Source organism: Klebsiella sp. RHBSTW-00484 (genome assembly GCF_013705725.1).
In the GTDB taxonomy this organism is placed as follows: domain Bacteria; phylum Pseudomonadota; class Gammaproteobacteria; order Enterobacterales; family Enterobacteriaceae; genus Klebsiella.
Map to the genome: position 1 here is coordinate 1083733 of NZ_CP055481.1, position 115343 is coordinate 1199075.

General features: G+C 50.8%; 105 protein-coding genes, 1 tRNA gene and 13 pseudogenes (2 of these 119 only partly in view). 65 read left to right on the forward strand and 54 right to left on the reverse strand.

All coding sequences use genetic code 11. The features are described from left to right. The 4 genes from ygfM to mocA all read right to left on the reverse strand — a co-directional run. A protein-coding gene (gene ygfM, locus HV213_RS05235) for a molybdopterin-dependent oxidoreductase FAD-binding subunit (RefSeq protein ID WP_112217312.1) crosses the window boundary here: on the reverse strand, positions 1-603 show its 5' portion. 177 nt of this gene lie to the left of the window's left edge; 603 of the gene's 780 nt are visible here — the first part of the coding sequence; the start codon lies at positions 601-603; the stop codon falls past the left edge of the window. Between the two features lie 46 nt (positions 604-649). Further along, on the reverse strand, positions 650-1978 hold the full coding sequence (gene ssnA, locus HV213_RS05240; protein WP_181484951.1) for a putative aminohydrolase SsnA: 1329 nt from the start codon (positions 1976-1978) through the stop codon (positions 650-652). Positions 1979-1980: 2 nt separating this feature from the next. After that, on the reverse strand, positions 1981-5079 hold the full coding sequence (ygfK, locus tag HV213_RS05245) for a putative selenate reductase subunit YgfK (RefSeq protein ID WP_181484952.1): 3099 nt from the start codon (positions 5077-5079) through the stop codon (positions 1981-1983). A gap of 450 nt (positions 5080-5529) precedes the next feature. Further along, entirely contained in the window at positions 5530-6096 is a 567-nt protein-coding gene (gene mocA, locus HV213_RS05250) for a molybdenum cofactor cytidylyltransferase (protein ID WP_181484953.1), read from the reverse strand. A 26-nt stretch (positions 6097-6122) separates the two neighbouring features. On the opposite strand from mocA, the gene yqeC reads away from it, so the two are divergent. Together yqeC and yqeB are read left to right on the forward strand one after the other, a co-directional pair. Continuing rightward, a complete protein-coding gene (gene yqeC / locus HV213_RS05255) occupies positions 6123-6902 on the forward strand; it encodes a selenium cofactor biosynthesis protein YqeC (RefSeq protein ID WP_181484954.1) in 780 nt (259 codons plus the stop codon). 48 nt (positions 6903-6950) lie between these two features. Continuing rightward, positions 6951-8576 carry a selenium-dependent molybdenum cofactor biosynthesis protein YqeB gene (yqeB, locus tag HV213_RS05260; RefSeq protein ID WP_181484955.1) on the forward strand — a complete coding sequence of 542 codons (1626 nt, stop codon included), beginning with the start codon at positions 6951-6953 and terminating at the stop codon, positions 8574-8576. Positions 8577-8788: 212 nt separating this feature from the next. Here yqeB and arcC read toward each other — a convergent pair whose 3' ends face one another. The 5 genes from arcC to ygeW are packed head-to-tail and all read right to left on the reverse strand — an operon-like array spanning position 8789 to position 14881. Beyond that, entirely contained in the window at positions 8789-9721 is a 933-nt protein-coding gene (arcC, locus tag HV213_RS05265) for a carbamate kinase (protein WP_181484956.1), read from the reverse strand. A gap of 10 nt (positions 9722-9731) precedes the next feature. Further along, positions 9732-11123 (reverse strand): dihydropyrimidinase, encoded by a 1392-nt coding sequence (hydA, locus tag HV213_RS05270; RefSeq protein WP_181484957.1) that lies wholly within the window; start codon positions 11121-11123, stop codon positions 9732-9734. A gap of 48 nt (positions 11124-11171) precedes the next feature. Further along, positions 11172-12383, reverse strand: a complete 1212-nt coding sequence (locus HV213_RS05275; RefSeq protein WP_181484958.1) for a YgeY family selenium metabolism-linked hydrolase — start codon at positions 12381-12383, stop codon at positions 11172-11174. A 57-nt stretch (positions 12384-12440) separates the two neighbouring features. Continuing rightward, positions 12441-13637 (reverse strand): diaminopropionate ammonia-lyase, encoded by a 1197-nt coding sequence (dpaL, locus tag HV213_RS05280; RefSeq protein ID WP_181484959.1) that lies wholly within the window; start codon positions 13635-13637, stop codon positions 12441-12443. A gap of 56 nt (positions 13638-13693) precedes the next feature. Beyond that, positions 13694-14881, reverse strand: a complete 1188-nt coding sequence (gene ygeW, locus HV213_RS05285; RefSeq protein ID WP_130624347.1) for a knotted carbamoyltransferase YgeW — start codon at positions 14879-14881, stop codon at positions 13694-13696. Between the two features lie 465 nt (positions 14882-15346). On the opposite strand from ygeW, the gene HV213_RS05290 reads away from it, so the two are divergent. Continuing rightward, positions 15347-17125 (forward strand): sigma-54 interaction domain-containing protein, encoded by a 1779-nt coding sequence (locus HV213_RS05290; protein ID WP_181484960.1) that lies wholly within the window; start codon positions 15347-15349, stop codon positions 17123-17125. Between the two features lie 154 nt (positions 17126-17279). Here HV213_RS05290 and xdhC read toward each other — a convergent pair whose 3' ends face one another. The 6 genes from xdhC to HV213_RS05320 all read right to left on the reverse strand — a co-directional run bounded on the left by xdhC (position 17280) and on the right by HV213_RS05320 (position 23962). After that, complete coding sequence (gene xdhC / locus HV213_RS05295; protein WP_181484961.1) at positions 17280-17759, reverse strand: xanthine dehydrogenase iron sulfur-binding subunit XdhC; 480 nt, start codon at positions 17757-17759, stop codon at positions 17280-17282. Continuing rightward, a complete protein-coding gene (gene xdhB / locus HV213_RS05300) occupies positions 17756-18634 on the reverse strand; it encodes a xanthine dehydrogenase FAD-binding subunit XdhB (protein WP_181484962.1) in 879 nt (292 codons plus the stop codon). Before xdhB ends, xdhC begins: the two co-directional genes overlap by 4 nt. Before the next feature lie 4 nt (positions 18635-18638). Further along, positions 18639-20942 carry a xanthine dehydrogenase molybdenum-binding subunit XdhA gene (xdhA, locus tag HV213_RS05305; protein ID WP_181484963.1) on the reverse strand — a complete coding sequence of 768 codons (2304 nt, stop codon included), beginning with the start codon at positions 20940-20942 and terminating at the stop codon, positions 18639-18641. A 214-nt stretch (positions 20943-21156) separates the two neighbouring features. Then, the gene (locus HV213_RS05310) at positions 21157-21873 is read right to left on the reverse strand and encodes a DUF554 domain-containing protein (RefSeq protein WP_181484964.1); all 717 of its coding nucleotides are present in this window, start codon (positions 21871-21873) and stop codon (positions 21157-21159) included. Between the two features lie 14 nt (positions 21874-21887). Beyond that, on the reverse strand, positions 21888-22466 hold the full coding sequence (locus tag HV213_RS05315; protein ID WP_181484965.1) for a UbiX family flavin prenyltransferase: 579 nt from the start codon (positions 22464-22466) through the stop codon (positions 21888-21890). A gap of 11 nt (positions 22467-22477) precedes the next feature. Beyond that, a complete protein-coding gene (locus HV213_RS05320) occupies positions 22478-23962 on the reverse strand; it encodes a UbiD family decarboxylase (protein ID WP_181484966.1) in 1485 nt (494 codons plus the stop codon). Positions 23963-24303: 341 nt separating this feature from the next. Between HV213_RS05320 and HV213_RS05325 the strand changes: the two genes are divergently transcribed. The 9 genes and pseudogenes from HV213_RS05325 (at position 24304) to HV213_RS05365 (ending at position 31815) form a co-directional block, all read left to right on the forward strand. Further along, positions 24304-25200 carry a LysR family transcriptional regulator gene (locus HV213_RS05325; protein ID WP_181486338.1) on the forward strand — a complete coding sequence of 299 codons (897 nt, stop codon included), beginning with the start codon at positions 24304-24306 and terminating at the stop codon, positions 25198-25200. Between the two features lie 90 nt (positions 25201-25290). Next, positions 25291-26016 (forward strand): amidase activator ActS, encoded by a 726-nt coding sequence (actS, locus tag HV213_RS05330; RefSeq protein ID WP_181484967.1) that lies wholly within the window; start codon positions 25291-25293, stop codon positions 26014-26016. A gap of 80 nt (positions 26017-26096) precedes the next feature. Then, positions 26097-26170: transfer RNA gene (locus tag HV213_RS05335), tRNA-Gly, on the forward strand. Positions 26171-26365: 195 nt separating this feature from the next. Next, a complete protein-coding gene (locus HV213_RS05340) occupies positions 26366-27544 on the forward strand; it encodes a tyrosine-type recombinase/integrase (protein ID WP_049239070.1) in 1179 nt (392 codons plus the stop codon). 826 nt (positions 27545-28370) lie between these two features. Further along, on the forward strand, positions 28371-28532 hold the full coding sequence (locus HV213_RS05345) for a hypothetical protein (protein WP_040216727.1): 162 nt from the start codon (positions 28371-28373) through the stop codon (positions 28530-28532). Positions 28533-28766: 234 nt separating this feature from the next. Then, the gene (locus tag HV213_RS05350) at positions 28767-29546 is read left to right on the forward strand and encodes a hypothetical protein (RefSeq protein WP_049239072.1); all 780 of its coding nucleotides are present in this window, start codon (positions 28767-28769) and stop codon (positions 29544-29546) included. Positions 29547-29623: 77 nt separating this feature from the next. Next, positions 29624-30106, forward strand: a complete 483-nt coding sequence (locus HV213_RS05355) for a hypothetical protein (protein WP_049239073.1) — start codon at positions 29624-29626, stop codon at positions 30104-30106. Positions 30107-30137: 31 nt separating this feature from the next. Beyond that, positions 30138-30447: pseudogene (locus HV213_RS05360) on the forward strand (transposase); the annotation flags it as partial. A 1125-nt stretch (positions 30448-31572) separates the two neighbouring features. Further along, the gene (locus HV213_RS05365; RefSeq protein WP_014837244.1) at positions 31573-31815 is read left to right on the forward strand and encodes a hypothetical protein; all 243 of its coding nucleotides are present in this window, start codon (positions 31573-31575) and stop codon (positions 31813-31815) included. Here the strand turns inward: HV213_RS05365 and HV213_RS05370 are convergent. From HV213_RS05370 to HV213_RS05380, 3 genes and pseudogenes are all read right to left on the reverse strand, one after another. Continuing rightward, positions 31699-31995, reverse strand: a pseudogene (locus HV213_RS05370) (IS6 family transposase); the annotation flags it as partial. The gene HV213_RS05365 and the pseudogene HV213_RS05370 overlap by 117 nt on opposite strands. Before the next feature lie 219 nt (positions 31996-32214). Continuing rightward, positions 32215-33432 carry a M24 family metallopeptidase gene (locus tag HV213_RS05375; protein ID WP_074075385.1) on the reverse strand — a complete coding sequence of 406 codons (1218 nt, stop codon included), beginning with the start codon at positions 33430-33432 and terminating at the stop codon, positions 32215-32217. Positions 33433-33518: 86 nt separating this feature from the next. After that, complete coding sequence (locus tag HV213_RS05380; protein ID WP_014837246.1) at positions 33519-34472, reverse strand: LysR substrate-binding domain-containing protein; 954 nt, start codon at positions 34470-34472, stop codon at positions 33519-33521. 156 nt (positions 34473-34628) lie between these two features. Between HV213_RS05380 and HV213_RS05385 the strand changes: the two genes are divergently transcribed. The 6 genes from HV213_RS05385 to ltrA (HV213_RS05410) all read left to right on the forward strand — a co-directional run bounded on the left by HV213_RS05385 (position 34629) and on the right by ltrA (HV213_RS05410) (position 40655). Next, complete coding sequence (locus HV213_RS05385; protein ID WP_074075384.1) at positions 34629-35477, forward strand: transporter substrate-binding domain-containing protein; 849 nt, start codon at positions 34629-34631, stop codon at positions 35475-35477. 23 nt (positions 35478-35500) lie between these two features. Then, positions 35501-36172, forward strand: coding sequence for an amino acid ABC transporter permease (locus HV213_RS05390; protein ID WP_042933959.1), 672 nt, complete (start codon positions 35501-35503; stop codon positions 36170-36172). Beyond that, positions 36169-36831, forward strand: coding sequence for an amino acid ABC transporter permease (locus HV213_RS05395; protein WP_074075383.1), 663 nt, complete (start codon positions 36169-36171; stop codon positions 36829-36831). The genes HV213_RS05390 and HV213_RS05395 overlap by 4 nt, the downstream gene beginning before the upstream one ends. A 4-nt stretch (positions 36832-36835) precedes the next feature. Continuing rightward, positions 36836-37654: an amino acid ABC transporter ATP-binding protein gene (locus HV213_RS05400; protein ID WP_014837252.1), complete on the forward strand. Its 819-nt coding sequence runs from the start codon at positions 36836-36838 to the stop codon at positions 37652-37654. Next, positions 37651-38595, forward strand: a complete 945-nt coding sequence (locus tag HV213_RS05405; RefSeq protein WP_014837253.1) for a DMT family transporter — start codon at positions 37651-37653, stop codon at positions 38593-38595. Before HV213_RS05400 ends, HV213_RS05405 begins: the two co-directional genes overlap by 4 nt. A 647-nt stretch (positions 38596-39242) precedes the next feature. After that, positions 39243-40655 carry a group II intron reverse transcriptase/maturase gene (ltrA, locus tag HV213_RS05410; protein ID WP_155005807.1) on the forward strand — a complete coding sequence of 471 codons (1413 nt, stop codon included), beginning with the start codon at positions 39243-39245 and terminating at the stop codon, positions 40653-40655. Between the two features lie 165 nt (positions 40656-40820). Here the strand turns inward: ltrA (HV213_RS05410) and HV213_RS05415 are convergent. Beyond that, positions 40821-41067, reverse strand: a pseudogene (locus tag HV213_RS05415) (IS66 family transposase); the annotation flags it as partial. Between the two features lie 218 nt (positions 41068-41285). Here HV213_RS05415 and HV213_RS05420 point away from each other — a divergent pair. Beyond that, entirely contained in the window at positions 41286-42254 is a 969-nt protein-coding gene (locus HV213_RS05420; protein WP_181245052.1) for an IS110 family RNA-guided transposase, read from the forward strand. Between the two features lie 107 nt (positions 42255-42361). Here HV213_RS05420 and HV213_RS05425 read toward each other — a convergent pair whose 3' ends face one another. Continuing rightward, the gene (locus HV213_RS05425) at positions 42362-42736 is read right to left on the reverse strand and encodes a hypothetical protein (protein ID WP_082238089.1); all 375 of its coding nucleotides are present in this window, start codon (positions 42734-42736) and stop codon (positions 42362-42364) included. Between HV213_RS05425 and HV213_RS05430 the strand changes: the two genes are divergently transcribed. After that, positions 42724-43296, forward strand: a complete 573-nt coding sequence (locus tag HV213_RS05430; protein ID WP_082238090.1) for an IS66 family transposase — start codon at positions 42724-42726, stop codon at positions 43294-43296. The two genes, HV213_RS05425 and HV213_RS05430, sit on opposite strands and share 13 nt — an antisense overlap. A gap of 75 nt (positions 43297-43371) precedes the next feature. Here HV213_RS05430 and ltrA (HV213_RS05435) read toward each other — a convergent pair whose 3' ends face one another. The 4 genes from ltrA (HV213_RS05435) to tnpA form a co-directional block, all read right to left on the reverse strand. Then, a complete protein-coding gene (gene ltrA / locus HV213_RS05435; protein ID WP_309509538.1) occupies positions 43372-44808 on the reverse strand; it encodes a group II intron reverse transcriptase/maturase in 1437 nt (478 codons plus the stop codon). 731 nt (positions 44809-45539) lie between these two features. Further along, positions 45540-47117, reverse strand: a complete 1578-nt coding sequence (gene tnpC, locus HV213_RS05445) for an IS66 family transposase (RefSeq protein ID WP_042934256.1) — start codon at positions 47115-47117, stop codon at positions 45540-45542. 42 nt (positions 47118-47159) lie between these two features. Beyond that, the gene (tnpB, locus tag HV213_RS05450; protein ID WP_014837255.1) at positions 47160-47540 is read right to left on the reverse strand and encodes an IS66 family insertion sequence element accessory protein TnpB; all 381 of its coding nucleotides are present in this window, start codon (positions 47538-47540) and stop codon (positions 47160-47162) included. Next, on the reverse strand, positions 47527-47859 hold the full coding sequence (gene tnpA, locus HV213_RS05455) for an IS66 family insertion sequence element accessory protein TnpA (RefSeq protein ID WP_071886350.1): 333 nt from the start codon (positions 47857-47859) through the stop codon (positions 47527-47529). The genes tnpB and tnpA overlap by 14 nt, the downstream gene beginning before the upstream one ends. 83 nt (positions 47860-47942) lie before the next feature. On the opposite strand from tnpA, the pseudogene HV213_RS05460 reads away from it, so the two are divergent. After that, positions 47943-48272 (forward strand): annotated as a pseudogene (locus HV213_RS05460) (IS66 family transposase); the annotation flags it as partial. 82 nt (positions 48273-48354) lie between these two features. Here HV213_RS05460 and HV213_RS05465 read toward each other — a convergent pair. Beyond that, positions 48355-49055: pseudogene (locus tag HV213_RS05465) on the reverse strand (IS5 family transposase). A 209-nt stretch (positions 49056-49264) separates the two neighbouring features. On the opposite strand from HV213_RS05465, the gene HV213_RS33195 reads away from it, so the two are divergent. Beyond that, positions 49265-49582, forward strand: coding sequence for a hypothetical protein (locus HV213_RS33195; RefSeq protein WP_014837258.1), 318 nt, complete (start codon positions 49265-49267; stop codon positions 49580-49582). On the opposite strand, the gene HV213_RS05470 is transcribed toward HV213_RS33195, so the two are convergent. Together HV213_RS05470 and HV213_RS05475 are read right to left on the reverse strand one after the other, a co-directional pair. Next, positions 49469-49816 (reverse strand): hypothetical protein, encoded by a 348-nt coding sequence (locus tag HV213_RS05470; RefSeq protein WP_122117646.1) that lies wholly within the window; start codon positions 49814-49816, stop codon positions 49469-49471. The genes HV213_RS33195 and HV213_RS05470 overlap by 114 nt on opposite strands. 13 nt (positions 49817-49829) lie before the next feature. Further along, positions 49830-50015 (reverse strand): annotated as a pseudogene (locus HV213_RS05475) (fructuronate reductase); the annotation flags it as partial. Between HV213_RS05475 and istA the strand changes: the two are divergent. Continuing rightward, positions 50014-50760 (forward strand): annotated as a pseudogene (gene istA, locus HV213_RS05480) (IS21 family transposase); the annotation flags it as partial. The pseudogenes HV213_RS05475 and istA overlap by 2 nt on opposite strands. Before the next feature lie 87 nt (positions 50761-50847). On the opposite strand, the gene HV213_RS05485 reads toward istA, so the two are convergent. Further along, positions 50848-51504 carry a hypothetical protein gene (locus tag HV213_RS05485; protein ID WP_125295935.1) on the reverse strand — a complete coding sequence of 219 codons (657 nt, stop codon included), beginning with the start codon at positions 51502-51504 and terminating at the stop codon, positions 50848-50850. Between the two features lie 141 nt (positions 51505-51645). Here HV213_RS05485 and HV213_RS05490 point away from each other — a divergent pair. Beyond that, positions 51646-51850 (forward strand): annotated as a pseudogene (locus HV213_RS05490) (IS630 family transposase); the annotation flags it as partial. A 33-nt stretch (positions 51851-51883) separates the two neighbouring features. On the opposite strand, the pseudogene HV213_RS05495 reads toward HV213_RS05490, so the two are convergent. Together HV213_RS05495 and HV213_RS33695 are read right to left on the reverse strand one after the other, a co-directional pair. After that, positions 51884-52357 (reverse strand): annotated as a pseudogene (locus HV213_RS05495) (IS66 family transposase); the annotation flags it as partial. Between the two features lies 1 nt (position 52358). After that, complete coding sequence (locus tag HV213_RS33695; RefSeq protein WP_071846184.1) at positions 52359-52421, reverse strand: MbeD/MobD family mobilization/exclusion family protein; 63 nt, start codon at positions 52419-52421, stop codon at positions 52359-52361. 682 nt (positions 52422-53103) lie between these two features. Here HV213_RS33695 and HV213_RS05505 point away from each other — a divergent pair. The 5 genes and pseudogenes from HV213_RS05505 to HV213_RS33700 all read left to right on the forward strand — a co-directional run. Next, complete coding sequence (locus HV213_RS05505; RefSeq protein WP_044349215.1) at positions 53104-53661, forward strand: fimbrial protein; 558 nt, start codon at positions 53104-53106, stop codon at positions 53659-53661. Positions 53662-53742: 81 nt separating this feature from the next. Beyond that, positions 53743-54471 (forward strand): fimbrial biogenesis chaperone, encoded by a 729-nt coding sequence (locus HV213_RS05510; RefSeq protein ID WP_042933963.1) that lies wholly within the window; start codon positions 53743-53745, stop codon positions 54469-54471. A gap of 75 nt (positions 54472-54546) precedes the next feature. Continuing rightward, positions 54547-57108 (forward strand): fimbria/pilus outer membrane usher protein, encoded by a 2562-nt coding sequence (locus HV213_RS05515; RefSeq protein ID WP_014837265.1) that lies wholly within the window; start codon positions 54547-54549, stop codon positions 57106-57108. Further along, positions 57105-58142, forward strand: coding sequence for a fimbrial protein (locus tag HV213_RS05520; RefSeq protein ID WP_181484968.1), 1038 nt, complete (start codon positions 57105-57107; stop codon positions 58140-58142). The genes HV213_RS05515 and HV213_RS05520 overlap by 4 nt, the downstream gene beginning before the upstream one ends. Before the next feature lie 331 nt (positions 58143-58473). After that, positions 58474-58566: pseudogene (locus HV213_RS33700) on the forward strand (IS5/IS1182 family transposase); the annotation flags it as partial. Between the two features lie 4 nt (positions 58567-58570). On the opposite strand, the gene HV213_RS05525 reads toward HV213_RS33700, so the two are convergent. From HV213_RS05525 to HV213_RS05540, 4 genes and pseudogenes are all read right to left on the reverse strand, one after another. Then, positions 58571-59158 carry a LuxR C-terminal-related transcriptional regulator gene (locus tag HV213_RS05525; RefSeq protein WP_047683733.1) on the reverse strand — a complete coding sequence of 196 codons (588 nt, stop codon included), beginning with the start codon at positions 59156-59158 and terminating at the stop codon, positions 58571-58573. Between the two features lie 222 nt (positions 59159-59380). Further along, positions 59381-60094: an EAL domain-containing protein gene (locus HV213_RS05530; RefSeq protein WP_042933967.1), complete on the reverse strand. Its 714-nt coding sequence runs from the start codon at positions 60092-60094 to the stop codon at positions 59381-59383. 15 nt (positions 60095-60109) lie between these two features. Beyond that, on the reverse strand, positions 60110-60256 hold the full coding sequence (locus HV213_RS33205; RefSeq protein WP_014837269.1) for a hypothetical protein: 147 nt from the start codon (positions 60254-60256) through the stop codon (positions 60110-60112). A 439-nt stretch (positions 60257-60695) separates the two neighbouring features. Then, positions 60696-60968, reverse strand: a pseudogene (locus tag HV213_RS05540) (transposase domain-containing protein); the annotation flags it as partial. Between the two features lie 24 nt (positions 60969-60992). Between HV213_RS05540 and HV213_RS05545 the strand changes: the two are divergent. Together HV213_RS05545 and HV213_RS05550 are read left to right on the forward strand one after the other, a co-directional pair. Beyond that, positions 60993-61298 (forward strand): HigA family addiction module antitoxin, encoded by a 306-nt coding sequence (locus HV213_RS05545; protein ID WP_042933968.1) that lies wholly within the window; start codon positions 60993-60995, stop codon positions 61296-61298. Positions 61299-61404: 106 nt separating this feature from the next. Beyond that, a pseudogene (locus tag HV213_RS05550) lies at positions 61405-61731 on the forward strand (transposase domain-containing protein); the annotation flags it as partial. Between the two features lie 118 nt (positions 61732-61849). On the opposite strand, the gene HV213_RS05555 reads toward HV213_RS05550, so the two are convergent. Next, positions 61850-62056, reverse strand: a complete 207-nt coding sequence (locus HV213_RS05555; protein WP_047725194.1) for a helix-turn-helix transcriptional regulator — start codon at positions 62054-62056, stop codon at positions 61850-61852. A 302-nt stretch (positions 62057-62358) separates the two neighbouring features. Beyond that, a complete protein-coding gene (locus tag HV213_RS05560) occupies positions 62359-62601 on the reverse strand; it encodes a helix-turn-helix transcriptional regulator (RefSeq protein WP_044350487.1) in 243 nt (80 codons plus the stop codon). 112 nt (positions 62602-62713) lie between these two features. Here HV213_RS05560 and HV213_RS05565 point away from each other — a divergent pair, with 112 nt between their 5' ends. Then, on the forward strand, positions 62714-63580 hold the full coding sequence (locus tag HV213_RS05565; protein WP_044350485.1) for a hypothetical protein: 867 nt from the start codon (positions 62714-62716) through the stop codon (positions 63578-63580). A 342-nt stretch (positions 63581-63922) separates the two neighbouring features. Here the strand turns inward: HV213_RS05565 and HV213_RS05570 are convergent, their stop codons facing one another. After that, positions 63923-65380 carry a YfjI family protein gene (locus HV213_RS05570; protein ID WP_014837274.1) on the reverse strand — a complete coding sequence of 486 codons (1458 nt, stop codon included), beginning with the start codon at positions 65378-65380 and terminating at the stop codon, positions 63923-63925. 234 nt (positions 65381-65614) lie between these two features. Continuing rightward, complete coding sequence (locus HV213_RS05575; RefSeq protein WP_049238458.1) at positions 65615-66247, reverse strand: inovirus Gp2 family protein; 633 nt, start codon at positions 66245-66247, stop codon at positions 65615-65617. A gap of 624 nt (positions 66248-66871) precedes the next feature. Between HV213_RS05575 and HV213_RS05580 the strand changes: the two genes are divergently transcribed. The 10 genes from HV213_RS05580 to HV213_RS05625 all read left to right on the forward strand — a co-directional run bounded on the left by HV213_RS05580 (position 66872) and on the right by HV213_RS05625 (position 74487). Beyond that, positions 66872-67696, forward strand: coding sequence for a DUF932 domain-containing protein (locus HV213_RS05580; RefSeq protein ID WP_049238647.1), 825 nt, complete (start codon positions 66872-66874; stop codon positions 67694-67696). Continuing rightward, a complete protein-coding gene (locus HV213_RS05585; RefSeq protein ID WP_049238645.1) occupies positions 67693-67950 on the forward strand; it encodes a DUF905 domain-containing protein in 258 nt (85 codons plus the stop codon). Before HV213_RS05580 ends, HV213_RS05585 begins: the two co-directional genes overlap by 4 nt. Before the next feature lie 79 nt (positions 67951-68029). Continuing rightward, the gene (locus HV213_RS05590) at positions 68030-68473 is read left to right on the forward strand and encodes an antirestriction protein (protein WP_049238643.1); all 444 of its coding nucleotides are present in this window, start codon (positions 68030-68032) and stop codon (positions 68471-68473) included. Positions 68474-68484: 11 nt separating this feature from the next. Beyond that, positions 68485-68964 carry a RadC family protein gene (radC, locus tag HV213_RS05595; protein WP_049238640.1) on the forward strand — a complete coding sequence of 160 codons (480 nt, stop codon included), beginning with the start codon at positions 68485-68487 and terminating at the stop codon, positions 68962-68964. 13 nt (positions 68965-68977) lie between these two features. After that, entirely contained in the window at positions 68978-69199 is a 222-nt protein-coding gene (locus HV213_RS05600; RefSeq protein WP_049238638.1) for a DUF987 domain-containing protein, read from the forward strand. Positions 69200-69223: 24 nt separating this feature from the next. After that, positions 69224-69583 (forward strand): type IV toxin-antitoxin system YeeU family antitoxin, encoded by a 360-nt coding sequence (locus HV213_RS05605; RefSeq protein ID WP_049238636.1) that lies wholly within the window; start codon positions 69224-69226, stop codon positions 69581-69583. A gap of 56 nt (positions 69584-69639) precedes the next feature. Beyond that, positions 69640-70029 (forward strand): TA system toxin CbtA family protein, encoded by a 390-nt coding sequence (locus HV213_RS05610; RefSeq protein WP_049238634.1) that lies wholly within the window; start codon positions 69640-69642, stop codon positions 70027-70029. A gap of 86 nt (positions 70030-70115) precedes the next feature. Further along, positions 70116-70955, forward strand: a complete 840-nt coding sequence (locus HV213_RS05615; RefSeq protein WP_049238632.1) for a DUF4942 domain-containing protein — start codon at positions 70116-70118, stop codon at positions 70953-70955. Positions 70956-71217: 262 nt separating this feature from the next. Then, positions 71218-73167: a site-specific integrase gene (locus HV213_RS05620; protein ID WP_181484969.1), complete on the forward strand. Its 1950-nt coding sequence runs from the start codon at positions 71218-71220 to the stop codon at positions 73165-73167. Positions 73168-73329: 162 nt separating this feature from the next. Then, on the forward strand, positions 73330-74487 hold the full coding sequence (locus tag HV213_RS05625) for a Shedu immune nuclease family protein (RefSeq protein WP_135731426.1): 1158 nt from the start codon (positions 73330-73332) through the stop codon (positions 74485-74487). An 87-nt stretch (positions 74488-74574) separates the two neighbouring features. Here the strand turns inward: HV213_RS05625 and HV213_RS05630 are convergent, their stop codons facing one another. Continuing rightward, a complete protein-coding gene (locus HV213_RS05630; protein ID WP_097641557.1) occupies positions 74575-74901 on the reverse strand; it encodes an NIPSNAP family protein in 327 nt (108 codons plus the stop codon). A 1348-nt stretch (positions 74902-76249) separates the two neighbouring features. Between HV213_RS05630 and HV213_RS05635 the strand changes: the two genes are divergently transcribed. Together HV213_RS05635 and HV213_RS05640 are read left to right on the forward strand one after the other, a co-directional pair. Continuing rightward, positions 76250-77056, forward strand: a complete 807-nt coding sequence (locus HV213_RS05635; RefSeq protein ID WP_181484970.1) for a DUF6602 domain-containing protein — start codon at positions 76250-76252, stop codon at positions 77054-77056. Positions 77057-77199: 143 nt separating this feature from the next. Next, positions 77200-77763, forward strand: a complete 564-nt coding sequence (locus HV213_RS05640; protein WP_181484971.1) for a recombinase family protein — start codon at positions 77200-77202, stop codon at positions 77761-77763. A 93-nt stretch (positions 77764-77856) separates the two neighbouring features. Here the strand turns inward: HV213_RS05640 and HV213_RS05645 are convergent, their stop codons facing one another. Both HV213_RS05645 and HV213_RS05650 read right to left on the reverse strand, forming a co-directional pair. Continuing rightward, on the reverse strand, positions 77857-78972 hold the full coding sequence (locus tag HV213_RS05645) for an HNH endonuclease (RefSeq protein WP_181484972.1): 1116 nt from the start codon (positions 78970-78972) through the stop codon (positions 77857-77859). A 116-nt stretch (positions 78973-79088) separates the two neighbouring features. After that, positions 79089-79586: a hypothetical protein gene (locus HV213_RS05650; protein ID WP_109554783.1), complete on the reverse strand. Its 498-nt coding sequence runs from the start codon at positions 79584-79586 to the stop codon at positions 79089-79091. A gap of 240 nt (positions 79587-79826) precedes the next feature. Here HV213_RS05650 and HV213_RS05655 point away from each other — a divergent pair, with 240 nt between their 5' ends. Both HV213_RS05655 and HV213_RS33705 read left to right on the forward strand, forming a co-directional pair. Beyond that, complete coding sequence (locus tag HV213_RS05655) at positions 79827-80291, forward strand: helix-turn-helix domain-containing protein (protein WP_135731421.1); 465 nt, start codon at positions 79827-79829, stop codon at positions 80289-80291. 584 nt (positions 80292-80875) lie between these two features. Beyond that, positions 80876-81013 (forward strand): annotated as a pseudogene (locus tag HV213_RS33705) (Arm DNA-binding domain-containing protein); the annotation flags it as partial. A gap of 297 nt (positions 81014-81310) precedes the next feature. Here the strand turns inward: HV213_RS33705 and HV213_RS05665 are convergent. Next, positions 81311-81664: a nuclear transport factor 2 family protein gene (locus HV213_RS05665; RefSeq protein ID WP_181484974.1), complete on the reverse strand. Its 354-nt coding sequence runs from the start codon at positions 81662-81664 to the stop codon at positions 81311-81313. A 1174-nt stretch (positions 81665-82838) separates the two neighbouring features. Here HV213_RS05665 and HV213_RS05670 point away from each other — a divergent pair. Continuing rightward, positions 82839-83570 carry an arginine ABC transporter substrate-binding protein gene (locus tag HV213_RS05670; protein WP_181484975.1) on the forward strand — a complete coding sequence of 244 codons (732 nt, stop codon included), beginning with the start codon at positions 82839-82841 and terminating at the stop codon, positions 83568-83570. Between the two features lie 547 nt (positions 83571-84117). Continuing rightward, a complete protein-coding gene (locus HV213_RS05675) occupies positions 84118-85671 on the forward strand; it encodes a peptide MFS transporter (RefSeq protein WP_181484976.1) in 1554 nt (517 codons plus the stop codon). Between the two features lie 160 nt (positions 85672-85831). Here the strand turns inward: HV213_RS05675 and HV213_RS05680 are convergent, their stop codons facing one another. After that, positions 85832-86611 (reverse strand): acetoin reductase, encoded by a 780-nt coding sequence (locus tag HV213_RS05680; RefSeq protein ID WP_110276384.1) that lies wholly within the window; start codon positions 86609-86611, stop codon positions 85832-85834. A gap of 162 nt (positions 86612-86773) precedes the next feature. On the opposite strand from HV213_RS05680, the gene HV213_RS05685 reads away from it, so the two are divergent. From HV213_RS05685 to HV213_RS05695, 3 genes are all read left to right on the forward strand, one after another. Next, positions 86774-89503, forward strand: a complete 2730-nt coding sequence (locus HV213_RS05685; protein WP_181484977.1) for a LuxR C-terminal-related transcriptional regulator — start codon at positions 86774-86776, stop codon at positions 89501-89503. An 82-nt stretch (positions 89504-89585) separates the two neighbouring features. Next, positions 89586-89816, forward strand: coding sequence for a 4Fe-4S mono-cluster protein YjdI (gene yjdI, locus HV213_RS05690; RefSeq protein WP_139540215.1), 231 nt, complete (start codon positions 89586-89588; stop codon positions 89814-89816). An 11-nt stretch (positions 89817-89827) separates the two neighbouring features. Next, a complete protein-coding gene (locus tag HV213_RS05695; protein ID WP_110276387.1) occupies positions 89828-90100 on the forward strand; it encodes a GNAT family N-acetyltransferase in 273 nt (90 codons plus the stop codon). 94 nt (positions 90101-90194) lie between these two features. On the opposite strand, the gene HV213_RS05700 is transcribed toward HV213_RS05695, so the two are convergent. After that, positions 90195-90806: a LysE family translocator gene (locus tag HV213_RS05700; protein ID WP_181484978.1), complete on the reverse strand. Its 612-nt coding sequence runs from the start codon at positions 90804-90806 to the stop codon at positions 90195-90197. Positions 90807-90956: 150 nt separating this feature from the next. On the opposite strand from HV213_RS05700, the gene HV213_RS05705 reads away from it, so the two are divergent. After that, a complete protein-coding gene (locus HV213_RS05705; RefSeq protein WP_110276398.1) occupies positions 90957-91418 on the forward strand; it encodes an Lrp/AsnC family transcriptional regulator in 462 nt (153 codons plus the stop codon). A gap of 325 nt (positions 91419-91743) precedes the next feature. Here the strand turns inward: HV213_RS05705 and HV213_RS05710 are convergent, their stop codons facing one another. Continuing rightward, the gene (locus HV213_RS05710; RefSeq protein WP_181484979.1) at positions 91744-92250 is read right to left on the reverse strand and encodes a MarR family winged helix-turn-helix transcriptional regulator; all 507 of its coding nucleotides are present in this window, start codon (positions 92248-92250) and stop codon (positions 91744-91746) included. 80 nt (positions 92251-92330) lie between these two features. On the opposite strand from HV213_RS05710, the gene HV213_RS05715 reads away from it, so the two are divergent. Continuing rightward, positions 92331-93215, forward strand: coding sequence for an EamA family transporter (locus HV213_RS05715; RefSeq protein WP_181484980.1), 885 nt, complete (start codon positions 92331-92333; stop codon positions 93213-93215). A 224-nt stretch (positions 93216-93439) separates the two neighbouring features. Here the strand turns inward: HV213_RS05715 and HV213_RS05720 are convergent, their stop codons facing one another. After that, on the reverse strand, positions 93440-93649 hold the full coding sequence (locus HV213_RS05720; protein WP_181484981.1) for a YdgH/BhsA/McbA-like domain containing protein: 210 nt from the start codon (positions 93647-93649) through the stop codon (positions 93440-93442). A gap of 383 nt (positions 93650-94032) precedes the next feature. Between HV213_RS05720 and HV213_RS05725 the strand changes: the two genes are divergently transcribed. The 7 genes from HV213_RS05725 (at position 94033) to HV213_RS05755 (ending at position 101192) form a co-directional block, all read left to right on the forward strand. Further along, positions 94033-94350, forward strand: a complete 318-nt coding sequence (locus HV213_RS05725; protein WP_181484982.1) for an antibiotic biosynthesis monooxygenase family protein — start codon at positions 94033-94035, stop codon at positions 94348-94350. A gap of 41 nt (positions 94351-94391) precedes the next feature. After that, positions 94392-95099 (forward strand): ArsR/SmtB family transcription factor, encoded by a 708-nt coding sequence (locus HV213_RS05730; protein ID WP_181484983.1) that lies wholly within the window; start codon positions 94392-94394, stop codon positions 95097-95099. A 409-nt stretch (positions 95100-95508) separates the two neighbouring features. Then, positions 95509-96120 (forward strand): fimbrial protein, encoded by a 612-nt coding sequence (locus HV213_RS05735; protein WP_181484984.1) that lies wholly within the window; start codon positions 95509-95511, stop codon positions 96118-96120. A gap of 221 nt (positions 96121-96341) precedes the next feature. Next, the gene (locus HV213_RS05740) at positions 96342-97043 is read left to right on the forward strand and encodes a fimbrial biogenesis chaperone (protein ID WP_112217404.1); all 702 of its coding nucleotides are present in this window, start codon (positions 96342-96344) and stop codon (positions 97041-97043) included. 11 nt (positions 97044-97054) lie between these two features. Continuing rightward, positions 97055-99541: a fimbria/pilus outer membrane usher protein gene (locus tag HV213_RS05745; protein WP_181484985.1), complete on the forward strand. Its 2487-nt coding sequence runs from the start codon at positions 97055-97057 to the stop codon at positions 99539-99541. Next, positions 99532-100527, forward strand: a complete 996-nt coding sequence (locus HV213_RS05750) for a fimbrial protein (RefSeq protein WP_181484986.1) — start codon at positions 99532-99534, stop codon at positions 100525-100527. The genes HV213_RS05745 and HV213_RS05750 overlap by 10 nt, the downstream gene beginning before the upstream one ends. Positions 100528-100541: 14 nt before the next feature. Next, complete coding sequence (locus tag HV213_RS05755) at positions 100542-101192, forward strand: fimbrial protein (protein WP_181484987.1); 651 nt, start codon at positions 100542-100544, stop codon at positions 101190-101192. A gap of 82 nt (positions 101193-101274) precedes the next feature. Here HV213_RS05755 and mrkJ read toward each other — a convergent pair whose 3' ends face one another. From mrkJ to HV213_RS05785, 6 genes are all read right to left on the reverse strand, one after another. Then, positions 101275-101991: a cyclic-di-GMP phosphodiesterase MrkJ gene (gene mrkJ / locus HV213_RS05760; protein WP_181484988.1), complete on the reverse strand. Its 717-nt coding sequence runs from the start codon at positions 101989-101991 to the stop codon at positions 101275-101277. Between the two features lie 140 nt (positions 101992-102131). Further along, positions 102132-102716: a helix-turn-helix transcriptional regulator gene (locus HV213_RS05765; protein ID WP_181484989.1), complete on the reverse strand. Its 585-nt coding sequence runs from the start codon at positions 102714-102716 to the stop codon at positions 102132-102134. A gap of 5 nt (positions 102717-102721) precedes the next feature. Next, positions 102722-103423, reverse strand: coding sequence for a flagellar brake protein (locus tag HV213_RS05770; protein ID WP_181484990.1), 702 nt, complete (start codon positions 103421-103423; stop codon positions 102722-102724). Between the two features lie 502 nt (positions 103424-103925). Then, positions 103926-104798 (reverse strand): aldo/keto reductase family oxidoreductase, encoded by an 873-nt coding sequence (locus HV213_RS05775; protein ID WP_181484991.1) that lies wholly within the window; start codon positions 104796-104798, stop codon positions 103926-103928. Between the two features lie 113 nt (positions 104799-104911). After that, the gene (locus HV213_RS05780; RefSeq protein WP_181484992.1) at positions 104912-106141 is read right to left on the reverse strand and encodes an amino acid permease; all 1230 of its coding nucleotides are present in this window, start codon (positions 106139-106141) and stop codon (positions 104912-104914) included. Positions 106142-106278: 137 nt separating this feature from the next. After that, positions 106279-106740, reverse strand: coding sequence for a multidrug/biocide efflux PACE transporter (locus HV213_RS05785; RefSeq protein ID WP_181484993.1), 462 nt, complete (start codon positions 106738-106740; stop codon positions 106279-106281). Positions 106741-106836: 96 nt separating this feature from the next. On the opposite strand from HV213_RS05785, the gene HV213_RS05790 reads away from it, so the two are divergent. From HV213_RS05790 to HV213_RS05800, 3 genes are all read left to right on the forward strand, one after another. Beyond that, positions 106837-107709 carry a LysR family transcriptional regulator gene (locus HV213_RS05790; RefSeq protein ID WP_181484994.1) on the forward strand — a complete coding sequence of 291 codons (873 nt, stop codon included), beginning with the start codon at positions 106837-106839 and terminating at the stop codon, positions 107707-107709. A gap of 244 nt (positions 107710-107953) precedes the next feature. Further along, positions 107954-109129, forward strand: a complete 1176-nt coding sequence (locus tag HV213_RS05795) for an acetyl-CoA C-acetyltransferase (protein WP_181484995.1) — start codon at positions 107954-107956, stop codon at positions 109127-109129. Between the two features lie 438 nt (positions 109130-109567). Continuing rightward, positions 109568-110263: a porin gene (locus HV213_RS05800; protein WP_181484996.1), complete on the forward strand. Its 696-nt coding sequence runs from the start codon at positions 109568-109570 to the stop codon at positions 110261-110263. Positions 110264-110623: 360 nt separating this feature from the next. On the opposite strand, the gene HV213_RS05805 is transcribed toward HV213_RS05800, so the two are convergent. Then, positions 110624-111799: an oligogalacturonate lyase family protein gene (locus HV213_RS05805; RefSeq protein ID WP_110276420.1), complete on the reverse strand. Its 1176-nt coding sequence runs from the start codon at positions 111797-111799 to the stop codon at positions 110624-110626. A 732-nt stretch (positions 111800-112531) separates the two neighbouring features. On the opposite strand from HV213_RS05805, the gene kduD reads away from it, so the two are divergent. After that, positions 112532-113293 carry a 2-dehydro-3-deoxy-D-gluconate 5-dehydrogenase KduD gene (kduD, locus tag HV213_RS05810; RefSeq protein ID WP_181484997.1) on the forward strand — a complete coding sequence of 254 codons (762 nt, stop codon included), beginning with the start codon at positions 112532-112534 and terminating at the stop codon, positions 113291-113293. 310 nt (positions 113294-113603) lie between these two features. Further along, positions 113604-115022, forward strand: coding sequence for an arabinose-proton symporter AraE (gene araE, locus HV213_RS05815; RefSeq protein WP_181484998.1), 1419 nt, complete (start codon positions 113604-113606; stop codon positions 115020-115022). Here araE and HV213_RS05820 read toward each other — a convergent pair whose 3' ends face one another. Further along, positions 115023-115343: the final stretch of a LacI family DNA-binding transcriptional regulator gene (locus HV213_RS05820; RefSeq protein ID WP_181484999.1), read on the reverse strand. 675 nt of this gene lie beyond the right edge of the window; 321 of the gene's 996 nt are visible here — the last part of the coding sequence; the start codon falls outside the window, past its right edge; its stop codon occupies positions 115023-115025.

Consider the following 115343-nt stretch of genomic DNA (forward strand, 5'->3'; position numbering starts at 1 on the left):
GCGCAGAGGGCCATCGGCCACGCCGTCCAGCGCGATATGTACGCCGTCGTGCTCTGAGATGGCAACCGCCGCGGTGACGACGGTTAACCCCGCCTGTGAGCGGCTGATTTTGCGCGTGGCGCAGGGGCGGAAGGGGTCTTTAATGACGATTTCCGTGATCAGCCGTGCGCCGGGATCGGCGAGATAGCTCTCCAGCGACAGGCACTTGCCATCGCCAAATACCAGATGCGCGTCCAGCGCCAGCAGAACGGGCAGCAACACCGACTCTTCTTGTCGTGCGGCGATTTCGCCGCCGAGGGTTGACTGGTTGCGCAGGTGGCGAGAGTAGACGAAGCCCAGCGCGTCGTGTAGCGCGGCGGGAATGAAGTGCGCATCACGCAGGGTTTGCAGACGCGTCATCGCGCCAACGCGCAGCGCGCCGTTGTCCCAATCCACCCATTCCAGCTCAAGGTCCTGTAACGAAATGGCGATTCGCTTATCCGGTCGCGTCGGGGTGGCATTGATCTTACTGCCCCCGGCAAACCAGACGGCATCATCCTGGTAGCGCGATTTGAGCTCCAGCGCCTGCTCTACAGAGTCTGGTTTGAAAAATTGCTCGATCATAATCTTTCCTCATCAATCCCCCTTTCAGCACGAAAGAGGGCGTGGGCTATGCCAGCGAGTCCATACGTCGCCACATATCTGCGGCGACTTTTCGGGCCTGGGTGTAAATCGAATCGCAATCAAAGGTGAACTGCCGGTCTTCGTAGACCATCACGCCGTTGACCATCACGCTATGAACGCTGGCGGAACCGAGGCCAAAGGCGATATGTCCGGCAATATTGTCTGCCAGCAGCGGCGTTGGCGCGGCATAATCGCAAATGGTCAGGTCGGCTTTATAACCAGCCTCTAGCTGCCCAAAGCGGGCGCTAAAGTTGCGGCTCAGCAGTTCGTTACCGCTGGCCAGCGCGCGGGCGAAGCTGTCCGGCCACAGCGGGCCACCAGCATCGCGATGCTTAAAGAAGGCAAACTTCATCTCTTCCAGCATGTCGGAGCCGATACCGTCGGTACCCAGCGCCAGGTTGCGGATATCGGTGAGGTGATGGTTGTAGCCCACATGGTTGTTCATGTTGGAACGGGCGTTGTGCACCAGAAAAGCATCCTGTTCGTTGAGTAGGGCGATATCGTCTGTCGACAAATACAGTCCGTGCGCCACCAGCGTTTTGCTGTTGATAAGGTCGTATTCCGCCAGCCTAACCAGCAGGTCTTTGCCATAAAGATGGTGGCTGTGGGAGACATCATAGAGATCTTCCGCCGCGTGGATATGCAGCCCGCGCCCGGTAACCTTGAGGGCCTCACTGAGCATGGATAGCCCGGCATCCGGCACGGTAAAGGGAGCATGAGCGCCGATATGCGCTTCCACCAGATAGGGCTCCGTGCCCGTCGCCCGCGCATGGTCTATCTGGCGGGCGAAGCGGATATTTTCCTCTACGCCTGCCTGCAATTCATCGACTCCACCGTTGCGGTCGGTGGTTTCAAAGCAGGTCATCCCGCGCAGGCCAATCTTCAAAAAGGCATTGCGCAGCGTAGAGAGCGAGCCATCGATATACGCCGGAGAAGCGTGATGGTCGATGACCGCAGAGCATCCGCTCTTAATGGCTTCCATTGAGCAAATCAGCCCGCTGTAGTAGAGCGACTCTTCGTCCAGCGCGCGGTCCAGTCGCCACCACAGATTTTTCAGCGTCGAAATAAAATCCGGGCTGGGGGCGATGTTGGCCATAATGCCGCGCGACAATCCGGAGTAGAAATGGTTGTGTGCGCATACCAGTCCGGGCATCACGATGCGTCCGTGCATCTCCTTCCAGTCAGCCTGTGGATAGCGTCGGGTCAGCGCATCGCCAACCTCAACAATAACGTCATTTTCGATAGCGATATCAACGCCTTCCTGCACTTTTGCCGGATAAAGTTGTACGGCGGTCACATTCTTTAGAATTAACATCGTTATACCTCCACCCGGCCCAGCAGATAATGATGCTGCTGGTGGACATGGCTGATGATGCGACACATCTCATCCAGCCCCGGAGGGATGCTGGCGAACTGGCCGTCGTTGTCGATATTCAGTACCCAGCTTTGGCTATCGAGACGCACGCGCACGCGGTCATCTTCCACCAGGAATCCGGGGTTGCTGCTGGAGTCAAAATCCTGTGCCAGGCTGAAGACGGTGATTTTGTCTTTGTAGGGTTTGCCCAGCCACGGGCAGAACTGGGCGCAGTTGCCGCATTCGTTGCAGTAAGCATCCAGATGCAACGTCTGGAAGCGATTCTGGAAGCCAGGGACCGCAATAGAGATGTTGGCGCGGTTCGGACAGACGTCCACGCACTTGCTGCACACATAGTTGCATTCAAGGCAGCGTTCGGCTTCCTGAGCGACGAAAGCATCGCGGTCGTCTTTATCGACTATCGCGACCGCTATTTCCCCCTTGCGCTGGTAGATTTCCGCCGGGCTGACGTTGTTCCAGCGTTTATCCGCGTGGTGGGAGCGGATATTTTCCCGATAGAGGATGGTATCGCTTGCCCGACGGGCTGAGCCGATAGCGGCGACGATGGAAGAGGGGCCGCGCTGAACATCACCAATCATAAAGACGTTGGCAAGGCGGGTTTCGCCGCTGGCATTGACCTCCGGCCAGCCTTTTTCATCCAGCGGAATACCCATGGCGCTCAGGGCGTCGGTATCCTGCTGCTCGCCGATGGCGGTGATCAGGCTGTCGGCATGCAGCGTTACGGTTTCATCGGTTTCAACCGGACGGCGGCGGCCTTTGGCGTCCGGTTCACCCAGCGACATCACCCGCAGGGTCAGCGTGCCGTCGGCATCAAAGCGCTGCGGATTATTGAGGAAGCGGAATTCAACGCCGTCGTGCAGCGCCTCTTCGTACTCTTCACGCCAGGCGGGCATTTCCTGAAGCGAACGGCGATATACGATAGTGGCTTTCTCTACGCCGGGTACGCGTAACGCCGCGCGGGCGCAGTCCATGGCGGTATTACCTGCACCCACAATCACCACGTGTTTACCCAGATTGAGCGTGGAACCCAGATTATATTCCCGCAGGAAAGGCAGTGATTTCCAGACGTGCGGGTTATCGCCGTGCAGCGTGACGCCGCTGTTTTTATCGGTACCGGTAGCAACCAGCACATACTGATAGCCCTGATTTTTTAGCTGTTCGACCGTCAGATGCGCATCGCAGCCGTACTCAAATTTCACGCCGTGGTCGGCGACAAAATCGATATCGTGCTGGATGAGCTCCGCCGGAATGCGGAACTGCGGAATGATGTTTTTGACGACGCCGCCAGCGTTGGCTTCCCGCTCAAACACGGTAACCGGATGCCCCGCGCGCGCCAGAAAATAGCCTGCGGCAAGCCCCGCTGGGCCTGCGCCAATCACCGCAACCGGATGGCGTGAGCCGGAGCCCGCCGGTTTATGCCAGCGCTGTTTGTACTCGTTCCAGCCTTTTTCTACGGCAATTTTCTTCAGTTCGCGGATGTTCAGTGCGCTGTCGTAGTCCAGGCGCGTACAGTTGTACTGGCACTGATGATCGCAGATATGCCCGGTGATAGCGGGCAGGGCGTTGCGCTGATAAATCAGCTCCAGCGCGTCGGCATAGCGCTGTTCGCCCATCAGGCGAATGTATTCCGGAATATCCTGTTTGATCGCGCAGGCCGTAATACAAGGTGCGACGTAGCAGTCGGTCAACGGCAGATCTTCAGCAACCTCAATGCGCTCTTCCGGTTTCCAGTGTTTCTGCGTATAGGCCATGGTGACGGCGTCTTCTGCCAGCCGATTTAACCGCTCGACGTCGACGTGGGCCATGCCCCATGCATCCGATGATTCCAGCTCGCGCATGCAGGCGCTCAGGCGCAGGTAGCCACCGGGCTTGAGCAGATCGGTCGCCATCGTAATGGGGCGGATACCGGTGTCGAAAATGTCGCGAATGGTCAGCTGGCTGGCGCCGCCGGAATAAGAAATGGGTAATTTGCCGTCAAAAGCGCGGGACAGCACCGCCGCCACGTTGATGGCGAGCGGGAACAGCGCGCGGCCAGACATATACATCTCATCGCCGGGAAGCGCGCCTTTATTATTGATGGTGCCAAGGGTGTTGGTCAGCTTCACGCCGAAACCGAGCGATTTCTGTTTTGCCAGCGCCACCAGGCGTTGCAGCATTTCCAGCGCCTGGGCCAGTTTGAGATCGTGCTCGAACGACTCCTCTTTCAGGCCGATATAAGTAAAGCCGCAGCTATCCAGAATCTCGCGAACGCGCGCATAGCCCAGCAGCGTCGGGTTCAGCTTCACGAAGGTGTTCAGCGCTTTTTCTTCCAGCATGTACTGGCAGATAGCTTCGATTTCGTGCGGCGGGCAGCCGTGCATGGTGGAGAGCGTGACGCCGTGAACCAGGGTGGCTGGTATGCGCGCGGGCAGCGCGCGCAGGTTTTCCCGCTGCCCGCTCAGGCCGTGGCGCTCAAGGAAGGCGTCGTCGTGCAGCCAGCGGCTAAGCGTGTCGCGATATTGCGCAAATTTCGGCTGCGTGGAGGCGTCTGTCATTGAGTCAATAAACTGCTGCATCGGCGGCTGCTTGATGCCGTCCAGGTTGTAGCCGACGCTCATATTGAAGATAAAAGACTTTTCCGCGCCCGAGGGCTGGAAAACCTGCTCTAACAGATGCAGAACGAACCACGCTTTCAGGTACTCATCCCACGCTTTTTGCAGGGTAAATTCGGTGGACCATTCGGTATTGAAGCACTCGTCTTCGGCATCGATACAGGGTTTTTCCAGCTCCAGCCGGTCAAGGATTTGTACCGTTTTCAGCTCGATAAAACGGCCGCCGGTGAGCCAGGAGGTGACAATATTTTGCGCCAGCTGGGTGTGTGGGCCAGCAGCGGGGCCAACGGGGGTAGCGCAGGTTTCACCAAAGACGCTGACCGATTTATCTTTGGCAGGTGAGTAAAATTGTTGCTCGGGAATACCAAAGATGGAGCGCTGCTGTTGGTATTCATCAAATATGCGCGTCAAGAGTTCCTCGAACGGAACGGGACGCATAATATCCCCCATAACCCTCTCCTTTACCCGTCATACTTCAAGTTGCATGTGCGTTGGCTTCACTCGTTCACCCCAGTCACTTACTTATGTAAGCTCCTGGGGACTCTCTCACTTGCCGCCTTCCTGCAACTTGAATTATTTAGGGTATATAGTTCTCACTGATTGACCGGTATAGATAAACCGGTAGCCTGAGAGAGATAGAGCAACATTCGCACCACTCTTGCTGGCGAGCGGCATAAATATAATTTTTTGTGAAGCGCTTCTAAAGTTATGTCTGCTTTGTGAAAGATCTCACATTGCGTAAATGAGAATTAAAATCAGTCCTGGTTGTTGATGAAGTCAGCGTTTCTCGAAAGTATCTTATTTTCTCAAAAAGGGTGAGTTTGTATCATTATGATAAGTGCGGAAGACGCCTGGTTTGATTATTTGAACGCAATCGTTTAACTCGGCAGATAAGCTATTTTATTGACAATGATGCAGGTTAATAAAATCCTCTGGCGTATCGATATCTAAAGTGATTTCGCGATTGTTTATTTCTACTCTATTATGCGCACCCGCCAGCAATGCCTGACGCATATTTTTATGTGGCCGGGAGATAGCTTGCCGCAGGCACTCTCTGGTGAGCAAAATAGGGTGTCCAGGGACGCCGTGATAGTAAGGTATGAGCGCACTAGTGTTACGTAATATCCACATTTTATTGAATATTTCAACGGTGAGACAGGGCATGTCGCCGTGGGTGATGAAGCAGTATTCGCTCTCAACGGCGGCGGCGGCAGCCTTCACGGAGGAGTATAAACCGTCAGCATAATCTGAGTTATGGATAATAATAATATTACGCATATTGGCATAACGCTGATGCAGTTCATTGCCACGATATCCGGTGACTAAAATAACCCGGCTGCAAAATTGCAGGGCGTTTTTGATACTTGCATCAAGAATTGTCCCTCCTTGCCAGGGTAACATCATTTTCCATTCGCCCATCCGTGATGAAAGCCCTGCGGCGGTAATAATACAGTCGATAGCTGGCATTGCGCGTCCATTATTTAAGGTGATTGATGGTTACCAAGGAAAATATAAAGGATAACGCCGAATTGTTCTTTGACTTAGGTGCGCAGAGTCGTCCCTCGGTTATTTCAGTAGTGGGGGCCGGAGGCAAAACCAGCACCATTTTCTGGTTGGCTCAGTTATTCCATGCCAGCGGACGGCGCGTCGTGGTGACGACGACGACTCAAATGTTCCTGCCTGATGCTGCTTATCCGGTGATCTTTTGTCGGGAGGCTGCCGCTCTGCCTTCCCACTATCTCAAGCTGCCCATTTTAACCTGTTTTCACTCCTGGAAAGCGCAGGAGGGCAAAGCGCGAGGTTTTTCGGCGAGCGCCATTGATGCGCTGGCGGCGCGAGAGGAATGCGACGTTATTTTAGTGGAAGCTGACGGCGCTCACGGATTGCCGCTGAAAGCGCCGGATGAGCATGAACCTTGCATACCTGAAAGCAGCTGCTGCGTGATTGCCGTAACGGGCGGGCACATGCTGGGGGAGAAAACGGGCGCGGAGAATGTCCATCGCTGGCCGTTGTTTGCTGATATCACTGGCCTGACAGCGGATGAGCCGCTGACGTTCGGGCACCTTCTCCGGCTCATTCGCCATCCGCAGGGCGCGTTTAAAAACGTACCGCCGGGCAGCCGACGGATCTGGTTCCTCAACCAGTTTTCTCAATCTGAGAATCGCCTGGCTGAAGACGAACTGAACTCGCTCTTGCGCAATGGGGATATGGATGCCATCTGGCTGGGCGCGATACTGGAACGCCCGCCGATTATGCGCAGATTTGTGAGATAGCGATGCCGGGAGACCGGATCTACCGAACGGATATCCATTGAGGTTTTTATGAATATTTTCACAGAAGCTGCAAGACTCGAAGAACAGAACAGTCCATTTGCGCTGGCGCAAATTGTGGATAGCCGTGGCTCAACGCCGCGACATTCAGCAGAAATGCTTGTCCATCAGGATGGAACCATCGTCGGCACCATTGGCGGCGGTATGGTGGAGCGTAAGGTGATCGACGAGGCGCTACAGGCATTAGAGGAGCGAAAGCCGCGCCTGTTTCATGGGCGAATGGCGCGTAACGGCACCGATGCTGTAGGTTCAGATTGCGGCGGCGCGATGACGGTATTTATTAGCGTCCACGGGCTGCGGCCCCGGCTGGTGTTGATTGGCGCGGGGCATGTGAATCGGGCTATTGCCCAGAGCGCGGCGCTATTGGGTTTTGATATTGCCGTGGCGGATATTCATCGCGAAAGCTTAAATCCGGCCTCTTTTCCTCCTTCGGTACAGTTACTCTGTGCCGAGTCATTTGCCGCGGCGGTGGATGCGCTGGAGATCCGCCCCGATAACTTTGTGCTGATCGCCACCAATAATCAGGATCGCGAGGCGCTGGATAAGCTGGTGGAGCGCCCGGTGGCATGGCTGGGGTTGCTGGCGAGCCGCCGCAAGGTTCAGCTTTTTATGCGCCAGCTGCGAGAGAAGGGGGTTGATGAAGAGCATCTCGCGCGCCTGCATGCGCCGGTGGGCTATAACATTGGTGCCGAAACGCCGCAGGAGATTGCGGTGAGCGTGCTGGCTGAAATCTTACAGGTTAAAAACAATGCTCCCGGCGGCTTGATGATGCGAGCGGCGCACCCGTCCGGACACCAGCGCGTGGTGGTTCGCGGCGCGGGGGATATCGCCAGCGGCGTGGCGCTGCGTCTGTTTCACGCCGGATTCAAAGTGTTCATGCTGGAGGTTGAGAAACCGACGGTTATCCGCCGCAGCGTGGCTTTTGCCCAGGCCGCGTTTGACGGCGAAATGGTGGTCGAAGGCGTAACCGCCCGGCTGGCGAGCACGACGGCAGAGGCGATTGCGCTGGCTGAACGCGGCATTATCCCGATACTGGTCGACCCTTTCTGTTCATCGCTTGAGGCGCTGAAGCCCGTCTGCGTGGTCGATGCGATTCTGGCGAAACAGAATCTGGGCACTCATATTGAAATGGCGCCGGTGACTATCGCGCTCGGGCCAGGGTTCCGTGCAGGTGAGGATTGCCGTGCGGTGATTGAGACCAATCGCGGTCACTGGCTGGGGCAGGTGATTTACTCGGGCTGCGCGCAGGAAAATACCGGGGTACCCGGCAATATTATGGGCCACACCGCGCGTCGGGTGATCCGCGCGCCCGCCGCAGGCATCATGCGTGCCAACGTGAAGCTAGGCGATCTGGTAGAAGAGGGTGATGTCGTGGCCTGGATTGGCGAAAGCGAAATTAAAGCGCCGCTATCGGGCATGGTGCGCGGCTTGTTAAGCGATGGTCTGGCTGTGGTCGGCGGCTTTAAGATTGGCGATATCGACCCGCGCGGCGAGACCGCTGATTTTACCAGCGTTTCTGATAAGGCGAGGGCGATTGGCGGCGGCGTGCTGGAAGCGCTGATGATGCTGATGCATCAGGGCGTGAAATCGACTAACGAGGTGCTGGAAGTCGCATAAGGTTGGTTAGTGTATCCCATTGTTATGTATTAAAAAATGTTAGCAAGACGGTTCCCTCTCCCCTTCGGGGAGAGGGTTAGGGTGAGGGGAAGTGTGCGCTCTGATGCCCTCACCCCGGCCCTCTCCCCGAAGGGAGAGGGAGAAAACCGTTCGGGGTTCCCTCAGGGATTTTCCCGCACGACAAATCTCATGTTGTCTGGATCGATATCCGGCTACTGGCAAATCACGGTGCCGGTTTTACCTTCGATTCCTTCTTTCGCTTTGCTCAACACGGTAATCAGAGATTCGCGTCCTGGTCGGGAACGGGCGAACGAGGCGGCGGCTTCGACTTTCGGCAACATGGAACCTTTGGCGAAATGCCCTTCGTTGATAAAGCGCTCCGCATCGCTTAATGACAAGCGATCCAGCCACTGTTCGTTAGGTTTACCGAAGTTGATAGCCACTTTTTCCACCGCCGTTAGGATGATCAGCATATCCGCATCGATCATTTCGGCGAGCCGGGCGCTGGCCCAGTCCTTATCGATCACCGCGCTGGCGCCGCGCAGATGGTTGCCTTCACGGATCACCGGAATGCCGCCGCCGCCAACGGTGATCACTACCTGCCAGGCATCCAGCAGAGTTTTGACGGTCTCTTTCTCAATGATGTCTATCGGTTTAGGCGACGCGACGACGCGGCGATAGCCGCGACCGGCATCCTCTTTCAGCGTATAGCCCTGTTTCTCCAGCTGTTCAGCCTCCTGCTGAGTGAAGAATGAACCGATAGGTTTGGTCGGATTCAGGAACGCGGGATCGTGGGCATCAACTTCCACCTGGGTCACCAGCGTCACTACCGGCTTATGCATCCCGCGTGACAGCAGCTCTTCGCGCAGCGCGTTTTGCAGATCGTAACCGATATAGCCCTGGCTCAACGCCACGCATACCGACATCGGCAGCATCGGCGTGTGGGCTTCGGTTTTCGCCGCCGCCTCAAAGGCCAGGTTGATCATCCCGACTTGCGGCCCGTTGCCGTGGGTGACCACTACCTGATGGCCCTGGGCGATTAAATCGACGATCGCCTGAGAGGTCATTTTGACGGCCTGCATCTGCCCGGCCAGATCCTCTCCCAGCGCATTTCCGCCGAGGGCGAGAACAATTTTCTTACTCATTTTTCCTCACTTATTCAGTATGCCAGGGATGGCTAAACGGTTTGCGTCTCAGGAAGCGGCCCCGGCCCGCTCTGGCGTTAAACTCCCCTTTGCAAAAGAGGGTTTCACCGCGCGAAAGGGTTCTGACGATCGCCCCGGTACAGCGAAAGTCCTCCCACGGGGAGTAGTCGGCGTTGTCATGCAGTTCGGCGTGACGAATTTCCGTCGTTTGATTCGGGTCGATAATCACCACATCGCCATCGGAACCGGGGGCCAGCCGCCCCTTCTGCGGCCACAGGCCGAACAGCCTGGACGGCATGGCGCTGGTCATATCGACAAAGCGTTCTGGCGTGATGCGCCCGCTCATCACGGCGCTGGAAAAGAGCAGCAGCAGGCGGTTTTCCACGCCGGGCAGACCGTTCGGGCAGCGGTTGAAATCGCCGCCGGAGAGCTGCTGGCGCTGGGCTATCGAAAAGTTGCAGTGGTCGGTGGCGACCACGTCGATTGCGCCGTCGCTGATGCCGCACCAGAGTTTGTCCTGCTCGCGGACGTTGCGCAGAGGCGGGCTGAGAATAAAATTCAGCCCGTCAGGTGCGTCATAACGGCGCTCATCCAGCAATAGATATTGCGGGCAGGTCTCTACCCACACCGGCTGGTGGTTAGCTCTTGCCAGGCGTAAATAATCCAGCCCCAAACCGTTGGAGAGATGGACGATATACAGCGGCGCATTTCCGGCGAGCTGCGCCAGATTGATCATCCGGGCAATGGCCTCGGCCTCGCACTCCAGCGGGCGGCTCAGGGCGTGATAGCGCGGCGCGGTCAGCCCGGCAGCAAGAAACTCGGCGCGCTTGCAGGCAATGGCGGCATCATTCTCCGGATGGACCGTCGTCAGCGCGCCGGAGATGTGCAGGCGACGCAGCGCTTGCAGCACATCATCGTCGTTGAGCTTGTACTGATAGGTCAGGTAGAGCTTAAAGCTGCTGATCCCCTCTTCAACCATCATCGGAATTTCATCAAGAATGGCGTGATTAATATGCTGAATGACCCCGTGGAAGCTGTAATCGACCACCGCTTTATGTGCGGCGTAACCGTGGTAAACCTCCAGTTGATGGCGTAACCGGCAGCCTGCCGGGCCAAACCCCATATGATCGATGATGGTTGTTGTACCGCCACACGCCGCCGCGCGGGTGCCGGTAAAAAAATCATCACAGCTACGGGCAATGCCGACGTCAATGTTGAAATGGGTGTGCACGTCCACGCCGCCGGGCATGACGTAGCAGCCGGCCGCATCGACGATCTCGCAAGGTAGCTGTGGCGTAATATTGTCACCGAGCTGACGAACAATACCGTTTTCTATCAGCAAATCCTGTTTTGCCTGTCCGTCAGCGTTAACGACGATTCCGTTTTTAATCAGTACGCGCATAGCAGACTCCAGAAATCCCCCGGTAAGCCGGGGGATGCAGAGGGATGATTATTTTGTTGCCAGCCAGCTCAGCGGGATGGCGGCGTACATGGCGGCGCAGGTGACCAGATGCGATTTCCAGGTTTTCTCGTTTGGCGCATGGGCTTCCGGCTCTTTGCCCGGACCAAAGCCGATCACCGGAATGCCGTGACGTCCCATAATCGAGACGCCGTTGGTGGAGAAGGTCCACTTATCGACCACCGGCGCTTTGCCGAACAGCCCTTCATAAGCATTAACCAGCGCTTTGACGGTGAAGTGATCCTCTTCGACTTTCCAGGTCGGGAAGTAGCATTCGGTTGGATAAACTAATCCGGTCCAGGATGGGCGGTCATAGTTGTACATCGACACCACCGCATTGGCTTTTTGCACGGCGGGCAGGGCGCGGATTTCGTCCAGCGCGCCTTCCCAGGTTTCGCCCCAGGTCAGACGGCGGTCGATGGAGACCGCACAGCTATCCGCCACCGCGCAGCGGCTTGGCGAGGTGAAGAAGATCTCGGAAACCGTCAACGTGCCCTTGCCGAGGAATTCGTCGTAAGCCAGATGCTGTGACAAATCCTGCAATTCATTGAGAATCGGCCCCATCTTGAAGATCGCGTTATCGCCGCGCTCTGGTGCAGAGCCGTGACAGCTGACGCCCTGTACATCAACGCGGATTTCCATACGCCCGCGCTGTCCGCGATACACCTGACAGTCGGTCGGCTCGGTGCTGACGACAAATTCCGGGCGAATGCCCGACTGCTCGATAATGTACTGCCAGCACAGGCCGTCGCAGTCTTCTTCCTGCACGGTACCGGTCACCAGAAGGGTGTACTCATCTTCCAGGCCGAGGTCTTTGATGATCTTCCCGGCATACACCATCGATGCCATGCCGCCTTCCTGATCGGAAGTGCCGCGTCCGCCGATCAGCTCATCGGTTTCCATGCCTTCATACGGGTCAAATTCCCAGTTCTTAATATTGCCGATCCCCACGGTATCGATATGGGCGTCCATCGCCACCAGCCGCGGGCCATGACCGATATAACCGAGAATGTTGCCCATCGGGTCGATCTCGACTTTATCGAAGCCGACTTTTTCCATCTCCTGTTTGATGCGGTGAACCACGCGTTTTTCATCGCAGCTCTCGCTGGGGATGGCGACCATATCGCGCAGGAAGCGCGTCATGTCGGCCTGGTAGTGGTGTGCTTTTTCCAGAATCAGTTTAAAGGGAATGTGCTTAGCCATTGTTGTTCTCCAGTTTTCACTCCCGTATCTCCTTGGGAGCCTGTTCTTATAGGGGGATTACGGGGTGACCGGATGTTTGCCTTCCCAGACCACTTCGCGATAGTGCTTCACGTCGGTGTCGCCTTCGGTGCTGATAACCAGCACGATGGCGTCTTTATCCAGCGCCAGTTTTTCCATCAGGGCCTGACGCTGCGGGTGATGGTGTACGGCGGCCAGAACGCCCAGGCCTACGGCGCCGGACTCGCCGGAGATCACTCGCGGATCGTCGCCATACGGATTACCCAGCACGCGCATACCCAGCGCGGCGACGCTGTCCTGGCAGGAGATAAACTGCGTGGCGCAGTTGCGCAGAATTTCCCAGCCGAGCGGGTTAGGTTCGCCACAGGCCAGACCGGCCATGATGGTCGCCATATCGCCGCCGACGTTGACGATGTCGCCCTTAACGCCCGAGCGATAAATGCAGTCGGCTTTATCCGGCTCAACGATAATGCTGCGCAGGTTTTGCGGGCCATAAACATCCACCAGGTAGCCCAGCACGCCGCCCGCCATCGCGCCGACGCCAGCCTGGAGCAGCACGTGAGTCGGGACCACACCCATTTCGCGCATCTGCTCCACGGCTTCATCGGCAAGCGTCGCGTAGCCCTGCATAATCCAGGTCGGAATTTTGGTGTAACCTTCCCAGGCGGTATCCTGCACCACCTCCCAGCCGTTTTGCTGCGCGTGTTGCATGGTCAGACGAACGGTGTCGTCATAGTTCATATCGGTAACGATGCATTCAGCGCCGAGGTTAAGAATGGCGTCGACGCGCTCCTGAGCGGAGCCTTTCGGCATATAAATCACCGCATGTTGCCCGAGCTGCTGCGCGGCCCAGGCGATGCCGCGACCGTGGTTGCCATCGGTAGTGGTGGCAAAGGTCATCTTTTCGCCGATGGCGTTTTTGAGCTGCGCGAACGAGAGCGTCTCGATATCAAGGTGATATTTCTCGCATAGCAGGCGGGCGATGGCATAGGCACCGCCGAGCATTTTGAAGGCGTTCAGCCCAAAGCGTTTTGATTCATCTTTGACGAGAATTTTTTTCACGCCAAACAGGCTGGCAAGACTGTCCAGCGCGCAGAGCGGCGTTGGGCGGTAGCCCGCAATTTGCTGGTGGAACTGGCGCGCCACTTTGGCCTGTTTTTGCGAAAAAAGGGGCGACGTTTCACCGTTATAAAAATGGTTGTCGGCAATATCGATCTTCAGTGTGAAAACGGACATATCCTATCCTTATTGGCCTCCGGAAGGGAAAGCCGACCGGCGGGTCGGCTCGAGGGTTATTTCATGCGCTGTTGCGCTTCTTTCAACAGTTGTTCCAGCAGGACGCCGGGCTTCGGATATTTGCGGGCGAGGATCATCGCGGCGATGATGTAAGGCTTCCAGCTGGCCTCTTTATAAGTGGCGATGCGGTATTTTTCGAACACACCTTCGGTAACTTCGCCCTCTTTACAGGAGACGCCGCTGATATCGGCTGGCAGGCAGTGCATATACAGCGCTTCGCCGTCGCGGGTTAGTTCCATCATCTCTTCGGTGCAGTGCCAGTCTTTATGCTTCGCGTTCTGCTCCAGACACTGTCTTTCCAGCTCTTTCAGTGCGGCGTGGTCGTTAGCGCGCAGTAATTCGGTACGTTCTTCCATCACTTTGTAAGGGGCCCATGACTTTGGATAGACGATGTCGGCGTCCTTAAAGGCCTCTTCCATGCTGGTCACCTGGCGGAAGCTGCCGCCGGAGGCGTTGGCGTTGCTTTTCGCCACTTCGATAACATCGGGAATCAGGTCATAGCCTTCCGGATGCGCCAGCGTGACGTCCATACCGAAGCGGGTCATCAGGCCGATAATCCCCTGCGGTACGGAGAGCGGTTTACCGTAGCTCGGGGAATACGCCCAGGTCATGGCGATTTTTTTGCCTTTGAGGTTTTCCAGCGAGCCAAAGTGCTCGCGCAGCCAGGCCAGATCGGCCATCGCCTGCGTCGGGTGGTCGATATCACATTGCAGGTTAACTAACGCCGGACGCTGCGGCAGGACGCCCTGCTTGTAACCGTCGTCAAGCGCTGCGCCGACTTCACGCATATAGGCGTTGCCCGCGCCGAGATACATGTCGTCGCGAATACCGATCGCATCGGCGCAAAACGAGATCATGTTGGCCGTTTCGCGGACGGTTTCGCCGTGGGCGATTTGCGATTTGCCTTCATCGAGATCCTGCTGGGCGAGGCCGAGCAGGTTGAGGGCCGAGGCATAAGAGAAGCGGGTACGGGTGGAGTTATCGCGGAAAACAGAAATCCCTAATCCGCTGTTGAAGACTTTGGTCGCGATATTCTCAGCGCGTAGCATCTTCAGCGCGGCGGCGACGTCGAGGACTTGCTTCAGTTCATCCGGCGTCTGCTCCCACGTTAATAAAAAATCCTTCTCGTGAAGGTGCGAGGTCAGCGAATTGATATCCTTTATCAGCTCATTAACAGTTTTCATTATAAGGTCCCGGTAGTGGAATGACGGCAAGGTGGCTTAACGGCTGTGACTGCGCGATATCACAGCGATACCATCAACTAACAATAAGTGTGCCAGGATTAATTCAAGGCGGCGTTAGTCCTATTTTAGGGCGGTTATTTGTGGCTGCGATCACAAATTAACAATGTTATTGGTGGGAATTAATCGACGTAATCGTTTGGCTTTTTAAATATCATTTTTCATCGCCATAAAGAGAATGAGAATAATATTAAGGGGCGGGGAGTAAATCGTCATATTGATAAATGCGCTGGGGTAATTCTCATATTGATATAGAAATGTGACACCTCTTGCATAATTATCATGACAAAATGATAAACCCCCCGCTTTTTATCAAAGCCGTTTTTTTCTGAGTTAGTATCATAGCCCTCTTGCAGTCATCGATATCCTCAACGATCTACCGCTTAAGTGATGCCGGAAGGTAAGTCTATGGTCCTCGCAACAACGCAATCCGTTTTGATGCAGATTCAACCGACTATTCAGCGCTTTGCCAGAATGCTGGCCAGCGTTTTGCAACTTGAGGTAGAGATTGTCGACGAACACCTGTGCCGCGTGGCGGGTACCGGCGCCTACGGCAAGTTTCTGGGGCGTCCGCTAAGCAGCAATTCAAGGCTATTGCGCTTTGTTCTGGAAACCCAGCAGGAAAAGGTGGTCACCCATTCTCGCCACGATCCGCTCTGTGAAGGATGTGACAGTAAAGATAATTGCCGTGAGAAAGCCTTTTTGGGCACGCCGGTTATTTTACAAGACCGCTGCGTGGGGGTGATAAGTTTGATTGCCGTTACCCATGAACAGCAGGAGCATATTAACGATAATCTGCGCGAGTTCTCCGATTACGTTCGCCATATATCGACCATTTTTGTTTCGAAACTTCTGCAAGATCAGGGCGGCAATGACAGCATCAGTAAAATATTCGCGACGATGATCGAGAATATGGATCAAGGGGTGCTGGTTATTGATGAAGATAATCGGGTGCAGTTTGCTAATCAAACGGCACTGAAAATACTCGGGGTGATGCAAAACACCATGACGGGTAAATCCGTGCGCTTCAGACCGCTCACCTTTGAAAGTAATTTTACGCACGGGCATATGCAACATATTGTTTCGTGGGATGATAAAAGCGAACTCATAATTGGTCAGCTGCATAATGTTCAGGGGCGGCAATTATTCCTGATGGCCTTTCATCAGTCGCATACCAGTACCGTCGTGGCGTTAGCCGATAATGAACCGCATATTGAGCAACTGGTCGGTGAGTGTCGGGTGATGCGCCAGCTTAAGCAGTTGATTGGTCGTATTGCCCCTAGCCCTTCCAGCGTGATGATTGTCGGCGAAAGCGGTACCGGGAAAGAGGTGGTCGCCCGGGCAATTCATAAGCTCAGCGATCGCAAAAATAAACCTTTTATCGCTATCAACTGCGCTGCAATTCCGGAGCAACTGCTGGAAAGCGAACTGTTTGGCTATGTGAAAGGCGCATTTACCGGGGCCTCCGCCAACGGTAAAACCGGTCTGATTCAGGCGGCCAATAGCGGGACGCTATTTCTTGATGAGATTGGCGATATGCCGCTGGTGCTCCAGGCGAAGCTGCTGCGGGCTATTGAAGCGCGGGAAATTCTGCCTCTCGGCGCCAGCAGTCCGGTGCAGGTGGATATCCGCATCATCTCCGCCACCAATCAGAACCTCGGGCTGTTTATTGCCGAGGGTAAATTCCGCGAAGATCTTTTCTACAGGCTTAACGTCATCCCGTTAACCCTGCCGCCACTGCGTGAACGTCAGGATGATATCGAGCTGCTGGTGCACTACTTCCTGCATCTGCATACCCGTCGGCTTGGCCTGGTTTACCCCGGCATCGCCCCGGATGTGGTGACGTTGCTGAAGTATCATCGCTGGCCGGGCAATCTGCGGGAATTGAGCAACCTGATGGAGTATCTGGTTAACGTTGTTCCTTCGGGAGAGGTGATTGATAGCACGCTGCTGCCACCGAATCTGCTCAATAACGGCAAAGCGCCCGAGCGTGATATCGCGCCCGCTGAGGTGCTGCACGTGCTGGCCGACGACGCCGGAGGCACCGCGCTTGAGGAGATGGAGAAACAGATGATCCGCGAAGCGCTGTCCCGGCATCACAATAAAAAACAGGCGGCGGACGAGTTGGGCATCGGCATCGCTACGCTCTATCGCAAGATTAAGAAATATGGATTGCTGAACGTCTGAACGGCACCTTTCCCGGAGGCGATGCTGCGCATCTGTCCGGGCTACCAAACCTGCATAGCGAACCCGTAGCCCGGGCAAGGCGCGTCGAGCGCCGCCCCCGGGATGAAGTGGGCAGAAGATAGCAGAGTGTCCCGGAGGCGATATCCGACGCGCGTTATTCCTGCTTCTCGCAGGCCTGTACGGCCTGGAGGATCATCTGATAGCCGGTGCAGCGGCACAGGTTTCCCGCCAGCCCCCGGCGGATCTCCAATACGGTTAGCGGTTGGTTGCGCGGTTTGGCGAGCATGGCGGTGGTCGCCATAATCAATCCCGGCGTGCAGAACCCGCACTGAACGGCCCCCGATTCTGCATAGGCTTTTTGCACCGGTGACAGCCGCCCGGCCTGTTGCTCTCCCTCCAGCGTGCGAATCTCCTTGCCTGCGGCCCAGACAGCGAGATACAGGCAGCTGTCTATCGCCGTTCCATCAATCAAAACGGTGCACGCGCCGCACTCCCCGACGCAGCAGCCGTGTTTCACGCTCAATAACCCCTGTTCGCGCAGCAGCTCGGAGAGCGGCATACCCGGCGAGACGCTTAGCTGAAAGGCCATTCCGTTGATTCGACATTCGATGGTGATTCTGTCGCTGTGATTCATTGCCATTCTCCTCCCGCCGCGATCACGGCTTCGCTGACCACTTTTTTTGTCATCGTCTGGATAAGGTGCAGACGAAATGCTTTGCTGGCGCGCCAGGAGGAGCGCGGGGTGACGTCCTGCAATACCGCTTCGCCGAGTGTCTCGAGGGTTTGCCGGGTTAATGGGGCGTTTTGCGCGCTCTGTTCAGCATGTTGGCAGCGGATGGGCGTGGGGGCGGCGACTCCGAAGGCCAGCCGCAGCTCGCGAATGCGCCCTCCCTCCAGACAACAGCGCGCGGCACAGCCGATGGTGGAAATATCCATGGCATCGCGCATGGCATATTTATAGTGTGCGCTGCCGGTAGATGAGGTGGGCTGGGCAGGAAAGTGAAACGCCACCACCAGCTCGTCGTGCTCAAGGGATACCTTGCCGGGGCCGGTGTGGAAGCCGTTGATCGGCGTAAAGCGCGCGCCTTTCGACGAATGGATCTCCAGCGAGGCCTCGTAAATCAGCGTCGGGGTGGCAGAGTCGGCGCTGGTCGCTCCGTTGCAAATATTGCCGCCGTAGGTGGCGACGTTACGAATTTGCGGTCCGGCGATTGACGCAGAAGCCGCGCTGAGAGCGGGAAGATGGCGCTGGACTAAGGGATTGTCGATAAGCTCGCTGAAGGTGGTGGCGGAGCCGATGCGAATCCCGCCATGCTCAGTGAGGGTAATGCCGCGCAGCTCCGCTAAGGCGTTGATGTCCACTATATGGCGATAACGAGCGTTGTGATGGTGAAGCTGAATTAAAACGTCAGTGCCGCCCGCGAGCAGTTTCGCCTGCGGATTGTTTGCCAGCAGCGCGATGGCCCCGGCGATATCCGGGGCGCGATGGTAGGTCGCGATATCAAACATAGTCTTATCCTTTAATCAAACCCGCTTCGTGAAACGCCTCGAACAGCCGTTTTGGCGTCAGCGGTAGCGTATCGACAGCGACGCCCGTCGCCATTTTGACCGCGTTACGAATGGCGGCGGCAATGGGAATAATCGGCGGCTCGCCGAGCGATTTATGCCCGTAGGCGGATTGCGGCTCCAGCGTTTCAACGAACGCGCTCTCCAGTTCCGGGAGATCGAGCATGGTCGGCATTTTGTAATCCAGCAGGTTGGGATTACGCACCACGCCGCTGTCGGCATCGATAATCATCTCTTCAAACAGCGACCAGCCGATGCCCATCCCCATTCCGCCATGCACCTGACCTTCCGCCAGCTGTGGATTCAAAATATGACCAGAGTCGTGGACGTTAAGGATCCGGTTAATCGTGACTTTACACAGGGCAAGATCGACGCTCAGGTCAACAAACGTGCAGCCGAAGGCTGGGGGATTAGTGGTGGTTTTCACCGAGCTTTCCGCCGACAGCTGACTGCCGCGTTCCGGATGATAAAACGCGTCCATGGCCAGGTCTTTCAACGACAGCAGCGGGTGAGCGGGGCGATCGATAAGGACGATATTGCCGCCGATAAGCGTCAGGCTCATGGCCGACTGATGCAGTATGACAGCGGCGTGCGTGAGGATTTTTTCTTTCAATTCCAGCGCCGCTTTGCGCAGAGCGGGCGCGGTGGTATAGCTTTGCCGCGAAGCAAACGCGCCGGGATCGAACGGGGTGACATCGGTATCCTGGGTCGAAATCACGTGTACATTGCTCACCGGGACGCCGACGGTCTCCGCCACCATCTGCGCAAACACGGTATCGGCCCCCTGACCAATTTCCGTCGCGCCGCTCTGGACGTTGATCGTCCCGTCCTGATTCATCAGCAGGCGAACCCCGGCGATCTCAACGCCGACCGGCCAGGTGTTGGAGGTATAGCTAAAGCAGGCGACGCCGACGCCGCGACGGATATCGCCGCGCTGATTTTGATATTCTGCGCGGCGCTTGTCCCATTCAAACAGTTCGCGGCCTTGTTGCAGGCACTCCGGCAGCCCGGCGCTGTAGATAATTTTGCCGGTGAGCGGGTTGGTGTCCCCTTCGCGGGCGACGTTGAGTAAGCGGACATCTATCGGGTCGAGCCCCAACGCGGTAGCGGCATCATCGATCATTGCTTCCACCGCAAAGACCACCTGCGGCGCGCCGTATCCGCGCATCGCGCCCGCCGAGGGCAGATTGGTATAGCAGGTGGTGGAGCGGTACCCGTAGGCGCTGCGTGGATAGAGATACGCTACTTTGTTGCCGCCCGCCGAGGCGATGGAGTGGCCGTGCGAAGCATACGCCCCGGTGTTAGACAGCACGTCGAGACTGTAGCCTTTTAAGATGCCGTCGCGATTGATGCCCATCCGTCCGTCGATGGTAAACGCATGTCGCGTGCGGGAGGCGAGAAAGCACTCTTCGCGGCTGAGCGAGACCTTCACCGGAATGCCGCCGAGCTTGCTGGTCAGGAAGGCCGCCATAGGTTCTTCCAGTACGTCCTGTTTATTGCCAAAACCACCGCCGACATAGGGCTTAATAACCCGCACGCAGGACCACGGAATGCCGAGCGCCTGACCGACGACCCGGCGCACGATGTGGGGGATCTGGGTGCTGGTGACGATGGAGATGCGGGAATCCTCTTCCATCCAGGCAAATGAGGTGACGGTCTCCATATGGCAATGCTGGATGACCGGCGTTTGATAGTGCCCCTGAATCTGCAGTTCTGCGGTTTCAATCGCCCCGGCAACGTCTCCGGCGGCCATTTCACTCTGTTTGAGCAGGTTGCCGCCGGGATGGATTTCGACGGCCCCCTCCGCCAGCGCGGCCTCCGGGGTGGTAATCACCGGCAATGGCTGCCAGTCGACCTTAACCAGCAGCGCCGCTTTCTCGGCGGTCAGTTCGTCCCTGGCCACCACAATCGCCACCGCGTCACCATGATGACGGACGTGACGGGTCAGCAGATAGCGGTCGGCGGCGTCGCGTTTACCCGCCTCCAGCGTCCAGGCGTGGCCTGCGGTGGCAAACGCAATATCCGGCACATCTTCCCAGGTAAATACCGCCAGCACGCCGGGCACATTTTTGGCATCGTCGCAATTGATGCTGTTGGCAAAGCCATGCGCGATGGGGCTGCGAACATATTTGGCATAACACATGCCTGCCATCACGTAATCATCGGTGTATCTGGCCCGCCCGGTCACCTTGGCAATGGCATCCACGCGCATACATGACTCACCGGTAACGGTCGCTTCTCGCGATTCCATAGTCGTCCCCCTGAAATGAAGATTTGGCTCGCAAGCCAATACCTAAAACAGGCAAGAATTACGCCAGAAGCGGAAATTACGGTGGGTAAGTCAAGGAACTGTGATGACGTTAAAAGTTGTGGCCGGTATGGGGAGGGGAGGGAGAAAAAAAGCCGCGCGGCGCGTATCATTATGAGCTTAATCAAATCATTATGATACGCGACGATAGATCCTATCAGGCAACCAGCGTCGCCCAAAAATGGGAGAACGGCATCACCAGAACCAGTCCGGGCAGCATATTGGCGACCGGGAACAGCTTGATGTTACAGATACGCAATCCGGTCGCTACCATCAGCAGCCCGCCTGCGCAGGAGAAATCCGCCATCATTTCAGGCGAGATCATCGGCAGGATAACCACCGCCAGCATCGCTAACGCCACCTGAATAATGACCTGCGGGATAGCGATAGTCATCACCGCGTAACCCAGCAGCGTGGCGAAGATCCCGGCGGTGAACAGATCGAGAATCGTTTTGATGTACAAGATTGAGGGGTCGCCGCTCATCCCTTCCGTCATTGCCCCGAAAATGCCGGTGACGCTGGCGCAAAACAGTACCAGGATAGCGACAAATTTCTCAGTGAACTCTTCGTGGCTCAGGCCCTGCACCGGGGGGATCACTTTATTGATAAAACCCCGCGTTGAGCCTGCTGCCTTACCAATGCCCTTTTCCAGATGTAGCAGTTCGCCGAGAATTGCGCCGATCACCATCGCCAGCACCACGGCGGGCATATATTTCACTTTCAAAACCAACGTAATGCCAAGACCGACGGAGCACAGGCCGAAGGTCATCGGCAGCGCCGTTTTTACGCGATCGGGAAGCTTACCGCCCGCCGCTGCGCCAATAAGTCCGCCAATAATTACGGCGGCTCCATTTACATATGGGCCGATTAACATTGAATAATTTCCTGTTAATTAAAACTTAGCTTGCCCTCGCCCCAGCGAGGGATGTTGTTGACCTCAAGGTCAAACAGGTCGAGCGCGCGATTAACGCTATGGGTAATGATGTCGTCTGCCGTTTGCGGGCGTTGATAGAGCGCCGGAACTGGTGGGAACACAATCCCGCCCATTTCCGTCACCGCCAGCATATTGCGAATATGGCCGAGGTTGAGCGGCGTTTCGCGGGCCAGCAGCACCAGGCGGCGGCGCTCTTTCAGCACCACGTCCGCCGCCCGGGTGAGCAGGTTGTCGGTCAGACAGTGGGCAATGGCACCCAAAGAGCGCATTGAGCAAGGGGCTACCAGCATCCCCAGTGTTTTGAATGAACCGCTGGAGATGGATGCCCCCAGATTGCCAATGGGATGCACCACGTCAGCCAGCGCCATCACCTCATCCAGCCGATAATCCGTCTCCAGTTCGCAGGTTTTCTCCGCGCCTTTTGAGACCACCAGATGGACTTCAACGGGAAGCGGGCGCAGCAGTTCCAGCGCCTTCACACCGTACTGAAATCCTGATGCTCCGCTGATACCAATGATGATGCGTGCTGTCATGGCAATCTCCTTTATTCGAAATCCGGCAGGAAGCGCTTCACGTCCACGTCTTTAAACTTGGAACGCTGGAAGTTGTGCTTCAGGTGGAACGGTACCGTGCAGTCGAAAATGGTTTTGCAGGACATCCCCTGTTGCAGGATGCTCGGGCTGTACTCCGGCACCTGGGACGGGTCGAGCGGATGGCAGCGCACGCCGGGGATGGTAATGGTGTCGACATCGCCCTGATAGCGGGTTTGCATCGCCCACAGCACGTCGTCGCTATCGAAAATATCCACGTCTTCATCTACCAAAATCACGTGCTTCAGTTCCGGGAAGGCGGAGAAGGCCAGCAGCGCCGCCTGGCGCTGACGCCCTTCATCGGCTGGGGAGAATTTTTTAAACTGCAGTACCGCCAGCAGTTTGCCGCCGCCCGCTGAGTGGGCGAAAACGTTCAGCAGTTTGCCCGGCATCGCGCGTTCCACCATATCCAGAATGCTGGCTTCCGTCGGAATACCCGCCATATTCACATGTTCTTCGCCCGGCCCGACGGTGGTGCGCCAGATAGGGTTGATGCGATGGGTGACCGCTTTCACTTTAATCACCGGGATGGCTTCTTTGGCTTCACCGGTATAGCCCGGGAATTCCGGCATCGCGCGACCGGTATCGGTGTTCTGATCTTCACGTACGCGCACGTTGGGCAGCAGCTCGCCTTCAATCACAATCTCGGCGTGGGCGATGGCTTTTTCGTTGATGGTTTTACACTGCACCATTTCAACTGCTTTGCCGCGCAGCGCGCCCGCAATGCTCAGTTCGTTGAAGCCCAGCGGCGTGGTCGGCGGCTCGAAGCAGGCGGCAATCTCAATGGCCGGATCGACACCGATGCTGATCGAAATCGGCAATGGTTGGCCAGCGGCCTCTGCCTTCATGCGGAAGGCGTCGATATGGCGGCCCGGCGTCAGCCACATGGAGAGTTCGTCGCGACTCTGTACGCACAGGCGGTGAATGGTGATATCGGACTCATGGGTTTCCGGGTCGGAAGCGTAGCACAGGCCCATGGTGATATACGGCCCGGCGTCCTCTTCGGTATTGGTCGGGGCAGGTAGCAACTTGCGTAGATCGAAATCGGCATCGCTTGCCAGATGGACCACTTCCTGACATACCGCTGGACCTTGAGCCATCACCGGCGCTATTGCGTTTTCTACCGAATCTTTAAGCAGGTGCCCCAGCTTTGCTGATTCGCACTGGAGAAAATGGCTGACGCGCTGGCGGGAGCCGTTGAGGCCAATCGCCACGCTGATATCGTGAAATCCTTTGATTTTGTTAAACACCATCACCGGGCCGTTTTTGCGGGTCGGACGCTGGCAGGTACCGCCTGCGCCAACGTAGCGATAAACCCCGGAGAGCTCCGCGTGCGGGTCAACTTCAGTGTCGGTTTCGACGTATTCGCCGGGAAGGGTTTTCAGGAGTTCGAGCGCTGAGCGTAAATCATGTACTGTTTTGTTATCAGTATTTGCCATGGGATGTTCCTTCAGAAAAGCAGTTTTGCTACCGGCACAATATTTTTCATCGCCCTTTTAAACAAATACCGTTTAGCGGAGGCTCAGTAGATCAAAAAAGTTTATTTTAAGAATGTGTTAACGGATGATTAATCAATATGAGGTGAAGCGGCGCTGGCTTTTTATTTGGCGGCGTAAGTGTGATACTGATATACCCTAAATAATTCGAGTTGCTTAAAGGCGGCAAGGGAGTGAGTCCCCGGGAGCATAGATAACTATGTGACCGGGGTGAGCGAGCGCAGCCAACACATAAGCAGCTTGAAGTATGACGGGTATAAGAAGATAAATCATGGGTGGCAATGATGGATTCAAAGCGCTTACGTTACTTTTGTCGGGTGGTGGAGCACGGTTCCTTCAGCCAGGCGGCGAAATCACTGAACATGGCTCAGCCGCCGCTCAGCAAGCGGATTCAGGAGCTGGAAGAGGAGCTTCAGGTGTCGCTTTTTGTGCGTCGTGGTAACCGCATTGAACCGACTGAAGCCGGCTTTTTTCTTTATCGGAAAGGCTGCGAAATACTGCGCCAGGTAGAAGATACCGCCCGTGAAACAACGGATATCGCACAGAAAAACAGAACTGAATTGCGAATTGGCTTAACGCATCTTTATCAGAATTATTTTAAACCACTCTTAATGGAGCTATATCGGCGTAACCCTGAAACATCGATAAATATCTCCGTTACCGACTCCAGTCATCTTGAGGCATTATTAACCGAAGGCGCAATCGACCTGGCGTTAATACAGCGGCCCTATCGCAGCGAAGGCTTTGATTATGTCTCTTTTGACCCAATCAAGCTGGTGGCGGTGATTAATAAAAAATGCCTGTCCGGGCTGCCGTCAAATCCGTACAGTTACACTTCACTGGCGGCGCTGCCGCTGGTGTTGCTGCATCGGGCAAAGGATTCAGGGACTTACGAGATGCTGATGGATCTGTTTCGTAAATCCGGGGTCAATGCGAAGGTGATTATGCATATAACCCAGCCGGGGGTGATCCTCGACTGGCTCGAATCCGGCCTTGAGGCTGCGACGCTGCTGCCGTCTTCCGAAGTTGATACTGACAAACTTAGCCAGTGCTACGTGGTGGAGGTATTCCCCTCGCCGCAAATATTCTATCCGTCGCTGGTGAAATTGCCATCCATGTCTTATCTGCCCGCGCTAATGGATATTATCGCCCAGGGATATCCATTTAATACTTCTGGATGAAGGGTTGAGATTGGGGATCGTCCTGCGGGCTGGTATGATAATCGCCCCCAGGTTTCGAGGTGAGAGTTCGTGTTGAGCGCAGGACGCCTGATGAGAAAACGTTTTTTTATCACCATAATGTTGGTGAGCAGCCTGATTGTCGCAGGGTGCTCCAGTTCATCTGATTCCGGCTCCACGTATACCGTGAAGCGCGGCGACACGCTGTACGCCATTTCGCGCACCACCGGTACCAGCGTCAGGGATCTGGCCCGGCTCAACAATATTTCACCGCCCTATACCATTGAAGTCGGGCAGAAGCTGAAGCTGAACAGCAGTTCAGGAACCACCGCGAAATCGGGATCATCCAGCAAAAAATCATCAGCCAGCCGCACCGCTGCCGTGACGCCATCCTCGGCGGTACCGCAATCATCCTGGCCTCCGGTCGGACAACGCTGCTGGCGCTGGCCAACCAGCGGCAAAGTGGTGTTGCCGTATTCATCCAGCGATGGTGGTAATAAAGGTATTGATATCGCCGGGAAGCGCGGCCAGCCGGTTTATGCGTCCGGTGCGGGCAAAGTGGTGTACGTGGGCAATCAGCTGCGTGGCTACGGTAACCTGATTATGATTAAACATAATGAGGACTACATCAGCGCCTATGCACACAACGATAAGCTGATGGTGAATAACGGTCAGAGCGTGAAGATTGGCCAGCAGATCGCCACCATGGGCAGCACGGATGCGGATTCTGTGCGCCTGCATTTCCAGATTCGCTATCGCGCAACGGCTATCGACCCGCTGCGCTATTTGCCGCCGCAGGGCAGTAAGCCTAAGTGCTAAAAGGTTATTTTATCGGCAGTTAGCGTAGTTTGGGCTTGTCAGCGAGTGCGTAAGGTCTATAATGACCCTCGCACTTCTTTGCGGGCGTAGTTCAATGGTAGAACGAGAGCTTCCCAAGCTCTATACGAGGGTTCGATTCCCTTCGCCCGCTCCATTTTCAACTCTCCAGAACTCCACTAAATTAAACTACCTCATGATTTAACTGGTTTTTTTGGCATTTTCTTGTCAACTGAACTCTACTTGGCTTACCCCAAATCAATAGCCTGTGTTGCATAGAAATGTGTATAGGCTCTCCTATACACTCTGGAACTATACACATAGCGAAATTTCAGAGGAGAAAACTATACATATGCCTCTTACTGACCTTGAGATCCGCCGCGCGAAGCCTGCGGAAAAAACGTATACCAAAGCCGATGGCAACGGTCTGTCTCTACAAATTGAGCCCAACGGTTCAAAGGGATGGCGATTCCGTTACCGCTTCGAAGGTAAAGCTAAAATGCTTTCTTTAGGGACATACCCGAAGGTTTCCTTATCCGAAGCGCGTAGACGGCGAGATGAGGCTCATGATCTGCTGGCTACGGGTATCAATCCCAGTGATTCGCGTAAAGAGAAGAAACTGGCTCAGCAGGACAGGCTGGGGAATACCTTTGAGGCGATTGCCCGTGAGTGGTATCAGCGGCGTTACGATCTTTGGGCCGAGTCGTACCGCACTGAAATGATCGCTACTTTTGAGAAGGATGTCTTTCCTCATATCGGTCATCGTCCAATAGATTCGATTACGCCTATGGAGCTGATGGCAGTTTTGACCCGCCTTGAGAAACGAGGTGCAACGGAGAAAATGCGCAAAGTACGTCAGCGCTGTGGTGAGGTATGGAAATATGCAATCGCAACAGGGCGTGCTCTATCTAACCCTGCGCCAGATCTTGCCAGCGTGATGATGCCCCATAAGAAAGAACATTATGCGCACCTGGAAGTTTCGGAGTTATCAGACTTCTTTACCGTGTTGCAGGCGTACACGGGAAATATACTCGTTAAGCTGGCTATGAGGCTTCTGATACTGACGGGGACTCGTCCCGGTGAGCTACGTAAAGCGGAATGGTCAGAGTTCGACTTTGAAAATAACCTCTGGAGCATTCCTGAAGAGCGAATGAAAATGCGACGACCACACCTCGTTCCGCTATCCCGACAGGCGCTGGCTATTCTGGAAGAACTGAAAACGATGACGAGTGGTTATCAATACGTTTTTCCCGGTAGGCTTGAGAAGGTTAAGCCAATCAGCGATATGTCTCTTAACGTGCTAATTCGTCGTGTCGGTTACGGTGGCAGGGCTACCGGGCATGGTTTCCGCCACACGATGAGTACCATTTTGCATGAGCAGGGCTTTAATTCAGCATGGATTGAGCTACAGCTTGCCCATGTGGATAAGAACAGCATTCGCGGCACTTACAACCATGCGCAGTATCTGGATGGCAGGAGAGAGATGATGCAGTGGTATGCGGATTATCTAGACTCACTGAAAGCTTCGTAAGTAAAGCTGTAATCAAATAGTAAAGGCATCTGTCCATTAACGTTCGGGTGCCTTTTTGTTTTTTAACAACCGAAAATCAGGAGATTTTATCAATGACTACAACATGTCCTATATGTGGTTCTGAGCGCGTCAGCGAACGTAACATTGGGAGGAAGGCAGGAAGTATCGCTGGAGGTGTGGCAGGAGCACTTAGCGGCGCAGGTACGGGGGCTACAATTGGCTCTGTCGTGCCGGTAGTAGGGACAGCGGCCGGGGCAGTTATTGGTGCTGTGCTAGGGAGATTTGTGGCTGGTGCAACTGCGGGAGCGGTTACCGGCTCAGCCCTTGATGGACTCCTGTTTGACAGATATGAGTGCGACGATTGTGGTCATACCTTTGACTAGAAGGTTATGCTAAATGTCATATATTTATGATTTTAATGAATAAAAAATATCCACTACTTGCCTCATCAATTTTAATACACCACATCCCCCGCATAAACTGATCTACAAAAACGATCGATATCATTGCAATGATAGTTATAAGCTATTAAATATAAGTAATTGATCGTTTTTATCGATAGATTTTGCAGATCAATTATTGAAATTCGATCGGTAATAACAATTTTACCTGCACTCATAACCTCCCTATCTTAGAGAGGATTTAATTAGAATCAGGCCAGGATTCTTACCGGGTGACAATAAGGAGATGCACCATGTGCCTATAGCAAGGATGTTTCAATGCGGCAGGTATAAGTCTGCCCATCCATTCAACATGCTTACCGGACAAAGTGACGGTTTTAAACCACCACTTCAATCATTTATTGCTATTTTTCAAGGAGCCAACGATGGCATTTATTCTTTTACTTTTGTGGATCGGAGCATCGATAGTTATTGGTAAATTGGCTCAGGCCAGTGGCCGTTCGTTCTTCATATGGTTTGTTATCAGTATGCTTATAGACCCCATATTTGGTGCTATTCTTTTTGCTGTAGTCGTGAGGTCAAAATGAAACCAGAAAGAATTAAGAGGCTTTTTAAAGCCTATCTTGGCATTGGTTTTTTATTCATGTTACTTGTTTGTATAGGGATTGTTTTTTTGTTATGTCAATAAGGGAAATGATTACGTATTTTAATAATTATTTTATATCTACCGCCATACTCCCCTCCTGTTCAATACTCTTGAAGTATACCAGTTTAACGTTCTCTGTAATATTTCGGCTATTATGTAAAGATAAGGAATTATCATGATAAACTATTATGAATATCTTGAGCTGGATATGAATGCCAGCGTTGATGAATTAAACCATGCGATACAAAAAGTAAGTGAGCGTGATGATGCAGATTTAAAATTCATCCGTGAAATGAAATCCATTTTGTTAAACGATGAAGCCAGGTCACTGTATAATAATAAATTGATTTCTTTTATTGTTGGCGATCGTAAAAAGTCTGATTTGGTAAGCGCTGAGAGTATCCGTAAATTATTAAACATAGACAACTCGTCGTTACATGAAAAATATATCTGGATTGCAACGGGATTGTTTCTTATCGGCGTTTTATCCGCATGTTTGTTTAGTTTAGCTGTCAACTATACGGTTAATCTGTTCGTTATGATTGCCCTGATTATCTTGTTCTATATGGACTGGAAGCTACTGGATAAACATGGTAAGGCAAGTTTTTCAAAATGGTGGATTCTTTTTTCGCCAGTTTATATTGCTAAACGTTGTAAAGCCGTTGGTCAGGGGAAAATGCTGTTGCTGGTCTGGCTTGGGATATGGGTTGTATATGGCATCGGGAACTTTGCATTCAACAGTAGCAAAACAATGCTGGAGCGCTCAGCATGTGAGGTGGTAACGGATATCTATCATAAGCAACTACGCCAGTACTCACAGCAATGTGAGAACGTAACGTTAACTGAAAGTGAAGGAAAACGGCACTATGGATTTGCTCAGATTAGTGATGGGACAACTAAAGATATTACCGTGACAGAACAATCAGATGGTAAGATTGTTGTATATATTGAATAGGCATTTTTGAGGCAAAGCACTTACCTTTGGGGTAAGTGCTTCTTATATATATTTTTTTATTTTTAGAGGAGGTTTGTATGAAATTTTTAAAGAAACTGAAATATGTAATCACTCTGGGGGTAATAACCGCCTCCTGTTCAGTAATGGCATCACCTTATGGAGATTCAGATGTTCTGTTCGGGTGTATCATAAAAGGTAAAACCACTAAAGAAGTGGCTGTGTTGAGGAATAATAATGAGGTCACTTATTTATTCGGTAAATCGGATATTAACGGAGGGGGTGGGGTGATTCCTGAAATCACTTTGGTAAAAAATGTGAGCCAGTTAAGTCAGGCCTGGAATTACAGTAGGGCTGAGGGCGTGTCGATACATACATTGAACATACCAGAAAACGAGTATACTTACTCTGTTTCCTATATCGATGATGGGAAAAATACTGATGGGGAAATAACTGTTTTAAAACAGGGGAAAGAAATCAGTACGATAAAATGCGATGATGTCTGGGAACAACATCTGGGTGACAGCAATATGATGCATGGTATCCCCGACGAATCAGAGTGATGTATCTGATACGTACTGTACCAGTTCACACTCCACCAGCCTGAAAGTTTTCGGGGAGGGCGAGTGGAAAGTCAAACAACACGGCAAAGAGCGCCGTCGTATCAGGCGAAAACTGCATCTGACCGTTGATGTGAACACGCATCAAATTATCCGCCCCCCCCGTCGACCTGTCGCTGAACAATGTGACAGATGCAGAAGCTTTCCCGGGTCTTATCAGGCAGACCCACAGAAAAATCAGATCAGCCGGAAGGACTGGCCAGGTAGCAGAGGCTCTGGTCATGGCGCACGCGTTGAGCAAAATGACGAAGACGGGTATGCCAGAAAGCGTGCGTATTGCCTGAGAACCTGACCAGCCACAGAGACGCTCGCCCCGAGTCTGAGTTAATCATTAAGCCGATTGCCCAGACAATATTTTCCAAAAGGAACTGGCTTATGTCCATTTTGATACAACTGAGGCGCTGATCTTCAATGTGACCAGCAGTATGGTGGCAAAAGCCATATCAGCCCTTTCTCTTTAGCATCAACCGATGTTTCGTATCCTTGCATAAATATCTCCTAAAAAATTGAGGCGACAACTATGCTGATACAGGGGACGAATAGCTGATCGACGTTCCACGCGAAAACATGATCGATCAGAGCAGAATACGCACTTGCACAAACAGAACTGCCAGAAAAAATAACGACAGCCCTTGTGTGGCGCGGCATTGAAGGGGATTAAGGGGTTTTGCACTGATTCAAAAAAATGCGAAAAAATGATAAATTTTGATTTAATTTTGCATTAAAGTGAGAGGGGGTTGATCGTTTTTAAAAGGATTTTAAATATTTATGAGTGCAATAAAATAAATTAATAAAAATCATAAAGTTACATATTTAAAAGGAAAATGGACGCTTTTCATGTGATGCTTATCGCTGCTAAATATTCAGACCTTTTCCTGTTGGAATAAAAGGAACATTAATTCCGATAGTTCCTCTTGGAGCCTTTTCGGTAACTTTATGAAAATGATCTTGTTTTTTTGATTACAAGCTGATAAAGGACGCATCAAATAGGAACGGACAAAGCGACATATTAGCTAAAAAAACTGCTACGCAAACTGGTTTATGATTGCATTCGAGTTGTATAGAGGAACCCGGATGAAAGGAAATTGCCTTTCATCTTCACCCGACATCCCGTAACATATTGTAAAAATTGATTTTTCATATTGGCATCAATGACGTATTCAGGTTAAACATGGATGAACTGACCGTTCACCTTTATGTGATTCGCTTTCAGGTTGAAAGGCCTGTATCTGAACATTTGACACGTTTGATTCTGCTTTTTCATATTCGGCTTAAGTGCTTGTTTTTAGGTAAAACAATCGCAAACACAATTCAAATAATGAAAAATAACCCCGAAAACGAGTCAATTAAGGTTGTTTTCAGGTTTGTGGCGTAGATATCAGGCCTGGTGCCAGTCGCAGAAACGCTCCATGCGCCAGCAACATCTCGCCGGTGAAAAATGTTTTATCGACTACTGCGGGCCCACAGTGCCGGTTATCTCACCGGAGACGGGTGAATGCTGGCAGTGGCAACAGGCCAGCGTTTTCACTTACCCCTGTATCCACTGCGCGGTACAAATATTTCCACTGGCCTCTGACCCAGATGTAGGTTTCATCCATTCGCCAACGATACCCTGTGGGGCGTTTATTCTGGCGAAACGCTTTCTCCAGTAACGGCACCAAACAAATAACCCAACGATGAAGCATGGAATGGTCAACGACAATCCCCCTCTCAGACATTATCTCTTCCAGATTTCGCAGGCTGAGTGAGTAAGCTAGGTACCAGCGTACACATTTAGCAATAATACCGACGGGATAATGCAGGCGTTTGAAGGCTTTTCGGATTAAAGGTATGGGAATATAATGTAAAAAAAACAGTATATTACCTGAGCTAGCGCTTAATGCGACAGAACCGTTTTGAATGGCGAGGCGAGTCATTATGCAGACGCTAGTCGCCTGCCGTCACAACACATTGTGAACGTTGATTAGTGAATATTGATTAACCATCAGCGTGGAGAAACCGCCGCCCTTAGTGGTTCTTATTACGGGCGGCGCAGGTGTTAACCGACATGTTTATTGATTGACGGCGATAATATTGTGCTCTGGGCCATAGGGGAAATGGGTGATGTTCTCTGCGGCTGATTCGTTGACAACCAAGATATCGTGTTCACGATAACCGCCGTGTCCCGGCATGCTCTCTGGCAGCATGATCATCGGCTCCATTGAGACAACCATTCCCGGTGCTAAAACAGTTTCAATATCCTCGCGTAATTCTAAACCGGCTTCGCGGCCATAATAGTGGCTCAGTACGCCGAAGGAGTGGCCATAGCCAAAAGTCCGATACTGCAGCAGGTCATGCTCGCGATAAATCTCATTGAGCGAGGCGGCGATATCGCAACAACGGGCGCCTGGGCGGATAAGTTCCTGACCACGGCGGTGTACTTCGCAGTTGATCTCCCAGTGACGCAATTGCTCATCGCTGGGCTGACCGAGGAACAGTGTTCGCTCCAGCGCGGTATAGTAGCCGGCAATCATCGGAAAACAGTTCAGCGATAAAATATCTCCTTGCTTCAGGCGACGGGTAGTCACCGGATGGTGGGCGCCGTCGGTATTCAGGCCAGACTGAAACCACGTCCAGGTATCGCGTAATTCAATATGTGGCAGGCGTTTCGCTATTTCCCGGGTCATCGCCGAGGTGGCCGCCAGGGCAACTTCATACTCCGGAACGTCCTCGGCAATCGCTGCGACGCATGCTGCGCCGCCGAGGTCGGCGACCTGAGCACCAATTTTAATCAGTGCAATCTCTTCTGCGGACTTAATCATCCGCATCCGCATCGTCGCCGGGGCAATATCCATAAACTCTGCCTGGGATAAGTAATGGCAAAATTTAGCGCGCTGTTCGATTGTCACATGATCGCCTTCAAGGGCAATCCTCCGGCTATCTTCAGGAACCACTTTACACACTGCCCGGTAATAATTATCACGCTGCCAGTCTGTGTAAACAATATTTGCACCGTAGCTACGGCGCCATCCCTGACCTCCGTCAATATTGGTGGTAATTAAAAATGACTGGCTCGGCGTCACCACCAGGGCATACTGGCGGCCAAAACTACAATATAAAAAGTCGCCGTAGTAATTAATATTATGAATCGAGGTTAAAATAACTGCATCAATACTGTCTGCTTCCATGATGGCGCGTAATCCCGATAGTCGGCGCTGCATTTCATGGGTGCTGAAGGTTCCCTTAACTTTTTGTCCATTAGCTAATTCAATAATATCTGGCATGCTCATAATAAACTCCGTCGTTGATAATGGCGTGTTGCCATCATCTGGAAAACGATATCTTGCGACAAACGGAGATTATTAATTTGCCGTCATTAGCCGGACTTATGCAGCGTATATTCGCCGAGAATTTGCGTTCGCTCTGCAATATGATGTGCGGTTTCTTCTGTCAGCCAGTTAATCAACGCCTGAACGCGTGGCCGTTTCTCATTATTACGTGGGCTGGTTAACCACACCTGCCCGTCTTCGACGATATCGGTAAAAGGGCGAATCAGTGCGCCATTGCTCACTTCCGTCGCACACAAAGAGTGACGGCTTAAGGCGATTCCTTGGCCGGCGCAGGCGGCCTGGAGCACGAGGTCGGCGCGGGAAAAGCCGGTTCCTGCCTCGACATTCAGGTCATACAGCCCGAGGCGGGCAAAATAGGAGCGCCAATGGGTGCTATAGGCATTTTGCGGCATGGAATCATGCAGTAAGCGCAAACCACAGAGTTCGCTGTAACTGTGTAGATGCCGGGTTTTCAACAAATCCGGGCTGATCACGGGATAGATCACATCGTTGAACAGATGCCGTTGAATTAGATTTTTATCATCAACCCAAAAAGGGGTAATGGCGATATCGACCGCGTCAGATTTAAAATTGGCGGGCGTCATATCGGCATCAATTTCCAGGCTGATAGGGTACTGCTCATAAAACTGATGCAATCGGGGAAGCAGCCATTTGGTGGCAAAGGACGGCATAACCCGAATCTTTATGGTGCCCTCAAGGGTTTCTTCACCGGTTTGGTGCAACGTAGTTTCGAGGATGGCAAAGGCCTGGCGCACCCCGATAAACAGCTGTTCACCCTGCGGAGTTAAGCGTAGCCCTGCGGGCGTGCGGTGAAAGACCAGGTAGCCAAGCTGTTGCTCAAGCGATTGAATTTTCTGGCTTACTGCACTCTGAGTAAGAAAAAGATCCTGTGCGGCACGGGTAAAACTGAGATTACGCGCTGCGGCATCAAAGTAGCGCAAACCGTCGAGGGACGGCAAACCTGGTTTACGTTGCATCATCGGTTTCCCTGTTGCTAAATAACCTGCAATAAGCACTATTCATGCCAAAAGCATCATTAGCCGTGCTAATAGTTATCAGTTAGAAACCACCGTTTGTCGCCGCTAAACGAATGAATAAATATTATCAGCGTCATTCAAACTCGCGGAGAAACTCTGATGAAAAATAAACTGTGGCTGTTACTTTCAATGTCTGTCTTACAACTTTCGCCATTATTGATATCTACGGCCCAGGCTGATTTACTGGATGATATTAAGCAAAAAAAAGAAATAGTGATTGCCACCGAAGCACGCTATGCCCCTTTTGAAATGCTTGAAGATGGCAAAATAGTCGGTCTGGGAAAAGATATTCTCACGGAAGTGATGAAAGGATTACCCGGGGTGAAAGTGGTTCAGCTGGATATTCCATTTCAGGGGGTTTTACCCGGTCTGGAAAGCAAGCGATTCGATTTTGTGGCAACTTCTTTAACCATCACCCGCGATCGTGAAGCAAAATTCGCCTTTACCGCTCCCTTTTCTGACGCCAGCGTGGCCATTCTGAAACGCAAAGGGGATAGCCGCATTAATAGCGCCAAAGATCTCCAGGGCATGATTGTCGCCAGCCAGGCCGGGGCGCCGCAAATTGCGGTGCTAAAAGAATATGAAGCATCGGTACTTAAACCCACCACCGGTCACGGCGTTAAAGAAATAAAAGCCTTTATTGATTATAACGAAGCCTACGCGGCATTAGCGGCGCACCGTGTTGATGCGGTTGTACAATCGTTGCCGAACCTCGCGCCGTTGGTGAAGACCCGTGGTGATACGTTTGAAATTGTACGCCCGCCGTTTGGCCCGGCGACCTGGTATGCATGGGCCGGAAGAAAGGATGCGGATAGCGCCTCACTGGTCAAATTTATCAGCGACGGCATTGTGCAGTTGAATAAATCGGGAAAACTGGCGCAGCTACAAACGAAGTGGCTGGGTTTTTCTATGGCCGTTCCTGAGCAAGTGCCGACCCCGGCAAATTAATTTGATGGATACTGGAGGGCAATATGTTTGATATTTCAGTGGTGTTTCCCTATTTCCCTCAGCTATTAATCGGCGTGCTCAGTACTCTGGCGGTATCGCTGAGCGCGATTGTCATAGGATTGATTCTCGGTTGGTTAATTTGTCTGGGGCTAAACTCTCCGAGACGCCTCGTGCACTGTTTTTGCAAAACCTATGTCAGTTTTTATCGTGGCACACCGCTACTGGTTCAGTTGATATTAATATTTTATGCTTTGCCCGCCGTAGGGATCACCCTTTCACCATGGCTGGCAGCGGTTGTGGCTCTCTCATTAAATACCGCTGCCTTTCAAGGAGAGATTCTTCGGGCCGGCTTTAAAATGTTGCCCAAAGGCCAACTGGAGGCGGCACGAGATTTTGGTTTTTCAGCGGCGCAAACGCTGTTTTATATTCAGATGCCGCAGGTGTTGCGCACCATGATGCCGGCTTTGATTAATGAAACCATCGATATTATCAAAAATTCGGCATTGGTCTCGGTGGTGGCGGTCCATGAGTTGATGAGAGTTACTCAAACGCTGGCCTCAACCACCTATCGGCCGCTGGAGTTTTATACGGCATGCGGGCTCCTTTATTTTCTGACCTCGTGGGGGCTGAGTATTGTTGGCGCCAGGTTAGAGAAAAACCGCTCATCTTCGGCTCAAAGGGTATTAGCACAATGAATGTTGAAATACTTTTTACCTATAAAGATGCCATTGCCGCCGGTATTTTAATGACCCTAAAAATGAGTCTCGGCGGCATCCTGCTGGGGCTGGCGATCGGGCTGTGTTTTTTTCTTCTCGAAAGACAAAAACCGGCGTTATTTAATGTGATATATCATGCATGGATTAATGTGTTTCGCGGCACGCCGTTACTGGTGCAGCTCTTTTTAGTCTTTTATGGTGGTCCCTATATTGGTATTAATCTCGAGGCGCAACAGGTCGGGGTACTGTGCCTGGGATGTTATGGTTCCGCTTATTTTGCGGAAATATTCCGTGCGGGCCGTAATGCTGTCTCTGGCGGGCAAGTTGAAGCGGCGGCAGACCTGGGGTTAAGTCCATGGAAAATATTTACTTTCATTGTCTGGCCGCAAATGCTCGCGAGAATTATTCAGCCATTGATTGGTCAGAGCGTTATTCTGGTAAAAGAGTCGTCGGTGCTATCCATTATTACGGTCGGTGAACTTACCAATACCGCCATGACCATTGCCAACCAGACCTATGCGATGGTTGAAATCTACGTCTTAATGGCCATTGTCTATTGGGGGATCGCGGTCGGTATCTCCCGTTTGGGTAACAAAATGGAGCGCCATTATTCTTATTCTCAATTAAGCCGAGGTTAATACTATGCGTGATTACGCCATTGAGATTAACAATCTCAATAAACATTATGGCGAAAACCATGTTTTACGTGGTATCGATGTCAGCATTACTCCCGGAGAAGTCATTTGCGTGATTGGCGGCTCAGGGTCGGGTAAATCTACGCTGTTACGCTGTATTAACTTTTTGGAGGATTATAGCTCCGGCGGCATTGTGGTGAATGGCGAGTGCGTCGGCTATGAATCTCTCGGCGGCGAAAAACGCCGGCGTTTAAGCGACAAGGAAAATCGTCAGGCGTTACGCGACGTCTGTATGGTCTTTCAGCAGTTTAATCTGTGGCCGCATATGACGGTACTCGATAACGTAGCCACGCCGTTGCGGCGGGTTAAAAAGGTCTCCCGTGAAGCAGCCTACGCCGAAGCGAAAACGCAACTGGCACGGGTTGGTCTGGCAGACAAAGCCGATAGCTGGCCCGCGATGTTATCCGGTGGTCAGCAGCAGCGCGTTGCCATCGCCCGGGCATTGACCATGAAACCCGCCATTATGCTGTTCGATGAACCGACTTCAGCGCTTGATCCGGAGCTGGTCGGGGAGGTGCTAAAGGTCATCCGCAATCTTGCCGATGATGGTATGACCATGATGATTGTGACCCATGAGATGGGGTTTGCCGCTAAAGTCTCCGATCGGGTGCTGTTTCTTGCCGATGGCTGCATTGAAGAGCAGGGACCGCCAGCGCAACTGTTCCATCAGCCAAAAAGCCCGCGGCTGCAGTATTTTTTGTCGTCGTGGAGTGAACGCCAGTCGGGGGCGAGATTGCCTGAAACGGCGTTGCAGGAGTCAGCATGAAGCAGGGGATTGCTTGCGGCGCACTGGCAGGTGCATGCTGGGGATTCATTTTCCTGCCACCGATGTTGTTACCCGAGATCTCACCGCTGCTGCTAACCTGCGGACGTTTTGCAACCTACGGCGTACTGGCGGCAATTTTACTTATTCCGCAATGGCGCAGCATTGCCCGCGTCTGGCATCATCGCGATCTGCTGACGCTGATCCGTCTTTCACTACTGAGCAATGTGCTTTATTTTCTGCTGGTCGCGGCGGCCGTACAGCAGGTTGGCATCGCTGCGACCTCGTTAGTGATTGGCTTGATACCGGTGATGGTTCCGTTGCTTAGCCGCAGAGACCAGCATGCGCCGCCATTCCGGCAATTAATGCTGCCAATGGCGGCGATCGTCGCCGGAGTGGTGCTGATTAATCTGCATGCGCAACTGTCGTCCGCACACCCAATAACGGGTGGGAAACAGCCGATGCTGGGGATGCTTTGCGCCTTCGCCGCATTGCTGTGCTGGAGCCGTTACGCAGTCGAGAACTCCCGTAGTCTGAAAACGCTCCCTTACAACAACAACCAGTGGTCGCTGCTGATTGGCTTGTGTACCGGAAGCCTCTCGCTATTGCTGTGGCTCATCGTCAGTATTTGTGGGTTTTCCAGTGTTGATTTATCGTTACCGGAGGATGTCCAAACGATCTTTTGGGCGATGAACGTGGTGCTGGCCGTGTTTTCTTCGTGGCTGGGGTATATGGCGTGGAATCTCTGTTCCCGGCGCCTTCCGGTATCGTTGACGGGCCAAATGGTGGTTTTCGAAACCCTTTTCGCGCTGTTATACGGTTTTATTTATCTCAGGCGTGTCCCGGATCTGCTGGAAAGTGCCGCTATCCTGCTGTTACTGGGCGGGGTTCTGGCCGCGGTGCATTGCCATCATCACTGCCGTTGCGTTCAGGCGACGGTATAGAACACCGTCGTCGGTTAATATGATAATGAATCGTGACATTATTCGTAGGGTAAGATAATTACTGGGTGAGCACAGGTTCAGATAATCATATATTTATCATTTGCTAAATTTACCCGCTGGTATAAAGCAGAGGCATGGCTAACAAAACCAAAAAACAGGTTTTATATAGCTTTCGTTGTCGTTATAGCGAAGATGAATATGAGCGTTCTATAAGCAAAATTATTATGTGTGCCTTGCAAGGCACGATCTTTCCGTCGGTGAAAGTCCGACCCGGCTAACTCTCGCTCCGGCCGGAAGTACAGGGGGCGGTCCAGGAGGTAACAAATGGGCTGAAGCTCTCCCTGAAACGGCTTCTTAAGGAAGTCAACGGGTTATGCGGGCCGTAACGTGAGTGAACACTGAGCAGGCCTCGAAATGCCGTCGTGGGTGCCGACACGCCATAATAACGGGGAAGGCCGACGATGACCGGGAAGAGAGTGAGAAAAGCACCGGCCATACCCACCGGGGTAGTGGTGACAGCACGCATAACGATTGATCGATCGTGCAACAAGGGAAGTCCATAGCGATGTTCGTCCGGCAGACGGGCAACGACGTCTCGTGAGGGGCTGAGTCGGTTGTTATGGATGGCGGATGGGGGCGTAGTAGTTATGATACTGAGTAATGTCAGAGGAGCGAAGGCCCCCTGTTGCAGTACCAGTGTACCAAGCAGGAAGAGCCCGGGGATTGGCATCAGCCTAACAACTCCGCTCGAATCGGTTCAGAACCTACAGAAGACACTACAGGCGAAAGCAAAGAGTAACGCAACGGCTAAATTCCACAGTCTGTGGGATAAGGTTTGCCGCCCGGATGTTCTCGTGGAGGCTTACAGGCGATGCCGTCTGAACCGGGGAGCCCCCGGCACGGACGGTGCGTCCTTCGCCACCATCGAACAACAGGGTTTAGGACAGTGGTTGCGAAGATTAAAGCAGGAGCTAAGCACTAAACAGTACCAGTGCTCGCCCCTGTTGCGTGTATGGATCCCCAAAGCCAACGGCGGACAACGCCCGTTGAGTATCCCGACAATAAAGGACAGAGTGGTTCAGACGGCGGTGTTGCTCGTTATTAACCCCGTTTTGGACACCGATCTGTCCCCACGGCAGTACGGCTTCAGAAGTCACATCGACGCCAAAATGGCGATACGCAGAGTCTACTTTAGCATCTCTGAACGCTTCGCCAGAGAAGTCGTTGATGCGGATCTATCTGATTACTTCAGTACGATCCCTCATGGGCAACTGATGAAATGCATCGCCCGAAGGATAACTGACGGAAGCGTACTTGGGATAATCCGCCAGTGGCTCAGAGCCCCGGTAGTGGAACGGACCAGACAGGGGGTCGAAATTCGGACCACAGTTGCCCGTAACACTCATCGTGGAACAGCACAGGGCTCGCCAATAAGTCCGTTACTGGGAAACCTCTATTTCAGGCGATTTATTCTGGCATGGAATAGCGGGACTCCTTTCTGGGAGAAGAACAGCGAAATCGTCAATTATGCCGACGATCTGGTGATATTGTGTAAAAGGGGAACCGGAGAACAGGCCATGACAAGGATGAAACGCCTGATGGAACGGCTGGGGCTGATCGTTAACGAAAGTAAAACCCGGCTGGTCGTTTTACCTGAAGGGAATTTTGATTTTCTCGGATATACCATTGGCCGATTTTATGGCAAAGGCGGACGCCCCTACTGGGGAACCGCAATATCCCGAAAAGCGATCAAACGGCTCAAACAGGAAATACACGCCCAGACTACGTCACGCTGGAACTGTACCCCCATAGCTGAAAGAGCGGAAAGGTTAAACCCGCTTCTCAGGGGCTGGGCCAGTTATTTCAATCAGGGGCCAGTGTTACAGATTTACCGTGACATTGATATCTATACGGCGAGACGGGTCAGGATCTGGTTACAGAGAAGAAAAGGTCAGCGGGGAACGGGATATCGCCAGTATCCCGACCAGTACCTGTACGAGCAGTTAGGACTGATACGCCTGCTGGATCTCCCCCGTAACCGCCCGAACGCGAAGGTCTGATGTGCTGCAAGAGAGCCGGATGCGGGAAATCCGCAAGTCCGGTTCGATGAGAGGGATGTGGAAACGGAGTCACGCTCAGGACAGTAAGGCACCACCAATCGAAAGAGGTGGATTAACAGATATGCCTGGACTAAAACCACCGCGCCACATCTCTACTCTACCGGCTTCGACCCAGCCGTCCTCCGCATAGTACGCCAGGGCTGGCCACTGGTTCAGGGCGTACGTGAAGGCCTTCGCCAGCTCCGAGTGTCGCGAGAGCGTTTTCATCTTTTCACGCAGCCAGCTCTCCAGGGATTTCAGCAGCGGTTTCGTTTTACGCTCACGTTCAGCAAGGCGCTGCTCCGCCGGCATTCCCCTTATCTCCGCCTCAACGGTATACAGCTTCCGTTATCTGACGGACGGCTTCTTCCTTAAATTCAGGTGTAAATCGTGGTGTGCCCATACGCTCCTCCTTGTATCTCGAAAGTGGATTACTATGAACTGGCTTAGATTTGGCAAGGTCTGTGTAGTCCGATTCCTCCCGGGGTTATTGAAGCCCGTAGCATAGCGATTGACGCACAGGCTGAGCCGTTCATCTGAAGCCCGAACAGTTGTCCGAACTTCAAATCGTATTTGCAAGGAGGGGTATAGATGAGCGTGTCAAATCAACGTTGTGCAGGCATAGATGTTTCAAAAGGTACTCTGGATATTGCAATCAGCAATAATGCCAGCCAGTTCACTGTACCAAATGGAAGTGACGGTTTTACTCAAGTTATCGGAGAATTGAAGCGAAATGAGACAAGATTGATCCTCATGGAAGCAACAGGAGGGCTGGAGTCAAGTGTAGCTTGTCATCTTCAATCAGAAGGCTTTGACGTTGTCGTCATTAACCCCCGTCAGGCTCGAGATTTTGCCCGTGCAATGGGCTATCTTGCGAAGACGGATCGTATTGATGCCAGAGTATTGCTTCAGATGTCTGAAGTGATTAACCAGCACCCGGAACGGGAAAAATACATCCGTCCCTTGCCTGACGCACACAGGCAGATTCTGACAGCGATGGTGGTCAGACGCAGACAACTAACAATCATGCTTACAGCCGAACGAAACCGATTACATCCTTCGCATCCTCAGAGTTATGAAAGCATCAAATCAATTATTTCGGCACTGAAGGGTGAGCTGGCTCGCATTGAAGGTGAAATGGCGATTCACATCAAGGACCATTTCAGTGAGTTATCTGATCTACTGAGTGCAGTTAAAGGTGTTGGGGCTGCGACTGTTGCTGTATTGCCGGCTGAAGTTCCTGAGCTTGGTTCGCTCTCTCGACGTGAAATTAGCGCTCTTATTGGGGTTGCTCCAGTAAACAGGGATTCCGGCACGATGCGCGGTCGCCGAACAGTATTCGGAGGGCGAGCTTCCGTCCGTACAGCTCTCTATATGTCAGCTCTGGTTGGGACGAGGCACAACCCGGTAATAAAAGAGTTCTATACACGCCTGGTTGCCGCAGGAAAGCCTAAAAAAGTTGCACTGACGGCCTGCATCAGAAAATTGCTGACCATCCTGAACGCAATGCCGAAAAAGAATGAAGCATGGGATCCGATGTATCACCAGCATGCTTCGTAGTCGCGCTCGAAAGACAGTTGCTATGCTCAAACTATAGGGCAGGATCGTCTACCGGGGTGGGGTCAGTCCAACATTGGCACGAAACTGTCCAGTAAATCCGGGGCTATTCAGTCTTCTGTCAGTGGAGTCAGAGCATCAATATCTTCATGCAAAATACGGCGTAACTCGATGATAGCCGGGGCTGTTTCCTGCACGCTATGACCACCGGAGATGACCCGCTCCGATGTCGCGCCACTCAGGTGCGAACCCCAGTAAGGCACCAGACCATCACTGGATTCGACCAGCGGCGTATCCGGGCTCTCCTGGCCAATGATTGAGTGATAGCGCACCGACGAAGAAATCGGCAGTTGTGCTGCAGCCCTGATGAACAGATCGGCTTTGTCCAGGTTGTCGATACTGGTCGATATCCACGCAGGCGCGCCGTCATCGCGGCCCGCTGACGACGACCGTTTCTGTGTGATGCCGCCGAATCCACTCGCCACCGGCGGTCTGGTTCGCCTGGAGTGCAGGGCGTAACGGTAAATACGCTGAAGAACATCTCGCCGGGTTCGGAGGGAAGGTGCTCCAGGTTGATGGATATGCGGGATACAACAGTCAGTTCACCGCGCAAAGAGAAAATGGTCCGCCGCTGAAAAGAGCAGGTTGCATGGCCCATGCCCGTAGAAAGATCTATGATATCGTGATAAATACCCGGAGAAACCCGACGCTGATGCAGGCTCTGGCGCTAATCAGGGCGCTGTATGCAACAGAAGCGGAAATACGCGGGCAAAGTGCAGAATGCCGGCTGGCGATCAGGCAGGAGAAAAGCCTGCCGCTAATGCTGTCGCTGAAAGCGCTGATAGATGAAAAACAAAAGACGCTGTCGAAAAAATCCCGGTTGAGTAAAGCGTTCGCCTATATAGAAAACCACTGGGATGCGCTGTGCTGTTACTGCCACGACGGGCATGTGGAAATAGGTAGAGTAGAGATGTGGCGCGGTGGTTTTAGTCCAGGCATATCTGTTAATCCACCTCTTTCGATTGGTGGTGCCTTACTGTCCTGAGCGTGACTCCGTTTCCACATCCCTCTCATCGAACCGGACTTGCGGATTTCCCGCATCCGGCTCTCTTGCAGCACATCAGACCTTCGCGTTCGGGCGGTTACGGGGGAGATCCAGCAGGCGTATCAGTCCTAACTGCTCGTACAGGTACTGGTCGGGATACTGGCGATATCCCGTTCCCCGCTGACCTTTTCTTCTCTGTAACCAGATCCTGACCCGTCTCGCCGTATAGATATCAATGTCACGGTAAATCTGTAACACTGGCCCCTGATTGAAATAACTGGCCCAGCCCCTGAGAAGCGGGTTTAACCTTTCCGCTCTTTCAGCTATGGGGGTACAGTTCCAGCGTGACGTAGTCTGGGCGTGTATTTCCTGTTTGAGCCGTTTGATCGCTTTTCGGGATATTGCGGTTCCCCAGTAGGGGCGTCCGCCTTTGCCATAAAATCGGCCAATGGTATATCCGAGAAAATCAAAATTCCCTTCAGGTAAAACGACCAGCCGGGTTTTACTTTCGTTAACGATCAGCCCCAGCCGTTCCATCAGGCGTTTCATCCTTGTCATGGCCTGTTCTCCGGTTCCCCTTTTACACAATATCACCAGATCGTCGGCATAATTGACGATTTCGCTGTTCTTCTCCCAGAAAGGAGTCCCGCTATTCCATGCCAGAATAAATCGCCTGAAATAGAGGTTTCCCAGTAACGGACTTATTGGCGAGCCCTGTGCTGTTCCACGATGAGTGTTACGGGCAACTGTGGTCCGAATTTCGACCCCCTGTCTGGTCCGTTCCACTACCGGGGCTCTGAGCCACTGGCGGATTATCCCAAGTACGCTTCCGTCAGTTATCCTTCGGGCGATGCATTTCATCAGTTGCCCATGAGGGATCGTACTGAAGTAATCAGATAGATCCGCATCAACGACTTCTCTGGCGAAGCGTTCAGAGATGCTAAAGTAGACTCTGCGTATCGCCATTTTGGCGTCGATGTGACTTCTGAAGCCGTACTGCCGTGGGGACAGATCGGTGTCCAAAACGGGGTTAATAACGAGCAACACCGCCGTCTGAACCACTCTGTCCTTTATTGTCGGGATACTCAACGGGCGTTGTCCGCCGTTGGCTTTGGGGATCCATACACGCAACAGGGGCGAGCACTGGTACTGTTTAGTGCTTAGCTCCTGCTTTAATCTTCGCAACCACTGTCCTAAACCCTGTTGTTCGATGGTGGCGAAGGACGCACCGTCCGTGCCGGGGGCTCCCCGGTTCAGACGGCATCGCCTGTAAGCCTCCACGAGAACATCCGGGCGGCAAACCTTATCCCACAGACTGTGGAATTTAGCCGTTGCGTTACTCTTTGCTTTCGCCTGTAGTGTCTTCTGTAGGTTCTGAACCGATTCGAGCGGAGTTGTTAGGCTGATGCCAATCCCCGGGCTCTTCCTGCTTGGTACACTGGTACTGCAACAGGGGGCCTTCGCTCCTCTGACATTACTCAGTATCATAACTACTACGCCCCCATCCGCCATCCATAACAACCGACTCAGCCCCTCACGAGACGTCGTTGCCCGTCTGCCGGACGAACATCGCTATGGACTTCCCTTGTTGCACGATCGATCAATCGTTATGCGTGCTGTCACCACTACCCCGGTGGGTATGGCCGGTGCTTTTCTCACTCTCTTCCCGGTCATCGTCGGCCTTCCCCGTTATTATGGCGTGTCGGCACCCACGACGGCATTTCGAGGCCTGCTCAGTGTTCACTCACGTTACGGCCCGCATAACCCGTTGACTTCCTTAAGAAGCCGTTTCAGGGAGAGCTTCAGCCCATTTGTTACCTCCTGGACCGCCCCCTGTACTTCCGGCCGGAGCGAGAGTTAGCCGGGTCGGACTTTCACCGACGGAAAGATCGTGCCTTGCAAGGCACACACAATAATGCCGCAGAGCGGGCCATTAGAGCCGTCGCGGTTGGCAGAAAAAACTCTTATGACCTTTGTCAAATATTTCGGCCATACTTGTCCTGCACAGCCTGATTTTTCGTAACGTTCCGGTGAACTCATATTGACAGGTCCTGTGAAGCCGATCGCAGATTTCTCCGGGGAACGTTCGTCAGGTGGTGAAGTGCTGAGTTCAGCTGTTTCGCGATTGTGGCGCAGGAACTGAGTCAGTTGTATTGTGGCTCTAAAGCTACGTGGGACGCGGGTTGTTGCTGTTTACGTTGTCAGGGGCGCAAGTCCTTAGTGCGGATATCGGGCGCTTCCTGTCAGGCTCCTTCGCCCCCGAAGGCGAACCCCGGCAGCGGCAGCAACGCGTCCAGCTCCTCTTCCGGCCAGCCCGGTAGCCGTTGCAGCACATCCGTCAGCCAGGCATGGGGATCAAGACCGTTCATCTTCGCAGTTTCCAGCAGACTCATTATTTTCGCTGCACGCTCACCCGCCGCAGCCGAACCTGCGAAGAGCCAGTTTGAACGTCCCATGACCACCGGTCGTATCGCCCTCTCACAACGATTGTTGTCCAGCGGCAACGCGCCATCCTCCAGGAAGCGGCTGAGCGTCACCCGTCGTTTGAGTGCATACGTGATTGCTTTACCCAGCGCGGAGCTCTCCGGGCACGCATCCTTCTGCTGCTCAAGCCACTGCCACAGTTTTTCCAGCACGGGTCGCGCATAACGCTGCCGCCACTGGCGGATCTTTTCCACTGGCCGGTGTCGGATCTTCTTTTCCAGCCGGTATAGCCCGGCTATCTGCCGGACCGCCATCGCCGCCCGCGGATCCTTGTTAGCTTTATAAAGGTCGGCGAAGTTTCTGCGGGCATGTGCCCGGCAACCTGTCAGCATGAGCCCTTTGTTCTGCCCGACCAGGGTTTCATACGCCGGATACCCGTCAACTACCAGGTTTCCGGCCCAGCCTTTCAGGTATTCCGCCGCGTACTTGCTGCTCCGCCCTGGTTGACTGTCGAAGCAGACGACAGACGGACCACTTTTTTCACCGCTGACGTAAGTCCACAGATAGCCGGAACGGGCTTTACCGCCTTTTTTCGTGTCCAGGATTTGCAAAGGCGTTTCATCGGCATGAAGCACATCACAAGTCAGCAGTATCCGGTGCAGTGATTCCGCCAGTGGCGTCAGCACCGCCCCCGCACGGCCGACCATATCTGCCATCGTGCTGACGGGCAGATGGATATCTGAACGGGCCAGAACCGGCTGCTGGCGGTACAGGGGCATATGGTCGCAGTGTTTGCTGATCACCAGCTGGGCGATGAGTGACGGCTCTGCCACACCTTTCGGGACAATGTGCGCAGGCATATCACCGCTGACCACCCGCTGGCAGCAGGTGCAGCCATACTGCGGGCGAACGTACCGGTTAACCACGACGCGGGCCGGGATATATTCCAGCTTTTCGCTCACTTCATCGCGGATGTGGCGCAGCGCACCCTGGCAGTCAGGACAGCTTTCGGTTGAGGCCGGTTCGATTGTTTTTATGACCCGCGGAAGATGGGCCGGTAGCGGTTTTCGCGCCGGACGTTCCGGAGCGGCTTTTTCTTCGGCAGGAAGCAGCGTGTCCAGTTGCGCTTCAACAGCCGCGATATCCGCATCCATATCCTCTTCGAACAGGGAGCGCTGCATGCCGGCCAGTGTTTCGCTCTTTTTCCCGAAGCGCTGCTGGCGTGCCAGCTTCAGCGCCTCTTCCAGCAGAAGGATACGTTGCTGTAGAGTGGTATTCTGCTGGCGAAGTTTTTCTTCTTTTTCAGCATTCTCAGACACGGCGTTTTGCACCATGGCAAGCGCCAGAGTACGAAGCTGTTCAATATCGTTTGTGGTGGAGAGAAGGGAGATATCCATGCGGGTAATTATATCGCACCCGGCATGGATAATCATTATTCTTCATAAGGTTATGGTGGTTTTTGATGCGGTTCCGGATGTATCCCGGAAGACCCATTTTGTGAGGTCGTGGCCTTTTACCTGTTGCCAGTCAACACCGCTGACAAGCCAGCTGAACTCATCGGGCGTGAGGGTCCAGGCGGCCTCATTTGCCCGGGGCCAGCGAAAGTGGCCTTTATGCAGACGGCGAACGCACAACCAGACGCCGTGTTTATCCCAGCGCAGCACCTTGATGCGCGAACGGGCTTTATTGGTGAAGACGAAGGCGGCGCCTTCGTGCCACGACGATTTGAGCTCATCCTGGACATACTGCGTCAGCGTGTCGATGCCACGTCGCATATCCACGGGCTTCACGGCGAGGAAGACATTTTCAGGCATCAGCATATTTGAGCGCCCTGAAGACATCGTTCAGCTGTGAAGGATGGCAGCACATGCGTATTCCACCGGGCAGAAAGAGCGTAACGGGTTCATTCACTGCAGGTGAAAAGGATCCAGCAGGTGGTGATGCTTCGGTGATATGAACAGGCAGTACCGCAGGTTCGCTGGCACGTCGTTCAGCCTTTGCGACATCCTGGGGCCATTCACGAAAGGAAGTGAAGGGAATGTCGTGAAGTTCACAGTATTGCTGGCGGGTAAGACCACTGGCCCGCCAGCTGGCAACATGTTGTTTTTTCTGTTCAATGAACCATCGCTGTTTCATCAGCAAGCATCCTTCATCAGTTAAAGATGGCGCTGATATTACCTGCTGAAATAATTATGAAAATATGAGTTCACCGGAACGTTACGGTTCACGCTGAGATGGCAAAGGCGTTCGCGTACCTGCTGAAACAGTGGGATGGGCTGAACGAATACTGCCGCAACGGTCAGGTGGAAATCGACAATAACATCGGTGAAAACGCGCTACGCTCAGTGGCCGTGGGGCGAAAAAATTATCTGTTCTTCGGCTCTGACAACGGTGGAGAGGCTGCGGCGATCATCTACAGTCTGCTCGGCACCTGCAGGCTGAACGGTGTGGAGCCGGAGAACTGGTTGCGTGAGGTGATCGGCAAAATCAACAACTGGCCCTCAAACCGGGTACACGACCTGCTGCCCTGGAACCTCTCTCCTGTAAAATAATCCTTACGCCACGTTCAGGACGGGGCGCTTACCAACGCACAACATCGGTAATATTATGACCGCCAACCGGGTCGCCGTCTCCCTAGTAACTGAGTGTCACTACCACTGTATCCTGATAATCCCCTGGCTTGGGCCAGTTCTGGACGGGAATAGCGCCATACACTACCAGAGACTGAGCGCTGCCCGTTGTGGAGATTTGGGACTGTACTTCGGTAGTGTCATTCCAGACCGTACTGTGGCTGGCATCCTGGTAAAGGCCATAGGGCACACAGATTGGGCCGTTACACATGCGTCGGCTGTTGCCGTCGGGAGTATCTGCGACCAGCTTTATGTCGTCGACAACCACAGCGAGTGGCAGCCCGTACGCATCCGTCATCAGGCTGCTCTTCCTCCCTGTTTCCCGCGGTCCGTGGGGTTTCGGCCTGTTTTTTTTAGCCAGACAGCGGTGATTTGGTCATGCTGCCATCCATCGACAGCCACGACCAGTCAATAGCATCCAACTGCTCACAGGCAAGCAGTCCATTCTGTCAGAAGCGTTCAAATACTCCGGCATCCCGCCACTCCTGGAAGAGGCGGTGGGCTGAGCTTGACGAGCATATTCCTGTAGCATTCAAATCATTCCACTGGCAATCTTTCTGAACATAAAGAAAATGGCATTCATGCCGCACGATTATCAACGCGCTTGCGATGCGTACACAGTGGGGGCTGAATTTTGTGTTCCAAGGTGAGTCGGGCCATTTTCTCCCAGAGTTCATCGCTGATCTGCCACTTGTTGCCCGCCATACTTTGCTCTCAGCAATTTCCATCATTTATTACCTGACAATCCCTTTTGGGATGGGTTCTTAGCATCATTAACACTTTGTTAACTTGAGCTGGTTTAAGTTAATTCAAATTTGATAAAAACATAAGGGTGCATTACCTGTATGGACGCTAACCCGGTAACGTCTTTTGACGAATAATGCATGTTACCGGCTGGCAATATGAGAATATAAATGAAAATTCTGATTAACTGGCCTCCTTTGCGCCAACTAATAAATTACATACAAGAGCGTTTCACCTTTCTGGTTTTGCTCTGCTGGCCAGCGATTATCTGGTTGGTTTGTCGGGTAATTGTATGGCTGACGGATGGCATCATGACGCTACTGGGAAAGCCGTTAGAGCACTCATTCACCGTGTATCTTCAGCTCTGTATGACGCTAAGTACCCTGCTGAAAATCTCGGTCACCTGGGTGCTGCTGCTGTTTATTCTGTTCAGCATGGTAATGGGGTTTACCTGGCTGCTGCGGCGTGTTATGAACCGTAATAAGTAAAAGACCACCTTCTAAGAAGGTGGCTTCTGTAAGTTGATTTTCCCCTGTAACTCCAGACTCACCGACTCTCTTATTTAGGCCTACCGTATCGACAAAGTACCCTCGGGACCAAAAAATGGTTACCCCAAAGCTTCTTTCTTCGATTGTAGAGCCTGATTGCGCCGCATACGCATGATAAAGACGGCGGGTGATGTCATTGTGCAGTAAAAAGTCTTCGCAAAGAAACTGTTTCATAAGATCTCCGGGATTACAGTGCGGCGACGGCCTGACGGGCACCGGCATCAAGTAACCGCTGATACGCACGTTTTACCGCATCAACAAAACCCTGCTGCTTCGTCAGGTGGTCACCGAAAATGGATTCAATCGCCAGCAGCTCATCCGTGCCGCTGACATAACGCATCCAGCCTGCCACACCCAGTGCCAGATGACGATACCAGTTGCAGCACGACTGGGGCGAAATCGAAGTGGAGGTTGCAGGACAGCGATGCAAAGTTAACTTCGCGGTAAATATGCTGGGGTTCTCCCGTCGCTTCCATGTCTTCGCGGCACCAAAACAGGATGCTGAACACACCTATGAGTCGCTGGTCCGCGCCTTCCGGTACTTCGGTGGCAGTGTGAAAACCGTGCTGGTTGATAACCAGAAAGCTGCAGTAATGAAGAATAACAACGGAAAGGTGGTGTTCAACTCCGGGTTCCTGTTGCTGGCCGACCACTATGGCTTCCTGCCACGGGCCTGCCGTCCGCGCAGAGCCAGAACCAAAGGCAAAGTGGAGCGGATGGTGAAATATCTTAAGGAGAACTTCTTCGTCCGGTACAGCAGATTCGACAGCTTCACCCATGTAAACCAGCAACTGGAGCAGTGGATGGCTGATGTTGCTGATAAACGGGAGCTTCGCCAGTTCAGACAAACACCAGAGCAGCGCTTCGCGCTGGAACAGGAGCATCTGCAGCCGTTGCCGGATACGGACTTCGATACCAGCTACTTCGACATCCGCCATGTGTCCTGGGACAGCTATATCAAGGTTGGCGGCAATCGTTACAGTGTTCCCGAGACTCTGTGCGGGCAGCCGGTCTCGATACGGATCATCACTGGATGATGAGTGCTGGTGGCGCCACACCGGCTGTGTTCAGCATTATCTGGCTGGCAAACCGTCCCGGCGCACCATGCCCTTCTATGACAGCAGGTGAGTATGCTAAGTGCCTATGAGGGATTGCTGTGATGCATGAACTTGAAGTACTGCTGAGTCGTCTGAAAATGGAACAGTTTAATGAAAATGCAAGGAACCACGGCGATACTGAAAAACAGCCATCAGTACCAGAAGAGGCAAAGAAAGCTCAAGAAACTCTTCCTGAGAAGTCTGCAGTGCAATCAGCCATGCAGGGCCATGCCAGCCTAAGACTTCTTTCAGAATACCAAGGGAGCGATCAATAATATTAGTCACGATGATAAGTAAAATAAAAGTCACAACAGTGATTGCGTACCCTTCATGTGCTTTTGCCGCCGACCAGACCCTACGCCCGTGGCAGGATAAAATATGTAAACAGGCCAGAACAATCGGCAGCAAAATCACCAGTGCCATAATTTTATCCTGCCAGGGCAGTTCACCGGTCCAGAAACGGAGTTTAAGCATACTCATTCCATTAATCGATTTATGCAAATCAGATTCACGAGCCATCATTGTAAATAATACACAAATGACTGACCACCGGGTCCATTTTCTACCTGCGAATGAAGGGGATAGAGTTATAACTATCAGAGCAATAGCATAAAAATACAATGTCAGACTCTCAATGAACTCTCCTTCCTGAACAAGATGAATCAACGTCTGGACAGGCATAAAACACCACAAAATGAACGTAAAAACTGAAACCAGAACAGTAAATTTAACAGCAATAAACGGGGTGTTAATAAACGACATCATTTCTTCCTGAAAATATTTTATTATACATCTGGATCTGTAAATATTTTTATTAATTTATGCTCAATTTCAATCTGTAGGGTATATACCCGTGATCATTGAAGATGCTTGATTTTCAAGCAAGAGGGGATCATGCCGTTCACCATAAAAATCTTTATCACTGACCAGTAAAAAGCTGAACTTGAACGTCTTCATGGCTCCAGTCGTGATAAGCGCGTTTGCGATCGTATTAAAGCCATTCTTCTGACCTCCGAGGGCTGGAGTTCAGCCATGATTGCTCAGACTTTACTTGCATCAGACGACGGTTGATCGCCATATCAGCGAGTTTCTGAACAAATGGAAGCTGAAGCGTAAGCGCACCGTGAAGGACGTGGGGTAAAAATTAGTTTACAGAGAGAGTTACGTTCCAGGGCAACAGTTCTTTCACGCGGTTGGCAGGCCATGTATTGATGACGCTGACCACGTGCCGCAGCCAGGCCTCCGGCTCAATGCCGTTAAGTTTACAGCTACCGATCAGGCTGTACATCACTGCTGCACTGTCGCCACCACCATCAGAACCGAATAACATATAGTTACGCCGCCCCAGCGCAACCACCCGGAGGGCGTTTTCACACAGATTATTGTCTATCTCCACCCAGCCATTGCGACAGTATTCGTTCAGGGCATCCCATTGTTTCAGCAGGTATGTGAACGCTTTCGCCGTATCTGAGTGACGCGACAGCATGCCCATCTGCTGCTGTATCCAGTCGTACAGTGACTGCATCAACGGCATGTTTCTGGCTTTCCTGGCGGTCAGTCGCTCTTCTGCCGGACTGCCGCGGATCTCCGATTCGATAGCGTACAGAGCCCCGATACGGTTAGGGGTAGTGACCGGGTAACTGCTCTAATGCGCTCAGCAACTGTGTTTCCAGCTCTGTCATCCTGCTCTACTCCCGTACCAGCTTCACCGCGTTCCGCTTCCCGTTGCCCGCCGTCCAGCCCGCTTCGGCTTTCATTCCCTCCGGCAGCGCCGGTGGCAGAGTGGCAGACAAGTCGTTATCCGGCAGGCGAAGGGGCGAGAAGACCTTACAGGAGACAATATGAATCAGGGCAAGGCCTCTGACGTACCAGTTACGGACATGCTGAATTTTTTACGTGGTGGTGTGGGGGCATGCTTTTTGTCTTAGGGAATAAACATAACCACGATGCTACAGGGCTGAAAAAATTTGAAGATGTGAGTTCACTAGGCGTTACTTACGAAGCGTGTTGGCAGACCATTTAACGTGCAATTCGTGATAAAGTCGAAACATTTAAACATGTTGCTAAATGTAAAATATTGGAATATTATTCTTACCTTTATGTATTTTCGCAAAATACAGGACGATTAATCTTGTTTAAAAGCAGATTGTTCCTATTTTTGCTATTGCAATTCCAATCAATAGTCATTTCTTGATAGGCCCCCCCTAACAATGAGTGGTTTTCGATTGTTTTAAACGATTTAACATTCTGAATACACTTAGACTATATTCTGTCCAGCAATGGATTCATCGTGCTTCATTCCTGACAAGGAGTAGCATCGCTGAATGTACTTTATAAGCGTATTAATTCATCGAGAGTCTAAATATGAAAATCTCTAAACTGTCTGCTGTATTGGCATTGGCTGTAAGCACTGCTGCAATTTCTTCTTTCTCAGCTCAAGCTACTGACGGGACTATTACTTTCAATGGTAGAGTGACTGACCAAACTTGTACTATATCCACCCCAGGCGGTAAAGATTTCACCGTAACTCTGCCAACTGTTTCTGCCTCTACTCTGGCAGCTCAGAGCGCAACTGCTGGCCGTACTCCGTTCGCGATCAATCTGAGCGACTGCTCTAAAGGCAATGTGGCTACTTATTTCGAGCCGGGCGCTACTGTTGATTTCAATACTGGCCGTCTGAATAACCAAGCGCAGACTGACGCTGCAACTAACGTACAGATTCAGTTGCTGGGCAGCAACAACCAATTCCTGCCAATCCTTGCTGCTGGTACTAATGGCGCGCAGGAGAACTCCCAGTGGGTTACCGTTGCTAACGAAGGTGACTCTGCTGACCTGAACTACTACGCTGAATATTACGCTACCAGCGCTGCCGGCGCCGGTGATGTAACTTCTACCGTCCAGTACACCATTATTTATCAGTAAGTAATATTTCTTTAAGAAATATTCTTATCCCGGTGGGGATGTTATGTCCCCACCGTTTTCCCTTACTGTAGCGATAATATAATGAAGAACTCATTTAAAAAATACAGCCTATTGCTGAGCGCCATGTTGTTCAGCAGCAGCGTTTTTTCCAGTGTCATTATTAACGGTACTCGTATTATTTATCCGGGGAAGCAACGGGAAGTTACCGTCCAATTATCAAATAATGGTGCTTCACCGGCACTTATTCAGTCTTGGATTGATGAAGGCGACGCAAAAACCACACCAGAAAACAGCAAAGCGCCATTTATCATTTCACCGCCAATCAGCCGTGTTGAACCGACTACCGGCCAAGCGCTGCGTGTTTCATTGACCACGGCGAGTTTGCCGCAAGACAAAGAATCCTTGTTCTGGTTGAACGTACTGGAGATCCCGCCAGCACCAACCGGGGCTAACAATAGTGCACCTGAAAACTATTTACAGGTGGCATTCCGTTCCCGCGTAAAACTGTTATATCGGCCTACTGGTCTGCCGGGGGAAGCGAATGATGCACCCGAAAAACTGCAGTGGCGTTTCAGCACTGCGGGCGTCAGCGTGAAAAACCCAACGCCGTACTATGTGTCATTTACCGAGATTAATGCAGTCGTAAATCAAAAACGTGTGCCATTGGCCCCGAACGGTGACATGCTGGCACCTGGGCAGGAAAAAACATTGTCCTTCTCCGGTGACATCACGCGTATTGCTGATATTGCTTACACCACCATTAATGATTTTGGCGGACGCGTGTCCCGTACTAAGAATAAGCAAAAGTAATTCTTGGAACAGAGTTTCAGGCCCAGAACAATTTATTTCAGAGAGCGGGCTTAATTTGGTAAAGGAATGCTTTATATGAAAGAGTTACCTATCTCTGCAGCGATTAAAATGGCGTGGCCCAATTATAAATCGATTCTACTGTTAAGCGGCAGCGCGCTCTGTATGGCGGCCCCTGCAGCGTCTTGGGCGAATGGAGGGGCTGATAGCAAAAAGCCTACGGCACCGGTTGAAGCGACCTTTAACAGTAGCTTCCTGGTTGGGGAAGCGCAAGGTGTGGATCTTTCACGCTTCCGTGATGGTAACCCGATCTTAGCGGGAAAATATTCGCTCGACGTGTATGTGAACGGCGAGTGGAAAGGCAAAAAAAACATCGACTTTAAAAACGTGCCGGGAAAAAACAGCGCTGATACCTGCTTTACCCTACTGTCGTTGGATGAGTTTGGTGTAGACACCGCGACAATGAGCGGGGACCCTGCGGTTAATACCGAGACGTGCAAAACTCTGGCTCAGTGGGTGCCTGAAGCCTATTACCGTTTGGACACCAGTACACTGCGCATGGATATCAGTATCCCCCAAGCGGCGCTGCGGCGCAGCGCTCGCGGCTATGTAGATCCGCGCTTCTGGGATCGTGGCATTACCGCCGGCAGCTTGTTGTATAACTTCAATGCGTTCAATACTCACAGCTCCGCCAACGGCAGCAATTCTGATTCAACTAATGCATACTTAACTTTGAACGCCGGGCTGAACGTGGCTGGTTGGCAACTGCGTCATGACTCCAACGTGAACTGGCGTTCTAACGACAGCACTCATTGGCAAAATACCGCGACTTACGCGCAGCGGGCAATGCCGTCTATCCGCGGCATGCTGACATTGGGTGACAGTTACACCAGCGGTGATTTCTTCAACTCCATAGGTTTTCGCGGTGTTCAGATCGCCACGGATGATCGCATGCTGCCTGATTCCTTGAACGGGTATGCGCCGGTTGTGCGTGGGGTCGCGCAAAGCAATGCTCTGGTGGAAATACGCCAGAATAACCAGCTAATCTATCAAACTACCGTTGCTCCGGGCGAGTTTATCATCAACGATCTCTATCCTACGGGTTACGGCGGCGATCTGAATGTTACCATAAATGAGGCCGATGGCAGCAAACGCCAGTTCAGTGTTCCCTATGCTTCGGTAGCGCAGATGCTTCGTCCAGGCATTCAGCGTTATGCAATAACCGCGGGTCGAGTACGCGATGATAATTTAAGCAAGGAACCCGATATGTTCCAGGCGACTTATCAGCGCGGTTTTACCAACATTATTACGGGATACACAGGTGGGATCGTCAGTGATGGCTATGGCGCAGTGCTGGTGGGCAGCGCGGTTGCGACACCGATCGGCGCATTTGCGTTCGACGTAACGCAGTCTAATACCCGACTGAAGCAAGGTGATCAGACAGGACAGAGTTATAAGCTCAGCTATAGCAAACTGATGGCCGAAACTAATACCAACTTCACTATCGCCGCTTATCGCTATTCAACTTCCGGCTACCTATCTTTGCAGGATGCCGTCTACTCCCGAGACAATGAACGCAAGGGATTGAGCGTAGATGCGGTTAACCGCCAGCGTAGCGAATACCAGCTGACGCTGAACCAAGGGCTGGGGGACAATTACGGTTCCTTGTACATCACCGGTTCGGTGCGTGATTACTGGAACCGTGGTGGGAGCACCAAGCAATACCAGGTGGGCTATAACAACTATTACAGTCGTGTGACCTATGGCCTTTCCGCTATGCGTACCACGGATATGTATAACCGAGATGAGACTCGTTATTACCTGACATTGTCGGTTCCATTCAGCGTCGGTTCGCAGACCCTGAGCCTGAATAGTTCACTAGGCTATACCGACAACGGCTACGACAGCAGTCGTGTGGGCCTGAATGGTTCAACCGGCGAAGACAACAACATCAGCTATAGTGCCACGTTGGCCAACGATCGTTCCGGCGGGACTAACAGTAGTGTGAGCGGTGAATACCGTAGTCGTTTTGCCACGATGAACGGGTCCTACAGCTATGGTAAAGATTACCGTCAATCTTCGATCGGCGTATCGGGTAGCGTCGTTGCCCATAGCGGTGGTGTCACACTGACACCGCAACGCGGGCAGACCATGGTGTTGGTGGAAGCCCCGGACGCCGCCGGCGCGATTGTGACCAACTCGTCAGGCGTTCGTATCGATGATAACGGTTATGCAGTGGTTCCTTATGTTGCGCCATATCGCATGACGAGCGTAACGCTCGATCCGAGCGGCATGTCGCGCGACGTTGAATTGGAAAGCAGCAGCCAACAGGTTGCACCCTATGCCGGTGCGATTGCCCGGTTGGAATTCAAGACAACGAAAGGCCAGGCGTTGATCATTCATGCACTCGGCCCTGATGGCAACGCGTTGCCGTTTGGCGCCGAAGTGCTGGATACCCGTAATCAGGTGGTCGGCATTGTTGGGCAGGGCAGCCGTATCTACTTGCGTACCGAAGCTCAGAAAGGTTTGTTGCAAATTAAGTGGGGCACACAGCCAACGCAGCAGTGCTCTGTCAGCTACAGCGCTAAGGCGCAAATTAATAATACTGACTACGAAATTATTGAAGCGAGTTGCAAATGATAAAGTATACATGTGTTCCATCGCTGAATAAAACGGCAGCGAAATGCCTGATGCTGCTCGGACTGCTAATGGCAGGTGGTCAGAGTGCTTATGCCGCCTGTTACGTCAATAATGGCTACAAGGCGCAAGTGATCAACATGAATCTTGGGCGTGTGCTGGTTACACCAAGCAGCCAGGTTGGGGATACTTTGGTCACCGCTCAGTTCACGATTAACCCGGTCTCTGGGTATGGCAGTTGTACTAATGGCGGCAACGCGATTGGGGAGATCCTCCAGGGCAGCCCGACGAGCTTCAGCAATGTGTGGAGTACCAATATTCCAGGTATCGGGATTCGTTTATACCGAGAAGCGGGGAGTATAAGTACCTATTATCCCCATACCTTGCGGTTGAACGGCAACATTGCTGTCAACCTGAACGGTGGTTATTTCAAGATCGACATTGTTAAAACCGCCGCACAAACCGGTTCTGGGCAACTGGTCCCTGGAAAGTACACGACTTATTATATGGATGGCTCTGGACGGAACTTACCGATGCTGGAATCGATCGTCGACGCCAACAGTCTGACAATCGTTACATCGACTTGTAACGTGGACAGCGGTTCCAAGAACAAGGTGGTTAATCTGGATACCGTCACCGCAGCCTCATTTGGTGGTGTAGGTTCAACGCAGGGCGAAAAGGCATTTGATATCAATATTAATTGCGTTGGTGGCATTGGCGAGGATCTGTTGCCGGGCAATGCGGGGCAAGGGATCGTCAATGTACGTTTTGACTATACGCAGGATGCTTCCAATGCTCCTGGCGTGATCAAATCCGAACCTGGTGCCAACACCGCATCCGGCGTTGCCATCCAGCTGTTGACTGGCAATACGACCCAGCCGATCAAGAATGGTGATGCGGTCAATGCCGGACGTACCATTCCTAAACAGTCCAATACGCTAACGTTGCCGCTGAAGGCGCGTTACTATCGCACTGGCTCGACAATTAAAGGCGGCAATATAAAATCGACCGCCACCTTTACCATCGAGTACAACTAAGCCGCGTTCAGACGAAAAAGCCAATGGAGTTACCCATTGGCTTTTTTGTTACGGAATCCCATGAATAATCTAAAAAAATCAGAAAGAGATTATCTCGCCTGTCACATCGGGGCAGGAAACAGGCGCTGATGCCGCCTGCCTATTCCGCGTTAATCCTTCCACCGTGGGGTTGATACCGGATGACGGATATAAATCTATGCGGGGGATTGATAGCAGAGCATGGTCCGCAAATCTGACAGCGTTGAATTATTGGCAGTGTGGGCAGAAAATGCCAAACACTCTGATTTTAAATTACATCGTCGGGTTGCCTAAAGAACTACTTTCGCCGGATCTGACCCGATGGGAAAAGAAGGGCAAAAATGACGAAGCCTTGTTACATTTTGCATGTGGTCTCGTCGTCTGGAATAAAGTCATATTGAGATAGATTTTTATTCAAAATTTAATTCATCATCGGCTTTTAACTTGACCATAAAATTATATAAGTCATGTGTGTTTTTTAATTTAAGTTTACTTACGATTTTCAACCTATGAGAATATACTGTCTTAAAATTAACATCTAAAATTGAAGATATTTTTTTACAATCATATTCGCTGGATATTAAGTCGAAAATAATTAATTCCCTTTGTGTTAAAGTATGAATGTAAATATATCGATGATATACTCCGTCAAGTATTTTTTGATAATCTGAAAGCGGAGATTTAAGATCTATAACAATTATTTTTGAAAAGAGGATTAGTCGATAATATGGAAAGGACTGAACATTATCAACTATGAATACAGGTACAGAATCAACAGGATTCAATAAATTATTATTGATAAACTTGATCTTCTCATAGCAGGACAAGTTATCTTTTGCTAAATTAAAAAAAATTATACTGCTGGTGTGATTCTCTATTTTAAAGTTACAACTTTCAGAGAAAGGTAATACATCAATATTTTTATTGATACTGCTGATAAATAACTGGATTGCCATTCCTGAAATATTATCTTCAGTGTAGATTTTTATTTTCTTCATCCGTATATCCTACGTATGGTCTACATTTCTTAAATATTTATCCTAGTGCATATCTCACACAACCCGATCTTTTATTCCGAGATGTTCCGAACTTACTTCCCTGTTTAATTTGAGCACAAATTCACGGTTTACTACGGCCAGATTCGACCATCATAAGCTCCGTTAATAAACATGTTTACTTCTGTGATCAGGAGTGAACTATAAACGGAGTAGAGTTAACACTCATAGTGTAATTTCTGTTTTTACCCTCTGTGGTGTCGTGATAAGTTCATCAATCCTTTTCTCTGGCCACAGATATCCCTGTAAAGCGAACCATGGCATATCTTTTAACCATGAAACATAGTGCAAAGTCTCAACACCTTCAATGACCACTTTATAATTATTTACATGGAAGTAATTTAATAATGCACACATCAGGTCCTGCCCGCCGTTCTGCGCAGATAAATTCCACAGAAGGTTTTTACTAATCTTTATATTTTGAAATGAATTATTTTCTAATGCCATAAAACCTGCATACCCTGCACCGAAATCATCCATCCAGAGTGAATACTCTTTATTTAGAGTGTTAATGATTGACCCGGATTTCACCAGCGATTCAGAAAACTCATTCATTTCAAAATGCAGACAACCGATTTTTCTTACCCATTGTATTATAGCGTCATCAGTCAGTATCTGTAATGTTGATTCATCAACATTCACTGTAGCAATAATATCATTCTGATGAAACCACGACCGATGCTTTTCAACAAGCGAAATCTGCTGCAGAAGGATCTGCGAGCGTAGTGTGACAGATATCTGACGAAAAAATTCCTCCATGGGCAAGGGGGCGTCCGTTAGACGGGTCAGACACTCTACGGCAACAATATTTCCGTCACGACCGAACATGGGTTGAAAAACATAATATACATCAGCCAGCATATTGGGTGTAGTGAGCATTAATAGCCCCTTAGGTTATTTGAAGGTGACATCAACATTAGCCGATGCATTAAAAGCACCTATTCTGGTCAGAGCTGCGTAGGTGCGCCATTTCAGGCTGGCCAGAAAATGACTTTCAATGACGCTGCCGTTGACACAGCCAAGAGTGGCCGGGTTGTTCATCGGGATCCAAGCTGTTGGGGCTGAAGAAGATATCAATATCCCAAAACCTCTGTCAGAAGTGTGCAAAATAACCGTTGCATCCTAGATGAGATTAATAATGCTGAAGGTAACCATCAGTGTTTGCCCCCCACCCTTGGTCAGTTCAGCCCTGATACTGAACGGAACCTGCTTTTCCCACTACTGCATTTCGCGCCAGAATTTTACTAAAATCCACCGCGGAATCATTATTGACTAAAAACATTATATTTTGACACATAATATATAAAATTTAGCCAAAATGTATAATCGTTATAAACGATTTATTTAACACTTTTCTTTGTTTATACCTATTGATTATGGTAATCAATAATTCTCAAACAATAGGATCAGGCTATTGAATGTAACGTTCCGGTGAACGCACATTGACGACAGTGACCGGTTCTGCATTCCACAGTTCCAGTCAGTCGATCAGGAGATTTTTCGCGAAGGGTAACAGTTCGTGCAGCCTCTCCTGCGGTAATGAAGGCAGGCGCTCCAGCACCGATTTCAGCCAGCCATACGGCTCCACGCCGTTCAGCCGCGCTGTTTCCAGCAGGCTCATGATGGCAGCAGCACGATGCCCCGCCTGCAACGATCCGGCGAACAGCCACGTATTCCGCCCCATCACCACCTGCCGGATCGCCCGTTCGCACCGGTTATTATCCAGCGGCAGCGCGCCGTCATCCACGAACCTTCTGAACTATGAGGATTATCATTGATGAGACAGTTTAAAATCTCCCACCCCGGAGAGATGATCGCCAGGGATTTAGCTGATATGGGGATTAGCGGTTGTCGATTTGCTCTCAATATTGGGGTTACGCCAGCAACCGTATCTCGCCTTCTGGCTGGAAAAACTGCATTAACTCCCGCACTTGCCATTCGAATATCTGCTGCGCTAGGCAGTACGCCTGAGTTTTGGCTCAGACTTCAAAGTGCCTTCGACTTACGCCAGCTTGAAAGCGAGATAGACACCTCAAATATCGTGCTGTATGGCACAGGAAGCGACGCAAAGACCAGCGCATAAAAGAAACCCGCCACTATCGGCGTAATGCCGATCAGTTAAGGATCGGTTGACCGATCCAGTGGCTGTGTAAGAATCCGGAAATGTTCATTCGTTTCCGGATTTTTTTATGCTTCTCAGTCAGGTACTCAACACCGTTCATAATTTTACACCGGAGGCGTTTTCTGCGCTTTCTGAACTGCTTTCACCTGAACTCATTGATGAATGCCTCGCCGATACAGGTATCGTCACTATTCGCAAACGTCGGCTTCCGATGGAGATGATGGTCTGGGCCGTGACCGGAATGGCATTGTTTCGTTCCCTGTCCATGAACCAGATAGTCTCACACCTTGATATTCTTCTGCCTGGTAAACGTCCCTTTGTGGCACCCAGCGCCGTTGTTCAGGCTCGTCAGCGACTGGAAGCCGATGTCATCCGTCTGGTCTTTGAAAAAACACGCCTGAACCGCCCCGGTTTTCCTGGAGTGAGTTAAGTTCGGGAGTTCAGGCTGCCAGATCCTTGTTCCCGATGGAAGCGTAATACGCTTTTTCTGCCTCTACGTTTTGCATGCATGGTTAGTTTCCTCTTGATTTTTCCATACGCTGTTTTAACCATGTCTTTACTTCACTTTCAGTCCAGCGGGAGCTACGGCCCAATTTAATCGGCTTCGGGAATTCACCGTCCTTGATGAGTTTATAAAACCATTTGTCTGTTAATCCAGTGTAAGCAGTAATAAAGGCCATATTAACGAGGCGATCTTTTGTGAGGTCTGTATCTGACATGTGATTATTATTTTTATGATTAAATACTGATGCATGTTCTTTCATTATTAATTCTCTTTCGGTAAATATACAATATCTGGAGTTGTTTGAAGTTTAGACTGATTTTTTTCTAAACTTTACCTTTAAAATATAACTGTGCGAAGAAAAATCACCTTCGGATATTATAAGTATCATCATTCAGGATGGATCATGAATTAATAGCGATTTTTTATATATCGTTAACTTACCTATATGCTGACATGAGTTGATCTGGCAACAGCAATAAATATTGAATAGATGGTATTAGCATTACAGCTACAATATCAGATTGACATCGGGCGATTATTTATCCAGTCGTCCAGTTCTGACTCCAGCCAGCCAACTGATTTAGTGCCCAGGCGACGTTGGATGGGAAAAGTTGGATCATATCGTGGTGATTTGGTGTTTAACCAGTCATAGATGGTCGCACGAGCGATGCCTAGCTTTTCCATGACATCTTTGATCCTGAGCATTTTAGCTGGATTTACATACTTTACTGTCTGCTGTGTTGAGTTACTTTGAGACATAATCAATACCTTTTTTGCGTTTTAGACAGGGACTATGTTGCCAACAAATGCCAGGCTACAATAGGCCTTAAGTAAATGAGCAGTTAAATCACTTCAGGGGGCTTTACTTTTTATGGATAATGTGAGTTGCGATTCTTTGGATGAAATATATCAAGACATACGCAAGGCTTTTGAAGAGAAGCTTGAAGCGTTAGTAACAAAGCTGAAAGGTTCAGTCCAATACGATGAACTGATAACAATGCGTGAAAAAGCTTATGAGGTTATTGAGGAATTTAAGACCATCGAGGAGGTACTGCCGGAGAGAATTGTTGATGAATCCCATCCAGATAATTTCCGTTTACTACAGGAATTTAATGATGTTAATGGAATTATTGTGCCAAAACCGTATGTCTATAAAAAAACTTACGCTGAGGCTCGGGCCAGTATACAGAAAGAAATGTTTGACGGTCGAATTTCTGGAATTATCAAATTAGTGGATGAAAACTTCTGGTTACATTATCTTTTTATGGGGTTTAAGGATTTTTACTGGAGTGAGTATATTTTATCAAATGGCAATAAAAAAGATAGTTGCGAGTTTTTACTTTATGCACTACTTTATATCACCTACGCCGCAGACAGAAATGATAAAGCAAAGACTGGTGATTGGCTTAGATTAAATGAAAGGTTTGATAGAATTAAAAGAAAATCAGCATCAAGCCTTGGCGGAAAGAAAAAATTAAAAGATCTCGATTATCTAAAGCCATATATATCTTCAGCGCTGTCCGATCATTCCCCTGAAGGTGGTTGGGAAAGCAAGAGGCAATTCATTGATACCATTATCCCACTCGTTGTAAAACTTGATGGAGAACACAATTCCGAAAAATGGAAGGGAGATCCAATAAAAAGGGAAAACACATTACGTAATAGAATCGATAAATGGTTATTGGACGACCTGCGGGACAATTATGATAAATTTATTCGAAATAAGAATAAGCGTTAATTAATTGATTTAAAAATAACTTTTTGCATCTCCAATGCCCTTCCATATCTCATGTATTCACAAGTATGCTTAACACTTGACCAGGGAAGGGCATTATTTTTCTTTGCAAACTTAGAATAGTATAAAATTAATATGATAATGTCCGGAGGTGACAGTGATAACTGATGTTTTTCCCGCCTGGAACACCATCCCTGAAAATAATATTTTTATAAAAAAAGTTTTTATATATTTTCAAAAACATCATATATATCAATTTATTGCCACTCCATTTGAAATATTCAACATATCTTAATCACTGCTATCAGTTGCTACTGGTAGCAACTGATAGCAGTGCAGTTGACATCAATGACGATGGATATGTATTATTTCGCTGGTGCTGCCATTACTATTTTTAATTTTTTCAATTCTTATTTTCTCATCTTCTTCCAGATAAGCTAGCGCATCGTTAAGTTTTCTTGAGTTTCTTAGAGCATATGGGCCTTTTCTCCTTACTATCATTTTATTCAGAATGGTGGGAGTGTTTAATATTTGAGGGTAATTAACATCAGGATCCTTGTATTTTAATAACCATTTGTACAATATATCAGCGTTATGCTCTATTGAATCTGAGCATGATGAGATAGCATCAAGAGCCTGTTGATAATAAAAATACGCTGTTTTCGCACCTGCCTGAATGGTTCTTTCAGATATTTCATTTCCGTGCTCATCACTAAAAAGATGAAAAACCCCAGCCAGTCTGACAATATTTTCAGGCATCTTAGACAACATGCCTTCTACAACAGGATGTTTCTCTCTGTCTTTAAGTATACGTGATTCAATATGTTTATATACTAAACCGAGTGCTGACTGAGCCTCTTCGGATAAGTATAGATATTTATGCTTTTTATTATTTTTGTACCTCTCTTCAGAAAGCAGCAGTAGTTCCTTTATTCTGTCATGAAACCTGATGGTGTTACTTTTACTGTTATTCTTAACAGAGCTGCGGTGACCTCTTTTTGAAGTTACTCCGGTTATCATAAAACGGGACAGAAACCCTGAGCCTACTGCATAATCCCCCTGAAGTTTGATATATTTTTTAAACTCACTGGACTGAATCATTAATAACATTGTAAACATACATTCATCCATACTACACCTGCCACTTTTTCGTTCTATATCAAACGGAGCTCCATCCCATAAAAGGTTTAAAAATCCCAGGTTATTCTTTGCACGTCCTTTGAAGAAAATACCGGCCTCATCCGACATAAGACTCGATGAAGGCACATGACTGCAGAGTCCCTGCTGTAGCGCTTCTGGTGTCGTATCACTGTAGATCAACTTATGCAATGCGGGTGGTTGCGGTTTTTTTCGGTAAAGCTCTTTCATGCTCTGAGTATCGTATTCAACATCAATTCCTTTCTCGGTTTTTTTACTAATCACTTTCAATAGTGCTTTCTCCTGACTTTTCCATGACTGAAGTTCTGCATTGTAATCCAGCATTAATAACGTATATTTTTGACGTGATTCCTTTTCAAAATCAAAAAATGGTTGTGTGACTAATTTAAATACGGCACTTTTTCTCTCTCCAGAGTCAGCAATAACGGTGTAATACATTGGGCAAGGGCTCACTCTCCCGTCTGGATGTTGTATTTTTATTACCCCCTGGCATGCCAGTGATACAGCAGCCAGAACAACTGTTTCAATGAGTTCTACCGGAGCCTGTAGTTCTCTTTCTATCTCCTCCACGGCATCTCTTAAAATGGGAGGAAAAAAATTTACAGGATTGTTATTTCTATCATTAAGCGAACATCCAACACTCATATCTTATCTCTCATGTCAGGTTTATTTAAAGGATATCTCCTTCCGGTAATGAGAATATGCTACCTGGCTGCTATTTGGAATACACCAGAAAACCATCAGGCCAAATTAGCTTTATTTGGATTGATATTTTTTAGTCAGGATTGTTTTGCTACCTGATACTGTACAGATATGAGTCATGAACAGCCCTGTACTGGTCTGTTTTGCTCATGGGGAAATAGATAATTTGTGATGCCATTATTTAAAGCTACATCCAAAATTACGTTCACCATCTGTAAAGCATTTGCTTTTCTTTTTTGCAAAGTAACTTGTCCGGTAAATCAGCGAGCCATATGACTCACTTTTCTTGCCATCCTTTGCATTCAGGTAATAACAAGGATTCCTGGGTGTGTGGACTAACTCTTTATCGGGGGGATATATGAAACTGACAGCACTCATCCATGACTCACGTATAAGGCGGAGGAGTGTACCTTTTTTACTATCGTACGCTCCCAGTGTATTGAAAGTGTCCCCGTTGAGTAACAGTAATACGTGATAATGTTTCTTATGTGAATCAGGTACAAACTCTCTGGCCCAGACAACGCGTAATGATGTTTTACGAACGCGTTTACCCTCTTTCTCCCGTTTGTTAAGATGATGTGAAATTTTTGCTTTCAGAGAATCCGTAAAGCGGGATATTACTGATGAATCTGTCCTTGCGAAATTAGCCTCATCAGGCATGTCATTTAATGGTTTGAGAACAGGAGTATGTAAATCTATTCTTACAGCCAATACTCTTGGGTGTTCACTTAATGCTTTATCAATAGTTTGTTCTATTTTCTTTAAATGGTATTGATTCAATTTTCCGTGAGAGGTGATATATTCGTACATACTATTTATTTCCTTTTTATATTTCGAAAGTGTTAGTCGTAGTAGAGTTGATTATTTAATTAAATCACTTTCTCTACGCTTGTATTGTTCATATGCATTATGCATACGGTATATGTTTACTTACCGAGTTATATACATGAGCGTTGTTGTATTAGTGATGGAATGTTTTTTTGTTTCAATGTATTGAATTACATATGTTCTCATGTTTATTAATCTACAGGCATTGTTTTATATGTGTCGATATGTATCATATAATCTATATACACATCTATATACACATCTATATACACATCTATATACACATCTATATACACATCTATATACACATCTATATACACATCTATATACACATCTATATACATACATAGACAAACGCCACTGTTCTTTAGTCCGGGGTTGAAGTTGCAATAAAGGAAGGAATTAACGATATTCATGATTTTTATACCTTTTTAGCCATCAAATTGCTCTGGAGTTATCACATATAATGTTTGGGATTTTTTTATTAAGTTATGGGTAAATTTGAACCTATATTACTTTGGTGAAAATCCGTTATTCCTCGAAGCATATATCTATTCTTCTGAGGTTAAGCCGTTTGGTGCAAAGAGATAAATTAAGGAGCTCATCATGAAACTAGCCAGTCGTTTTGGACGGGTAAATCAGGTACGGCGCGACCGCCCGTTAACCCGTGAAGAATTAATGCAATACGTCCCCAGTGTTTTTAGTGAGAATAAACACGAATCCCGCAGTGACCGATATACCTGGATACCGACCATCACTATTCTTGATAATCTGCAGCGGGAAGGTTTTGAGCCTTTCTTTGCCTGCCAGACCCGCGTACGTGACCAGGGCCGACGGGAGCACACCAAACATATGTTGCGCCTGCGTCGTACCGGGCAACTTACCGGACATCAGGTTCCCGAAATTATCCTCCTCAATTCACATGATGGCTCACCCAGCTATCAGATGTTGCCGGGATTGTTTCGTGGCGTCTGCACCAACGGGCTGGTCTGCGGGCAGTCATTCGGCGAAGTGCGGGTGCCACATAAAGGGGATGTGGTGGAGAAAGTTATTGAAGGGGCTTATGAGGTACTGGGGATATTTGACCGGGTTGAGGAGAAACGTGATGCCATGCAGTCGGCTCTGTTACCGCCACCAGCGCAGCAGGCGATGGCGAGGGCTGCTCTGCACTATCGTTTTGGTGAAGACCACCACCCCGTAACTACTGCTCAGATACTGACGCCACGTCGTTACGAAGACCGCAGTGATGACCTCTGGACGGTGTATCAGCGGGTGCAGGAGAACCTGATGAAGGGAGGACTCTCGGGGCGCACCGCACAAGGGCGAAGCAACCGTACCCGTGCTGTGAACGGTATCGACGGCGATGTGAAGCTTAACCGTGCGCTGTGGGTGATGGCAGAGAATATGCTCGAACTGCTGGGACAGGCATGACTTCGACGAGGAGAAACATACCCGTGAACACAGAAAGCCACCCACACCTTCCCTCCGGCCCGTTTACGCGTGAGCAGGCCTCAGGCATTGCAGCACAATATGACAATATCGCCATTGAAGACGACCAGGGGATGCATTTTCGTCTGGTTATCCGTTGTGAAGGTGTGATGGTCTGGCGGGCATGGAACTTTGAACCTGAAGCCGGAGTGATGCTGAATCGCTACATCGCACGTTATGGCATCCGCAGGTCCTGACCGGTCTTAACAGACTTTAGTCTCAGCCTTTCCCGCCAGCTCTGACCGGCTGGTTTTTTTATTTCCGGAGTTATTAATCATGAACAACGCATTAACGGATAACACCATTCCGACAGACACTCTTTGTGCCACACCTGTTAAAGATGAACAGCGCCTTCGTTTCTGGCCTCAGCATTTTGGCCGTATCCCGCAGTGGATAACCCTCGAACCCCACATTTTTGCCTGGATGGACCGGTTGTGTGCGGATTACAACGGTGGCGTCTGGGCCTTTTACACTCTCAGCAACGGTGGTGCTTTCATGGCTCCGGAAGAGAATGAAGGTCCCTGGTCGCTGTTTAATATCCTGAGTGGTAACGGCGCTGATATGAGTGCTGAAGCTGCCGGGATTGCATCCTGTCTGATGGCTTACAGCCACCATGCCTGCCGCACGGAGTGTGATGCCATGACGGAGCATTATTACCGTCTGCGGGATTACGCGCTGAACCATCCTGAACGCAACGCCATTATGTACATCATCGACTGAGGTCCTGCACCATGGAAAAACAGTTACCGTTGTTTGCGTATGAACTGACAGCCTCCGCACAACAGACCATCCGCGAGGCGCTGGCTCTGCTGGAGCGCCAGTTACGCGAGCCCGGCGCGTCATTTACCTCCAGCAGCTCAGTACGTGACTGGTTACGTCTTCAGCTGACAATGGAGGAAAGAGAGGCATTTGTTCTGCTGCTGCTGGATAACCAGCACCGGCTGATTACGCACGAAACGCTGTTCAAAGGCACCATCAGCCATACCGAAGTCCATCCACGGGAAGTGGTGAAGGCCTCCCTGAAATACAATGCAGCAGCGCTGATTGTTGCTCACTGTCATCCTTCAGGCCATGCCGAACCCAGCCAGTCTGACAGACGGGTGACAGAGCGTCTGAAGAACGCTCTGGACCTTGTGGATGTGCGTCTCCTGGACCACCTCGTCATCGGCGGAATGGATATCGTCTCGTTTGCTGAACGGGGCTGGTTATAAGGGAGGAGTATTAATGAAAATTATCAGTAAACGTCAGGCAATGGCGATATACCGCCAGTATCCACAGTCCCAGTTGTTCCGCTTCTGTACCGGCAAATACGCGTGGTCCGGCAGCATCTGCCACTATGCCGGTCGCGAGGTGGAAGATATCAGCGGTGTACTGGCCGTATTCGCAGAGCGCCGCCAGGACCGCAACGGCCCCTATGTCGTATTGCGCAGCGTTACGTTGAATTAATCCACGTTTAAGGAGAGCTACATTTTGTCGAAGAAAACCACGATAACAACGCATGATATCAGCGAACCCTGGTGGGGGCTCAGACGCAGTGTCTCCCCGTGTTTTGGGGCCCGTCTGGTCCAGGAGAGAAACTCCCTGCATTACCTGGCTGACCGTGCGAACTTTGATGGTCAGTTCTGCGATGCGGATTTGCGCTATCTTGACCAGGCCTTCCCGGTACTGATGAAACAGCTGGAGTTAATGCTCACCAGCGGTGAACTGAATCCCCGTCATCAGCACGGCGTCACACTGTATGCAAAAGGTCTGACCTGCGAGGCGGATACGCTCGGTTCGCACGGCTACGTTTATATCGCGATTTATCCCACTCCCGTCACCACGGCATAACACTTTAATACTTCGCCCTTCAACGCACATATCTTCCCACTAAAGAGATAACGTTTATGCAAACCAAATTATCCCCCCTCATGCGGGCGGCATCGTCACGCCCGTCTCCCGTGGGTGTCTGGCAGACCCTGCTGACCTGCCTGCTGGAACATCACTATGGTCTCACGCTTAACGATACGCCGTTCAGTGATGAACAGGTGATTCAGCAGCATATCGACGCAGGTATCTCGCTGTCCGATGCCCTGAATTTTATTGTAGAAAAGTATGAACTGGTCCGCACTGACCGGCCAGGCTTCAGCATCAGGGAGCAGTCTCCGTTTATCACACCCATTGATATCCTCCGGGCCAGAAAGGCTGCGGGGCTGATGAACCGTGGCACGTATAAAGAGGTGACGGCTATTACCAGAGGACAACATCCGCAGGCCAACGCTTCAGGCAAGCGATGATTCGGATAAAAAGAACCGCATCCCACAAGTACATAAACACCAGCCCTGAGCGGCTGGTGTTTTTCTGACTATAAAGGAGAGAAATAATGGCCGGAAATAATGTTAATGAACCCGAAGTGTTAACCGGGCACACTGATGTGATTTGCTCCACCAGCATTGAACGTATTGTTACAGGCCGTAATGCTGCGCTGACACGGATTCAAAGCCTTATCAGTGAACTTGATGATATCTCCATTCTGACCCACGATATCGGCGGTGGTACAGCACAAGAGTGGGGAATGCGGGATGGCCATCGCTACGATTGCTGGTTCACGGAAAAAACCGATAAAGCAATGAAAGCGATGACCCGCAATATTGATCGCCGCATCTGGCGCGATATGATGAATAAATCAGGCATGCTGACCCTGATGGATGCTCAGGCGCGTGACGAGTGGCACAAAAGCCTGGAGAAAAACGATATCCCCGCGATCTCTGAAAACAATATCCTTAGTACCTTTGAGCAACTGAATCACGACAAACAGGCCGTTTTTGAGCGTGGTGTTATCAACGTTTTTAAAGCGTTATCGTGGGATTATAAAACGAACTCACCCTGTAGGTTTGGAAAAAAGATCATCATGGATGGTCTGGTTTCTTACAACCGCTGGGGGTTTAGCTTCACACATGGCTATCGACGCGACCAGATTGTTGATCTGGAACGTATGCTGACACTACTTGATGGTAAGCTGCTTCCGGACAATCGGGCTGACATTGCCTGTCGGCTGAGTGACCATATCGGCCAGCAGCGGACTTCTGAAGTGTATGACGATGAGCTATTCAGGATTAATTATTTTCAGAAGGGGAGTGCGCACATTGCGTTCAAGCGTCCCGAGCTGATTGAGCGGCTCAACGATATTATTGCCAGACACTATCCGGGGATGCTAGCTTGATTATGTTGTGGTAGTTGGGTTCCCTGTTTGGCAACCAAACTATGTGCAGTTCTGTGAAAATCCAAGCAGAAGAATTACTGTATACGAATGTGTATAGCTATTGATGTAATGTAATAAAAATAATTTAATTACAGTGAGTTAAGTTCTTTGTTCGATTCCCTTCGCCCGCTCCAAAAACTCCCTAACGTATTCATTCCTAAGCTTTTTTCTGATTCATACGTGACGGCGCTCGTGATCCTCCTACAAAGAGGTCATACAGCCGATGGCGCAGCGTGATAATCTTTATCGACGTCCAAGCGGTATCTATGTTCTGCGGATCACCGTTCCGGTTCGTTATCGCGCCCTGATAGGGCAGCGTGAAATTCATGCATCTACCCGCACAACCCACCTTGCAGATGCCAGAGCTATTGCCGCGCGTTTGCTGGATAAGTGGTATGCGTCTCTGGAAGAGTTCAGGCAAGTGGATAAAGAGAAGATCAGGGGCAATGCCCCATTGTTGACTGGCGCAGGCAAAATCAGCCTGACGCTATTTTGCGAGTCATTTGGGGTTGGGGTTGAGACTGTCATCCAGCATCTTCTGACAGACAATGTGCCGCTGTATGCCCTTGTGTCGAACCAGCGTGGCTTTCTGATTGATGATTTCAGCACGCTTGAGCGTGATCCTGATACCCATGGGTTCGTTTTGAATAACATTGCGTATGACGGTGCTGAGGCTGCTGTGAACGGCTATATGCAGCTTTACCAGCCGCAGTTTGCCCTTATTGAATTGCTGAACGGGCGAGAGGTTGAGGTTACGGCATTCAGGGCTAACAACGGCAATCCACTTTCTCTCTGGTTGTTGGATTTGCCCGGGGTGACGCTGGATGCAAGCTCTTTGTTCATCAACAACGTGCAGGCTGAAAAACTACGTAGCGTCTGGGATAGAGCGCTTGCGAAATCGGAACCGTCAACCACTCCACCAACATCGCCGACAGTGCTAACAGCGGCGCTTTCTTCGGCCGCTATCATGAACCCGTATTGCAATCCGATGCATGCAAGCATGACGGTTTCAGCAGTGCTGGAAGAGTTTCTGGCCTATAAAAATACGGGCGATATTAAGTTAGCCAGTGAGGAGAAAATTCGTTCCAGAATCGAGCACTTTACGGAAATTATGGGTGACATATCCTTAGGTGAGCTGGATCGTGAGGTCGTGAAGGATTACGTCACCAGAATGCAAAGTATGCCCGGCAACTTGTATCTGATGCGGCGGAAATACAAGATCTCTGACACGCACAAGTTGATTGAAAAGGCGCTGGCTGATGGTCAGCCAGTAATGAGCCGAGATGCGATTGGCAGACATATTGAGTCTCTGGGTTCAATGCTTAAATGGGCAAAGAGCGAGCGTTACCTTTTTGATAACCCAGCCGAGAATATACTTGCCCAGAGCCGTCCTACGGTGCGGGAGCAGGATCGCCGCGACCTCTTCACCGAGGATGAGCTATTGCGTATTTTCTCTGCTGACTGGTTCAAAAACGGTGCAGGGACACCTAATCAATACGGACGTTATACGAATTTTCGCCCGTTTCACTACTGGTTGCCCCTGCTGGCATTATATGTAGGCGGGCGCATTAATGAGCTTTGCCAGCTTTATCTGGCGGATATTCGCGTGGATAAAAACGGCGTTGCCTACATTGATTTTAACCTTGATGCGCCAGATAAGATGATGGATGAAGAGGCGCTGGCTGGCGGCGATAAATCCTTGAAAACGGTGAATGCGATCCGTCAGGTTCCAATTCATCCACGACTTATCGAATTAGGGCTGCTGAAGTATGTAGATGCATTGGAAGCTGCCGGGTATGATCGTCTTTTCCCTGAGTTGAAGCATAATAAAATCAAAGGATATCGCGCCGCAGCCTCCAAATGGTTCAACGAAAACTACTTTGGCAAAGTCCTCGGTTTTCCCCGTGACGGTAAGAAAACGTTCCATTCGCTGCGGCATACTTTCATCAATGCCGTAGACGAGTTTGAGAGCAACGAACGCACGATTGCGCAGCTTGTTGGACATGTTCGGGGCAGCACCACCGCGATGACAACCTATCGTAAGGATGCTGATGTGGGAGAGCAATTGGGCGTGATTGCGCAGCTTCGCTACAGTTTGCCTGATATTGCGCAGTTCGACTCGCAAGCGGGTATCAAGGCGGTCATCGACGCACGGCGCAGACATAAATCATAGGATGTGCCAAACGCGCCAGGAAGCTCTGTGGCGCGTTTTTATCAGAGATAGTGTCTATCAGAGCAAAAGTTGCATTAGCCCTCGCTTGTGCAATCAGTATCTGTAACCAACCAAATCAGCTAAAATAATTTTATTAGATAACTTTATATAGAGGATGAATTAATGGACAGCTACATGGAGCCAGATCCGGAGAAAACTTATATAAGCCCCAGCTTGCCATCTTTTGGTAACAAAGATTTGAAAATACGAATTGCCTCAAAAGCGATAGTTAGTAATGAAGGATATGAGTTCGCAAAAATTAAGGATGAAATTATACTCAGGCACAAGCTAGATGCATCAACTTATATAACAGCGAAGTTTTTTGAAAGTAGTAAGGAAATATTTGTTCTATCTATTCAAAAGTTCTCCACGCAAACTGGACAGCCTTATGGTTCTGGTTTTTCTTTTATAGGTGATGAGATTGGTAAGTTTATTGAATTTCTAGCTAACATTAATTCAATGGGCTTTAACGGCAATGGTCCCATGAAAATTACGGATGAGGAGCTTAGGGAAATCGTTTTAACTAATAACCAAGCTTCACAACTTTTAAATGGGAATGAGGTGGCTATCGCTGAGGCGCTTAAAACACATGTAACTAAAAAGGATATTATATCAATAGCATACCGTAAAAAACAACTTGATACATTTAATAGGCTTCTTAATGATGAAGCATTTTTTGAATATGCTAAGAAAGAAAAAAACTGCTCGAATGAGGCTTTGTGGCAAAAGTTTTTTGAAAAAAATCCTTGGATCTTTGGATATGGATTAAGTTATATCTACTTATCAAGTTTGAACGATAAGAAAATAGAGCAGGTTGTTCAGGGAGCGCAGATTGGTCAACATGGAAAACGAGTTGATGGATTGCTGAAAACAAGAGGTGCAATTTCTAATCTATGTTTCGTTGAAATAAAAACAAATACAACTGGCTTACTAGCTAATACTCCATATCGCTCAGGTTGTTGGGCCCCATCAAGTGAATTAACTGGTGCTGTGGCACAAATTCAAGGGACAGTTTCTTATGCTATGGATTCAATAAAAAGGAATTTAAATTTAACAGATTCTTATGGGGATCCAACGGGAGAGGAGCTATTTAATTTTAATCCAAAATCATTTTTGGTTGTAGGTAATCTCTCTCAGTTTTCATCTGATAATGGTATCAATCATGATAAATTGCGGTCGTTTGAAAATTTTAGAAGCAATTTGATCCGTCCAGAAGTTATCACTTTTGATGAGCTGTATGAAAGAGCTCGATTTATTGTTGCATTTAGCGAAAACATATGATCTATTTTTTATATGAAAACTATAAATAGCCCATAATGATCAATGGGATACAAGTATTGTAGCGCCTTGAATCGTATCCCTAATTATTTATTTTCGAAGCCCGTCCACGCTTTCCAGTGGTAGGTTCATCACTGTTTTGCTGGCGGTTTCGATGTTGCCAACGATGTCTTCGCGCGGGCCGCTGCGCCAGTCATCGCTTGCGTAAAAAGCGTCGAGAATCGTAGCCATGCTTTCAGGACTGACAAAGGCGCGAATCAGGTAATAGCAGTCCGGGTCATGCAGCGAGTTACCAAACGACACGACATCGATCCCGTGGCGTTGGTGTAGAGGAACACTGATTTCCTGCATAATGGCGTGAAAAGCGGCACCGCTGCCTTTGCGTAAGGTGTATTGCAGTATCTCGACAGTTTTCAAGCGTTATCTCCGTGTCGCTTCTGGGCGGCTCCTAGTTGATAGCAATAAAGTAAACCGGACTGGACCATGAAGCTACCACTAATCAGACAGTCATCCGTAAGCAGAAGCCGCGATATGCGGTTCAAACGCGCTGTAAGGCTCTCTGGCGAGTTTTTTAAAGCAGGTAGTGAAATCATGGTGCAGAATTCACTGCGTTCTCATAGAGTGGCTGACGAAGCTAGTTCAAACAAGCGTAGCCTTGCCACTGGCTGAATATGCAGGCTCATACAGAAAAATATGAACCAGAGGAGCAAGGACATCTATGGCGACCTACCGACAAATTGCCGATGATGTTAAATCCCGGACGGGGAAAGCTGTCAAAACATGCTGGATCGCTCATGTTAAGTCATTGCATGGGCTAACCCGCGGCGTATCACCGAACCGGATCAGCGCCGAAAGCCGGGTTTATCCTTGCCCTGATCAATGGGTTGCGGAGATCGAGCAATCAATGAGAAATCTGGGCGAGCTTTAGCTTTGCCGCGCCGCTTAACTTTGGAGGCTGTTTGCCTCTATAAGGAAAAGCCTACAGCCGAGGAGATTTTCGGATGCAATGCCTGAGAGGGGCACTTGCCGATCTAGGACATCCACTTTTTCGCGCCCAACTTATCCGGCTGCATTTACACCGCGAACACGTTGAAGGTTAACAGCTTCTGGTTTGTGTTTGGTTGTTGCAAAAGTGAGGCAAAAACGGCAGGTTTACTTTTGATGGGAAAGGCTTAATACAACGAGCATGAGAAAAGCGTAATTGTTAAAAATGTTAAAACAATAGTTGTTCTTTAAGATGTTAACCCTTCCTCGGGGGGGAAGCCGGACATATCAACCCTAAGGCCATCTGAGAAGATAGCCTGTAGGTTTGCTCGGTTCCCCTTGCCAGATGAAGATCAAGTCTTCCTCGTGGTGTGACGACCTTTCTTGAAAGATGCATTATGCGCAAAAGAAGCTACTCAAGAATCCGCCGATAGCTACTTTCACCCTCTGCTTGGCTGCATCAAACGCTTGCGCGCCCTACCTACCACAATCAACGTTACGCAGAGTTCCCATCCTGACGTTTTCCGCAAAAGAGCGGTAATGCTCCATCTATCCGGACCGGTTTACCGCATGAGATAGATGTCTCGCTCAAAATAGCATAGGCTTAACTTCATTAAAAGTGTTATATATCAGTCAAGTGCGTTCATATTCTGAACGCACTTGACTCATGTCGAACAACACATAGCATCAGTATCTGTATAATTGATTGTCGACACCGTAGTCGATTTGGCTTGTCGTTATAATTGATTAACATTAATACAATAGGTTAACAGGTGGCTCAATGTTATTAGCTCATATGTCGGCAGTGGAAGAGCAACTTCTTGCCACTTCTAAAATTCCGGCAAATTCTGGTCACTCTTTGCACAAAGGAACGCCGAGAGAAGCTTTCATCAGGGAATTTTTAGAGGCCCACTTACCTTCAACACTTGCAATTGGAACAGGCGAAATAATCGATAGTAACTCCTCGCCAAATTCACCACGGCGGCAGTTTGATATTGTGATTTATAAACGTAGCCTTCCTAAGCTCGATTTTGGTGGTGGTGTGAGTGGCTTTCTCGTGGAGTCAGTGATCGCAACGATAGAAGTTAAGTCCACCCTTGATAAAGCGGGAATGGAGCAAGCTATTACTGCTGCCTATCAGGCGAAGAGACTTAAAAAAAATGAACAGTGGTCTTTCAGTAGTGGTTATATCCCTCCTGCCATTCTCAACTTCGTTGTCGCCTATGATGGTCCTCAGCAGATGGATACGGTTCTTGGTTGGATCATTGATATAGAGAATAAATTAGGTATTACTGGAAACGATTTACCCCTGGGAGAGCAGAGAATCAGCGTCCCAAGTGAATCGATAGATGGGGTATTTTTACTCGATAGAGGTTTTGTTACATTCGATAATTTCCCGATCGGGTTTTTGGATGATGAAGATCGGCAGAAGACACCAAAAAATAAATGGGTGGCGGTAACTGCGCAGCGAGGAAGCTTGTTATGGCTTTTCCAAATGTTGACCCAAGCCTCTATGAATATTAATGGAACGTTTTTGAATTTAAATCCATATATGAAAAATTTGAGAGTTGCTCTCCGCACTGGATGATAGATGAATGCCAACAAACGACCGTTTTCCGGCATCTCTTTTGAGGTGACTTCCAGACTGTTGAAAAATTAGCCTTGGCAATTGTTGGCAGGCGTCCTATTGTTGACACCGTTTTCTGGCAGGGGCCGGATGAGGTGATTACTATGGCGACTTTTGGCTACGGGCGTGTTTCTACATCGCAGCAGGAAACTGAGAACCAGCGACTGGAGATTGAACAAGCGGGATGGCAAATTGACTTCTGGTTTGCCGATGTTGTCAGCGGGAAGGTTCCGGCCATGCAGCGTAAAGCGTTCTCTGAGTTGCTTGGTAAGATCCGTGAAGGTGAAACGCTGGTTGTAGCGAAGTTGGATCGCCTCGGGCGTGATGCTATTGACGTCCTGCAAACGGTCAGTGAGATGGCAGAGCGTAATATCAAGGTCATTGTCCACCAGCTTGGCACGACTGATCTCACCTCCGCAGCGGGTAAGCTTCTGTTGTCGATGCTGGCAGCGGTTGCGGAGATGGAGCGTGACCTACTGATCGAACGCACCCAGGCGGGGCTGTCGCGAGCAAAAGCCGAAGGCAAGAAATTGGGCAGACCTTCTAAAATCGCACCAGAAGCCCGTAGAGCGATTATAGAGAAAAAGAATAGCGGAACCAGTGTCAGTGCGTTAGCACGTGAATACGGCGTTTCAAGGGCAACAATATCGGCATTTATTTTACAGTGACAAAAATTGAAAAGCTGCAAAACAACAGAACCTTATTATGCGCCTGCATTATTCACCTAAGAACTCTTAGGTGAATAATGCAGGCGCGGCAATCTATCGTTTCATGTGTCGACTCAAAAATGGCATCATCTTTTCGGTAACTAGCTCGGCCAGTTTTTTTACATGCTCATGAGAAAGTTGTTCCCCTTCCTTAGCACCACAGTTCTTAAAGCCATAATCGATGGCCTCCGCCAGAACTCTATTTTTTTCTCTTTCAAAAGATAATTCAATAGCGTAAGGCATTACTTGATCGAATGCTTTTATTAAGTTCTCGTTATTATATTTCTCATATCTATATGCGCTTTTTATATCTTCTATGTTAAGTGTGGTTAAATCCACTTTTAATAATAACTCTTCACCAGACATAGGGTTTATTGCGTATGTTCTCTCAATATTTGAACCGGAATAGTTCTCTGATAAACAGACAATCGCGCGCTGGACACCGAAGTATTCAACATAAGCAATTAAAATACCAAGAGCTTGGTTACCAAAAATGCTAACACAGTGTAGCGGTGTCTGAGGCGGCCTGTCTAAGATTACATCTTTTTCATAGTAATAACCGAAACAAGGTTCCCCATCTTTTTCTTTAAGATACGTCATTGCATTTTCACAGCTATGAGGATTTATTCCCGCTTCATAAGCAAGCGCCAAGGCAGTTTTTATGAGAGATCTTCCAGCGGAAACACCTCCAAAGGCTAGTTTAAATTGCAATGGTTCATCAAGATACTCACTTTTACTCTCCATACTCTCAAGAACTTTTTCAATATCTATGGCCGGGAATTTATTTTTTAACTCCTTAACCATTCTCCTTGCTTCATCTAGATTTCGTGCGGTAATATTGATTGTTTTGCTAGTATCTTCGTTAATTAAAACCTGAGGTTTCGAGGGCGTCATACCACCTTCATGATGGACAAGATATTCTTTTCCACTTATGGTTTTTAATTTCTCTGGCCTTGGTATCCCTCTTTCCCTGTTTACCATGAATAATATATTGAATGGATTGAGTTGTTTACTTAGCTCTGAATCCCAATTTATTCCAGAAATATTGTTGCAAGCGTTACATATAAATCCTTTTACTTTTTTTCGCCCGCCGATACTATTAGGTATTATATGTTCCTTGGAATCGTTTTTATCATTGATTTCCTGATCGCACAAAGCGCAAAAGCCCATTTTAAACTCCTTTTTCTATGTATTTATTAGGTTGGGTGTTACTGTGTATATAATAAATATTATAACATAATGGGCTTTGTGAATGACCTTATAAAATTATGATTGTAACTAATTGATTATTCAAAAGAAGCACTTATAACCTCTCCGGAGTTGGCGTCGAAAACACAAAAATATTGAAGCGGTGTTAACATTCCCAGACTGTTAATGGCGTTAGCCTGATGTCCAAATGCTTGAATCGTTTTCTTTTTCTCATCATGCCACAAGTAAGTTCCGAAAACCGGCTGCGCTTCACTTTCCTGCCACACATGGCGAAACGTCGCTTTCTTGTCCATTACCTGTTTGCACTCCTTGACCGGGTTATGGTGCGTTTTTGCATAGCATTCCGGGCTGTTACCTGAACATAAGGCATTTTGTTTTGTTAGCGTTTGTTCTGCACCTACAGCTGAACAGGCAAATACGCCCAGCACCAATGAGAGGGTGCCCAGAGCCCCCCATGCAATTGCGCGTAGCGTGCTGATGTGCTGCTTCGATACAACATGGGCGACTACACTATAGCTGGCCCAGCTAAGCGCGGCTCCCGCTGCCATCGGTAATAAAAATTCTGCTCCTGCCATGATTCCCTCATTTTCCAAACAGCATCGCGCCTGATAGCGAACGCTGGTGACGCCCAACCGATGATCATCATCATACCTGTTAGGTTTAAAATGTCACCATTGGTGTTTATTTTGAATCATTGGCGGTTGTCATGATACAGGCGACTAATGCGAGTGACTAAGCTCGCTGATGCGAGATTAGGTTCAAAATGTCTCATGTAGAGCGTGGCCTTACAGTGGTCAAAACTGCACATTCAGGGAATGAAAAAATCCCTGAGAATACAATTTGGCGAGCGGGTAAAAGAACTGCGCATAGCCACCGGAATGAGCCAGGAAGCCTTTGCTGATCGGTGTGGGTTTGCACGTAGCTATATGAGCCGTATTGAACGCGGTGGTTCTAATGCGTCCCTTGATGCTATAGAGGTGCTGGCTAATGCCCTGAGCGTCGAGCCGTGGCAGTTATTAGCATCCGACTCATCTGAAGATAACGACCCGGAACTATTGGTTCCATATGCGGCCGATGGCTCGTGCTTTAATCCTGGACTGGCGAGCAGTCGCGATGGCTCCTTTGGCGTGGGCGATAAGACCTCCCAAAAACGTTTTGGCACGTTTTCCGAAGCGCTTGAGTATCTCCGCAGCATGGAGACCGCAAAGTGGCGTAGGCCTAATGCCAGTGGCAATTGGGGGATCGTATCAGCGGTTCGTTGGGACAAACTGCGAAAGTAGCGCAACTGTAAGATTAAGAACTTTATTGCTGTATGAATGAACAGTATTCGTTCGATGTAGATAGCTTACTGTTTCATCGGCTCTTTTTTCTATAAGAGTGAATAAAACAGCAAAATGCGGGTGCATTACGTAGGCGTTACAGTGGCGTTTCACTTTGGCTCTGAATGGCTTAATTAATATAAATAACATTGAGTTAAATAGTCATTCTTATCAAGATTCGGCGGGTTTTAACTCGTTTCAAAATCCGAAAGCAGTGGCGTTTACTTAACGCCCATGCAGTTGCGCAGGAATGTTGTAGTTCCTCCTACAAAACCCTCCTACAATGCGTCAAGTTTTTGTTAATAAATCCATGGGATTACGAGATCTTTGGAGCGGGGGTGATTTCCCTTCGCCCGCTCCAATTTCAAATCTCCCGAACTCTACTCAAGTCAACTACCTACTGATTTTACTCGATTTTTCGTCAATTCAATCCAACCTGACTTACCCCAAATCAACACCTTATGTCGTATAGAAATGTGTATAGACTCTCCTGGACACTCTGAAGCTATACACACAGGGAGATCTCAGAGGAGAAAACTATACATATGCCTCTTACAGACCTTGAGATACGCCGTGCGAAGCCTTCTGAGAAAGCATATACGGAAGCGGATGGTAACGGGCTATCTCTGCAAATCGTGCCTAACGGTTCAAAGGGATGGCGTTTCCGTTACCGCTTTGAGGGAACATGGATCTTGCTCCTCGTGACAATACCCTACAAAGCCATGAGGTTATCATCGTTAAAGATATCCGTATTAATTGCCTTAACATTAGAAATAATAAAAATGGTGCGGATACTAACTTAGTGCTTAATTTATATAAAAAACATTCGGATAAATATTTAACACATTGATTTTTATATGAATAGGATATATTTTAATACAGTATTGATTTTATAAAAATTTTTAAGGGAAGTTATTATACTTCCCTTAATGCACACTTTAAGAAATTTGCAAACTATTGATGTAAGGGATATATGAATTTTATTCAATAGGCAAGTTGTGCTGTTTTAAGAAAGATAGCTTATCCCAATAGCCTCTTTGAAATACAATTTTATTGTTTACTATTTGAAAAAAACCGCAACCTCTCAAACCTAATGGGGCACGCCACTCTAAAATTGCCCATTGTCCATCTTCGAAAATGTTTTCAACGATACAAACCATTTCTGGAATAGAAAAATCTTGTTCAAACATTTTCTTTATAGCCTCTTTCCCAATAACTGGCTCATTGGCTACCTGATGGTTTATTGCATTATCATCATATAATTCTGAAATAATTTCTACATCTGCATTATTAAATGCGTCAACCCATTGGCAAAGTATTTCTTTTGGCTTCATATAAATTATCTCCAGGCCTGTAAATATTTCTTTGCAACAGCATAACATCAAAATCTTATCAAGCTCAAAATTTATTTAAAGCATAGGAAAACTTTTAAAGTGCAATAATAACTCTGACCTGCTCCCCACAAATTGATGCAGATAGATGTTAGCTGGTCCGCTCCTGGCACGGAGCGGACCAGCTAACTGAGCTGAAGGTCCGCTGTGAGCGAAGTATAGTCATTCACACCCTGAGAATTACACTTTTAAGTGATTCAGGGTATGCGCTTACTGGTTACGAATATTGAGTGAGAATCACGTGATGATCGCCGCTTTTCTTTCGAGCCAGTAGGTGCTCCACGTTCGCTAACGAATACTCAGGGCATGCAGATAACTGCTGGCTATATTTCTTTCGAAGAACGTGGAATGCATACCAATCCCCGATAAAAAGGAGTTGGTGATGACTGTGACTAATCAGTTTGCTGTACACCTTGGTCTGGACTGGGCAGATAAAAAACACGATGTCTGTGTTCAGTTTAAAAACTTTAAATAAGGTAGATCCAGAAGTTCATGCTATTCATCCGCAGCATGATGTAAACCTGCATCAGCGGGGCACCAATCAACAAGAAGAATCAACGACGACCCAATTTCTTACCCAAATAATTTTTATAGAAATGGTTCGCGAAGCTACCCATAAACAAACACGCTGTTTGTACATTTTAGCCCGCGCGACAAAAAAATAGCGGTATCCCACGCCTGCTGCTCATGTTGCATCAGCGCTTCTTCGTTCACACGCTTGTAGGGAGCTGGAGCGTCTGGCTAAGGCGTTTTATTTTGCTCATTACGCCTGGCCTGAAATTTTTATCTATGTTTAAAGTATTACTATTCCTGTGGATAAAGTACATGACATTTAGTTTGATATATTATGCTGTGGCTATTTATGTGACTTCATGATATTGCTCATTGATTCCCGCCAAATGCTGCTCCAGAAACCTACAGAACCCGCATCAGTTCAAGTATGATTGTTCTCCCCGGACGGGCGGCACCTGCTATTTTGCAGGCCATAACCTGGACGGTTTATCAATGACGATAATTATTTGGGCGATGAATTTGATTCGGTGCCTGACGGAAATAACGATCCCGACCATCTTTCAGACCGCTGAATTATTGTAGGGGCATCACAGGGAGCATTAACATGAAAGGTACTTATCTCGCTATTGCGCTCGGTTTATTTTCTTGTTCGGCGCTGGCCGCTGAACGGGTGATTCATTTTGGTACCAGCGCAACCTATCCGCCGTTTGAATTTGTCGATGGTAATAACCAGGTGGCTGGTTTTGATATCGATATTGCCAAAGCGGTATGTAAGGAACTCCAGGCGACCTGCAACTTCACCAATCAGAGTTTTGATAGCCTGATCCCGGCGCTGCGTTTTAAGAAAATGGATGCGGTGATCGCCGGTATGGATATCACACCGCTGCGTGAAAAGCAGGTTGATTTCTCGACGCCGTACTTCAACGAACTGTCGGCGGTTGCGGTGGTGCGCAAAGATACCTTCCATACCTTTGCCGATTTGAAAGGTAAAAAGCTTGGCCTGGAGAACGGGACTTCGCATCAGCGCTACCTCCAGGATCGCCATGGCGAGATTGAATCTCAAGCCTATGATAGCTATATGAACGCGCTAATCGACCTGCGAAACGGACGTCTGGACGGGGTGTTTGGCGACGTGGCGGCGATGAAAAACTGGCTGAAGGAGAACCCGGACTTCGTCATTATGGATGAGCACGCCACCGATCCTGAATATTATGGTAAAGGCCTGGGCATTGCGCTGCGTAAAGGGAACCCGCTGCTGGCGGAGATAAACCAGGCGCTGGAGAAGGTGATGGCTTCTCCTGAATATAGCGAAATTAAAGATCGCTGGATTAAATAATCGTCCATGACAACGCGTCAGTCTTACCTGCTGGCGCGTCATAAAAACCCGTTAAAGCCGCATACGAATGCCGTCGGTTCGGCGATTTAACCCTCGAGTTGTGCAAGTTCGGTGCTGGATTATCTACGCCCCCTGATGGCGATCCATTCACAACTTTAATTGTTAGTTTTATCGGCCTTTCCTGACATTGTGCTCATCAGACACGTATTTCTTAGGGTTATTGATTAGGTGTTGCTTACTCATGTACGACCCGGTAATCATAAGAATAAATATTATTAATCATTTGTTTTTTAATGATTAAATGATTTTTTTTGTGTGTTTTATCATGTCAATCACATTTCCCCTTTCGCCAACTTTAAATCCAGAAAAGTAGACGTTTGTCGAATTTTCATCTAAAAAGTTGGGGTAAGGGACTAGACAGGACCATTTTTAGGTTATCAAATGGTTAAATATCATCACGTTAAATGTGAATAATTGACCTTGTGTATAAAAGGTCAACACGCTTCCCGTGGTTTTAAATCGCTGCGGGTATCTTTTGGGAGAAGTTATGCATTCCTCTGTGAATAAAAATGAAAGTCGGACCTTTTTTGGTCATCCATACCCGCTTGGTTCGCTGTTCTTCACCGAAATGTGGGAGCGATTCTCGTTCTACGGCATTCGCCCATTACTGATCCTGTTTATGGCGGCCACCGTTTATGACGGCGGCATGGGGCTGGCGCGTGAGAACGCCTCGGCGATCGTGGGTATCTTTGCCGGTGCGATGTATCTTGCCGCGCTGCCGGGCGGCTGGCTGGCGGATAACTGGCTTGGTCAACAAAAGGCGGTCTGGTACGGTTCGATTCTGATTGCGCTGGGCCATCTGTCCATCGCGCTGTCGGCGGTGATGGGCGACACGCTGTTCTTTATCGGCCTGATGTTTATCGTGCTTGGTTCCGGCCTGTTCAAAACCTGTATTTCGGTGATGGTTGGGACGCTCTACAAGAAGGGTGATGCGCGCCGCGACGGTGGATTTTCGCTGTTCTATATGGGCATCAATATGGGGTCGTTCATTGCACCGCTGATCTCCGGATGGCTGATTAAGTCTCACGGCTGGCACTGGGGCTTTGGTATCGGCGGTATCGGGATGCTGGTCGCGCTGGTTATCTTCCGCGTCTTTGCCGTTCCGGCGATGAAACGCTACGACAGCGAAGTCGGTCTCGACTCAACCTGGAATAGCCCGGTCGTGAAAAGAAACGGTGTGGGCGGATGGCTGCTGGCGCTGGCGGTTGGCGTGGCGATTGTCATTACACTGATTGCCCAGGGCGTTATCGTGATTAACCCTGTCGCGGTTGCCAGCATGCTGGTCTACGTCATTGCCGCCTCGGTGGTGCTGTACTTCATCTATCTGTTTGCCTTCGCTGGCTTAAGCCGCAAAGAGCGCGCTCGCTTGCTGGTCTGCTTTATCCTGCTGGTTTCGGCGGCCTTTTTCTGGTCGGCGTTCGAGCAGAAGCCAACCTCATTCAACTTGTTCGCTAACGACTACACCAACCGTATGATCGGCTCTTTTGAGATCCCGGCAGTATGGTTCCAGTCGATCAATGCTCTGTTCATCATTTTGCTGGCACCGGTATTTAGCTGGGCGTGGCCTGCGCTGGCGCGCAAAAACGTGCGTCTGAGCAGCATCACCAAGTTTGTTATCGGCATTCTGTGCGCCGCCGCAGGCTTTGGCCTGATGATGCTGGCGGCACAAAACGTGCTGAGCAACGAAGGGGCTGGCGTCTCGCCGATGTGGCTGGTCGGCAGTATTCTGATGCTGACGCTGGGCGAGCTGTGCCTGAGCCCGATTGGTCTGGCGACCATGACGCTGCTGGCGCCGGAAAGAATGCGTGGTCAGATGATGGGGCTGTGGTTCTGCGCCAGCGCGCTGGGGAACCTGGCGGCAGGCCTGATTGGCGGTCATGTGAAGGCCGATCAACTGGATATGCTGCCTGACCTGTTCGCCCGTTGTTCCATTGCGCTACTGATCTGTGCTGCGGTGTTGTGTGTGCTGATTGTGCCGGTTCGCCGGATGCTGGAAAACACCCAGAGCAAGAAGCCGCAGGACCCGACGGCTAACGCGTAATACCTCTGAAACCCGGCGCGTGCTGTGCCGGGTTTTAGACTGATGATAGTGTGCTCACTTGTCTGCCGGGCGGCGGCTAGCGCCTGGCCCGGCCTACATAAGCCACAACATCAGCACGTGACGAATTTTTCGCAGATCCGTGCTGCGCCGGGTTTACTTTTTAACGGTAAACAATACCGCCATCGATCAGGATCGATTGACCGGTAACATAGTCGGAATCCGGGCCTGCCAGATACGAAACCAGGCTTGCCACATCGTCCGGCGTTTCAGCACGACCCAACGCGATACCTTCCACATACTTTTTATAGGTTTCGCCAACCGGTGCGCCGGTTATCTCTGCGAAGCGTTTATCGATTTCAGTCCACATACCGGTACCCACAATCCCCGGGCAGTAGGCGTTAACCGTAATGCCGCGGCTGGCGTACTCTTTTGCGGCCGCCTGGGTCAGGGCGCGCACGGCAAATTTGGTCGCGGAATAGATTCCCAGCAGCGCGAAGCCATCATGCCCGGCGATAGAGCAGGCGTTGATGATTTTCCCTTTTTGCTGACGGTCGATGAATTTTTTCGCCGCCGCCTGAATGCCCCACAAGGTGCCCTGAACGTTGATACGCATAATCCGATCAACCTCTTCAGGGGTCACGTCGGCCAGCGCCTGTACCTGCGCGATCCCGGCGTTGTTGACGATAATATCAAAGCCGCCCAACGCCTTTTCCGCCGCGTCAATGGCGGCATAAACCTGATCTCGGTCGGCGATATTGGCGACGAAGGTGGCTGCTTTACGGCCCAGCGCCTCGACTTCGGCGGCGACGGCGGCAATCCCTTCAGGATTCACGTCCACCAACATTAGCGACGCGCCATCTTTGGCCAGACGCAACGCAATACCGCGGCCAATGCCCTGACCCGCGCCGGTTACCAGCGCAACTTTATTTTCGATAGCCATATTCTGTACTCACCTTGTACTGATTAATAAACCTGGGATCTCTGCGACTGACGTCATATCAACGTAGTGAATTGAATTACTCTATCTGGCACGATAAGCATGGCCTACCCCCCTGATGGGGGGGATAATGACCAACGGACTGGATTAAGAGGTAATCGCGGTATGGCTTTTTTATCCTCACAGGATGATTCACTGGCGGCCTTTGTTGAGCAGGAACCTTTCCGCTTCACGCGCGCGCTGCCGCTAATCGCCACCCGCTTTACGCCGCCCCGCTCGCCGGAAACGCTATTGGCCCGGGAGCGTCTGCTCCAGCGCCTCGATGACGCGACATCCCGCCGATTGACGCTGGTTTGTGCACCCGCCGGATTTGGCAAAACGACCCTGCTGGCGCAGTGGTATCGGCATCGCCATCGACAAGGTGATGCGCTGGCCTGGCTGAGCCTTGATGAGGATGACAGCGCGCCGCTGCTGTTTATGCGCTATTTGCAAGAGGCGCTACGACCGCTGTGGCAAGGCTGGAGCTCGCCTTTTCTACATGCTCTGGAGGGGGAACTTCCAGCCGATATCGCTCTGTTCCTTGCCGAACTCGTCAATCAGCTCAATCAGTGCCCGCACCCGCTATATCTTATTCTCGACGACTATCAGTGTATTACCGATCCGGCGATTCAGCGGGGAATGAGCTGGCTGCTAAACCATGCGCCGTCTTCTTTGCATCTGATTATCGGCAGCCGTCACCAGCCGCCTTTAGCGCTAAGCCGCCTGCAAATGCAGGACCAGCTACTGGAGGTGTATGACCCGGAGCTGCGCTTTAATCCCAGCGAAGCCAATGCCTATTTTGCTGCCTCGCCAGCGCTTAATCCGCAGGATATTCCCCGGCTGATTGCGCTGACGGAAGGTTGGGTAGCGGGGATGAAAATGGCTGCGCTATCCCATGACGCCGGTTCTTCATCTGCGGCGATGGGGCTTAGCGCCAGCTCGCGGTCAATCTCCCGCTATCTCGAAGAGGTTATCTTTGCGCCGCTTCCAGCTGAGGTATTTGATTTTCTTCTGCACACTTCGCTGCTTAACCGCCTGCACCCGGCGTTATGCGATGCGGTTAGCGGCAGAGATAACGCCAGGGAGATGCTGGCGTGGATTGGGCAGCACAACCTGTTTCTGTCGGCGCTGGATGAGGGCGGCCTCTGGTTTCGCTATCATCCGCTGATGCGTGACGCCTTACTGCACCGCCTGCAGCACAGTAGCGAGATTGATATTCGCCAGTTGCACGACCGCGCCAGCGGGTGGTTTGCCTCACAACATCTTTGGGCTGAGGCGATTCGCCACGCGCTGGCTGCCGGTAAATCGGCGACGAAGGATGCCGAGGCCGGGGCGCAGTCGCTGGCGGAAGAGGGGGATATTGATACCCTCGTGCGCTGGATCCGCTATCTACCCGACAACCTTGATCCGTCGCGCATTGAACTTCAGCTCAATCTGGCCTGGGCGCTAGCGCACCGTTTCCGCTTTAGTGATGCCCGCCAACTGCTCGATGCCATTGAGATGCAGGCGGCTGCCAGGCCTGATGTTCTGGCCCGCAGTTCGCGGGTAAAGTTGCAGGTTGTGCGGGCGATTTGCGAAGCCTTTGCTGACAACATTTCGCGCAGCATTGCCATTGTCGAGCCGCTGCTGTGTGAGGTGCCGTGCGGCGATGTTTGGGTCGATGGCCTGGTGTGCAACATCCTCAGCTACTGCCACCTCGCGGATTCACGGCCACAGCAGGCGCTGGATGTTCAGCAGCGAGTGGCGGGGGCGAGCGTCGCCAACCGTAACCTTTTTGTTGAAGTCTACCGGGCGTTCGTAATGGCGCAGGGTTATCTGCGCCAGGGGAATCTCGCCGAGGCGGAGCGGCAGGCCACGCGTGCGCTGCGTTATGCGCAACAGCACACCGGTGTTAACTCCAGCAGCGGGGCGACCCTGGCCCCCATACTGGCGGAGATTGCCTGGGAAAAAGGCGACGTTGAGCAGGTCCAGAGCCTGCTCGCCCCGCGCCTGGAGATGATTGATAACTTTTGCCCGCCAGACGGCCTTAGCCGCTGTTACATCGTGCTGGCCCGTCAGGCCCGCGCGACGGGCGAGCGGGAAAAGGCGGAGTCGTTATTACTTCATGCCGAGGGGCTGGCCGCCCAGCGCGGCTGGCTGCGGGCGCAGGCTCCGCTGCTGGCGGAACGGCTCGCCATGTCGCTCCACGCGGGTGACAGATCAACTGCCGAAACGCTGCTGTGCCGCCTGCAGGGGCTTAATCAGGCGCAACAGCAGGATGCGGTTGGCGGATATATCGCATTAAGCCAGAGTCGTTTACTTTATGCTTCCGGCGAGCCGCTGGCCGCCGCACGGCAGCTGGATAAACTAGCAAGCGTCCGGGAACACAACGGCGAGTGGCTGTTTGCCGTGCGTTTACGGTTGATGCAGGCGCTCGCCCTTTGGCGCGCGGGGGCTCAGGAGCAGGCTGTGGTTGTTTGCCGACCGGCCCTTTCGCGCGCATTGCACCAGGGACTGTTGCGCAGCCTGCTGGAAGGCGGGGCGGAGATGGCTTCGCTACTGAGTGAGATACTTAAACGTGGTGGGCCGGACGACAACCTGGCCGCTGATATCCCATCTCTGTTATCGCATTTCGCGACCGCCGGGATTGCCACGGATGAGAATCGCCCGCAGCCGCCCGCTTTGCGTCTTACCGAACGGGAGCAGCAAACGCTGCGTTTGATCGCCGAGGGGTATTCCAATAAAGGCGTTGCGCGCGAGCTGGGCATTTCGGCGGAAACCGTCAAATGGCATCTCAAACAGCTTTACGAGAAGCTACAGGTGAAAGGCCGTATTCAGGCGGTAAATCAGGCACGAGAGTGGCGTTTGTTAAATTAACGTGACCTTATCCCCCATAGCCAGCGTTAGCGTCCAGGACTATGCTTACAACCAAACCAATAAAAAGAGCTGAGGCAATGTCATGGATAAGGAACTACTGGAAGCGGGCTATCGCGCCTATACCGGGGAGCAGATTGATGTCTACTTCAATACCGCTCTCTGCCAGCACTCGGGAAACTGCGTGCGCGGTAGCGCAAAGCTTTTCAACCTGAAGCGTAAACCGTGGATCGTTCCCGACGAGGTGGATGTCGCCACGGTCATCAAGGTTATCGATACCTGCCCAAGCGGCGCACTAAAGTATCGCCACAAATAAGCGAGGAAATGATGGAAATACTGGAAGGCCACAACAAGTTTTACGTCAATGACGCCGAGGGGAATCAGGTGGCGGAAATTGTTTTTGTACCCACAGGCGAGCATCTCAGCATTATTGAACACACTGACGTGGACCCCAGCCTGAAAGGTCAGGGCGTGGGGAAAAAGCTGGTGGCGAAAGTGGTCGAAAAAATGCGTGGCGAGCAGCGGAAAATTATTCCGTTGTGCCCGTTTGCTAAACATGAGTTTGATAATACTCGCGAGTACGACGATATCCGCGCCTGAAATTAATGCGCCAGCGAGCTGGCGCAACAATTCCTCAAACTCGTAATCAGGGCGAACGAGTGGGGGGCATCCTGCAATTATTCCTCAGAGAACGCTATCTCAACTGCTCGTAGAACAGCAGGGCGGCTATTGCCACCATAATCATGCCGGAAGCAATACTGACTTTTTGTGCCATCTGGGGCCGGGTCGCCAATAGCGTTTTTGCGCCGTAGCCGACCAGTAAATAGACCAGCGTGCAGGTCACCAGATGAATGCCGCCCAGCGTCGACATTTGCTGCGCTACCGACCAGCTTCCTTTAGGATCGGTAAACTGCGGCAGCAGGGCCAGAAACAGAAGGAAAACCTTTGGGTTCAGCCCGCTGATGCAGAGCCCCTTAACTGCCCAGCGATTCCAGGTGCCCATTGTCTGTTCTTCGGCATTTGGCGTTGGCGGGTGGCGCAGAATAGCGATGCCCAGCCACATCAGGTAGCCCGCGCCCAGCAGGGTAATCGTCGACAGCGCCAGCGGATGGTTGGCAATTAAGACCCCGATACCCGCAACCACGATAAGCGTCGCCAACAGGTGACCGGACATGAGTCCGGCGACCGCCGGTATCACGCGACGTCCGTTAATCCCCGCGCTGATAGCATAGGCCCAATCGGCACCGGGGGTGATGATCAGTAGAAAAGAGACCAGCCAGAAACTGGCGATAAAGCTCATCTCCATGGACAGCCCACCTCTGCGCGATAGTGGCGATTTCCCATTGTCGTTTCCCTCATTAATTGTGGCTATTTGAGGGAAAGAATATCGGCTTTATTACGCAATGAGTTTTCAATGTTATGCTCATAAATCTTCTTTTAAGGGAGTATCTTCCAAATGGATGGTATAGATCGAAAAATTCTTGCTGAACTTCAGGCCGACGGGCGACTGTCGATAACTGAGCTTGCCGAACGAGTGAATTTAAGCCTCTCCCCTTGCCATCGACGGCTGCGCGCGCTGGAACAAGAAGGGGTGATTACTGGCTATCGGGTGAATCTTGATCCCGCCAAAATGGGTTTCAATTTTTTGGCGATTGTCTTCGCGACGTTAAAAGAGGGCGATAAGAAAGCGGTGAGCGCTTTCGAAGAGGCGGTGGAAGAGATCCCGCAAATCGTGCTGGCTCAGCGCCTGTTCGGCGACCCGGATTATCTGATGCACGTGGTCACACGCGATCTCCCGGCGTTCCAGAAACTTTATGATGACAAGCTTTCGGCGATGCCCGGCGTGCAGCACTTACGCTCGACGCTGGTGATGAAGACGGTCGTGCAGGATCGCCCGTTTCCGCTGGGTAATGGTTAATCAGGCCGGTAGCCCATATAGATGCTGTAGTCCCGCTAAGCGCAGCGCGAGCCGGGAGAAAAGCGGAAGCTGTGTTGGCAGGGCTTTCCCGGGGGCGGCGCTCGACGCGCCTTGCCCGGGCTACGGGTCCGCAGATGGCTGTGAACCTGTAGCCCGGCTAAGCGCAGCGCGAGCCGGGAGAAAAGCGGAAGCTGCGTTGGTATGGCTTTCCCGGGGGCGGCGCTCGACGCGCCTTGCCCGGGCTACGGGTACGCGCGCTCTGCGGTTTTGTAGCCCGGACAGATGCGCAGCATCGCCTCCGGGAAAATAACGGCGACAGGTTCTATCAACTCTTTTCCAGCAGGCGCATAAAGACCGCCAGCGCCTCATCCAGGTGCTGGCGCTGCGCAGTTGAGAGCCCGGCCAGCAGCTGATGCTCATTCTCCACGTGGCTTTCCACCGCTTTATCGATCAACGTTCTCCCTTCGGGCGTAAGCGCGACCAGCAGGCTGCGCGCATCCTCCGGGTTTGGCTGGCGGCTGATAAAACCCCGTTTTTCCAGCACCTTAAGGCGGTGCGTCATGGTGCCGGAAGTGATCATCAACGTTGAAAACAGTTGCGTTGGCGACAGTACAAACGGCTCGCCTGCCCGCCGCAGGGTCGCGAGCATATCAAACTCCCAACGCACCAGGTCGTGACGAATAAAGGCCGCTTCAATACGCGGCTCCAGCAGCATCGCGCAGCGTTTCAGCCGGCCGATTGGCCCCATTGGGCTGCAATCGAGATCGGGGCGTTCCCGTTGCCACTGTTCAAGAATGCGATCCACGGCGTCGGTCTGTGGTGATTTGTCCATTAATGCCCACCTGTCTTGATATCAAGATAATTATCGATACATACTTACACCACAATTTACCTTGATGTGAAGATAAAATCATGGCCTTTGTTTCGCGTAATCTCGTTGTTGATTTGCTGCTGACCGCGCTGGCCCCCGCCATCTGGGGCAGCACTTATATTGTGACCTCGCAGTTTCTACCGCCGGACAGGCCGTTTATCGCCGCGCTGCTGCGGGTTCTGCCTGCCGGGATCGCTCTGCTTCTCTGGAGCCGCCGCTTTCCGCTGCGCAGCGAATGGTGGAAGCTGAGCATCACCGGGATCCTCAACATCGGTGCGTTCCAGGCCTTGCTATTTATAGCTGCTTATCGTTTACCCGGTGGACTGGCGGCGGTAATTGGCGCTATTCAGCCGCTACTGGTGATGCTATTGGCCTGGTGCGTCGATCGCCAACGATCGCCCTGGGTGGCGGTGTTGTCGGCCTGCGCTGGGATCGTGGGGATGGCGATGTTGCTGCTATCACCGCAAACGGCGCTCGATCCGCTGGGGATCGCGGCTGCGTTCCTCGGAGCGATCAGTATGGCGCTGGGGACCTGGCTGTCGCGGCGCTGGGCGATCTCTTTACCCGTCATTGCGCTGACCGGCTGGCAGCTGCTGATCGGCGGCATTGTTCTGGCACCGATTGCGTTGCTGGTCGATCCGCCGCTGCATCAGGTGACGCTGACTCAGGCGGCGGGCTATTTGTGGCTGTGTCTTGCCGGGGCAATGCTGGCATATGGCCTGTGGTTTCGCGGAATCGGTCGTCTTTCTCCGGTGGCGGTATCGGCGATGAGTTTGCTGAGTCCGGTAACGGCGGTGATATTGGGCTGGATTTTCCTCGGACAGAAAATAGAGGGAATGGCGCTGGTGGGGTTGGTGATTGTGTTGTTAAGCGTGTTGTCGATTCAACGGGCGTTATCGAGTAAGAGAACGGTTGTTGGTCGGTAACCTCTCCGGAGGCAGCACGTCGCGCCTTGCCCGGGCTACCGTCCTGCAGACGGCTGGGCACTCGTAGCCCGGTCAGCGCAGCACCACCGGGAGTTTTTCCAGATCGACAAAAACAAAAAAGCCCCATCAGGGGCTCGACATTGCTATGTGCTTATTATGTGGCGGGAGCCAGACTTAGCCGCCTTCAGGCGACCTGTCCGGCAGCTCCCTCTGCAACCATTTGGTTATTTAGACAGCTCAGCGGTCATATGAACCTGGTTACCAGTATAAGCTTCGGTAATGTGGTAGGACGCGCCCTGGTCTTTAGCGATGGTCGCGATTTTAGCTTCTGCGTTATCCAGCGTATCTGAAGTCACGCTAACCGGCTGAGCGAAGCTAGCGAAAGAGACCAGAGACAGCATACCGGCAGCGGCAAGTAATTTTACGTTTTTCATGGTGTTTATCCTTTTAACTTTTATGGTGGAAAGCGTTGTTGCTTTCGATGGATGTATAATAAGCCTGCTAACTATAACGCGCGTTGCAAAAAGTGCGATTTAGATCACACTTTCATGACCATAAGATGACAGCGTAATGCGTCATGTGTTTTTTATTTTCAATAAAAACAATGTGATAAATAATTTTTATGCGGTTTTTTCAGTGAGTGAAAATTTGCGTTAACGGCGAGGGTTTTCTCGATTTAGGTTATTGATTATTGTTTTTGTGAATATATTGGCCGTTTTTTACGCGCGACAGGGAGCCATACTTCGCCCGTCGACGAAGCATTAACCTCTGGTGCAAGCTACAGTGGCGTTCACACTGATCAAGCGAGGATGACACCATGATCGCAGTACTCTTTGAAGCCGAAGTCACGCTTGCAAAGCAGGAACGCTACTTAGCGCTGGCGGCTGAACTGAAGCCTCTGCTTTGCACCATCGACGGCTTCATCGCTATTGAACGTTTTCAAAGCCTGACGACGACGGGGAAAATTCTGTCGCTCTCCTGGTGGCGGGATGAAGAAGCGGTGCTGGCCTGGAAACGTAACCTTTGCCATCAGGCGGCGCAGAAAGAGGGGCGGGAGAGTATCTTCTCAGGCTATCAGATTCGGGTGGCTCAGGTACTGCGCGAGTACCGCTCAGAGAATCCCGATCTTCTATAATAAAGTTGTGGTTTACCGTTGGGGAAACCAGATGAGGCGATATGTTAAAACCGGTTGAGATAATTGAAGACGATGAGTCGCTCGCTATTGCCATGGCGGCACTGGCCTCGGCGATGGCGGATGCTTCGCGGCTGAAAATGCTCTGTGCCTTAATGGATGGTCGGGCGTGGACGGCGACAGAACTCTCCAGCGTTGCTGACATTTCCCCCTCAACAGCCAGCGCCCATCTTAGCCGCCTGGTCAGTAGCCGCTTGTTGGTATGCCTTGCTCAGGGTCGCCACCGCTACTATCGCCTCGCCGGGAGCGATGTCGCCGGACTGCTGGAGAATATGATGACTATGGCTGGCAAGCAGGCCGTGATGTTGTCCACCCGCACGCCGGTCAGTTTACGTGTCGCACGCACTTGTTACGATCATCTGGCCGGGGAGGTGGCGGTATCGCTGTATGATTTTCTCCTGCGCGAAGGTTGGATAACGCCTGATGGAACCGCCTTGACGTCCATTGGGGAAGCGCACTTTGCACGCCTGGGGATTGTGGTGACGTTGGGATCGCGGCGCAAAGCATGCTGCGGCTGCCTGGACTGGAGCGAAAGGCGCTTTCACCTCGGCGGTGCGGCTGGGGCGGCGCTGCTACTGCATGGTCAGCAAAAAGGATGGTTTACCACCACGGCAGGATTTCGCGAAGTGACGATAACACCAGAAGGATGGCGTGCCTTGCACCTGCATTTTCAACTGGTGGAAAGACCGTAGCGGCAGATTTATTCAGATTGTTCTCTATCTAGATAAATAGCCTTTTATGACAAGATAAATAGCTATTTTGTTAATTCCACATCGCTTTCTCCCCTTCAATGTAAATAACAATGACTTTGTTTTTTACTATCAATTCTCGTTCATTAATAGTTGCAATCTATCTGTTACATTGATTAACACCTCATGAACAAATGTATATTTATCAGCGAAAAATAGCATTCTTTGACGCCGACAGCATCGACGAATTCTTTTATAGAATCCGTTCCTGACGCCTTAAATATTGCGGCTTCCGGTCAGTCGAAGTTTCTATTAACAGTTGCACAAGTGAGCATCGCATATCGCTTCTGACTTTTGTGCGAATTAACTGTTTGCTCATTGATACTTAATTCACTCTGACAAGGAAATGGCAATGAAAAAGGTTCTTCTCTCTGCTGCAATGGCGACTGCGTTTTTTGGTATGGCTGCGGCAAATGCTGCTGATACCAATGTAGGCGGCGGTCAGGTTAATTTCTTCGGTAAAGTTACCGACGTCTCTTGTACTGTTTCCGTAAACGGCCAGGGCAGCAATGCTAACGTTTATCTGGCTCCGGTGACTTTAACGGAAGTTAAAGCGGCTGCCGCAGATACCTACCTGAAACCTAAATCGTTCACTATCGATGTTTCTGACTGCCAGGCTGCTGATAAAACTGCACTGGATGACGTGAGCAAACTGGGTGTGAACTGGACCGGCGGTAACCTGCTGGCTGGCGCAACCGCCAAACAACAGGGCTACCTGGCGAACACCGAAGCGGCTGGCGCGCAGGATATCCAGCTGGTTCTGTCTACCGACAACGCCATCGCGCTGACCAACAAAATCATCCCGGGCAGCGGTGATCAGCAACCGAAAGCTGTTGGTGATACTGCTGTCGTAGCGGATGGCGCACGTTTCACTTACTACGTTGGTTACGCCACCAGTACTCCGGATACCGTCACTACCGGCGTGGTTAACAGCTATGCGACTTACGAAATTACCTACCAGTAATATCGACTGAAAAATAAGACCGCCTCGCGCCGGGGCGGTATATACCCGTCATACTTCAAATTGCATATGCGTTGGCTACTTTCGCTCACCCCAGTCACTTACTGGAGTAAGCTCCCGGGGATTCACTCTCTTGCCGCCTTTCTGCAATTCGAATTACTTAGGGTATACAACAAATTATAAAGCGGCCACTGCTGCCGCTTATTTTTTATTCTGAGGTCAGCATGAAGCGTATTGCCCTTTTTTTCTGTTTCATTTTTAGTTTTGCGGCCCATGCCAATAATATTATTGTTAACGGCACCCGCTTTATTTATCCAGGAAATGAAAAAGAAATAACGGTGCAGCTCTCCAACACCGCCGACCGTCCGGCGCTGGCGCAAGCCTGGCTGGATAACGGTAATGCCGACGCGACGCCGGATACTATTACGACGCCATTTATTATCACCCCACCTATTTCCCGCGTTGACGCGAAAAGCGGCCAGACCCTGCGTATTAAGCTCGGCAGCAACGCGGGACTCGCGAAAGATAAAGAAACGCTGTGGTGGCTGAACCTTCTGGAAATACCGCCGGTCGAGGCGAGCCAGAAAAATGAAGGGCAAAATATTCTGCAACTGGCGATTCGTTCGCGCTTTAAATTTATTTATCGTCCCAACGGATTAGGCAACCGCGACGCGGCAGCAGAGAAATTAGTTCTTTCCGCAAATGGCAACAATTTATCCGTCAGTAATCCGACGCCTTTTTATGTCACCGTAAGCCGTATTTCCCGCGACGGCGGCAAAGCGCTAAACAGCAAAACGGTGATGTTTGCCCCGCAGTCTAGCCAGACCATCGCTCTCTCTTCCGCGGTGAACAGAGGCGAGACCCTGACCGTTAACAACATTAATGACTATGGCGCAGATGTCGCAGTGAAAGTTGCCGTCAAATAAGGGAAACGATCATGAAGCAGAGGTCAATCTGCCCGGGAAGATTAAGCACGGCCATTGCGGTTGCGCTGTGCTGCTTTCCGCCATTTTCCAGCGGAGAGGAAAACCCGGGAACTGTCTATCAGTTTAACGATGGTTTTATCGTCGGCAGCCGCGAAAAGGTCGATCTGTCGCGCTTCTCGACCAGCGCCATCTCCGAGGGCGTCTATTCACTGGACGTGTACACCAACGGCGAGTGGAAAGGTCGCTACGACCTGAAAGTCGCCGTGGGTAAAGACGGCAAAATGGGCGTCTGTTACACCAAAGCGATGCTGATGCAATACGGTATCTCGCCGGAGAAGTTCAACCCGCAACTGAGCGAAAAAGAGGGCTTCTGCGGCCGTCTGCAAGAGTGGCGTAACGAAGAAAACGTCAAGGATAGCCTGATTCAGTCCTCCCTGAGATTGGATATTTCCGTACCACAAATTTACGAAGATCAGCGCCTTAAAAACTTTGTCAGCCCGGAGTTCTGGGATAAAGGCGTTGCGGCGCTGAATTTAGGCTGGATGGCCAACGCCTGGAACAGCCACAGCTCATCGGCAAACAGCTCGGATAACAACAGCGCGTATCTTGGCGTCAACGCGGGTTTTTCCTGGGATGGGTGGCTGCTTAAGCACATTGGTAATCTGAACTGGCAGCAGCAGCAGGGGAAAGCACACTGGAACAGCAACCAGACCTACCTGCAAAGGCCGATTCCACAGATTAACTCGATTGTCAGCGGCGGGCAGATTTTTACCAACGGCGAGTTCTTCGACACCATCGGCCTGCGTGGGGTAAACCTGGCGACCGATGACAATATGTTCCCGGACGGCATGCGTTCCTACGCGCCAGAAATCCGCGGTGTGGCGCAAAGTAACGCCCTGGTCACGGTACGTCAGGGCAGCAATATTATCTATCAGACCACCGTGCCGCCGGGGCCGTTTACCCTGCAGGATGTTTATCCCTCTGGTTACGGTAGCGACCTGGAAGTTTCGGTTAAAGAGGCCGATGGTTCGGTTGAGGTGTTTAGCGTGCCTTATGCGTCGGTGGCGCAATTGCTGCGCCCCGGGATGACCCGCTATGCGCTCTCCGCCGGTAAGGTCGATGATAGTTCGCTGCGCAATAAACCGATGCTCTACCAGGGAACCTGGCAGCACGGTTTAAATAACCTGTTTACCGGCTATACCGGCGTGACCGGCTTTGATGACTATCAGGCGTTCCTGCTGGGTACCGGCATGAACACCGGCATCGGCGCGCTGTCGTTCGATGTTACCCATTCGCGGCTGAAGAGTGACACCCTCGACGAGCAGGGGCAAAGCTATCGCGCCACCTTTAACCGCATGTTTACCGAGACTCAAACCAGCATCGTGCTGGCGGCATATCGCTACTCCACCAAAGGCTATTACAACCTGAACGACGCGCTGTATGCGGTCGATCAGGAAAAGAACCGTAACAGCAACTACACCGTGTGGCGGCAGAAAAACGGTATGACCTTCACGGTTAACCAGAATCTGCCGGACGGCTGGGGCGGTTTTTATCTGAGCGGCCGGGTGGCGGATTACTGGAACCGTTCCGGAACCGAGAAGCAGTACCAGTTTAGTTACAACAACATGTACGGTCGTCTCTCGTGGTCGGTCAGCGCGCAGCGCGTCTATACCCCAGATAGCTCTGGCCATCGTCGCGACGATCGGGTTTCGCTCAACTTTAGCTATCCGTTATGGTTTGGTGAGAATCGCACCGCCAACCTGACGTCAAATACTTCGTTTAATAATTCGCGCTTCGCCAGCTCGCAGATTGGCGTCAACGGTTCGCTGGATAGCGAAAACAACCTCAACTACGGCGTGTCGACAACCACGGCGACCGGCGGTCAGCACGATGTGGCGCTGAACGGCAGCTATCGTACCCCGTGGACCACGTTGAATGGCAGCTATAGCCAGGGCGAGGGTTATCGCCAGAGTGGTCTGGGCGCTAGCGGGACGCTGATTGCTCACCAGCATGGCGTGGTGTTCTCACCGGAAAGCGGCACCACCATGGCGCTGATCGAAGCGAAGGATGCCGCTGGCGCGATGTTGCCGGGTTCGCCGGGGACCCGCATTGACAGCAACGGCTACGCCATTCTGCCGTATCTGCGGCCTTACCGGATTAACTCCGTTGAAATTGACCCGAAAGGCAGCAACGACGATGTCGCCTTTGACCGTACCGTGGCGCAGGTGGTGCCGTGGGAAGGCAGCGTGGTCAAGGTCTCTTTCGATACCACGGTGCAAAACAACATTACGTTGCAGGTGCGTCAGGCGAATGGTCAGCCTCTACCGTTCGGCGCCACGATATTTGACGCTACCGGGAAGGAAATCGGCGTGGTAGGACAGGGCAGCATGATGTTTATCAGCGACGCCAGCGCACCGAAGGCCACGGTTAAGTGGAGCGGTGGACAATGTTCGGTGGATTTGAGTCAGGAAAAAACAAAGGAAACGCTATGTCGCTAAGTAAAAAACTGACGCTTTTTATTGGCTTAATGGCGCTGGGGACGACGTCGGCATGGGCATCCTGTTCGCGCCTTTCGCAGCCGACGGTGAGCCTGGATATGGTCGTCGGGCGAGTCGTTGTTCCACCGGATTTACCGGTGGGGTCAGTTATCGTTTCCCGCGACTGGACGATGTCGGCGCCGGGCGGGGCAAGCTATAGCTGTACCACCGGTAATAACCGCTTTGTGGCAAAAATCGTTGCGACCGGGGCGACCGATCTGGGGAATAAAATCTATTCCACTAACGTGCCGGGCATTGGCCTGCGTTTTAGCCGCGGCGGCGCGACGGTGAATATTATCTACCCTGATGTCTTCTCCAACTACGCCAGCAGGACTACTAGTTATTCACTGGAAGGCTCTCGCTTTACCCTTGAAGTGATTAAAACCGCCGCCGTCACCGGCAGCGGTACTCTGGCAGCGGGTAAATATACCTCTTACGACTGGGAGAGCGGCAACAACCCAATCCTGGAAACGCGCCTCAGCGCCAACGCCATCACCGTGGTTTCGCCCTCGTGTACTATTCTGAGCGGCAAAAACATGAACGTTGATGTCGGCACCATCAAGCGCAGCGATCTCAACGGTGTTGGTACTACCGCCGGGGGCAAAGATTTTAATATTGAGCTGCAGTGCAGCGGTGGCTTAAGCGAGTCGGGATACGCCAATATCCAGACTTCGTTCTCCGGCTCCCTGGCGACCGGCACGAGCTTAACCCGTGGGGCGCTGCTGAATGAAAAAGCCGGTACATCGCTTGCGAAAGGGATTGGGATTCAGGTCCTGAAGGATGGCGCGCCGCTGGAATTCAATAAGAAATACAGTACCGGGTCGCTGCGTACGCAGGAGACACGCTATATCACCCTGCCTCTCCATGCGCGGTTCTATCAATATGCGCCGACCACCAGTACCGGTGAGGTGGAGTCGCACATGATCTTTAACCTGACGTACGATTAATTCGGGAGGCGGGAATGAGTGATTCAGCACAGTATAAAAATAGCAAAAGACTCATCCAACTGACTCTGATGGGCGGGGCGCTTGTGGCCTCTTCGGCGTGGGGATTTGAGACGAATTATGAACAAGGGCGGGTAGATTTTGCCGGTCGGGTGACCGATATCTCCTGTAGCGTGGCGCTCAACGGCGGCAACAATGCGGGCAGCGGTAGCGTCTGGCTGGCGCCGGTAAGCCTGGCGGAAGTGCACGATCGCGGCGCGGGGGCATTTATGAAGCCGCAGCCCTTCACCCTGGAGTTATCGAACTGCCAGTTACGCCATGATGGCGGCGCGGCGGATGAAAATGAAATCCGCATGGTGAACGTGCGCTGGATTGACGGATTTATGGTCAATTCCGTCAGCAATGAAAATGCCGGTTATCTGGCTAATACGCGGGCGGATGGGGCCAGTCATATTTTTCTGGCGCTGGCGACCAACGATAATAATACGCTGGATAAGAGCAATAAAATTATCCCGGCCGATCCACAGCAAAACCGGGTGCCGCTGGTGGAGAAAGCAGTCAATGGCGGCGTGTTTACGTATTACATCGGCTACGTGACGCCTGCACCAGAAAAAGCGACCAGTGGTTTGCTAACCAGTTGGGCGACCTGGGAGCTGGTTTATAATTAATTCGGCAAGTAAAAGTCGGACTGGTTTTCTCCCTCTCCCTGTGGGAGAGGGCCGGGGTGAGGGAAATACGTCTCTGCATTTTTTATAGCGTAATATCTTCTTTAACCAGTTGCTCAATGCTGACCTCTTTCCAGTAATGCCCCTGAATAGCAAACCATTCCATCCCTTGTAACCACTTTTTATGAGCCTCAGTTTCGACACCTTCAATAATGACATTATGGTGATTACGCGAAAGAAAGGTCACCAACGCATCCATTAAAGGCCGGCCAGAATCTTTTTGCATTAAATGCCAGAAAAAGTTTTTATCAATTTTGACATAATCAAAATGATAACCGCGGATAGCGTTAATGCCGGCATAGCCAGAGCCGAAGTCATCAAGCCACAGCGAGGTGCTTTGTGGATCGCTCCAGGAGGCGAGAGCATTATTCAACAGTTTGTTGGAGTTTTCCGTGACTTCGAAATGAACGCAGCCGAGTTGTTCGACGATTTCTTTAATCTCAGGTCTTAGTAAAACGTTGAGAATATGATCATCGACATTAATCGTGGCTGAAATACCATTTTTGAGAAACCATTGCTTATGTTTTTCGATTAGTGCCAGTTGCTCCATAAATATGCTTTCTCGTAATCCCGAATTGGCATAGCGAAAGAAATTTTCAGGAGAAATAGGTATATGATCAAAACGGCTCAGACACTCAACGGCGACAAGTACGCCTTGTGGGGAGAACATTTTCTGAAAGACATAACGAACTGCTATATCGCTACGTGATAAATTATGGTCGGAAAACAGAGTTGCGTTCATTATCTCTCGTTAGAAATCAGGTCAGAGGTAAAGAGAGGATCAGATTATTATAGGTGACCTTTCTACCGATGGGAATGATTATTAAAGGCTGATTGCCAATGAATTATCGGGTTTTGATTGGTCACCTGCATATTTTGTTCTCAACAATGATACATGTTGACTATTCTGGCATGCATTATCCGTGAGCTATTCATTCCGAGTTTTTTCATAATGTGAACCTTATGGCTATGTACCGTTTTATGGTCAATATTGAGAAGTACGGCGATTCTTTTATTGTTGTTGCAGGCAATAATTAACTCCAGAACCTGAAGCTCTCTGGCTGTCAGCTTTCGCTGAGTGCATAAACCCTGGCTGTCGCTGGCAGTTAAAGGACGATTGATGATGGCTGAGAAATCCGATAAGGAGGATTTTTCCGTCAAAATCAATAAGTTTTCCAGGTCAATAAGCTCACGACATAAGCTGGCGAGTTCATTTTTTACAATCAGAACCCGCATTGCGCAGTGTGCGAGGTGCACGCGTAGCGTGTTGAGTAATGCGACCGTCGTGGCCACAGAGATATCCTTATGGATGAGGTTAACAATAACAGTACCCGCCAGAGGGAGATGGGCACCCGTAACAATATCCTGGAGGCTTAGGGGGGTGACATATTTCTCATTATCAACCAGGTAATCCTGGATTGATCGCCCGATAATATTGTCATCGGTGTAAAGTAATATACTTTCCAATGTCTTTAGACTCTCTTTTTTCTCTTGGCTTCCATAATCAAGTCGAGCAGCACTTTCTCTATTCTCTTCTTGTTATCAAGATGGCGAAATGTAAATTGGCAAGAAATCTGGTAGTAGCTTTCCCGCTCCTCGTTATCATCTAAAGTCACCATAACGACATTCTTTATAACCAAATCTACGGTAATCTCACCATATTCGGCGAGTGCCAGAATGGCGTTCTTGAGAACGGCATTGTGGCTGAGGAATTTGAGATTGGGGTTTTTAGTCATTAATGCGCAACCGCCGTCTGAAATGTCTTTGATCTCGAAAAGATAGTTTTCGCCATTCTTATGTCGGCCATGGCAGAAAAACTCATGTTCGTGGCGAAGACGGAACCGGGGATCGCGGCGGCGTTGCACCACCTGGATACATTCGGGTAAGGTAAATGCGACCTTATTGCATTTTCCCTCGCTATACGCATAATTTTTCTTTAACACCGCGCTGAATTCGATTTTTCCTGAATCACTATGCAAAATAAATTTAACTTTATGCCCTGGAGGGATTTTGCTGGTGGTTGAGATATGGAATTCGGCAAAATCCACGCGCGTTAGCTGAGTAATAGTGCTTTTGTTATTAACAAATACTTCTATCTCTGCTTGCTTTCGGAGTTCTTCCCTGAAAATAGCAATAATTTCATACTTACTGGTCTTTATCGTTCCCTCTATCATGTGAAATCCTTGTGAAAGTTATTGTGTCTGGTTGATTTTTTTATATGGCAATACAAACATTCTGATTGTGTTAACCAGGTGTTTTTATGAGCATTTGATGTTATTAGCTATCTTTATCGCTAAATTGATTTGTATAAACTTTGAATGGGATATTGTTTTTCCTGTAATCAAGAGTTCGAAAAATTTGATGAGACAAAAACGACAGAAGCCTCCAATAAGGAGGCTTGTCAAAAAGTATGAAACTATGCTGTGTATACCCGTCATACTTCAAGTTGCTTATGTGTTGGCTACGCTCGTTCACCCCAGTCACATAGTTATCTATGCTCCTGGGGACTCACTTCCTTGCCGCCTTTAAGCAACTCGAATTATTTAGGGTATATAGGGTTATCCGTCGAGAATAACGCTAATTTGTAGGATGTATAGTGCCTGTGGCTTTAAGGTAATTCCAGGCAAATATTAAGGAGCAGGCTTCGGCAAATTTTCATTTGCCGAAGTATGCAAATCAGGATTGCGGTTGGAGGTTATCCAGAGTGGCCAGGGCATCGGCCGGCAGGATTAATTCAGCGGCGGCAAGGTTTTCCCGCAGATGTTGTAACGAAGAGGTACCGGGGATGAGCAGGATATTCGGTGAGCGTTGTAGCAGCCAGGCCAGAGCGACCTGCATTGGCGTGGCGTCCAGAGCGGCGGCGACGTCATTAAGCTCTTGCGCCTGCAGCGGCGTGAAACCGCCGAGCGGGAAGAACGGCACCCAGGCGATATTCTGCGCTGCAAGCGCATCGATAAGCGGGTCATCCTGACGATTCGCGACATTATATTGGTTCTGCACGCAGACGATGGGCGTGAGTTTTTGTGCATCCGCCACCTGTTTGGCGGTGACGTTACTTAGCCCGATATGGCGAATTAACCCGCGCTCTTTAAGCTCCAGCAGCGTGGTTAATGGCCCTTCCAGCGAACCTTCAACCGGGCCATGAGCGCTGAGCATACTGCGCAGATTCACCACCTCCAGAACGTCAAGGCCCAGATTGCGCAGGTTATCTTCCACCGCCTGGGTCAGTTCTGCGGGGGACATCGCAGGCAACCAATTGCCTTTTTCATCACGGCGAGCGCTGACTTTGGTGACGATGCATAGCTTGTCAGAATAGGGATGCAGCGCTTTGCGAATCAGTTGATTAGTGACATGCGGGCCGTAAAAATCGGAGGTATCGATGTGATTAACCCCCGAGGCGACGGCTTCTTGCAGCACGCGGATAGCCGTCTCAGGATCTTTTGGCGGACCAAAGACGCCCGGTCCTGCAAGCTGCATTGCCCCGTATCCCAGGCGATAAACCTGACGATCGCCTAAGGTGCCGGTTCCGGATAATTTTACGCTGGACATAGAAACTCCCCCTGATGGTGTGCAGGCCCTAAGTGTATGCCCGCCAGGAGGATTGGGGAGATAAGAATATTGGCAGAAAGTGCGGCGAAAGAGAGCCTTCGCCGCACGGGGGATCAACTGAAGAACATCACCGAAACGCACAGCAAACCGATGACCAGGGTAATAAAGTTACCCACTGAGCGGTAAGGCTTTAGTGCTGGAATAAGGTAGGTCGACAGGGTCGGCATGATAAACAGAATCATCGCAATGAGCGGACCGCTGATGGCATAAATCATCGAGATAGCGTTGGGATTGATAAAGCAGACGACAAAGGTCAGCGTCGAAACCAGCAGGATCGACATCGCCCGATTAAACGCGCGGCTTTTACGAATGCCAATCTGGCCGAGCGACGTCTTGACGATTTCACTGGCCCCTTCAATCACCCCAAAATAAGTGCCGAGGAACGACTTCGACATTGCCACTACCGCCACGATAATCCCGGTGACCGCCAGCCATGCCGGGGAGCCTGGCATCATTGACAACGCGGAGAGAATGGTCACCCCTTCGTTACGAGCGGTTTCAATGTAGGTTGTCGGTATCGACAGCAGGCAGCTAAAAACGAAAAACAGTACGCTGGCGCAGATGAGGGTGTAGGCCACCTTCATGATTTTTTTGCATTTACCCATGGCCTGCTCGCCATATTTCTCCTGCTGGTCGATAGCAAAAGTCGAAATAATTGGCGTATGGCTAAAAGCGAAAACCATCACGGGAATGGAGATCCAGATTTGGTGGAACGTGTGCGAGGTCAGTTGCATTTGACTGGTCAGATACTCCGGCTGCCAGCTGCCAATCAGATAGATGGAGAGGAACAGGAAGCAGGCGATCAGCGGGAACACTAAAAAACCCATCACTTTGATAGTGATATGGCGGCCCATCAAAAAGATCAGATTGAGCACCAGCACCACGCTCAGGCTGAGCAGCGCCCGCATGCCTGGCGTAATGGGCACATGCCTGGCTAACTGTTCGGCCAGCGAGTTAGTGATGGCGACGGCATAGATCAGGATGACCACGAAAAAGGCGAGGAAATAGAGCCCGGTAATCAGGTTACCGATCTTTTTTCCGTAATAGTGATTAACGGCCCCGGTAATGCCAGCGCCTGGCGCGATTTTGGCGGAGAGAATGAACTGGCTCAGTGCTTTATGCGGCCAGTAAGTTAGCGGCCAGGCGACCAGTGCGGTGATGAACAGAACGATAGCGCCAGCGGATCCCAGTTGGATCGGCAAGAATAACGTGCCAGCGCCTACAGCAGTGCCATATAAGGCAAAACTCCAAAGAGTTTCTTCTTTAGACCAAATTTTAGACATTATGCGACTTTATCAACCAGAAAACGAACAAAAAGGAGTGCAATTTATCACATTTATGATTCGTCTGCGGCGATAGTTTCTGGTGGATAAATGAAGCGGCGGATCGTCGGTTAACGTACCGGCGATCCGCCAAAAGGTTAGCTACGGGCGATAATGCGTTGCTGGCGATGCTTGAAGACGCGCTCGCGCAGCGTATCCCAGGCCCAGTTAAACGCCATGGTGTAGGGCAGGAAGAACAGCATAAAGCCGATTTCCAGCATAAACGCCTGCAACAGCGAGACGCCGAGCACCAGCGCCACCAGGGTTACGCCGATGGAGATAAAACCCACCTCAAAGCCGATGGCGTGCAGCGCGCGGACGTGCAGGTTACGCACCACGCGCGACACCGGCCACAGGCGGTCGAAAATGGCGTTATAGATGATGTTCCAGATCATCGCGACGGTCGCCAGCAGAATACTCAGTCCGCCCATTTCAACGACCGAACGCTGCATCAGCCATGCGGCAGTAGGGGCGAGAATCAGGGTCGCGAGACCTTCAAAGCTGATCGCGTGGATGACGCGTTCCGTCAGCGTTTTACGCTGTACGTTATGTTGTTGCATGGCTTGTTACCTCTGGCCTTAATAAGAATTTACCCGGCATTTTATGGAAAAATATGATAAACAAAAGATAGCACCCATCGATAAAGTAGATAGTTCATGCGCTATTCTCCCGAATCCTTAACCGCTTTTGTCGAAACCGTCGCCTGCGGTTCGTTTTCTGCTGCGGCGCGGCGGCTGCGGAAAAGTCAGTCCACCATCAGTACGGCGATCGCCAACCTGGAAGCCGATCTTGGCGTGACGCTCTTCGATCGCAGCTCCCGGCAACCAACGCTTACGCCGCAGGGCGAACAGGTACTGAGCTATGTCAAAGCCATTCTGGCGGCCAGCGACAGGCTGGATGAGCTGGCGATTTCGCTCTCCGGCGAAACGGAAGCGCGGCTGACTTTTGTGCTTTCCGATACCCTGCATCCCGATGTGCTTGAAGATCTGCTGGCGCAGTTTGACCGCCGTTTTCCACATACCGAATTTGAGTGCCTGATTGGCGAAGATGAGGATGTTGTCGACCTGCTGCAAAAAGAGCGGGCGCAGGTGGGGTTGATTGAGGCCAGAGAGAGTTATCCGACGGAAATCGGCAGTACCCGCCTGCCGATGCGAACCGAGATGGCTATTTATGTCGCTCCCGATCACGCGCTGGCGGCCCGGGGCAGAGTGAGCTGGGATGAACTGCATAGCTGGCGGGAGCTGCGCTTAAGTACCTATCTGGAAAGTACTGCGGAACCGGCGAGGGGGCAGGTCTGGTCGGCCCCGAACTATCTGCTGCTGTTCAGCATGGCGGCGCAGGGGTTGGGATGGTGCATTTTGCCCAGCGCGCTGGTGGAGGAGTTTGCCGGCAGCGGCACCCTGGTGACGCTGGACATTGCCGGCTGGCCGCGAGCGATTTCTATTGATTTACTGTGGAACAAGAAAGCGCCGCCGGGAGAAGCGGGAAGCTGGCTGCGTCAGCATCTGCAGGAGCACGGGCGCGAATAGAAAGCCTCCTTCGCAATTGCCCGGTGCCGGGCTGGGTTTTCGTAGGTCAGGTAAGGCGCTAGCCGCCACCTGACAGAAAAGCGGGCACGATGCGCAAAACAGGTTTGTCAGCGGCCCCAGGCGCTAAAATCGCCCATAATCTTTGTGATTTCCCTCACTTTTTTTAAACAATTACGAAATTTTTTGATAACAATTCACTACTATGATGCTGTTTCTTTGCGCAGGGGCGGAGCAGAGGTAGAGGATGAAAGATGTCGTAATCGTCGGCGCGTTGCGAACGCCAATAGGCTGTTTTCAGGGCACATTATCGCGCCACTCGGCGGTGGAGCTGGGCAGCGTGGTGGTGAAAGCGTTAGTCGAGCGCAGCGGTGTCGATCCCCAAAGTATTGATGAGGTGATCCTCGGTCAGGTCCTGACTGCGGGCACCGGGCAAAACCCGGCGCGTCAGTCGGCCATTCGCGGTGGGCTGCCGAATACCGTTTCTGCTATTACCATCAACGACGTCTGCGGCTCCGGACTGAAGGCGTTGCATCTCGCAACTCAGGCGATTCAGTGCGGTGAAGCGGATGTGGTGATTGCTGGCGGTCAGGAGAATATGAGCCGCGCCCCGCATGTATTGACCGACAGTCGGACCGGCGCGCAGTTAGGCAATAGCCAGCTTATTGACAGCCTGGTCCACGACGGCCTGTGGGATGCGTTTAACGATTATCATATGGGCGTCACGGCAGAGAATCTGGCGCGAGAGTACGGCATCAGCCGTGAGTTGCAGGATGCCTGGGCGCTCAGCTCACAGCATAAAGCGCGGCGGGCGATTGATTCTGGCCGCTTTCGCGATGAAATTGTGCCGATAGCAACCGAGCTCAACGGTACCGCGCGGCTGGTGGATACCGATGAACAGCCGCGAGTTGATGCCAGCGCTGAAGGGCTGGCCAGCCTGCTCCCGACCTTCGATCGACTCGGATCGGTCACCGCAGGCAATGCGTCGAGTATTAATGATGGCGCGGCGGCGGTGATGATGATGAGCGAAGCCAAAGCCGAGGAGCTTGGGCTGCCGATTCTGGCGCGGATCCGCGCCTTTGCCAGCGTCGGCGTCGATCCGGCGCTGATGGGGATCGCTCCGGTACATGCGACCCGCCGCTGTCTGGAGCGTGCGGGCTGGAGGTTAGATGAGGTCGATCTTATCGAAGCCAATGAAGCTTTTGCCGCCCAGGCTATTTCGGTAGGTAGGGTGCTGGAGTGGGATGAACGACGGGTCAATGTGAACGGCGGCGCGATTGCTCTCGGCCACCCGATTGGCGCATCTGGTTGTCGCATCCTGGTTTCCCTCGTCCATGAGATGATTAAACGCGATGCCCGCAAAGGGCTTGCCACGCTGTGTATTGGCGGCGGTCAGGGCGTTGCGTTGGCGGTCGAGCGCTAATATACCCGTCATACTTCAAGTTGCTTATGTGTTTGCTACGTGCACTCACCCCAGTCACATAGTTATCTATGCTCCTGGGGACTTACGCCCTTGCCGCGTGATTCGTCCCTACGGGACTCACCCTTTCAGGGCCAGCGCAAACGCTGTTCAAAACGGTTAACCGTTTTGTCCTGCAACTCGAATTATTTAGGGTATAAGCCCATTCTGGTGTGATTTTTCTAAGCCTCCTCGTGGAGGCTTTTTTGTTTTTACTGTTGATCGATTTTCCCCGCCAAATCCTCTCACAACACTCTATTTTGTTGAGCTCGGTCACGTCTTGCTGTGCCATATTTTTTGAAACAAATATTTACGATCTCGATCACTAAAACATTATTACTTAAAAAATAAAATGCAGTTTCATAAAAAAGAAACGATATTTTAAATTATAAGGGGTACCTCATGTTTGCAAAATCTCTGGCCCTTGCTGCACTGTGTGGCATGTCTTTCGCTGCTTCCGCTGTCACCGTTGATTTACGTCACGAATTCATCGATGGGGGGAAGTCGGATAAGAGCAACGCTGACCGCGTTTCCGTCTCCCATCGTTTCGCTAACGGTTTTGGCTTCTCCGTCGAGGCGAAGTGGAAATCAGGTGGTGATAGCGCCAGCCAGCCTTATTCTGATGTCATTGGCAATGGTCATGAAGAGAGCATTAGCTGGCAGTGGAAGGCGGATAAGAATTTCTCGCTAACACCTGCATTCACTATTGAAAGTAACGATAGCCGCACGATCTATAAACCGAATTTGCGTGCGCAGTATAGCTTCGACAATGGCTTCTACGTTGCCGCTCGCTATCGTTACGACTACACCCGCTATCCGGCGAATGCTGGCAAAGATGACGATAAAGTTAACCGTGGCGATGCGTGGGCCGGTTACGTCTTCGGCGACTGGCGTACCGAGCTGAACTATGTTTATGCGCGCAGTACGGAAGGTGTGAAGCGTAACGACAATAAACCGTACTCGCAGGAGTACAACCTTAAGGTTGCCTATAAGCTGGATAAAAACTGGGCACCGTATGGTGAACTTGGTAACGTCGGCGTTAACGACCGCAGCGACCGTCAGACCCGTTTCCGCGTCGGTGTTGCCTACTCGTTCTAAATTAAAAAAACCTCCTCATCGTTTTCCCCGGAGCAGTCAGCCGGGGTTTTCTGTTTGTGTTATCCGGGAAGATTCGGCAACTCTCTGCGGTCTTCCCCCGGGTCGCGGCGTAAACGCCTTACCCGGGCTACCAAATCCGAGCCGTCGGAGGGACGGTAGTACCGCGCGATCGGGTATATTCCCGGAGGCGGTGCTGCGCACCTGTCCGGGCTACAAGTCTTCAGCCGTCTGCGATCCCGTAGCCCGGGCAAGGCGCTTTGCGCCGCCCCCGGGGGGAAAAATCCGGACATAAAAAAGCCCTCCAAAAGGAGGGCAAGGCCAGTTACAAAAACACTAACTCAAACTAAACAGTGGCTAATTCTATGCTTTCAGCATCTCAGGCTGTGACGGCAGCTTCGCGATATAAACAGCAGGTTTGCCGTCTTTATCGGAACTAAACAGAATCGCGCTGTCGTCCGGCGTAAAGGATGGATGCGGATGAGTAACCTGGCGGCTATTCGCCACCGTTGCCCAGGAGGTGTCGTGGCGTGCGACGCGGAAATATGCCTGCTTCGCGACATCAAACGCGTACAGATAGGGGTCGTTATCGATGGTGTAGCCGCTGGTATCTTTCACATCGACCGGCGTACCGGAACCATCGCCCACCAGCATCGTGCCATCGAAGTTACTCATCAGATGCGAACACGCTGGCATCTGCATCACCGCTTCATTGACGCCGGTATCCGGGTTGAAGCTATAAATTGTCCGGCCCTGCTGGCCCTTCAGATAAGAAACATACATCAGAGAAGAACCATTCGGTACCCAGAATTCATGAGTGCAGCTTTCACCTTGTGCATGCTCTTTGACTTTGCGTACGTTGCTGCCGTCTTCATTGACCATCCACATCCGCGCATCGACCAGGTCGTGCGGGCCTTCGTGGCAGAAGGCGACCGTGTTGTCATCGAAAGGACGATAAATCGGGTGACCCAGCCATTTTTTCTCTTCGTGAATCACGCTACTTTCGCCGGTTTGCAGGTCGACGCGCAGCAGGCGGCAATGGGGGCCTTTATGGAAGAAGTCGTGGAAAATCTGCCAGTCGTTGAGCGGCGTCCAGTCGCTTTTGGCGATCTCGATCCCAACCAGCTTAGTGCAATCGCTGTTTGCCACCCAGGTACCGTAGCCAACCCAATCATCGGCGACGCGATAAACTTCGCGCTCTTGCAGCGTGGTGAGATTGACTTCCAGCAGCGTGCGGTCGTTCTTCACATAATAGAGGGATTTATCATCCGGAGAGAGGAAACCACCAAAGGTGTTATCACCTGCGCCTTCCGTTAACTGTACCGCCTCGGCTTTCGCCAGATTCAGCAGATAGTAGTTCCAGTGGCCATCGAACTCACCAGCAAACAGCAAATGGCTGCCATCATTGAAAAAACACTTCTGATAGAAATAGTTACGATGACAGGTTACTTCCGGTGGGGTTAAGCGGGTGATTTCCGCGCCGGTGTCCGGATCGCGGCTGACTTCATAATTCAATTTAACCCGCATGCCTTTAGCCATGATGTACTCCTTTTCCTTCCTGAGATGTCGCCAGCCTGCGTGAGCCGGTCAGTGGAAGTTGATTTAAAAGATAGGTGTCAATTTATCAAAACATCGTTTCATTATTTGTGATGGTGGACGCAATTCGCAACAACTTCCCGCGCTGGATCGCACTTTTTTGTCGCCTGTCCAGCATATGCCTGGATCACCTTTGTTTTATGGTCGTTTTTTTATGATCTACCGTCATTTTTCAAAGTTGTTGTAACTTATTGTATTTTATTGATTTAGATTGATTTTCTTTTGCTGGTGATACGACGCTTCGTGATCTGTTTTGCATTTTTAACATTTACTTATCTTAAAATTGAAACAACGTTTTAATAATAATTGAAAATGACTTTGGCCGGGGCTAAGATGTGTTCACTGAAAAACGGAACTCTGTTTTATTTTTATGAGTAAATCCCTATACCCTAAATAATTCGAGTTGCAGGACAAAACGGTTAACCGTTTTGAACAGCGTTTGCGCTGGCCCTGAAAGGGTGAGTCCCGTAGGGACGAATCACGCGGCAAGGGAACGAATCCCCAGGAGCTTACTAAAGTCAGTGACTGGGGTGAGTGAACGCAGCCAACGCACATGCAGCTTGAAGTATGACGGGTATATAGAGTTCTTAAACCATAAGGGTCTGCGTAAGCAGCAGGCTGGACTAATAGAACCTTGCCTGTGCCTACAGGCTCTGAAAGATTAAGGAACCAAGCATGATTCTCGATAAATTCTCCCTGCAGGGCAAAGTCGCTGTCGTCAGCGGTTGCGATACGGGTCTGGGCCAGGGCATGGCGGTCGGTCTGGCGGAAGCCGGCTGCGATATCGTGGGTATCAATATTGTTGAACCGACGGAAACCATTGAACGCGTTACCGCGCTGGGCCGTCGTTTTCTTAGCCTGACCGCAGACCTGCGCCAGATTGACGGCATCCCACAGTTGCTGGAGCGCGCGGTAGCTGAATTTGGTCATATCGACATCCTGGTGAACAACGCCGGTTTAATTCGTCGTGAAGACGCTATCGAGTTTAGCGAGAAAAACTGGGACGACGTGATGAACCTGAACATTAAGAGCGTGTTCTTTATGTCTCAGGCGGCGGCGAAGCACTTTATCGCTCAGGGTAACGGCGGCAAGATCATTAACATCGCGTCCATGCTCTCCTTCCAGGGCGGGATCCGCGTGCCGTCTTACACCGCATCCAAAAGTGCGGTAATGGGCGTGACCCGTCTGCTGGCCAACGAGTGGGCGAAGCACGGTATCAACGTGAACGCGCTTGCGCCGGGCTATATGGCGACCAACAATACTCAGCAGCTGCGTGCTGATGAACAGCGCAGCAGCGAAATTCTTGACCGCATCCCGGCAGGACGTTGGGGACTGCCGAGCGACCTGATGGGGCCGGTGGTATTCCTGGCTTCCAGCGCGTCTGATTACATCAACGGCTACACCGTGGCGGTTGATGGCGGCTGGCTGGCGCGCTAATTTTTAGCTCCGCTTTAGTGCAAGAGTGAACCCTGCTTCGGCAGGGTTTTTTTATGCATTAACAATAATTGTCCATATCATGAAATTAGAATAGTCCATATGATTTATTTATTTTTTAGCTGAACATCTATGTGTAATGGGGTATTTCGATAATGAGATGATTGTTTTCTGTTCTTTTGAAAGTTGAATGTCCATCACAAAATGGCTACTGGTAGCTTATTAATCCATATCTTTGGCTCGTCCTGCCTGACACCTTAGTCCGCCGATATCGTACTTTCATCACATGTTTTACTCCGTCTGGCAGGAAAAAATGGCTTCAATTAATAACGACTCTACGTTAATGCCGCGTACGCAGCGCGATACCCGGCGCATGAATCAGTTTGTTTCGATTGCCGCCGCAGTGGCGGGATTGTTGTTTGGCCTCGACATCGGGGTCATTGCCGGGGCGCTGCCCTTTATTACCGATCATTTTGTCTTATCCAGCCGCATGCAGGAGTGGGTGGTGAGCAGCATGATGCTCGGAGCCGCTATCGGTGCGCTCTTTAACGGCTGGCTCTCGTTCCGTCTGGGGCGTAAATACAGTCTGATGGTTGGCGCCGTGCTGTTTGTCGCAGGCTCTATTGGCTCTGCTTTTGCGACCAGCGTCGAAATGCTGCTGGCGGCGAGGGTCATTCTCGGCGTTGCCGTAGGTATCGCCTCCTATACCGCGCCGCTGTATCTGTCTGAAATGGCCAGCGAAAACGTGCGCGGCAAGATGATCAGTATGTACCAGCTGATGGTAACGCTGGGGATCGTGATGGCATTTCTCTCTGACACCGCGTTTAGCTACAGCGGTAACTGGCGGGCGATGCTTGGGGTGCTGGCCTTACCGGCGGTTGTACTGATCATTCTGGTCGTCTTCTTGCCGAATAGCCCGCGCTGGCTGGCGGAAAAAGGACGTCATGTGGAAGCGGAAGAGGTGCTGCGGATGCTGCGCGATACCTCGGAAAAAGCCCGCGATGAGCTGAACGAAATTCGTGAAAGCCTGAAGCTAAAACAGGGCGGCTGGGCGCTGTTTAAAATCAACCGCAACGTGCGCCGCGCGGTATTTCTCGGCATGTTGTTGCAGGCCATGCAACAGTTTACCGGTATGAATATCATCATGTACTACGCGCCGCGTATCTTCAAAATGGCCGGTTTCACCACCACCGAGCAGCAGATGGTGGCGACGCTGGTGGTTGGCCTGACCTTTATGTTCGCCACCTTTATCGCGGTCTTCACCGTCGATAAGGCCGGACGTAAACCGGCGCTGAAAATCGGTTTTAGCGTTATGGCTGTCGGCACGCTGGTGCTGGGCTACTGCCTGATGCAGTTTGATAACGGCACTGCCTCCAGCGGCCTTTCCTGGCTGTCGGTCGGCATGACCATGATGTGCATCGCGGGCTATGCGATGAGCGCTGCGCCGGTAGTGTGGATTTTGTGTTCGGAAATTCAGCCGCTGAAATGTCGCGACTTCGGTATCACCTGTTCAACCACGACCAACTGGGTGTCGAACATGATTATCGGCGCGACATTCCTGACCTTGCTTGATTCAATCGGCGCGGCGGGAACCTTCTGGCTTTACACGGCGCTGAACATCGCTTTTATCGGTGTGACTTTCTGGCTGATTCCGGAAACCAAAAATGTCACCCTGGAGCATATCGAACGTAAGCTGATGTCCGGCGAGAAGCTGCGCAACATTGGCAATTAATTACAGCGACTCGCGCGGCAGCCACGGGCTGGCAACACGTACCGTTTCCCGATGGCTGTCGCCGTTAATGATATGCAGGGCGCTCAGGCGCCCGATGTCATAATGCGGGAGCTGTACCGTCGACAGCGGCGGTAAGAACAGATCGCCGATCCCCACCATATTGTCGTAACCCACCACCGCCACATCCTGCGGAATACGTAGCCCCTGCGCCAACAGCGTCTGATAAACCATAAATGCAATACGGTCGTTGCCGCAAATCACCGAGTCGAACTGCGGCTTTTGCTGTTGGATATGCGCTAACACGACAGCGGGAATATCGCG

What these genes read in the sequence shown, in the direction of transcription:
- ssnA (WP_181484951.1), bottom strand. Translation starts at nt 1,978, where the DNA reads ATGTTAATTCTAAAGAATGTGACCGCCGTACAACTTTATCCGGCAAAA.
- ygfK (WP_181484952.1), bottom strand. Translation starts at nt 5,079, where the DNA reads ATGGGGGATATTATGCGTCCCGTTCCGTTCGAGGAACTCTTGACGCGC.
- mocA (WP_181484953.1), bottom strand. Translation starts at nt 6,096, where the DNA reads ATGCCAGCTATCGACTGTATTATTACCGCCGCAGGGCTTTCATCACGG.
- yqeC (WP_181484954.1), top strand. Translation starts at nt 6,123, where the DNA reads ATGGTTACCAAGGAAAATATAAAGGATAACGCCGAATTGTTCTTTGAC.
- yqeB (WP_181484955.1), top strand. Translation starts at nt 6,951, where the DNA reads ATGAATATTTTCACAGAAGCTGCAAGACTCGAAGAACAGAACAGTCCA.
- arcC (WP_181484956.1), bottom strand. Translation starts at nt 9,721, where the DNA reads ATGAGTAAGAAAATTGTTCTCGCCCTCGGCGGAAATGCGCTGGGAGAG.
- hydA (WP_181484957.1), bottom strand. Translation starts at nt 11,123, where the DNA reads ATGCGCGTACTGATTAAAAACGGAATCGTCGTTAACGCTGACGGACAG.
- HV213_RS05275 (WP_181484958.1), bottom strand. Translation starts at nt 12,383, where the DNA reads ATGGCTAAGCACATTCCCTTTAAACTGATTCTGGAAAAAGCACACCAC.
- dpaL (WP_181484959.1), bottom strand. Translation starts at nt 13,637, where the DNA reads ATGTCCGTTTTCACACTGAAGATCGATATTGCCGACAACCATTTTTAT.
- ygeW (WP_130624347.1), bottom strand. Translation starts at nt 14,881, where the DNA reads ATGAAAACTGTTAATGAGCTGATAAAGGATATCAATTCGCTGACCTCG.
- HV213_RS05290 (WP_181484960.1), top strand. Translation starts at nt 15,347, where the DNA reads ATGGTCCTCGCAACAACGCAATCCGTTTTGATGCAGATTCAACCGACT.
- xdhC (WP_181484961.1), bottom strand. Translation starts at nt 17,759, where the DNA reads ATGAATCACAGCGACAGAATCACCATCGAATGTCGAATCAACGGAATG.
- xdhB (WP_181484962.1), bottom strand. Translation starts at nt 18,634, where the DNA reads ATGTTTGATATCGCGACCTACCATCGCGCCCCGGATATCGCCGGGGCC.
- xdhA (WP_181484963.1), bottom strand. Translation starts at nt 20,942, where the DNA reads ATGGAATCGCGAGAAGCGACCGTTACCGGTGAGTCATGTATGCGCGTG.
- HV213_RS05310 (WP_181484964.1), bottom strand. Translation starts at nt 21,873, where the DNA reads ATGTTAATCGGCCCATATGTAAATGGAGCCGCCGTAATTATTGGCGGA.
- HV213_RS05315 (WP_181484965.1), bottom strand. Translation starts at nt 22,466, where the DNA reads ATGACAGCACGCATCATCATTGGTATCAGCGGAGCATCAGGATTTCAG.
- HV213_RS05320 (WP_181484966.1), bottom strand. Translation starts at nt 23,962, where the DNA reads ATGGCAAATACTGATAACAAAACAGTACATGATTTACGCTCAGCGCTC.
- HV213_RS05325 (WP_181486338.1), top strand. Translation starts at nt 24,304, where the DNA reads ATGGATTCAAAGCGCTTACGTTACTTTTGTCGGGTGGTGGAGCACGGT.
- actS (WP_181484967.1), top strand. Translation starts at nt 25,291, where the DNA reads ATGAGAAAACGTTTTTTTATCACCATAATGTTGGTGAGCAGCCTGATT.
- HV213_RS05340 (WP_049239070.1), top strand. Translation starts at nt 26,366, where the DNA reads ATGCCTCTTACTGACCTTGAGATCCGCCGCGCGAAGCCTGCGGAAAAA.
- HV213_RS05345 (WP_040216727.1), top strand. Translation starts at nt 28,371, where the DNA reads ATGGCATTTATTCTTTTACTTTTGTGGATCGGAGCATCGATAGTTATT.
- HV213_RS05350 (WP_049239072.1), top strand. Translation starts at nt 28,767, where the DNA reads ATGATAAACTATTATGAATATCTTGAGCTGGATATGAATGCCAGCGTT.
- HV213_RS05355 (WP_049239073.1), top strand. Translation starts at nt 29,624, where the DNA reads ATGAAATTTTTAAAGAAACTGAAATATGTAATCACTCTGGGGGTAATA.
- HV213_RS05365 (WP_014837244.1), top strand. Translation starts at nt 31,573, where the DNA reads ATGCGCCAGCAACATCTCGCCGGTGAAAAATGTTTTATCGACTACTGC.
- HV213_RS05375 (WP_074075385.1), bottom strand. Translation starts at nt 33,432, where the DNA reads ATGAGCATGCCAGATATTATTGAATTAGCTAATGGACAAAAAGTTAAG.
- HV213_RS05380 (WP_014837246.1), bottom strand. Translation starts at nt 34,472, where the DNA reads ATGATGCAACGTAAACCAGGTTTGCCGTCCCTCGACGGTTTGCGCTAC.
- HV213_RS05385 (WP_074075384.1), top strand. Translation starts at nt 34,629, where the DNA reads ATGAAAAATAAACTGTGGCTGTTACTTTCAATGTCTGTCTTACAACTT.
- HV213_RS05390 (WP_042933959.1), top strand. Translation starts at nt 35,501, where the DNA reads ATGTTTGATATTTCAGTGGTGTTTCCCTATTTCCCTCAGCTATTAATC.
- HV213_RS05395 (WP_074075383.1), top strand. Translation starts at nt 36,169, where the DNA reads ATGAATGTTGAAATACTTTTTACCTATAAAGATGCCATTGCCGCCGGT.
- HV213_RS05400 (WP_014837252.1), top strand. Translation starts at nt 36,836, where the DNA reads ATGCGTGATTACGCCATTGAGATTAACAATCTCAATAAACATTATGGC.
- HV213_RS05405 (WP_014837253.1), top strand. Translation starts at nt 37,651, where the DNA reads ATGAAGCAGGGGATTGCTTGCGGCGCACTGGCAGGTGCATGCTGGGGA.
- ltrA (WP_155005807.1), top strand. Translation starts at nt 39,243, where the DNA reads ATGATACTGAGTAATGTCAGAGGAGCGAAGGCCCCCTGTTGCAGTACC.
- HV213_RS05420 (WP_181245052.1), top strand. Translation starts at nt 41,286, where the DNA reads ATGAGCGTGTCAAATCAACGTTGTGCAGGCATAGATGTTTCAAAAGGT.
- ltrA (WP_309509538.1), bottom strand. Translation starts at nt 44,808, where the DNA reads ATGGCGGATGGGGGCGTAGTAGTTATGATACTGAGTAATGTCAGAGGA.
- tnpC (WP_042934256.1), bottom strand. Translation starts at nt 47,117, where the DNA reads ATGGATATCTCCCTTCTCTCCACCACAAACGATATTGAACAGCTTCGT.
- tnpB (WP_014837255.1), bottom strand. Translation starts at nt 47,540, where the DNA reads ATGCTGATGCCTGAAAATGTCTTCCTCGCCGTGAAGCCCGTGGATATG.
- HV213_RS33195 (WP_014837258.1), top strand. Translation starts at nt 49,265, where the DNA reads ATGAAAATTCTGATTAACTGGCCTCCTTTGCGCCAACTAATAAATTAC.
- HV213_RS05470 (WP_122117646.1), bottom strand. Translation starts at nt 49,816, where the DNA reads ATGAAACAGTTTCTTTGCGAAGACTTTTTACTGCACAATGACATCACC.
- HV213_RS05485 (WP_125295935.1), bottom strand. Translation starts at nt 51,504, where the DNA reads ATGATGTCGTTTATTAACACCCCGTTTATTGCTGTTAAATTTACTGTT.
- HV213_RS05505 (WP_044349215.1), top strand. Translation starts at nt 53,104, where the DNA reads ATGAAAATCTCTAAACTGTCTGCTGTATTGGCATTGGCTGTAAGCACT.
- HV213_RS05510 (WP_042933963.1), top strand. Translation starts at nt 53,743, where the DNA reads ATGAAGAACTCATTTAAAAAATACAGCCTATTGCTGAGCGCCATGTTG.
- HV213_RS05515 (WP_014837265.1), top strand. Translation starts at nt 54,547, where the DNA reads ATGAAAGAGTTACCTATCTCTGCAGCGATTAAAATGGCGTGGCCCAAT.
- HV213_RS05520 (WP_181484968.1), top strand. Translation starts at nt 57,105, where the DNA reads ATGATAAAGTATACATGTGTTCCATCGCTGAATAAAACGGCAGCGAAA.
- HV213_RS05525 (WP_047683733.1), bottom strand. Translation starts at nt 59,158, where the DNA reads ATGAAGAAAATAAAAATCTACACTGAAGATAATATTTCAGGAATGGCA.
- HV213_RS05530 (WP_042933967.1), bottom strand. Translation starts at nt 60,094, where the DNA reads ATGCTCACTACACCCAATATGCTGGCTGATGTATATTATGTTTTTCAA.
- HV213_RS33205 (WP_014837269.1), bottom strand. Translation starts at nt 60,256, where the DNA reads ATGAACAACCCGGCCACTCTTGGCTGTGTCAACGGCAGCGTCATTGAA.
- HV213_RS05545 (WP_042933968.1), top strand. Translation starts at nt 60,993, where the DNA reads ATGAGACAGTTTAAAATCTCCCACCCCGGAGAGATGATCGCCAGGGAT.
- HV213_RS05555 (WP_047725194.1), bottom strand. Translation starts at nt 62,056, where the DNA reads ATGTCAGATACAGACCTCACAAAAGATCGCCTCGTTAATATGGCCTTT.
- HV213_RS05560 (WP_044350487.1), bottom strand. Translation starts at nt 62,601, where the DNA reads ATGTCTCAAAGTAACTCAACACAGCAGACAGTAAAGTATGTAAATCCA.
- HV213_RS05565 (WP_044350485.1), top strand. Translation starts at nt 62,714, where the DNA reads ATGGATAATGTGAGTTGCGATTCTTTGGATGAAATATATCAAGACATA.
- HV213_RS05570 (WP_014837274.1), bottom strand. Translation starts at nt 65,380, where the DNA reads ATGAGTGTTGGATGTTCGCTTAATGATAGAAATAACAATCCTGTAAAT.
- HV213_RS05575 (WP_049238458.1), bottom strand. Translation starts at nt 66,247, where the DNA reads ATGTACGAATATATCACCTCTCACGGAAAATTGAATCAATACCATTTA.
- HV213_RS05580 (WP_049238647.1), top strand. Translation starts at nt 66,872, where the DNA reads ATGAAACTAGCCAGTCGTTTTGGACGGGTAAATCAGGTACGGCGCGAC.
- HV213_RS05585 (WP_049238645.1), top strand. Translation starts at nt 67,693, where the DNA reads ATGACTTCGACGAGGAGAAACATACCCGTGAACACAGAAAGCCACCCA.
- HV213_RS05590 (WP_049238643.1), top strand. Translation starts at nt 68,030, where the DNA reads ATGAACAACGCATTAACGGATAACACCATTCCGACAGACACTCTTTGT.
- radC (WP_049238640.1), top strand. Translation starts at nt 68,485, where the DNA reads ATGGAAAAACAGTTACCGTTGTTTGCGTATGAACTGACAGCCTCCGCA.
- HV213_RS05600 (WP_049238638.1), top strand. Translation starts at nt 68,978, where the DNA reads ATGAAAATTATCAGTAAACGTCAGGCAATGGCGATATACCGCCAGTAT.
- HV213_RS05610 (WP_049238634.1), top strand. Translation starts at nt 69,640, where the DNA reads ATGCAAACCAAATTATCCCCCCTCATGCGGGCGGCATCGTCACGCCCG.
- HV213_RS05615 (WP_049238632.1), top strand. Translation starts at nt 70,116, where the DNA reads ATGGCCGGAAATAATGTTAATGAACCCGAAGTGTTAACCGGGCACACT.
- HV213_RS05620 (WP_181484969.1), top strand. Translation starts at nt 71,218, where the DNA reads ATGGCGCAGCGTGATAATCTTTATCGACGTCCAAGCGGTATCTATGTT.
- HV213_RS05625 (WP_135731426.1), top strand. Translation starts at nt 73,330, where the DNA reads ATGGACAGCTACATGGAGCCAGATCCGGAGAAAACTTATATAAGCCCC.
- HV213_RS05635 (WP_181484970.1), top strand. Translation starts at nt 76,250, where the DNA reads ATGTTATTAGCTCATATGTCGGCAGTGGAAGAGCAACTTCTTGCCACT.
- HV213_RS05640 (WP_181484971.1), top strand. Translation starts at nt 77,200, where the DNA reads ATGGCGACTTTTGGCTACGGGCGTGTTTCTACATCGCAGCAGGAAACT.
- HV213_RS05645 (WP_181484972.1), bottom strand. Translation starts at nt 78,972, where the DNA reads ATGGGCTTTTGCGCTTTGTGCGATCAGGAAATCAATGATAAAAACGAT.
- HV213_RS05650 (WP_109554783.1), bottom strand. Translation starts at nt 79,586, where the DNA reads ATGGCAGGAGCAGAATTTTTATTACCGATGGCAGCGGGAGCCGCGCTT.
- HV213_RS05655 (WP_135731421.1), top strand. Translation starts at nt 79,827, where the DNA reads ATGAAAAAATCCCTGAGAATACAATTTGGCGAGCGGGTAAAAGAACTG.
- HV213_RS05665 (WP_181484974.1), bottom strand. Translation starts at nt 81,664, where the DNA reads ATGAAGCCAAAAGAAATACTTTGCCAATGGGTTGACGCATTTAATAAT.
- HV213_RS05670 (WP_181484975.1), top strand. Translation starts at nt 82,839, where the DNA reads ATGAAAGGTACTTATCTCGCTATTGCGCTCGGTTTATTTTCTTGTTCG.
- HV213_RS05675 (WP_181484976.1), top strand. Translation starts at nt 84,118, where the DNA reads ATGCATTCCTCTGTGAATAAAAATGAAAGTCGGACCTTTTTTGGTCAT.
- HV213_RS05680 (WP_110276384.1), bottom strand. Translation starts at nt 86,611, where the DNA reads ATGGCTATCGAAAATAAAGTTGCGCTGGTAACCGGCGCGGGTCAGGGC.
- HV213_RS05685 (WP_181484977.1), top strand. Translation starts at nt 86,774, where the DNA reads ATGGCTTTTTTATCCTCACAGGATGATTCACTGGCGGCCTTTGTTGAG.
- yjdI (WP_139540215.1), top strand. Translation starts at nt 89,586, where the DNA reads ATGGATAAGGAACTACTGGAAGCGGGCTATCGCGCCTATACCGGGGAG.
- HV213_RS05695 (WP_110276387.1), top strand. Translation starts at nt 89,828, where the DNA reads ATGGAAATACTGGAAGGCCACAACAAGTTTTACGTCAATGACGCCGAG.
- HV213_RS05700 (WP_181484978.1), bottom strand. Translation starts at nt 90,806, where the DNA reads ATGGAGATGAGCTTTATCGCCAGTTTCTGGCTGGTCTCTTTTCTACTG.
- HV213_RS05705 (WP_110276398.1), top strand. Translation starts at nt 90,957, where the DNA reads ATGGATGGTATAGATCGAAAAATTCTTGCTGAACTTCAGGCCGACGGG.
- HV213_RS05710 (WP_181484979.1), bottom strand. Translation starts at nt 92,250, where the DNA reads ATGGACAAATCACCACAGACCGACGCCGTGGATCGCATTCTTGAACAG.
- HV213_RS05715 (WP_181484980.1), top strand. Translation starts at nt 92,331, where the DNA reads ATGGCCTTTGTTTCGCGTAATCTCGTTGTTGATTTGCTGCTGACCGCG.
- HV213_RS05720 (WP_181484981.1), bottom strand. Translation starts at nt 93,649, where the DNA reads ATGAAAAACGTAAAATTACTTGCCGCTGCCGGTATGCTGTCTCTGGTC.
- HV213_RS05725 (WP_181484982.1), top strand. Translation starts at nt 94,033, where the DNA reads ATGATCGCAGTACTCTTTGAAGCCGAAGTCACGCTTGCAAAGCAGGAA.
- HV213_RS05730 (WP_181484983.1), top strand. Translation starts at nt 94,392, where the DNA reads ATGTTAAAACCGGTTGAGATAATTGAAGACGATGAGTCGCTCGCTATT.
- HV213_RS05735 (WP_181484984.1), top strand. Translation starts at nt 95,509, where the DNA reads ATGAAAAAGGTTCTTCTCTCTGCTGCAATGGCGACTGCGTTTTTTGGT.
- HV213_RS05740 (WP_112217404.1), top strand. Translation starts at nt 96,342, where the DNA reads ATGAAGCGTATTGCCCTTTTTTTCTGTTTCATTTTTAGTTTTGCGGCC.
- HV213_RS05745 (WP_181484985.1), top strand. Translation starts at nt 97,055, where the DNA reads ATGAAGCAGAGGTCAATCTGCCCGGGAAGATTAAGCACGGCCATTGCG.
- HV213_RS05750 (WP_181484986.1), top strand. Translation starts at nt 99,532, where the DNA reads ATGTCGCTAAGTAAAAAACTGACGCTTTTTATTGGCTTAATGGCGCTG.
- HV213_RS05755 (WP_181484987.1), top strand. Translation starts at nt 100,542, where the DNA reads ATGAGTGATTCAGCACAGTATAAAAATAGCAAAAGACTCATCCAACTG.
- mrkJ (WP_181484988.1), bottom strand. Translation starts at nt 101,991, where the DNA reads ATGAACGCAACTCTGTTTTCCGACCATAATTTATCACGTAGCGATATA.
- HV213_RS05770 (WP_181484990.1), bottom strand. Translation starts at nt 103,423, where the DNA reads ATGATAGAGGGAACGATAAAGACCAGTAAGTATGAAATTATTGCTATT.
- HV213_RS05775 (WP_181484991.1), bottom strand. Translation starts at nt 104,798, where the DNA reads ATGTCCAGCGTAAAATTATCCGGAACCGGCACCTTAGGCGATCGTCAG.
- HV213_RS05780 (WP_181484992.1), bottom strand. Translation starts at nt 106,141, where the DNA reads ATGTCTAAAATTTGGTCTAAAGAAGAAACTCTTTGGAGTTTTGCCTTA.
- HV213_RS05785 (WP_181484993.1), bottom strand. Translation starts at nt 106,740, where the DNA reads ATGCAACAACATAACGTACAGCGTAAAACGCTGACGGAACGCGTCATC.
- HV213_RS05790 (WP_181484994.1), top strand. Translation starts at nt 106,837, where the DNA reads ATGCGCTATTCTCCCGAATCCTTAACCGCTTTTGTCGAAACCGTCGCC.
- HV213_RS05795 (WP_181484995.1), top strand. Translation starts at nt 107,954, where the DNA reads ATGAAAGATGTCGTAATCGTCGGCGCGTTGCGAACGCCAATAGGCTGT.
- HV213_RS05800 (WP_181484996.1), top strand. Translation starts at nt 109,568, where the DNA reads ATGTTTGCAAAATCTCTGGCCCTTGCTGCACTGTGTGGCATGTCTTTC.
- HV213_RS05805 (WP_110276420.1), bottom strand. Translation starts at nt 111,799, where the DNA reads ATGGCTAAAGGCATGCGGGTTAAATTGAATTATGAAGTCAGCCGCGAT.
- kduD (WP_181484997.1), top strand. Translation starts at nt 112,532, where the DNA reads ATGATTCTCGATAAATTCTCCCTGCAGGGCAAAGTCGCTGTCGTCAGC.
- araE (WP_181484998.1), top strand. Translation starts at nt 113,604, where the DNA reads ATGGCTTCAATTAATAACGACTCTACGTTAATGCCGCGTACGCAGCGC.